Annotated in this window: 102 protein-coding genes, 1 tRNA gene and 4 pseudogenes (2 of these 107 cut by a window edge); 65 read left to right on the top strand and 42 right to left on the bottom strand. The window is 69.1% G+C overall.

The window, feature by feature from the left end; translation table 11 throughout:
- The 15 genes from Leucomu_RS10780 to Leucomu_RS10710 form a co-directional block, all read right to left on the bottom strand.
- A protein-coding gene (locus tag Leucomu_RS10780) for a hypothetical protein (protein ID WP_128387227.1) crosses the window boundary here: on the bottom strand, positions 1-501 show its 5' portion. It extends 291 nt beyond the left edge of the window; 501 of the gene's 792 nt are visible here — the first part of the coding sequence; its start codon is at positions 499-501; its stop codon lies beyond the left edge, outside the window.
- Between the two features lie 9 nt (positions 502-510).
- Positions 511-2,004 carry a Gp37-like protein gene (locus Leucomu_RS10775; protein WP_128387226.1) on the bottom strand — a complete coding sequence of 498 codons (1,494 nt, stop codon included), beginning with the start codon at positions 2,002-2,004 and terminating at the stop codon, positions 511-513.
- Positions 2,004-2,948 carry a hypothetical protein gene (locus tag Leucomu_RS10770; protein WP_128387225.1) on the bottom strand — a complete coding sequence of 315 codons (945 nt, stop codon included), beginning with the start codon at positions 2,946-2,948 and terminating at the stop codon, positions 2,004-2,006. Before Leucomu_RS10770 ends, Leucomu_RS10775 begins: the two co-directional genes overlap by 1 nt.
- Entirely contained in the window at positions 2,945-5,500 is a 2,556-nt protein-coding gene (locus Leucomu_RS10765; RefSeq protein ID WP_128387224.1) for a phage tail protein, read from the bottom strand. Before Leucomu_RS10765 ends, Leucomu_RS10770 begins: the two co-directional genes overlap by 4 nt.
- A gap of 13 nt (positions 5,501-5,513) precedes the next feature.
- The gene (locus Leucomu_RS10760) at positions 5,514-5,936 is read right to left on the bottom strand and encodes a hypothetical protein (RefSeq protein ID WP_128387223.1); all 423 of its coding nucleotides are present in this window, start codon (positions 5,934-5,936) and stop codon (positions 5,514-5,516) included.
- Positions 5,879-6,298 (bottom strand): hypothetical protein, encoded by a 420-nt coding sequence (locus Leucomu_RS10755; RefSeq protein WP_128387222.1) that lies wholly within the window; start codon positions 6,296-6,298, stop codon positions 5,879-5,881. Before Leucomu_RS10755 ends, Leucomu_RS10760 begins: the two co-directional genes overlap by 58 nt.
- A gap of 84 nt (positions 6,299-6,382) precedes the next feature.
- On the bottom strand, positions 6,383-6,964 hold the full coding sequence (locus tag Leucomu_RS10750; RefSeq protein ID WP_128387221.1) for a hypothetical protein: 582 nt from the start codon (positions 6,962-6,964) through the stop codon (positions 6,383-6,385).
- A gap of 66 nt (positions 6,965-7,030) precedes the next feature.
- A complete protein-coding gene (locus Leucomu_RS10745) occupies positions 7,031-7,480 on the bottom strand; it encodes a hypothetical protein (protein WP_128387220.1) in 450 nt (149 codons plus the stop codon).
- Positions 7,470-7,739 carry an HK97 gp10 family phage protein gene (locus Leucomu_RS10740; RefSeq protein WP_128387219.1) on the bottom strand — a complete coding sequence of 90 codons (270 nt, stop codon included), beginning with the start codon at positions 7,737-7,739 and terminating at the stop codon, positions 7,470-7,472. Before Leucomu_RS10740 ends, Leucomu_RS10745 begins: the two co-directional genes overlap by 11 nt.
- A complete protein-coding gene (locus Leucomu_RS10735; protein WP_128387218.1) occupies positions 7,739-8,089 on the bottom strand; it encodes a hypothetical protein in 351 nt (116 codons plus the stop codon). Before Leucomu_RS10735 ends, Leucomu_RS10740 begins: the two co-directional genes overlap by 1 nt.
- On the bottom strand, positions 8,070-8,420 hold the full coding sequence (locus Leucomu_RS10730) for a hypothetical protein (RefSeq protein ID WP_128387217.1): 351 nt from the start codon (positions 8,418-8,420) through the stop codon (positions 8,070-8,072). The genes Leucomu_RS10735 and Leucomu_RS10730 overlap by 20 nt, the downstream gene beginning before the upstream one ends.
- A gap of 86 nt (positions 8,421-8,506) precedes the next feature.
- Complete coding sequence (locus Leucomu_RS10725) at positions 8,507-8,812, bottom strand: hypothetical protein (protein WP_128387216.1); 306 nt, start codon at positions 8,810-8,812, stop codon at positions 8,507-8,509.
- 3 nt (positions 8,813-8,815) lie between these two features.
- A complete protein-coding gene (locus Leucomu_RS10720; RefSeq protein WP_128387215.1) occupies positions 8,816-9,778 on the bottom strand; it encodes a phage major capsid protein in 963 nt (320 codons plus the stop codon).
- Positions 9,779-9,843: 65 nt separating this feature from the next.
- A complete protein-coding gene (locus Leucomu_RS10715; protein WP_128387214.1) occupies positions 9,844-10,428 on the bottom strand; it encodes a hypothetical protein in 585 nt (194 codons plus the stop codon).
- A 215-nt stretch (positions 10,429-10,643) separates the two neighbouring features.
- Positions 10,644-11,954, bottom strand: a complete 1,311-nt coding sequence (locus tag Leucomu_RS10710) for a phage portal protein (protein WP_128387213.1) — start codon at positions 11,952-11,954, stop codon at positions 10,644-10,646.
- 77 nt (positions 11,955-12,031) lie between these two features.
- On the opposite strand from Leucomu_RS10710, the gene Leucomu_RS10705 reads away from it, so the two are divergent.
- The 4 genes from Leucomu_RS10705 to Leucomu_RS10690 all read left to right on the top strand — a co-directional run bounded on the left by Leucomu_RS10705 (position 12,032) and on the right by Leucomu_RS10690 (position 19,921).
- A protein-coding gene (locus Leucomu_RS10705) for an IS3 family transposase (RefSeq protein ID WP_128387751.1) occupies positions 12,032-13,254 on the top strand; the annotation gives its coding sequence in 2 pieces (ribosomal slippage) (positions 12,032-12,317 and positions 12,317-13,254; 1,224 coding nt in all).
- Between the two features lie 127 nt (positions 13,255-13,381).
- Positions 13,382-14,893 (top strand): SpaH/EbpB family LPXTG-anchored major pilin, encoded by a 1,512-nt coding sequence (locus Leucomu_RS10700; protein ID WP_164884538.1) that lies wholly within the window; start codon positions 13,382-13,384, stop codon positions 14,891-14,893.
- Positions 14,894-15,066: 173 nt separating this feature from the next.
- Positions 15,067-18,543 carry a DUF7507 domain-containing protein gene (locus tag Leucomu_RS10695; RefSeq protein WP_128387212.1) on the top strand — a complete coding sequence of 1,159 codons (3,477 nt, stop codon included), beginning with the start codon at positions 15,067-15,069 and terminating at the stop codon, positions 18,541-18,543.
- Positions 18,544-18,698: 155 nt separating this feature from the next.
- Positions 18,699-19,921 (top strand): IS3 family transposase gene (locus Leucomu_RS10690; protein WP_128387751.1). Its coding sequence is split into 2 segments (ribosomal slippage): positions 18,699-18,984 and positions 18,984-19,921, totalling 1,224 coding nucleotides; the frame shifts between segments, so codons are not numbered across the junction.
- On the opposite strand, the gene Leucomu_RS10685 is transcribed toward Leucomu_RS10690, so the two are convergent.
- Both Leucomu_RS10685 and Leucomu_RS10680 read right to left on the bottom strand, forming a co-directional pair.
- On the bottom strand, positions 19,907-21,460 hold the full coding sequence (locus Leucomu_RS10685; RefSeq protein WP_128387211.1) for a hypothetical protein: 1,554 nt from the start codon (positions 21,458-21,460) through the stop codon (positions 19,907-19,909). The two genes, Leucomu_RS10690 and Leucomu_RS10685, sit on opposite strands and share 15 nt — an antisense overlap.
- Positions 21,390-21,605 carry a hypothetical protein gene (locus Leucomu_RS10680; protein ID WP_128387210.1) on the bottom strand — a complete coding sequence of 72 codons (216 nt, stop codon included), beginning with the start codon at positions 21,603-21,605 and terminating at the stop codon, positions 21,390-21,392. The genes Leucomu_RS10685 and Leucomu_RS10680 overlap by 71 nt, the downstream gene beginning before the upstream one ends.
- 288 nt (positions 21,606-21,893) lie before the next feature.
- On the opposite strand from Leucomu_RS10680, the gene Leucomu_RS10675 reads away from it, so the two are divergent.
- A complete protein-coding gene (locus Leucomu_RS10675) occupies positions 21,894-23,147 on the top strand; it encodes an IS256 family transposase (RefSeq protein WP_228407350.1) in 1,254 nt (417 codons plus the stop codon).
- 550 nt (positions 23,148-23,697) lie between these two features.
- Here Leucomu_RS10675 and Leucomu_RS10670 read toward each other — a convergent pair.
- Positions 23,698-24,111, bottom strand: a complete 414-nt coding sequence (locus Leucomu_RS10670; protein ID WP_128387209.1) for a hypothetical protein — start codon at positions 24,109-24,111, stop codon at positions 23,698-23,700.
- On the opposite strand from Leucomu_RS10670, the gene Leucomu_RS10665 reads away from it, so the two are divergent.
- Positions 24,110-24,808, top strand: a complete 699-nt coding sequence (locus Leucomu_RS10665) for a hypothetical protein (RefSeq protein ID WP_128387208.1) — start codon at positions 24,110-24,112, stop codon at positions 24,806-24,808. The two genes, Leucomu_RS10670 and Leucomu_RS10665, sit on opposite strands and share 2 nt — an antisense overlap.
- Here Leucomu_RS10665 and Leucomu_RS10660 read toward each other — a convergent pair.
- Positions 24,745-25,218 (bottom strand): hypothetical protein, encoded by a 474-nt coding sequence (locus Leucomu_RS10660; protein ID WP_128387207.1) that lies wholly within the window; start codon positions 25,216-25,218, stop codon positions 24,745-24,747. The two genes, Leucomu_RS10665 and Leucomu_RS10660, sit on opposite strands and share 64 nt — an antisense overlap.
- Before the next feature lie 32 nt (positions 25,219-25,250).
- Positions 25,251-26,258: a helix-turn-helix domain-containing protein gene (locus tag Leucomu_RS10655; protein WP_128387206.1), complete on the bottom strand. Its 1,008-nt coding sequence runs from the start codon at positions 26,256-26,258 to the stop codon at positions 25,251-25,253.
- A gap of 90 nt (positions 26,259-26,348) precedes the next feature.
- Here Leucomu_RS10655 and Leucomu_RS10650 point away from each other — a divergent pair, with 90 nt between their 5' ends.
- A complete protein-coding gene (locus Leucomu_RS10650; RefSeq protein ID WP_128387205.1) occupies positions 26,349-26,627 on the top strand; it encodes a hypothetical protein in 279 nt (92 codons plus the stop codon).
- Between the two features lie 223 nt (positions 26,628-26,850).
- Here Leucomu_RS10650 and Leucomu_RS10645 read toward each other — a convergent pair.
- Positions 26,851-28,073 (bottom strand): IS3 family transposase gene (locus Leucomu_RS10645; RefSeq protein WP_128387728.1). Its coding sequence is split into 2 segments (ribosomal slippage): positions 26,851-27,788 and positions 27,788-28,073, totalling 1,224 coding nucleotides; the frame shifts between segments, so codons are not numbered across the junction.
- 63 nt (positions 28,074-28,136) lie between these two features.
- Here Leucomu_RS10645 and Leucomu_RS10640 point away from each other — a divergent pair.
- The 5 genes from Leucomu_RS10640 to Leucomu_RS10620 are packed head-to-tail and all read left to right on the top strand — an operon-like array spanning position 28,137 to position 34,680.
- Positions 28,137-29,030, top strand: a complete 894-nt coding sequence (locus tag Leucomu_RS10640) for a cation:proton antiporter domain-containing protein (protein WP_267128415.1) — start codon at positions 28,137-28,139, stop codon at positions 29,028-29,030.
- Positions 29,027-30,709, top strand: coding sequence for an amidohydrolase (locus Leucomu_RS10635; protein WP_128387204.1), 1,683 nt, complete (start codon positions 29,027-29,029; stop codon positions 30,707-30,709). Before Leucomu_RS10640 ends, Leucomu_RS10635 begins: the two co-directional genes overlap by 4 nt.
- A 55-nt stretch (positions 30,710-30,764) precedes the next feature.
- The gene (locus tag Leucomu_RS10630; protein ID WP_128387203.1) at positions 30,765-32,435 is read left to right on the top strand and encodes an arginine--tRNA ligase; all 1,671 of its coding nucleotides are present in this window, start codon (positions 30,765-30,767) and stop codon (positions 32,433-32,435) included.
- 26 nt (positions 32,436-32,461) lie between these two features.
- Positions 32,462-33,232, top strand: a complete 771-nt coding sequence (locus Leucomu_RS10625; protein WP_128387202.1) for a hypothetical protein — start codon at positions 32,462-32,464, stop codon at positions 33,230-33,232.
- Between the two features lie 2 nt (positions 33,233-33,234).
- Complete coding sequence (locus tag Leucomu_RS10620; protein ID WP_128387201.1) at positions 33,235-34,680, top strand: serine hydrolase domain-containing protein; 1,446 nt, start codon at positions 33,235-33,237, stop codon at positions 34,678-34,680.
- Between the two features lie 44 nt (positions 34,681-34,724).
- On the opposite strand, the gene Leucomu_RS10615 is transcribed toward Leucomu_RS10620, so the two are convergent.
- Positions 34,725-36,215: a PucR family transcriptional regulator gene (locus tag Leucomu_RS10615; RefSeq protein WP_031289789.1), complete on the bottom strand. Its 1,491-nt coding sequence runs from the start codon at positions 36,213-36,215 to the stop codon at positions 34,725-34,727.
- 176 nt (positions 36,216-36,391) lie between these two features.
- Between Leucomu_RS10615 and Leucomu_RS10610 the strand changes: the two genes are divergently transcribed.
- From Leucomu_RS10610 to Leucomu_RS10570, 10 genes are all read left to right on the top strand, one after another.
- Positions 36,392-37,489, top strand: coding sequence for an alcohol dehydrogenase catalytic domain-containing protein (locus Leucomu_RS10610; protein WP_017883387.1), 1,098 nt, complete (start codon positions 36,392-36,394; stop codon positions 37,487-37,489).
- A 35-nt stretch (positions 37,490-37,524) separates the two neighbouring features.
- Positions 37,525-38,472, top strand: coding sequence for an APC family permease (locus Leucomu_RS10605; RefSeq protein ID WP_228407075.1), 948 nt, complete (start codon positions 37,525-37,527; stop codon positions 38,470-38,472).
- Complete coding sequence (locus Leucomu_RS15970) at positions 38,473-38,949, top strand: APC family permease (RefSeq protein ID WP_228407074.1); 477 nt, start codon at positions 38,473-38,475, stop codon at positions 38,947-38,949.
- 270 nt (positions 38,950-39,219) lie between these two features.
- Positions 39,220-40,668 (top strand): diaminopimelate decarboxylase, encoded by a 1,449-nt coding sequence (gene lysA, locus Leucomu_RS10600; RefSeq protein WP_017883385.1) that lies wholly within the window; start codon positions 39,220-39,222, stop codon positions 40,666-40,668.
- Between the two features lie 86 nt (positions 40,669-40,754).
- Positions 40,755-42,074 (top strand): homoserine dehydrogenase, encoded by a 1,320-nt coding sequence (locus tag Leucomu_RS10595; RefSeq protein ID WP_128387200.1) that lies wholly within the window; start codon positions 40,755-40,757, stop codon positions 42,072-42,074.
- Positions 42,071-43,033, top strand: a complete 963-nt coding sequence (gene thrB / locus Leucomu_RS10590; protein ID WP_128387199.1) for a homoserine kinase — start codon at positions 42,071-42,073, stop codon at positions 43,031-43,033. The genes Leucomu_RS10595 and thrB overlap by 4 nt, the downstream gene beginning before the upstream one ends.
- Before the next feature lie 175 nt (positions 43,034-43,208).
- Positions 43,209-45,281 (top strand): transcription termination factor Rho, encoded by a 2,073-nt coding sequence (gene rho / locus Leucomu_RS10585; protein WP_128387198.1) that lies wholly within the window; start codon positions 43,209-43,211, stop codon positions 45,279-45,281.
- Entirely contained in the window at positions 45,281-46,354 is a 1,074-nt protein-coding gene (prfA, locus tag Leucomu_RS10580; protein ID WP_017883381.1) for a peptide chain release factor 1, read from the top strand. The genes rho and prfA overlap by 1 nt, the downstream gene beginning before the upstream one ends.
- 147 nt (positions 46,355-46,501) lie before the next feature.
- On the top strand, positions 46,502-47,050 hold the full coding sequence (locus Leucomu_RS10575) for a GNAT family N-acetyltransferase (RefSeq protein ID WP_128387197.1): 549 nt from the start codon (positions 46,502-46,504) through the stop codon (positions 47,048-47,050).
- A gap of 87 nt (positions 47,051-47,137) precedes the next feature.
- Positions 47,138-48,496, top strand: a complete 1,359-nt coding sequence (locus tag Leucomu_RS10570; RefSeq protein WP_228407073.1) for an MFS transporter — start codon at positions 47,138-47,140, stop codon at positions 48,494-48,496.
- 120 nt (positions 48,497-48,616) lie between these two features.
- Here Leucomu_RS10570 and cysE read toward each other — a convergent pair whose 3' ends face one another.
- Both cysE and cysK read right to left on the bottom strand, forming a co-directional pair.
- Positions 48,617-49,186, bottom strand: coding sequence for a serine O-acetyltransferase (gene cysE / locus Leucomu_RS10565; RefSeq protein ID WP_017883378.1), 570 nt, complete (start codon positions 49,184-49,186; stop codon positions 48,617-48,619).
- Positions 49,187-49,346: 160 nt separating this feature from the next.
- Positions 49,347-50,279: a cysteine synthase A gene (gene cysK / locus Leucomu_RS10560; RefSeq protein WP_017883377.1), complete on the bottom strand. Its 933-nt coding sequence runs from the start codon at positions 50,277-50,279 to the stop codon at positions 49,347-49,349.
- A 147-nt stretch (positions 50,280-50,426) separates the two neighbouring features.
- Here cysK and prmC point away from each other — a divergent pair, with 147 nt between their 5' ends.
- From prmC to Leucomu_RS10490, 14 genes are all read left to right on the top strand, one after another.
- Entirely contained in the window at positions 50,427-51,347 is a 921-nt protein-coding gene (prmC, locus tag Leucomu_RS10555; protein WP_017883375.1) for a peptide chain release factor N(5)-glutamine methyltransferase, read from the top strand.
- 29 nt (positions 51,348-51,376) lie between these two features.
- Entirely contained in the window at positions 51,377-52,042 is a 666-nt protein-coding gene (locus Leucomu_RS10550; protein ID WP_128387196.1) for an L-threonylcarbamoyladenylate synthase, read from the top strand.
- Positions 52,043-52,062: 20 nt separating this feature from the next.
- Entirely contained in the window at positions 52,063-53,268 is a 1,206-nt protein-coding gene (locus Leucomu_RS10545; RefSeq protein WP_128387195.1) for an MraY family glycosyltransferase, read from the top strand.
- Positions 53,265-53,744, top strand: coding sequence for a hypothetical protein (locus Leucomu_RS10540; RefSeq protein WP_017883372.1), 480 nt, complete (start codon positions 53,265-53,267; stop codon positions 53,742-53,744). The genes Leucomu_RS10545 and Leucomu_RS10540 overlap by 4 nt, the downstream gene beginning before the upstream one ends.
- Positions 53,745-53,905: 161 nt before the next feature.
- The gene (gene atpB / locus Leucomu_RS10535; RefSeq protein ID WP_017883371.1) at positions 53,906-54,730 is read left to right on the top strand and encodes a F0F1 ATP synthase subunit A; all 825 of its coding nucleotides are present in this window, start codon (positions 53,906-53,908) and stop codon (positions 54,728-54,730) included.
- A gap of 54 nt (positions 54,731-54,784) precedes the next feature.
- On the top strand, positions 54,785-55,012 hold the full coding sequence (gene atpE, locus Leucomu_RS10530) for an ATP synthase F0 subunit C (RefSeq protein ID WP_017883370.1): 228 nt from the start codon (positions 54,785-54,787) through the stop codon (positions 55,010-55,012).
- A gap of 52 nt (positions 55,013-55,064) precedes the next feature.
- On the top strand, positions 55,065-55,613 hold the full coding sequence (locus Leucomu_RS10525) for a F0F1 ATP synthase subunit B (protein ID WP_017883369.1): 549 nt from the start codon (positions 55,065-55,067) through the stop codon (positions 55,611-55,613).
- Positions 55,613-56,389, top strand: a complete 777-nt coding sequence (locus tag Leucomu_RS10520) for a F0F1 ATP synthase subunit delta (protein WP_128387194.1) — start codon at positions 55,613-55,615, stop codon at positions 56,387-56,389. Before Leucomu_RS10525 ends, Leucomu_RS10520 begins: the two co-directional genes overlap by 1 nt.
- Positions 56,390-56,443: 54 nt before the next feature.
- Complete coding sequence (gene atpA, locus Leucomu_RS10515; protein ID WP_017883367.1) at positions 56,444-58,069, top strand: F0F1 ATP synthase subunit alpha; 1,626 nt, start codon at positions 56,444-56,446, stop codon at positions 58,067-58,069.
- 81 nt (positions 58,070-58,150) lie between these two features.
- The gene (locus tag Leucomu_RS10510) at positions 58,151-59,041 is read left to right on the top strand and encodes a F0F1 ATP synthase subunit gamma (RefSeq protein WP_017883366.1); all 891 of its coding nucleotides are present in this window, start codon (positions 58,151-58,153) and stop codon (positions 59,039-59,041) included.
- 21 nt (positions 59,042-59,062) lie between these two features.
- Complete coding sequence (gene atpD / locus Leucomu_RS10505) at positions 59,063-60,526, top strand: F0F1 ATP synthase subunit beta (RefSeq protein WP_031289786.1); 1,464 nt, start codon at positions 59,063-59,065, stop codon at positions 60,524-60,526.
- 3 nt (positions 60,527-60,529) lie between these two features.
- The gene (locus Leucomu_RS10500) at positions 60,530-60,790 is read left to right on the top strand and encodes a F0F1 ATP synthase subunit epsilon (protein ID WP_017883364.1); all 261 of its coding nucleotides are present in this window, start codon (positions 60,530-60,532) and stop codon (positions 60,788-60,790) included.
- A gap of 98 nt (positions 60,791-60,888) precedes the next feature.
- Positions 60,889-61,689 carry a YaaA family protein gene (locus Leucomu_RS10495; protein ID WP_017883363.1) on the top strand — a complete coding sequence of 267 codons (801 nt, stop codon included), beginning with the start codon at positions 60,889-60,891 and terminating at the stop codon, positions 61,687-61,689.
- A gap of 29 nt (positions 61,690-61,718) precedes the next feature.
- Positions 61,719-62,552 (top strand): PP2C family protein-serine/threonine phosphatase, encoded by an 834-nt coding sequence (locus tag Leucomu_RS10490; protein WP_017883362.1) that lies wholly within the window; start codon positions 61,719-61,721, stop codon positions 62,550-62,552.
- A 326-nt stretch (positions 62,553-62,878) separates the two neighbouring features.
- Here the strand turns inward: Leucomu_RS10490 and Leucomu_RS10485 are convergent, their stop codons facing one another.
- Positions 62,879-64,231: an aminotransferase class III-fold pyridoxal phosphate-dependent enzyme gene (locus Leucomu_RS10485; RefSeq protein ID WP_128387193.1), complete on the bottom strand. Its 1,353-nt coding sequence runs from the start codon at positions 64,229-64,231 to the stop codon at positions 62,879-62,881.
- A 178-nt stretch (positions 64,232-64,409) separates the two neighbouring features.
- On the opposite strand from Leucomu_RS10485, the pseudogene Leucomu_RS10480 reads away from it, so the two are divergent.
- From Leucomu_RS10480 to Leucomu_RS10450, 7 genes and pseudogenes are all read left to right on the top strand, one after another.
- Positions 64,410-64,887: pseudogene (locus Leucomu_RS10480) on the top strand (OsmC family protein).
- A 41-nt stretch (positions 64,888-64,928) separates the two neighbouring features.
- Entirely contained in the window at positions 64,929-66,539 is a 1,611-nt protein-coding gene (gene metG, locus Leucomu_RS10475; protein WP_128387192.1) for a methionine--tRNA ligase, read from the top strand.
- A complete protein-coding gene (locus Leucomu_RS10470; protein ID WP_194294547.1) occupies positions 66,536-67,471 on the top strand; it encodes a TatD family hydrolase in 936 nt (311 codons plus the stop codon). Before metG ends, Leucomu_RS10470 begins: the two co-directional genes overlap by 4 nt.
- Positions 67,464-68,393, top strand: a complete 930-nt coding sequence (gene rsmA / locus Leucomu_RS10465) for a 16S rRNA (adenine(1518)-N(6)/adenine(1519)-N(6))-dimethyltransferase RsmA (protein WP_128387191.1) — start codon at positions 67,464-67,466, stop codon at positions 68,391-68,393. Before Leucomu_RS10470 ends, rsmA begins: the two co-directional genes overlap by 8 nt.
- A gap of 9 nt (positions 68,394-68,402) precedes the next feature.
- Entirely contained in the window at positions 68,403-69,329 is a 927-nt protein-coding gene (locus Leucomu_RS10460; protein WP_128387190.1) for a 4-(cytidine 5'-diphospho)-2-C-methyl-D-erythritol kinase, read from the top strand.
- A 79-nt stretch (positions 69,330-69,408) separates the two neighbouring features.
- Positions 69,409-70,125 (top strand): DsbA family oxidoreductase, encoded by a 717-nt coding sequence (locus tag Leucomu_RS10455; protein ID WP_128387189.1) that lies wholly within the window; start codon positions 69,409-69,411, stop codon positions 70,123-70,125.
- Between the two features lie 11 nt (positions 70,126-70,136).
- Positions 70,137-70,328, top strand: a complete 192-nt coding sequence (locus tag Leucomu_RS10450) for a hypothetical protein (protein ID WP_128387188.1) — start codon at positions 70,137-70,139, stop codon at positions 70,326-70,328.
- 175 nt (positions 70,329-70,503) lie between these two features.
- On the opposite strand, the gene Leucomu_RS10445 is transcribed toward Leucomu_RS10450, so the two are convergent.
- On the bottom strand, positions 70,504-70,791 hold the full coding sequence (locus tag Leucomu_RS10445) for a hypothetical protein (protein WP_128387187.1): 288 nt from the start codon (positions 70,789-70,791) through the stop codon (positions 70,504-70,506).
- Between the two features lie 221 nt (positions 70,792-71,012).
- Here Leucomu_RS10445 and Leucomu_RS15740 point away from each other — a divergent pair, with 221 nt between their 5' ends.
- A complete protein-coding gene (locus Leucomu_RS15740; RefSeq protein ID WP_267128414.1) occupies positions 71,013-71,186 on the top strand; it encodes a helix-turn-helix domain-containing protein in 174 nt (57 codons plus the stop codon).
- 90 nt (positions 71,187-71,276) lie between these two features.
- Positions 71,277-73,478 (top strand): DUF7927 domain-containing protein, encoded by a 2,202-nt coding sequence (locus Leucomu_RS10435; protein WP_128387185.1) that lies wholly within the window; start codon positions 71,277-71,279, stop codon positions 73,476-73,478.
- On the opposite strand, the gene Leucomu_RS10430 is transcribed toward Leucomu_RS10435, so the two are convergent.
- Together Leucomu_RS10430 and Leucomu_RS10425 are read right to left on the bottom strand one after the other, a co-directional pair.
- Positions 73,475-75,427 (bottom strand): lipase family protein, encoded by a 1,953-nt coding sequence (locus tag Leucomu_RS10430; RefSeq protein ID WP_228407072.1) that lies wholly within the window; start codon positions 75,425-75,427, stop codon positions 73,475-73,477. The two genes, Leucomu_RS10435 and Leucomu_RS10430, sit on opposite strands and share 4 nt — an antisense overlap.
- Before the next feature lie 43 nt (positions 75,428-75,470).
- Complete coding sequence (locus Leucomu_RS10425) at positions 75,471-76,256, bottom strand: helix-turn-helix domain-containing protein (RefSeq protein ID WP_228407071.1); 786 nt, start codon at positions 76,254-76,256, stop codon at positions 75,471-75,473.
- Between the two features lie 167 nt (positions 76,257-76,423).
- Here Leucomu_RS10425 and Leucomu_RS10420 point away from each other — a divergent pair.
- The 6 genes and pseudogenes from Leucomu_RS10420 to Leucomu_RS10400 all read left to right on the top strand — a co-directional run.
- A pseudogene (locus Leucomu_RS10420) lies at positions 76,424-77,311 on the top strand (ABC transporter substrate-binding protein); the annotation flags it as partial.
- 226 nt (positions 77,312-77,537) lie between these two features.
- Entirely contained in the window at positions 77,538-79,382 is a 1,845-nt protein-coding gene (locus tag Leucomu_RS10415; RefSeq protein ID WP_128387184.1) for a siderophore-interacting protein, read from the top strand.
- Positions 79,379-80,425, top strand: a complete 1,047-nt coding sequence (locus Leucomu_RS10410) for a FecCD family ABC transporter permease (protein WP_128387183.1) — start codon at positions 79,379-79,381, stop codon at positions 80,423-80,425. Before Leucomu_RS10415 ends, Leucomu_RS10410 begins: the two co-directional genes overlap by 4 nt.
- Positions 80,422-80,775, top strand: a pseudogene (locus tag Leucomu_RS15965) (iron chelate uptake ABC transporter family permease subunit); the annotation flags it as partial. The gene Leucomu_RS10410 and the pseudogene Leucomu_RS15965, both read left to right, overlap by 4 nt.
- A gap of 88 nt (positions 80,776-80,863) precedes the next feature.
- Complete coding sequence (locus tag Leucomu_RS15735) at positions 80,864-81,466, top strand: FecCD family ABC transporter permease (RefSeq protein WP_323368321.1); 603 nt, start codon at positions 80,864-80,866, stop codon at positions 81,464-81,466.
- Positions 81,463-82,254: an ABC transporter ATP-binding protein gene (locus Leucomu_RS10400; protein ID WP_128387182.1), complete on the top strand. Its 792-nt coding sequence runs from the start codon at positions 81,463-81,465 to the stop codon at positions 82,252-82,254. Before Leucomu_RS15735 ends, Leucomu_RS10400 begins: the two co-directional genes overlap by 4 nt.
- Before the next feature lie 49 nt (positions 82,255-82,303).
- On the opposite strand, the gene Leucomu_RS10395 is transcribed toward Leucomu_RS10400, so the two are convergent.
- Positions 82,304-82,759 carry an SIP domain-containing protein gene (locus tag Leucomu_RS10395; protein WP_128387181.1) on the bottom strand — a complete coding sequence of 152 codons (456 nt, stop codon included), beginning with the start codon at positions 82,757-82,759 and terminating at the stop codon, positions 82,304-82,306.
- Between the two features lie 137 nt (positions 82,760-82,896).
- Between Leucomu_RS10395 and Leucomu_RS10390 the strand changes: the two genes are divergently transcribed.
- Complete coding sequence (locus Leucomu_RS10390) at positions 82,897-84,723, top strand: ABC-F family ATP-binding cassette domain-containing protein (protein ID WP_128387180.1); 1,827 nt, start codon at positions 82,897-82,899, stop codon at positions 84,721-84,723.
- Positions 84,724-84,789: 66 nt separating this feature from the next.
- Here the strand turns inward: Leucomu_RS10390 and Leucomu_RS10385 are convergent, their stop codons facing one another.
- A complete protein-coding gene (locus tag Leucomu_RS10385) occupies positions 84,790-85,539 on the bottom strand; it encodes an ABC transporter permease (protein ID WP_128387179.1) in 750 nt (249 codons plus the stop codon).
- Positions 85,540-85,870: 331 nt separating this feature from the next.
- Between Leucomu_RS10385 and Leucomu_RS10380 the strand changes: the two genes are divergently transcribed.
- A complete protein-coding gene (locus Leucomu_RS10380) occupies positions 85,871-86,521 on the top strand; it encodes a VOC family protein (protein ID WP_128387178.1) in 651 nt (216 codons plus the stop codon).
- A gap of 106 nt (positions 86,522-86,627) precedes the next feature.
- Here the strand turns inward: Leucomu_RS10380 and Leucomu_RS10375 are convergent, their stop codons facing one another.
- The gene (locus tag Leucomu_RS10375; RefSeq protein ID WP_128387177.1) at positions 86,628-87,311 is read right to left on the bottom strand and encodes a TetR/AcrR family transcriptional regulator; all 684 of its coding nucleotides are present in this window, start codon (positions 87,309-87,311) and stop codon (positions 86,628-86,630) included.
- A 200-nt stretch (positions 87,312-87,511) separates the two neighbouring features.
- Between Leucomu_RS10375 and Leucomu_RS10370 the strand changes: the two genes are divergently transcribed.
- Positions 87,512-88,738 (top strand): acyl-CoA dehydrogenase family protein, encoded by a 1,227-nt coding sequence (locus Leucomu_RS10370; RefSeq protein ID WP_017883338.1) that lies wholly within the window; start codon positions 87,512-87,514, stop codon positions 88,736-88,738.
- A 26-nt stretch (positions 88,739-88,764) separates the two neighbouring features.
- On the opposite strand, the gene Leucomu_RS10365 is transcribed toward Leucomu_RS10370, so the two are convergent.
- A complete protein-coding gene (locus tag Leucomu_RS10365) occupies positions 88,765-90,216 on the bottom strand; it encodes an amino acid permease (RefSeq protein ID WP_128387176.1) in 1,452 nt (483 codons plus the stop codon).
- A gap of 36 nt (positions 90,217-90,252) precedes the next feature.
- A complete protein-coding gene (locus Leucomu_RS10360) occupies positions 90,253-90,933 on the bottom strand; it encodes a TetR/AcrR family transcriptional regulator (protein ID WP_128387175.1) in 681 nt (226 codons plus the stop codon).
- 139 nt (positions 90,934-91,072) lie between these two features.
- On the opposite strand from Leucomu_RS10360, the gene Leucomu_RS10355 reads away from it, so the two are divergent.
- Positions 91,073-92,779 carry an amidase gene (locus Leucomu_RS10355; RefSeq protein WP_128387174.1) on the top strand — a complete coding sequence of 569 codons (1,707 nt, stop codon included), beginning with the start codon at positions 91,073-91,075 and terminating at the stop codon, positions 92,777-92,779.
- Between the two features lie 133 nt (positions 92,780-92,912).
- Here Leucomu_RS10355 and Leucomu_RS10350 read toward each other — a convergent pair whose 3' ends face one another.
- Positions 92,913-93,449 (bottom strand): MarR family winged helix-turn-helix transcriptional regulator, encoded by a 537-nt coding sequence (locus Leucomu_RS10350; protein WP_128387173.1) that lies wholly within the window; start codon positions 93,447-93,449, stop codon positions 92,913-92,915.
- Positions 93,450-93,611: 162 nt separating this feature from the next.
- Here Leucomu_RS10350 and Leucomu_RS10345 point away from each other — a divergent pair.
- The 3 genes from Leucomu_RS10345 to Leucomu_RS10335 all read left to right on the top strand — a co-directional run bounded on the left by Leucomu_RS10345 (position 93,612) and on the right by Leucomu_RS10335 (position 96,380).
- Positions 93,612-93,683 (top strand) — tRNA-Gln (locus Leucomu_RS10345).
- Positions 93,684-93,945: 262 nt separating this feature from the next.
- The gene (glmU, locus tag Leucomu_RS10340) at positions 93,946-95,397 is read left to right on the top strand and encodes a bifunctional UDP-N-acetylglucosamine diphosphorylase/glucosamine-1-phosphate N-acetyltransferase GlmU (protein ID WP_128387172.1); all 1,452 of its coding nucleotides are present in this window, start codon (positions 93,946-93,948) and stop codon (positions 95,395-95,397) included.
- 5 nt (positions 95,398-95,402) lie between these two features.
- Entirely contained in the window at positions 95,403-96,380 is a 978-nt protein-coding gene (locus Leucomu_RS10335) for a ribose-phosphate diphosphokinase (RefSeq protein WP_128387171.1), read from the top strand.
- Between the two features lie 120 nt (positions 96,381-96,500).
- On the opposite strand, the gene Leucomu_RS10330 is transcribed toward Leucomu_RS10335, so the two are convergent.
- Positions 96,501-98,039, bottom strand: coding sequence for an APC family permease (locus Leucomu_RS10330; RefSeq protein ID WP_128387170.1), 1,539 nt, complete (start codon positions 98,037-98,039; stop codon positions 96,501-96,503).
- A gap of 430 nt (positions 98,040-98,469) precedes the next feature.
- Here Leucomu_RS10330 and Leucomu_RS10325 point away from each other — a divergent pair, with 430 nt between their 5' ends.
- Entirely contained in the window at positions 98,470-99,963 is a 1,494-nt protein-coding gene (locus Leucomu_RS10325; RefSeq protein ID WP_128387169.1) for an APC family permease, read from the top strand.
- A gap of 42 nt (positions 99,964-100,005) precedes the next feature.
- On the opposite strand, the gene Leucomu_RS10320 is transcribed toward Leucomu_RS10325, so the two are convergent.
- Positions 100,006-101,169 carry a DmpA family aminopeptidase gene (locus Leucomu_RS10320; RefSeq protein ID WP_128387168.1) on the bottom strand — a complete coding sequence of 388 codons (1,164 nt, stop codon included), beginning with the start codon at positions 101,167-101,169 and terminating at the stop codon, positions 100,006-100,008.
- 107 nt (positions 101,170-101,276) lie between these two features.
- Between Leucomu_RS10320 and Leucomu_RS15730 the strand changes: the two are divergent.
- The 3 genes and pseudogenes from Leucomu_RS15730 to Leucomu_RS10310 all read left to right on the top strand — a co-directional run.
- A pseudogene (locus Leucomu_RS15730) lies at positions 101,277-101,804 on the top strand (APC family permease); the annotation flags it as partial.
- Positions 101,690-102,748, top strand: coding sequence for an APC family permease (locus tag Leucomu_RS15725; RefSeq protein ID WP_323368320.1), 1,059 nt, complete (start codon positions 101,690-101,692; stop codon positions 102,746-102,748). The pseudogene Leucomu_RS15730 and the gene Leucomu_RS15725, both read left to right, overlap by 115 nt.
- Before the next feature lie 114 nt (positions 102,749-102,862).
- Positions 102,863-103,462, top strand: coding sequence for a hypothetical protein (locus Leucomu_RS10310; RefSeq protein WP_128387167.1), 600 nt, complete (start codon positions 102,863-102,865; stop codon positions 103,460-103,462).
- Between the two features lie 121 nt (positions 103,463-103,583).
- On the opposite strand, the gene hpaD is transcribed toward Leucomu_RS10310, so the two are convergent.
- The 6 genes from hpaD to hpaH form a co-directional block, all read right to left on the bottom strand.
- Positions 103,584-104,726: a 3,4-dihydroxyphenylacetate 2,3-dioxygenase gene (hpaD, locus tag Leucomu_RS10305; RefSeq protein WP_017883326.1), complete on the bottom strand. Its 1,143-nt coding sequence runs from the start codon at positions 104,724-104,726 to the stop codon at positions 103,584-103,586.
- Between the two features lie 82 nt (positions 104,727-104,808).
- Positions 104,809-106,305 carry a 5-carboxymethyl-2-hydroxymuconate semialdehyde dehydrogenase gene (gene hpaE / locus Leucomu_RS10300; protein WP_128387166.1) on the bottom strand — a complete coding sequence of 499 codons (1,497 nt, stop codon included), beginning with the start codon at positions 106,303-106,305 and terminating at the stop codon, positions 104,809-104,811.
- Positions 106,306-106,350: 45 nt separating this feature from the next.
- Positions 106,351-107,037 (bottom strand): GntR family transcriptional regulator, encoded by a 687-nt coding sequence (locus Leucomu_RS10295; RefSeq protein ID WP_194294546.1) that lies wholly within the window; start codon positions 107,035-107,037, stop codon positions 106,351-106,353.
- A 2-nt stretch (positions 107,038-107,039) separates the two neighbouring features.
- Positions 107,040-108,530, bottom strand: coding sequence for a fumarylacetoacetate hydrolase family protein (locus tag Leucomu_RS10290; protein WP_128387164.1), 1,491 nt, complete (start codon positions 108,528-108,530; stop codon positions 107,040-107,042).
- 213 nt (positions 108,531-108,743) lie between these two features.
- Positions 108,744-109,562: an HpcH/HpaI aldolase family protein gene (locus Leucomu_RS10285; RefSeq protein WP_128387163.1), complete on the bottom strand. Its 819-nt coding sequence runs from the start codon at positions 109,560-109,562 to the stop codon at positions 108,744-108,746.
- Complete coding sequence (gene hpaH, locus Leucomu_RS10280; RefSeq protein WP_128387162.1) at positions 109,547-110,332, bottom strand: 2-oxo-hept-4-ene-1,7-dioate hydratase; 786 nt, start codon at positions 110,330-110,332, stop codon at positions 109,547-109,549. Before hpaH ends, Leucomu_RS10285 begins: the two co-directional genes overlap by 16 nt.
- Positions 110,333-110,636: 304 nt before the next feature.
- Between hpaH and Leucomu_RS10275 the strand changes: the two genes are divergently transcribed.
- The 3 genes from Leucomu_RS10275 to Leucomu_RS10265 form a co-directional block, all read left to right on the top strand.
- Positions 110,637-112,181 carry an ABC transporter substrate-binding protein gene (locus Leucomu_RS10275; RefSeq protein ID WP_128387161.1) on the top strand — a complete coding sequence of 515 codons (1,545 nt, stop codon included), beginning with the start codon at positions 110,637-110,639 and terminating at the stop codon, positions 112,179-112,181.
- Positions 112,182-112,355: 174 nt separating this feature from the next.
- The gene (locus Leucomu_RS10270; RefSeq protein ID WP_017883319.1) at positions 112,356-113,297 is read left to right on the top strand and encodes an ABC transporter permease; all 942 of its coding nucleotides are present in this window, start codon (positions 112,356-112,358) and stop codon (positions 113,295-113,297) included.
- Positions 113,294-114,552 carry the 5' portion of a dipeptide/oligopeptide/nickel ABC transporter permease/ATP-binding protein gene (locus tag Leucomu_RS10265; protein ID WP_017883318.1) on the top strand. 595 nt of this gene lie beyond the right edge of the window, so the window shows 1,259 of its 1,854 coding nt (coding positions 1-1,259); the start codon lies at positions 113,294-113,296; its stop codon lies beyond the right edge, outside the window. Before Leucomu_RS10270 ends, Leucomu_RS10265 begins: the two co-directional genes overlap by 4 nt.

Raw genomic sequence — 114,552 nt, 5'->3', positions numbered from 1 at the left:
CGGCCCCTGTTCGGCTGCGTCCCAGAAGGCCCAGGGGCCGGGGATCACGCCAGCGGGCTTCGCGCTCATCTGCCAGAGTTGCAGCTCGGTCGTCCCGGATCGGGCGTACACCCAGGCCACCGGCTCGTCATCGACGACACCGACCGAGCGATTCCGGCCGGCGGGCAATGTCGAGGGCGGGGCGGTCTGCGCTGAGTTCGGGCCGGTCGCGCCCGGGATCAGCAGGTACTGCGCCGACCGTGCTGCGCCCCAGGTGCGGCGCAGCACCAGCAGATGCCACTGCCCCGTCGTAGGTGCCGGGACCGCGACCGAGGTGATGGTGTCGGTCGCGACCAGTACCCCGGCCCCGACCGATGCTCGGGGGTCGATGAGCAGGGTCCGCCCGGACGAGCGCACCGGATCCCCGGAGGTGAGCACGTACTTCTGGGCCACGGCGGTCATGATCTGCGCCCACTGCGTCTCCGAGACGGTGCCTTGGAAGCCCGCGATTGTCATAGCCATCTGGCTCTCCTATCTGCTTGAGTTGTCTCTGCGCTGGCGATCGGCGACCGCCCGCAGTGCGCGCGCCTGCACTTCATCCGAGGACGCCACCTCGGACCCGACCTGCGGGGTGACCGTGAGACCCGAATCGCGGGAGAGAGCAATGGTGACCTTCTCGACGCGCTTGCGCAGCACCATCCACCCCAAGTCGATCGAGACGATCTGACCCAGGACATAGCCGGACTCGCCGCCGTAGTAGATCTCGCTCGTCTCCTGCAGCTCGACCGACACCTCGGTCTCCGGCGCCGCCTCAGCGAGATACCGGGCACCCTGCTGATCGAAGTACGCCCTGGCGCGGTTCTTGTACCCCTGCGGGACGGCAGGGTCCACGAAGTAGAACCGAGGGAAATCCTCGTAGCCTTCCTGGTTGAGGGCCAGAAGCTTGGCTCCGGTGGCGTCCTTGAAGACCTCGATGACGCGGCCGTGCTGCTCTCTGTCGAGCTGCTGGCGCTCTTGGAAGAGCCGCGCTTCCTGCTCGCCAGGACCACCGAGGATGACTCGCGACGCAGTGTGCTCGGCCATCGACCAGGCGCCGTCGATGACGGTTCCAGCTGCGACGGACAGCGGCACCGGGTACGGGTCGGGGCAAGCTTCGTAGCCGACGCGCACGTTGTAGGCGCCGCCCCCGATCTCCCCGGATGCGACCACGTTGAAACTATTGTTGTGCTGGTCCGCCCACGTCTGAAAAGCCGCCATCACCTCGCGCAGCGTCTGGAAACGTGGCGAGAACCCATCGAACCCGAACGCCCACGGTACGGCCTCTGTTGGGGAGCCCCACCGTGCGGCGTCGACGACCTGATACGGCGCTCCGAAGGCGCTCGGCAGGTAGATGCCCGCACCTTCGATCAGGCCATCCCCTGCCGGGGTCGAGGGATGCACGCTCCACAACGTGCCGCGCCGGTAGCCGACCCGCTTCAGATTCGACACGAGCATCGGGGCGATCAGCTCACCCACGACCGCCGGCTTGCGGCGGAACGTCCAAGTCGTCGAGTCCGTGTAGGGCCACACCCACATGTAGTGACCGGGGTCCATGAACGGATCCGGGAACGACTGGGCCGTGTCCTTCTCGGCCTCCGCCTCGATCTTCGACGAGGAGTACAGGCCGGCCCAGGATCCCGAGAAGACCGCCGGCGTCGGCATCACCCACGCGAGCGTCTGATCGAATACCTCGTCCTCGCTGCGCGCGTACACCGTGATCGGGGCGTCGGGCCGGACCCCTCCGGCACGCCGGTACACGTGCCCGATGAACTCGCACCGGCCACGGAACCGCACGACGACGCCGCACATCTCCCGCATCAGCAGCTCGCGCTGCGGCGAGTCCGCATCCACCCCGATCTCCAGCACGTCAGCCGACGAGCGGATCTTCGTGAGCACCACATGCATCGGGTCACCGAGCACACCCCAGTCCTCCTGATAGTCGGGAGAGCACAGCCGGATCTCCAAGCTGTCGTTGAGCAGTGCCATCAGATCGCCCTCCAGTACTTCGGCCGGTACGTCAGTCGCGCCTCGCCCGCGCCTGCCAGTGTGAGCAGCACCACCTGCACGTCAGGCTCGAACGTCGGCGCGATCGGGAAGAACGCGCGCCCGGTCAGCTGCGCGGTCACGTTGGTGCCGCCGCTCGTCGCACCCTTCGCGCGCAGCATCGCCGCCTGCGCGGTCGGATCGAAGTCGATCACGAGCTGCTCCGACCCCGACACCGGGATCTCGGCCGACACAGCCGACTCCACGAACAGCGGCTGCGTGCTGAAAGCGCTCGCGGGACCCAGGATCGTGAGCGTCGGCCACGCCTCCACATCACCGGCCACCGTCAGCCCGGTAGAACCGTCCTGAGCACCCGGCACGATGTAGAACGGGGGTGCGGCATTCGACGTGCCGAAGAACGGTTCGACGGACGGCTGCACGGCCATCACCGCGAGTTGCTCCGGGCCCAACCAGAATGGGTTGTCGGCGGTGAGCGCTACGCCGACAACCTGTCGGATCTGCGTCGGATCGTGAGCGTAGACCGTAGCGTTCTCGTCTAGGAAGACGAGCAGCTCACGCCACGAACCATCGGGCGCGTACACCCGCCACGCCGACTCCCGGTCCGGGGAAAGGCAGGACCAGAACAGGCGCTGCACGGCAACCCAGTCCTGGCCCGCTTGGCTGAACGCGACGGGAAGGAACGCCGAACGGGCGGTGGGACGGGTGCCGGTACGCACCCGCCCAGCCCCGCGAGGCGTCTCACGCGCGAAAACGTCGATCCCTGGCCCGCCCATGCCTTCGATGCCGGTGGCAACGCGAGGCCCGACACCGGAGGAGACGACGGCACCAGCCGCGGTCTCGATCCGATATCGGGCCTCTGTGAGATCCCACACGACGAACCGTGCCGCCTGGGTGGGGTGTGGCATTCTCAGCTCGTGACGGATCATCGGATACCTCCCACCCCATAGACAGCGTCCGCCCGGCGACGCTTCTTATCGATCTCCTCGGCCACGTGCTCGGGGTTGCCGTACACGGGGCCGGTGATCTGCACTACCGTGGACGCACCACCGGCACCCCCGGCCGCCGGGACCCCTCCCGCTGCCGCGAGGCGGGTGCCGCCGAGCGCAAGATCCATCACGGCCGACACTCTCGTCTGCAGTGAGCTCCCGCTTCCGCCGGAGAAGGCGTCAGCAAGCGTGGACGCGAGCCCCTCGCTCGACGCTTCAACCTTCGATCGCTGGCTGTCGAGCCCGATTGCGAGGCCTTCGCCAGTCCACACGCCGAGCTGCTTGAACACCTTCGACGGGGAGGCGATACCGAGGAACGACTTCACCTTGCTCACCATGGAGCTGCCGAGATTGGTGACAGCGCGCACGGCGTTTGAGACCATGTCGTTCACGCCGTTGATCAAGCCTTGCACCATATCCCGACCCACCGAGACGAGCCACGATCCAGCACCGCTCAGAGCGGAGACGATCCGGCCGGGGAGACCGGTCACGAAGCTCACCGCCGACTCGACCCCGGACCGGAAGGCGCCAGAGACGTTCTGCCAGATGCTCCGGGCTGCGCCGAGGAATTGGTCGAGCCCCTGCTTGGCTAGATCCATGTTGCCGGTGATCAGGCCGACGATGAACTTGAGAGCGCCGCCGAGGGCGAGGCCGATCTGTTGCCAGATATCAGCGAAGAACTGCCGGACTGATTCGAGTCCGGACTTCACTTCGGTCCACTTCTCCGACAGCCACGCGATCACGGGGCCGACGGTCTCCGCCACGACGACCGAGAAATCGTTGAACCAGATGATCAGATCGGAGATCGCATCGAGCACCGATTCCGATGAGCCCGCGATCCCGCCGAGCTTCTCAGCAGTCTCAGACAGGCTCGAGTCGCCCGACAGCCAGCCCAGCAGAGCACTGATCTGCTCACCCCAGACGCCCCACGCGTTCGCGACATCCACGAGGATCGGAGTGATTGTTTCGAGGGCATCGACGATGACCGGTAGCGCATCGGTTCCGAGCTCGATCCACTTCGGGAGGTTCTCGGCGACCGCGTTCGCAAGCTCGATCAGGGAAGGCGCCGCCTCCTTGACTGCGGCTCCGAGCTCGGGGCCTACCTGATCGATGACATCGTTCAGGACGGGCACGAGCTCGTCGTTCGCGATCTTCGCGAGTTCCGTCAGCGTCGGCATGAGCGATGTGCCGAGCTTCGCCTGCGCGTTCTCCCACTCAGCGGTGAGACGCTGCTGCTGGCCGGCGAGCGTGTCTGATTCGCGGGCGAAAGTGCCCGAGGCATCCGCGGTCTGCTCATAGATCATCGCGAGCGTCTCGTTGGCCTCTGCAGCCTTGAGAGCGTCGCCTTCGAGTTCGTTCAGGCCTTTCGCGGCGAGGCGAGCGTTGATGTCGGCCTGCTTGATCGCAACGCCATAGCGCTCGATTGGATCTCGCTCTCCACGAAGCGCGGACGACAGAGCATCCACAGCATCCGAAGTCGGTCCGCCGAATTGGGCGGAGAGATCGGCGCCGAGGGAGATGAGGTTGCCGGTCTGCGATATCACGTCGCCCATGGGGAGACCCATGTTCTTGAGCTGCGCGCCAACGACGGTCGCGAACTCCTGATACTTGACCTGCGAGAGGCCGACAGATTGGGCAGACTCTGCAGACCACGTCTTGATGGTCTCCGCGTTCTCCTTGAAGATCGCGTCGACTGCGCCCATCGACTGCTCGAGGCTCGACGCGGCGCTGACCGAATCCTTCACATAGGTGATGACCGACGACACTGCGGTGTCGATCGCGTTGCTCACCATCGACCCGATGCCGAGCGCCGCGACGGCTGCGAGGATGACGGGAGCGGCCTTACCGATTCCGGCCGCGATACCGCCCGAGAACTTCTTGCCGCCAGAATCGCCCACAGAGCCGAGTTCGGTGCCGGCTCGATCCGCGGAGCGGGAGAGGTCTCCGAAGCCGTCCTGAGCACCGTCTGCGGCGTCCTCGACCTGCTTCAACTCCCGTTCGGCCTTATCGGTCGCATCCGCGAGCCGAGTCTGTGCCGTGCTGAGCTTGTCGGTTGCCGACTTCGTATCGTCTTGCCTGGCGGCGAGGGTGCGCTGCGCAGCCTGCAGCCGCTCCTCCGCGCGGACCACCTGAGAGGAATCCGCGGCGTACTTCTTGCCGGTCTCCGCAAGCTGAGCCTCCGCAACACGGACCTTGCCCGCGGCGTCCTGCTCCTTGAGCCGTGCCTGCGACACTTCGCGTGCGGCCTTCGCGACATCGGCGCGCATGCTCTTCGTGAGCTGCTCGACGGTCTTCTTCGTCTCCCCACCGAATGCAGAGTGGAAGCCCTTGCCCGAGTCAGTGCCCGCCTTGGTGCCGGCCGAGGCGAATCCCTTCTCGAAGGCGCCCTTGGCTTCCTTCGTGGTGGCATCCACCTCGGCGCCCACCGCGCGGCGGAACCCCTTGATCGTCGGGACGATCGCAACCTCGCCGACACCTACCTGAGTCGCCACAGTCGGCCTCCTCTCAGTCGTCGAGCGAGAACGGTGCAGTGGCGCGTGCGTACTCCACGAGTTCGTCGCGCTCCTCCGGGGTGACGTCAGCCTCAGGCGAGGCACGCTCAGGGAACGGGCCCGGCAACTGCACCGGCTCCGCCCCGTCCGGTCGGTAGAGGTTGATCATTCGCGTCGCGTGGAGGATCGATGCGATCTCGCCGTACGTCGTCGGCGATGCCATGCCGTTCAGGGCCGACCAGTAGTGCGAGCCCGGGTGGTTTCCGAGCTCATCGATCAGGTCGATCGCTTCCGGCCACGGGATGCCCTCACCGATATCAGAGAGGGGCACCCCGAACTCGTGCCGGAAGTCGAAGGCAAGCTCGGCGCGATAGGTCTTTACCGTCGCGGCGAGCGCCGCAATTTTCCCAGCGACACCTGCGTCCGCTGCTTCCACGCGCGGAAGAACAGCAGCGAGACCGCAATCGCGTCGGCCATGTCGATGCCCTTCAACGTCTCGACCATCTCCTCGTCGCCGATGATCTCGAGCAGCACGAGGAGCTGGTCAAGCTCATCGGCATCGGACTGCGTTCGCGACTTCAGGTCCTGGATCTGGTTGTACGAGAGCTTGAGGGGGAGCCGGAGCTCGCCGGGATCGTCGAGGCGCACGATCAGCGTCGACCCGGCGATGAAGCAGGGGAAGCGATCGTCGCTGTCGTCCTCGACGACGGGGATCTCGTACTCGTCGACGTTGAGCAGTTCTTCCTCGAGTGCCTCGGGAGTCTCGTCGATGGCCTCGGGGGTGGAGTTCTCGGTCATGATGGGTTCCTTCGTGTGGTGGGTGGATGGTGGGTAGGGGAGTAGCCGGGGCAGCGCACCCACCGAGCGCTGCCCCGGGGCCTGTTACGGGGTGACCGGCGCCGGCGGGATGATCCACTGCCGGTAGTGGCGGTTACCCACCACCCCCGATCGGTCGACCTTGAACGTGACAGCCTGGCCCTGCACGCTGCCGCGCTCGGACTTGTCGAGCTTCACAAGCTGCACGCCGACGTTCGGCATCGCCCGGCGACGGATCCAGCCGCTCTTGAACACCTCATGCGAGAACAGAACGACTCGCTTGTCGTTCGACGCCTCTTCGATGTCGGCGGCACCGTCGGCGTCCGGAGCCTCGCCATAGAGGAGTTCCTGGTTCTTCGCCTTGTGCTCGGCGAGAGTCGCGGCGATGGTGACGTTCGCGAGGCCGGTGGGGACCGAGTAGCCCTCCTGCCAGAACTCGATCGCGTCGCCGGACGCCTCACCGGTCCAGTCGAAGCCGCCGTCCTGCTTGATCAGGCCGACCTTCGCGAACGCGGCGGCGAGCTCGAGGTCGAGCTCCGCACCCTCCGACTTCGCCGGGATTGCGGTACCGATCGGCGCCCATGCGAGAAACCCCGTGATGGGGATCCCGACGAGACCGATGTCGTTGCCTTCGGCATCTGCTGCCATGGTTCTTCTCCTTCAATGAGAAAGCCCCCGGCAGCGCCAGGGGCAAATGGATGTTGATCGGTGGGTCTAGAGCGGTGTCGATACCACCGCGAGCGAGCACGTCATGTAGCGCTGCTCGTACTGCGAGTCCTCCGGCACCGGGTAGGGGCCATGGAACTCGAGGACCGCGGCTACAGGGGACGACGGTCCAGGACGCGGCGAGGCCTTGACGATCGCTTTCACGAGCTTCGCGAGCCGGATCGCCGGGCCCGGGTTGTCCTGAGAGCCTGCGAGGCACACGATTCCCACGCCCGCGTCACCGAGCGAAATGTCGACGTCGTTGATGCCGTCGTCACGGACGATCACCTGCCACGCCGGTGGCGGTGTGGCAGGTGCGGCAGCGGGTGGCGTCCAGCGCCGATTCGACACGTGCCCTTTCGCTGCGGGGAACTCGGCGCCAGCAAGTGCCGCAAGGCGGGTGCGGATCTCTCCCGTGAGGAAGCGTTCGATGTCTGGGTCGAGGAGTTCACCGGCCACGGCCTGAGCTCCTCACCGCGCGCGCCAGATTCCCGGTGCGGGCCTCGACCTTCATGGAATGCCGTGCGCTCGCCGTCACAACGCCGACGTAACGCTTCTGCATCTTGCCGCCGGTCGCGATCTTGCGCTTGTAGTCGCCGCCGTCCTCAGGAGCGGTCGACCGTGCTTTCGCGGCGACTCTCTCGGTAGCCTCGTCGACGACCGCGCGGACTGGCGCCGATCGCAGCAGGGACTCGAAGTAGCCGTTCTGGAACTCCATCACCCCACCACCCTCGTCAATGGGATCTCCCGGATCGGCTGCCAGCCCGTCCACGGATTCACATCAGCGGAGGGCATGCCGTCGATCGAATAGGTCACGCCCTGAGCGCGGACCCGATCCTGTGCTTGCACATCCGCGTCAGGGCTGCCCAGATACAGGCTCTTCTCTTCGAGCAGTTCGTTCCGGGCCGCATCTCGCCGAGCGGACGTCGACGACGATGCAACGTACGCGCCTTCGAGCGGCAACTCGTCGGGGGTGTCCCAGGCGCCGAGGGTCACCGTGCCGGAGTAGTCGTCTAGGAGTTCGCGGCGCCGGAGGCGCACGACCTGCTCACCAGTTGGGAAGCTCATCGGGCACCTCCGGGCGGTAGCGATTGCCGAAGCGTTGCTCGTCCGGCGCGGGCGTGCGGTGCGAACGGATCACACCCGCACCTGTGCCTACGAGGTCATCGAGCTGCGCGAGCTCCTCAGGCAGGAACCACGCTGCGAGCAGGAAGCGCGCATCACGGTCGATAGATGCGGGTCCGACACGCTCTCGCAGCGCCCCCGAACGGGGACGTTCAAGGCGCCGAATGACCGCATCTGCTGCCGCCGACACGAACACCGGCTCCAGATCTGTCGTGATCGCTTCCCCGTACCTCTGGTTGAGCAGTGGCCCGAGAACGGTGATCCACGCGTTCACCTTCGTGGACTGGGCGGTGGAGAGCGTCGGGAGGAACGGGTCCAGCTTCGCTCTTGTGAGGTCCATGTCTCCGCCCCTCCCGCCTGCTACTCGTCCTCAGCGATGGTCGGCTCCGAGACGTCGGCCGAACCGGACACCTCGTCACCGTTCCCGCTGGTCTCGTGCGCCTCGATCGCGGCGAGGATGTCGTCCTTCTTGGCCGCCGACCCGAGGTCGATGCCGTGGTCGGCGGCGTACGCCTTGAGCGCGTCAACCTTCCACGACTTCGACGGTTCGGTCGGATCCGCGGCGTCGACCGAACCGGACACCTTCTCCCAGCCGAGCGCGATGTAGCCCTCAGCCAGGTTCTCGGGCACATCCACGATGCGACCCTGTGCGTGCTTGAGCTTCATGGGTCAGCCCTCCCCACCGGCCGCAGCCGGGGTCACGGCGCCCGCCGGCTGCGCGGAGGTGCCATTGGCGGTGATGGTGTTGCCGAGCGCGTAGGCGTAGCGCGCCTTGAAGCGCAGCGCCACCATGTCGCGCTCGGCGAGGTTGATCTGGTTCGCCCCGGTACCGAGGGTGGCCTGATCAAGGAACTTCACGGTGATGTCCTGGCGCTGACCGATCTTCACACGCGACTTGTCGGCGACGAGCGCAGTCGCCTGCGCCGGATCCCAGGCCCCGTTCTTCACGAACGCGGCATCGAGGCCCGCGATCGAGTCGGAGAACGAGCCCGCGTCTCCCATCGTGCGGGAGAGGATCGCGGTGCCGTCCGAGGCGCGGAGGTTCGCGAGTCGGAACCGGAGGCCCGACGAGGAGAAGATCGTCGTCGGATCGGCGCCCGAGTCCGCGACCGCGCCGGCCGCCTGGAAGATCGACCCCGCGAGGTCGTCGGCGCCCGGCGTGTTCGAGATCTGGAACACGTTGCCGCCCGCGATCGCCGCCGCGAGCAGCGCCGGATCGGTCCAGGTCGTCGGCTTCTGCGTACCGAAGAGAACCGCCTGGTCCAGCTTCTTACCGATCGCCTGACCGCCCAGCTTCGAGAGCTCCTCGAGACCGTCCTCGGTCATGTCCTCCAGCACATCCTCATGCACCGGGATGATGACCGCGATCTCTTCGACCACGAACCGCTTGTTGCCCCAGGTCGCCTCGCTGGTCGGCTTCACACCCTCGGACGCGGTAGCCGACTCCGACACCCAGTAGGCGTCGGGCAGGGTCGTGAGCACGGGCGCGTTCGTGATCTTCGTGCCCAGCGGCACGGTACCGAACGCCTGGATCGCCGCGGAGCCCTCCGAGCTCGCCGCGGCGTCGAGGAACACGTTCGAGTATTCCTCCTGGATGAGAGTCGCAACGTCGTTGCGAGAGATGTCAGCCATGAATGGCCCCTTTCAATGCGAAAGGCCGCCCGAGAGGACGGCCTGAATGGTGTTGATGATGTGGGTCAGGAGGACTTCCTGGATGCCCCGAGCTGACGCAGCGCAGCCGCAGCGCGACCCTTCGCGGGGCCCGACTCCTGCCGCTCACCCTGCTTCGGACGCGGGCGCGTCGCGGGACGAGCGCTCCCCGCCTTCACGAGGTACGGCTTGTCGGTCGCGAGCTTCTCGACCGCGGCCTTGATCGCCTCGGTGTCGGGCTCGTCGTCCTTCACGGGCAGCTTCTCCGCGTCGATGACAGCGAGCGCATCCGACGGGTCGTTGAACCCCAGCGCCGACGCGATCGCCTTCACCTCCGAGGAGACGAGCTTCGAGAGGTATCGCTGTGCGACCGCGCTCTCGGTGTCGGCCTTCGTCTGGTCGAGCGCCTTCTGGTGCTCGTCTTTCTGCGAATCGAGGTACGCGTCGTGGTCGGCTGCCTTCTTCTTGAGGGCGTCGTAGTCGGCGTACTTCGACCGTTCGCGTGCGAGACGCGATTCGACGATGCGGTCGAGTTCTTCCTGCGATGCCGGGGGCGTGTATTCCGGCTTGCCGCCGCCTGTCGGCTCGTCGCCGGCCGGGTTCTCATTCGCAGGCTGGTTCTCGGTGGACATGATGGGTGGTTCTCCTTCGCCGGCATGTTCGAGCAGGTGCCGTATCCTGCATCCCCACGAGCGTGGGTAGGTTCATTCGGGGAGCCGCAGCGCGACCGGGGTCGCCCCGGTGAACTGCAGCCCAGTGAGACCGACACGGCGTGCTGCATCCTCCGGTGCGACACCGGCACGGATGAGCGAGCCGAGGGCGTCAGCCTGGTCCTTGGTGGCGCCGCTCAGCTCAGCGCCTGGCTGGCTGGCTGGCTGGACGAGGATGCCGCAATCCTGAGCATCTTCTTGTCCTTGGCGCTCCCGGCGGACTCAAGAGCGTCCTGCCTCGACCAACCCGGCAGCATCTGGAACAGCCGCCCCAGATCTGCGCCGACGACGTCGAGCTTCGAGATCGCATCCGACACCTGCGCCAGCGACCACGACTGCACATTCGCCCAGGACACCTGATCGGTCAGAGCGCTCGCCGCAGCCGACTCGCCAAGAATCCGTGCCCCGGTTCGCAGCGCGAGCTCGTACCCTTCGCCGAGCGCGTCGCGCCGGTCACCGATGTTCCGGTGATAGCCCGACTCCGCAGCCGCGATGCCCTCAGCGCTCATGTTCACCACGGCGCCCAGCAGGTAGTGCGGAGGCACCTGCAGCACAGCCGCGAGATGCTTCACATGCGCTTCGAGCGCGGCGACCATCTTCGTAGGGTCTGCCGCCTCGAACGTGCCGAACCGGACCGTCTCACCGGCCTCACCAGGAGCGTGGATCAGAGAGTCGATCGCGACCCGCACTTCGCCGAGCGTCCCACCGGCACCCCACTTCTGAGGGAACGCGCCGTATCTCTGGATCATCTGCAGCGCGAAGGTCGCGTCGACGATGCGCTTGTAGATCGGGATCCCCGGCTCCACGCTCGACTGCGGTTCGCCCTCCGACGCGAGCGAGTTCGAGATCCGAACCACTGGTGCGAAGTCGAGACCATGCGGGGTAGGGCGGAGATTCTGCGGCGTCGACGGCGACCCGTCGAACCGGTAGCTGCCTTCGCTGTCGAAGGCATACCACTGCGAGTTCCAGAACGTCGGACCCTGCTTCGTAGCACCCACGCGGTAGAGCACGAACTCGGGGAAATCGTCCCACGGGTCTGCGTACACGGCGAAGGTGTTGTGCGCCGACATCGGGCGCATCACGACACCCTGATCACCATCAGCGGGCAGCAGCATCAGGAAGCTCTTGCCGAGCCCCACCGCTTCCTTCGTGGACACGCCCTGCCGGCCATCCATCCCGTTGGCCCGCCACACGCGATTCCAGATGTCCTCGTTCGCGTAGCCGTTGATTCGGCAGCCCTGCGCGATCGCGTCGCGCGAGAACCCAAGCCACGGACCGCCTGACTTGTCCAGCAGATCCTTGTACTCCGCGTCCGCGCCGTCCGGCATCCACGTCCTGAGCACCTTCCCGTCGATGTGCCGCTGCAGGTTTCGAAGGCGCATCCACTCCTGGCGTGCATCCTTCATCACCGCGGCGCAACGCTCACCGAGCTCAGTCTCATCGAGCATCAGGCATACCCCCTCACCACTGCTGGCTTGAATTGGCCTGGTTTGAGTTCCGATCTTTATACAAGGATGGAACTACGATGCCAAGCAAATATGACCCTGAACTTCGCCAGCGCGCACTTCGGATGCTCGCCGAAGCCCGTCCCGAGCACGAGTCGCTGACCGCGGCCTGCCGACACGTCGGTGGGCTCCTCGGAGTGAGCCCGGAGACGCTGCGCGTGTGGCAGCGCCGCTACGACATCGATACCGGCGCGAAGCCTGGCACCTCGATCGATATGGCCCAGGAGAACCGGCGGTTACGCCGCGAGGTGAGCGAGCTCCGTAAGGCCAACGAGGTACTCAAAGCCGCGAGCGTGTTTTTCGCGAAGGAACTCGACCGGCCACGAACGAAATGATCAGATTCATCGACGAGTACCGTGATCGTTTCGGGGTCGAGTTCCTCTGTCGTACGCTGCGTGCGGCAGTTCGTGGGTTCCTCACCTCCCGCGGATACCGGGCCGCGAAAGCCCGGTCGGCCTCAGCCAGGCAGCTGCGCGACGAGTTGCTCCTCCCTGAGATCCGGCGGCTCCACGCGAAGCACTATGGCGTGTACGGGCGCCGGAAGATGCATGCCCTGCTGAAGCGTGAGGGGTGGAAGATCGGCCGCGACCAGACCGAGCGTCTGATGCGGCTCGCCGGCGTGCGCGGGGTACGGAAATCAAAGCGCGTGTTCACCACACGCCCTAACAAAACGGCGGCACTGCCTGCCGATCTCGTCAACCGGAGATTCGCCGCTGACGGGCCGCGCAAGCTCTGGGTGTGCGACGTGACCTACGTCGCCACCTGGTCTGGGTTCGCCTATGTCGCGTTCGTCACTGACGTGTACTCGCGCAGAATCGTGGGCTGGAATGTCGCTGCGACGCTGAAATCTGAGGTTCTGCCGATGCAGGCACTCGATATGGCTGCGTGGCAATCGGGCGGCAGGCTCGATGGCCTGATCCATCACGCCGATCACGGGTCGAATTACACCGCCATGGTCTATACGGATCGCATTGCGGAACTCGGAGCAGTGCCCTCGACCGGGACGGTCGGCGACAGTTTTGACAATGCCATGGCTGAGGCGGTCAACAACCTCTACAAGACCGAACTGATCCGACAGCAGGGCCCCTGGCGGACGGTTGAGCAGGTCGAACTCGCGACCCTCGAATACGTGTGGTGGTGGAACCATGAGCGCCTTCACGGGGAGCTCGATATGCGTACCCCGATCGAGGTCGAGCAGGCCTACTATACTGAGGCCGAGGAACTTCTGTCACCGACAGGTTGACAGGAAAACCGGTCGGAACTCAAACCAGGCCAATTCAGTAATATTTATGAACGCTGTAGTTCGGTTGGTGGCGTGTTATGGCGTCAGGGGCTTTGGGTCTCCTGCGGCTACGAAAGGAGACGTTCGGGTGGCTGAACGGAAAACGATGCGGCGCGTTGCCGCGATGGTCGGGGCTGTCGGTATGACGGCCATGGTGGGCGCGAGTTCTGCCGCGTTTGCTGCGCCGCAGAACTACGGTAACATCGGCTTTGGCCGGGAAGGCTCGTTGACGGTGCATAAGTACCTGCATCAGGTCAACGGCTCTGACGGTGATATTAGTGAGGCTCCTGCTGCGGGTGATTTCACGGATCCCGTTGAGGGTGTGGTGTTCACGGTGTACCCGCTGCTGAAGGATGGGCAGCCAGTTGACCTGTCTGTGCCGGCGAATTGGGACGCCTTGGGAGACCTTACGCCCGGTGATGGGTGCACGGCACCTGCCGGGTACACGCTTGGTGCCGGGCAGGCGATGCCGACTGCTGATGCGAATGGTGCAGCGAACGTTGCCCTTCCGATCGGCGTGTACCAGGTGTGCGAGACGTCGGCTCCCGCACAGATCATCGATTCCGCGTCTCCGTTCATCGTGACTATTCCGATGCCGCACGAGAACGGCTGGGTGTACGACGTGCACGCCTACCCGAAGAACGGTGAAGGAACGATCGAGAAGACGATCGAGGAGCAGCAGGACACTGGTCTCGGGTCGGTTGTGAAGTTCCCTGTGACGGTTCCGATCCCGACCACTGGTGAGGATTGGACCGGGTTCGCGATTCGCGACACCCTGGATAGTCGTCTTACGCCGGTAGCGCCGGCGGATATGACTGTCACGGTGGACGGTAGCCCGCTTGATGCGAGCTACTACACGCTCACTGTTGATGGTCAGCAGATCACGATGAACTTCACCGCTGCGGGGCTCGCTTGGCTGAATCAGAGCCCGAACGCTCAGGCTGGGAAGAAAATCCAGGTCGTGTTCGCGGGTACGGTGACGACGCTTGGGAACGGTACGATCACCAACGAGGCTGAACTGCGGCCGAACAACCCGGGCTTTGACCCGAGCACGAACCCTCCGGTTCTGTCGAATGAGGTCGAAACGCACTGGGGCAGCCTTGAGGTGCAGAAGCGTGCCGCTGGCACCTCGGGTAACGAGGGCCGCCTGAATGGTGCGGTGTTCGAGGTGTACAACGCTGTTGACCCGTACGCTGCCGACTGCTCGGCAGCGGAAGCTGCCGGCGACCCGGTTGTTGCCAATGGTGAGACGCAGTTCACTTCCGCGGGGACTGGTATTATCTCGATTCCTGGCCTGTTCGTGAGCGATAGCGTGAACCCGGTCATTGATGCGCAGCAGCGCTGCTATGTCCTCAAGGAAGTAGCGGCTCCTGCAGGCTACGTGCTGCCGGCTGACCCGTTCACTGCGGTGACGGTGAAGATTGGTGAGACGACGGTCTCGGACAATGTTGACATCGTGAACACGCAGCAGGGTGTGCCCGAGCTGCCGCTGACGGGTGCCGCGGGTCAGGTCATGCTCATCGCAGCTGGTGTTGCCGCGGTGGCTGTTGCTGCGGGGTTCGTACTAATGAACCGACGTCGACAGAACCAGGACGCCTAAGTTGCAGGGTGTTGTGGTGTGGGCCATGCGAAGGCTCCATGGTCCACGCCACAACACCTTCAGTTCCGGAGCATGGCGACAGTTCCCAACCATCCCTCACCGTGAAGCGCCCGTTAGGGATTACAGGAGGTAAGCGTGCATAGTAATAGTTCTCGAGCTTCGAAAGAATTACCTTGAAAGATAACTTCATAACTCGGATGAATGTCCGCCACAGAGCGAAGAGACTGTGCGCTGCGGTACTGGCCTGCACCGCAGTAGTCAGCTTTGCCGGGCTTCAGAAGACCGATGCTACTCACGCCGTCACCCCCGTCTATGGGCTCGAAGGAAGCTGGGCTGCAGGTACTCCGAATCCGCTGCAGCGTGGTACTGAACTCACCGCTGTCTGGCGTTACAACGTTAATGATGCAGACCCTGCACCTGAGAACCATTCGCAGGAGAACGTGGTTGTAACTTTCACGGCGCAAAACGCTGTATTTACTGAGTTACCGTTCGAGTGTCTTACGGACGGGGTAGACCCGTCGTCTGAGATTCAAGGCGATGGGGCCAGGCTCGTGTGCAATCTCGGCACTCGGAATCTCGGTACCGCCGAGCTATTCCTCACGGGCGTCGAGGCGAGAGGTGTGGCCGGTGCTCAAGTGGGCCTCTCAGCGAACGTAGGCGAGCTGGGCGTAAATGAGGTGTCGACCTCGCTGCCGGAGCTGGACATCGTGGCCCCGTTCCGGATGGACATGAAATTCGATGGAGGAAATCCCTTGAATTCACGTGATGGGGACCAGAATGTTCTTAAGTTCCCATGGTCTCTCAGGCACGCTCCGGGTTCGAATGCGGGTCCCGGTACCGTGAGTTACGACCTCACGTTCACTGCGACCGGTGGCGAATCCGTCATGCCATCCGTCGATGGCTGCACGACTCTGGGTTATAAGATTCCGGGGCACCCGTACTCGGGAAAAGGTTTTGATGCAGCCCAGACCGCGCCATTCCCGGCAACGTGTACGTTGGTTCAGCTGGGTTCGAATCAGATGCGTCTGACGCTGACCGGGATCGACTATTCGAAGATGCTTGACCCAACCACGGACTCGAATGGTGTTGCGTTGCCAGCTGAGTGGGACGTGGTCGCTTCCGGTTTGATTTCTGTGCGGTTCACGTATGTAGCTGGCACGGCCATCTCTTTCACGTCAACCGCGCCGACATACACGTCGACCGCGCTTGAAACTAGTTCAGACGACCCGGCGAACAATCAGAATAGGCGGGCGTCGGTTCGCGGAACCTGGTCCGGAGGATGGGATCTCAGGAACATGGCTCCCCCCGTGCAGGGGCGTCTATGGAAGGACACTTACCGCAGCATGGCCGGACAGCCCGTTCTCGCGCAGTCCGGTGTTCGACCCCCCTCCGGTAGCGAGACGCGGACGCAGGTCTGCACGATCCTTGATACAAAGTATGTGACGTTCAATAGCTCTGCGGCGGGTCCGATCTCAGGCGGAGTCGTGACCCCGTATCCGGGGGTTACATATGAGTACTTCACGGGGACGGGCACTGGGGGGATCCTAAACCCCTCGAACTCTGCCTACGATCCGAACAGTTTCCAGTGCGATGGTTCCACGGGGACAGAGTGGCAGGCGACGCTTCCGTCTGATTTGTCGAAGGTGAAGGCGGTCCGCGCCACTTTCCCAGCCTCGGCGAACATTCGTGACGCTGTTGCGTACCTTCGTACGTACTCGACGGTGAAGCCGAACGTTGCTGTCGGGCAAGACATTTGGACCTGGACCAGCTACCGGACGGGATCCAACGCCTGGGTTAACTCCCATCGCACGTCGAACGCGAGTGATGTGCCGGTGCAGGGCACCGTTACTCCTGGTTCGCGGTATGCCTACGCGGGTAGCGGTCGCGATGTTCTGCGGATTGTGACGGGCCGCCCGCTAGTGAAGAAGACGGTTGACCAGTCAATAACGATGCCCGGTGCGACGGTGAACTTCACGATCACGTATCGGGTTAAAGCGCCGGGTGACATAGTGGTGGATAATCTCGATCTGAGGGACGTGCTGCCGGCGGGACTGACATACGTCCCGGGCAGCGCGAGTGTCGCCCCGACGTCAGTGAGCGGGCAGATCTTGTCGTGGAGCATCGGTAGCGTTTCTACGAATACGGATTACACGATTCTGCTGAGCGCGACGGTGGACTCGAATGCGGATCCAGGAGAAGTGTTCAGTACCCGTGTCAAAGCGGTGTTGGCTGGTGCAACTGACGAGGACACGGCATCGACGCGAGTGCGCGACGGGGGTTACACTTTCCTCACGAAAACGGCAGACGCCCAGCAGGTCCCTCATGTGAGTGGTGCCGCGCAGGACGGCTGGACTGTGCGCCTCACCTCTGCGGATTCTGTGGCACAGAGTTTCACCGACACAATCGATGTTCTTCCGTACAACGGTGATGGGCGGGGGACAAGCTTCTCCGGCACCTATCAGCTGTCCGGACCGGTGACTGCAGTTTCTGGCTCGACCGTCTATTACACAACGGCGGATCCGGCGACGTTGGTCGACGATCCGGCGGACCCGACAAACGGTGCAGCGGGTGATCCTTCGGGGAACACGGTGGGTTGGTCGACGACGTTCACGCCCGACGCGACTGGTGTGCGAGTCATTGGCCCTTCTCTGCCTGCGGCGGCATCTCAGGAATTCAAGATTGACATCACCACGACCGGTGCCACTTTCGAAGACATCTACGTGAATCGTGCCGAATCCCGTGCAGCGCGTACGCAACTTAAGATGCGGACTTCGAGCTGGTTCCAGATCGCGGCTGTGAACTCGATCTCGATCAAGAAGTACGTGCAAGATTCCGACGGCGGCTGGCATGACGCGCAGAACGTGGACGACTATCCGACACGATACGCGGGTGACACCGTCCCCTACCGGCTGGTCGTAACCAACACCGGTGACGAGACGCTGACCGATGTGCAAATCACGGATGACCGGGTCGCTCTCGCCTCACTGGACCCGCTGCCGGACGGCCTCGAAGCTGGGGCGATCATCCCCGAACTGCTCCCGGGAGAAGACAACGCGGTCACGATCGACTACTCGATCAAGCTGGGAGACGAGGCCGCAGGCGGGACCCTGGTCAATAACGCGTGTGCGGTTCCTACTGATACAGAGGTCGATGAGCCCTGCGATCCCGCGGGCATCATTGTAGAGACCTCGACGCTCGCGTGGTATTTATCGAACTCAGGAGACGAGGGCAGGTATCTCGCCGGTTCGGAGTGGTCGTTGGTGCGCGTCGATAAGAACGGCGAGCCGATCGGTGCGGCTGTCGAAGTCACGGATTGCGTCGCAGAGACCGGTGCTAATTGCAGTGGTTCTGACGTGAACCCGGAACTAGGAAAAATCAGGATTTCCGGGCTCACTGCGGGCGACTATGTTCTGACACAGACGCGTGCCCCCGCAGGGTATGTTCTTGATGACACCCCGCGTGAGATCACCGTGCGTGGTTATACCGCGTTCCAAAAGTCTTTCAGGAATACGCAGTCGGATGTTCCGCAGTTGCCGCTCACTGGTGGGATGGGAACGTTTGCGATATTCCTCGGGGCCGGCAGTGCTGGTCTTCTGGTCGCGTTCGCGCTGTGGATGCAGCGGCGTCGCTCTCGGGAAGCTATGAGCTAAGAAGACCGGCGGACCTCTGATGGAGGGGGGCGAGTTTCAAAAACGAAACAGGCCCCACCCCCTCTGCCGTGCTTAGCGGAGGGGGTAGGGCCTGGGAAATAAGAATTGAATTGGCCTGGTTTGAGTTCCGATCTTTATACAAGGATGGAACTACGATGCCAAGCAAATATGACCCTGAACTTCGCCAGCGCGCACTTCGGATGCTCGCCGAAGCCCGTCCCGAGCACGAGTCGCTGACCGCGGCCTGCCGACACGTCGGTGGGCTCCTCGGAGTGAGCCCGGAGACGCTGCGCGTGTGGCAGCGCCGCTACGACATCGATACCGGCGCGAAGCCTGGCACCTCGATCGATATGGCCCAGGAGAACCGGCGGTTACGCCGCGAGGTGAGCGAGCTCCGTAAGGCCAACGAGGTACTCAAAGCCGCGAGCGTGTTTTTCGCGAAGGAACTCGACCGGCCACGAACGAAATGATCAGATTCATCGACGAGTACCGTGATCGTTTCGGGGTCGAGTTCCTCTGTCGTACGCTGCGTGCGGCAGTTCGTGGGTTCCTCACCTCCCGCGGATACCGGGCCGCGAAAGCCCGGTCGGCCTCAGCCAGGCAGCTGCGCGACGAGTTGCTCCTCCCTGAGATCCGGCGGCTCCACGCGAAGCACTATGGCGTGTACGGGCGCCGGAAGATGCATGCCCTGCTGAAGCGTGAGGGGTGGAAGATCGGCCGCGACCAGACCGAGCGTCTGATGCGGCTCGCCGGCGTGCGCGGGGTACGGAAATCAAAGCGCGTGTTCACCACACGCCCTAACAAAACGGCGGCACTGCCTGCCGATCTCGTCAACCGGAGATTCGCCGCTGACGGGCCGCGCAAGCTCTGGGTGTGCGACGTGACCTACGTCGCCACCTGGTCTGGGTTCGCCTATGTCGCGTTCGTCACTGACGTGTACTCGCGCAGAATCGTGGGCTGGAATGTCGCTGCGACGCTGAAATCTGAGGTTCTGCCGATGCAGGCACTCGATATGGCTGCGTGGCAATCGGGCGGCAGGCTCGATGGCCTGATCCATCACGCCGATCACGGGTCGAATTACACCGCCATGGTCTATACGGATCGCATTGCGGAACTCGGAGCAGTGCCCTCGACCGGGACGGTCGGCGACAGTTTTGACAATGCCATGGCTGAGGCGGTCAACAACCTCTACAAGACCGAACTGATCCGACAGCAGGGCCCCTGGCGGACGGTTGAGCAGGTCGAACTCGCGACCCTCGAATACGTGTGGTGGTGGAACCATGAGCGCCTTCACGGGGAGCTCGATATGCGTACCCCGATCGAGGTCGAGCAGGCCTACTATACTGAGGCCGAGGAACTTCTGTCACCGACAGGTTGACAGGAAAACCGGTCGGAACTCAAACCAGGCCAATTCAGGCTCCCGCTTCGGGGAAGCTTCGGACTTGATCACGCCCCACACCGCCCAAGTCACGGACTGGGCGTGCGAGATCGGCTTCGTCGGGTCAGACGGCTCCCATGTGAAGCCGGCGCGGCCGATCGCTCGAGTCGTCGCGAGCTCGAGCGACTTCGTCACCTCGGCCTGATCCCGGTGCAGCACGAGGCCGTCGTTCGACATCTCGATGAAGATCGAGTGCGCGGCGGCGAGCTCGTCAATGCTCATCGGCAGGTACTTCACGCCGACACGGTCGAGATCCGCAAGGATCATCGCCGCGTTCTTCGGGTCGACCACCACGAGAGCGTTCCCAAGCTCAGCCTTGAGTGCTTTCACGTCGTCGGCGACCCAGCGCACCTTGCGGTCGGTCTTGTGGTGCTCGACCGCGATGTGCTCGTCGTCGACGCGGATCGCTTTCGAGATCGTCGCGTACCCGCCACCACGGCCGACGGCGATCGCGATCACGCCCCCGTCGCCCTTCACCGGGTGGTCGCCCGCGACGCGCTTCCACACCGCGATGTCGAGCTCGGAGAGCTGCTCCGCTTCCTCTTCGCGTCGGTTCGGCCAGATCGAGAACCGCAGCCGCTTCACCGATTCCGGGTCGAGACGCGAAATCTCATCCTCGATGGTCGCCCGAGTCAGGCCCGGCCGGTAGCCCAGGCCGGGATTCCCGGCCCGCCACACCTCAGGATCTCGAATGTCGATCTTCGCCGCGACGTCTGGGTCGTGCGACCCCTTCGGGTTGAACTCCGCCCACCCGGTGCGCGGGTCAGTTCCTGCCCGGCCACGGTCGCGCACTCCTTCGAAGTACTCCGAGTTGTTCAGTTCGTCAGGGACGGTGCCGGTGAAGAGTGCCTGCGTGTTGTCCACCGCTGACATGGTCGGCAGCAGCGCATCCATAGCGGGCTGCGGGGTCTCCTGCGCCTCGTCCACGACAAGGACATCGACGGTGAAGCCGACGCCCGCGTTTCGCGACCTGGCCATGAAGATGAGCCGGTTGCCGTTCGCGAGCTCGAAGCCGCGCCACTGGTTGTTGTCCTTGATGCCACGCTCACCGCCCAGCAGCTCGCCCATGAGTAGTGGTGACGAGGTGATGACCCGCTTCAGGCGCCGGAAGGCCTCGATGGCGGTCTTCACCTCGTGCGCGGAGTGCAGGATCGTCTTCGGCTCCCCGTCAGCCTTCGGCCACAGGAACAGGTGCGCGAGCTCGAACGGCAAGATGATGTTGCCCTTGCCGTTCTGCCGGCTCACGAGCACACCGAACTCCGTGCACACCCACCGATCTGAGGCGTCGATCGAGAGAATCGCGTCGAGCGTGAGTTCCTGCCACGGATCCTCCCGCAAGCCGGCGACCGCAGCGAGGTCGAGGGCCTCGCCCACCCGGGATCCGGCCCGGTCTGGGATGCGGAGGAGGCTAGGCTCCTGCAGCCCGAGCAGCTTCTCGCTGCTCCCGCTCTGCCCTGGCAGCAGCAAGCTGGTCTTCAAGGGTGACCCCCTTCGTCGACTGGCCATTGCCCTGAATCTCGGAGATCTCCCGCAGGATCTCCCGCTGCTCCCGCAACGCGAGGTACGCGCGCGTCGGATCGGTCGTCGTCAATGCGGCAACCACCGAACGCGACTGCTCGAGCATCTCCCGCAGCGTCTCCAGTCGGGAAACGTGCCCCTCAGGCGTCGTCGGCGCCGGCTCAACCTGAACCGCCGCCTTCTCGGCTTCGCGAGCGACCTGCTTCTCCCGCCGAACCTCAGCCGAGTTAGAACGCTCACGCGAATTCGCGCGCTTCGCATCCCTACACGCATCACACACCGGGGACTTCTCCCGCAGATGAGGGACTGTCTGAATAATGGTGTGTGAGGGTCCGGCCTGATCCGAAAGGAGATGGCCGTGGCTGACACGACCACTGTCGTTGTTGACGACGAGATGATTGATCCCGTGACCGGGGAGATCATCGATCAGAAAGAACTCGCAGAACGCTTGCTCGCGCAGGCGAAGGAGCAGGGCGTGAGCCTGACGGGGCCGGGCGGCCTGCTCAGCCAGCTCACGAAGAACGTCCTCGAGACCGCGCTGAATGCCGAGTTGACCGAGCACCTCGGCCACGAGCACGGCGGGACCCCAATCGGCGAGAACATGCGTAACGGGACGCGGGTCAAGACGGTGCTGACAGAGATCGGCCCCGTCGAGATCGAAGTCCCGCGAGATCGAGACGGGTCGTTCGAGCCGGTGATCGTCCCCAAGCGGAAACGCCGACTGGACGGCATCGATCAGATCGTTCTGTCCCTTTCCGCTCGGGGGTTGACGACCGGTGAGATCGCTGCGCATTTCGACGAGGTCTATGGGGCGAAGGTCTCCAAGGACACGATCAGCCGGATCACCGAGAAGGTCGCCGGGGAACTCGCCGAATGGTCGAGCAGGCCGTTGGATGCGCTCTACCCGGTGATCTTCGTCGACGCGATCGTGGTGAAGGTCCGTGACGGGCAGGTGAGGAACACCCCGTTCTATGTCGTGATGGGCGTCACCGTGAACGGGGAACGCGACATCCTCGGCATCTGGGCCGGTGACGGTCAGGAGGGTGCGAGGTTCTGGCTGCAGGTGTTCACCGAGCTGAAGAACCGGGGTGTCGAGGACGTGCTCATCGCGGTCTGCGACGGGCTGAAGGGTCTCCCGGAGGCGATCAACACCACTTGGGAGCAAACGGTCGTCCAGCAGTGCATCGTCCATCTGATCCGCAACAGCTTCCGCTACGCCGGGCGGCAACACCGCGACGCGATCGTCCGTTCCCTCAAACCCGTCTACACGGCCCCGTCGGAGCAGGCGGCGAAGGATCGGTTCGAGGAGTTCGCCGCCGAGTGGGGCGGACGGTATCCGGCGATCGTGCAGCTCTGGAAGAACAGCTGGGCGGAGTTCGTGCCGTTCCTCGAGTATGACGTCGAGATCCGGCGGGTGATCTGCACGACCAACGCGATCGAGTCAATCAACGCTCGCTATCGGCGCGCCGTGAGAGCTCGGGGGCACTTTCCCAACGAGGCCGCCGCGCTGAAATGTCTCTACCTCGTGACGCGGTCGCTTGACCCGACTGGCGGCGGAAGGGCACGCTGGGTGATGAGGTGGAAGCCCGCGCTGAACGCGTTCGCGATCACCTTCGCCGGACGGTTCGAGAAAACCACTCACGAATGAAAACCGCCGGATCCCACACACCGTTTATCGGACAGACCCGTATCCGCAGCGGCAACCTCTACTCTCGTTTGGGTGACCTCACGGGGTCGACGGTCGGGGAGCTTGCCAACGCGGTCGGTTCGCCAGCTGGATGGGTCCGGCGCGAGCTCAAACGGCTGGTGCAGCATGGGCTTGTACGACGGACAGGAGATCTGTGGGTGCGGGCTGCTGCTGAACGTAGAGATGACCTTGCCGAATGGCTGGGCGTAGCAGGGCGTCTGCGCGCCCGGGAGGATCGGTACGTTCTCGAACGGGTCGAGTGGGCCTGGTGGAGGCTGGAGTACGAGAGGATGACGACCCCGGGCAGACAACGATCGAAACGACGGCAACTGCCTGAGCAGCAGGCGTTCAGCTTCGGAAGGCCCTGGGATGCGTTCCCCGAGTATCCGCGCTCGAGCGGTAGAGCAGACGGGAGGGCGGCGCGAGCCGCCATCATGTCGGGCTTGCTGCCCCAGTTCTACCCTGTCGCAGCGTAATGGCTGAGATAGGCTGACGAGTGGACTGACCACCGTCAGAGAGCATCGAGATAGAGCGAGGAAACCAGTTGCAGCGTCTGATTGATCCTTCCAGCATCGGTGTATTCGTCCTCTCCGCCACGTTCGTTGTCAGAGCTCGTCACGCTATTCGAGTCCCCGCTGCCAGGCCCTCGTGGCTTGCGGCCGGCGTCGGGGCGCTGAGCCTGTTCTGCTGCGGAACACTCGTGCCCATCACGGTCCTCGACAGCTTGATCGGGGGCACGAACGCCATTAGCCTGCTCCAGAACATCTGCGCTGCCATCGCGCTTTGGCTCGTCATGCAAGCCGTAGTCACGGAGGGGAATTACCCTCTCCGCAACATCTTGAAGAGCCCCCCTGCTGGTTGGGATCATCGCCTTCACGATCCCCTTCTTCTTCGTCGACCGCGGGCCGACCGCGAAAGACTTCATGTTCGATCGAGCAGACCAAGTACCCACGTTCCTGTACTCGGCTATCTACCTCACGCTCATCGGCGGGATCTGCCTCTACCTCGGAGCGAAGGTATGGACGAGCGGATCCCGCTCGTACTCAGCACTGATCATCGGCGCCGGCATCGTCGCAGTCGGCTGCTTCTTCCAGTTCGGAGCCCTTGGCTCCATCGCTTTCTCCTGGCTACCGACCGAAACCAGCGATGCCCTGTATGCGATTGGGCTGGCAGGCCTCACCGGGGGAGTGGTGTGCATGGCCGCGAACGTGGCGGCAGTTGCCTTCCGACGCGTTCGTAGCACCCGGCAAGTGGCAAGATCGATTGCGTCGATGGAAGAGCTCATGCACCGAAAGGGATTGCTGGCCGATGTGCGTGCGACTCCTGCAGAGAATGATCTGGCCCGACTCTACGAGGAAGTGATTGCTGTGAACGACCACATTCACACTGAGGGGAACGCGTTGAGCGATGAAGAGATGAAGCAGGTGTCTGCAGCATCGGATCTCGTCGCGCGGAAGATGTTCGAGGACGCTCCTCGCCCCGTCAGATACCCTCGCCCGCTACGTGCGATCGTCAACTGGGCGGTCAAAGGCAAAGCTTCACAGCCGGCGGCCGCGGATCATTCGAACACGGCCCTGATTCCGACTGCGGAGCCTGCGATGACGAGCCGAGAGAGCGCGTAGGCGATCTCTTCGGCAAGGGTTTCGTCCTCGTCTTGGTTGAAGCCTCGGGCCCTGGCTCGCTGGATCTGGCCGCCGAGCGGTGCGGTGCCGAGCAACGTGTTATCGATGAAGCTCAGTACGCCGCAGGTGCTGTGATCAGCGATGATGTGACCGAACTCGTGGAAGATCGAGTGCGTCTGGTACAGCTTCGGATCGTCGTTGCGGAAGAACACGTGACTGGTGAGTTCCGTCTCAACCCATAGCCCTGTGATGTTGCGCAGCTCGACGTCGTCGACCGGGTGCAGAGCGATCTCTTTCTGATGGAAGAGCGCGACGCGTTCCTGGATATCTTCGAGACTCGAGCCGGGCCGGCATCCGAGATTCGCAACGAGTTCTTCCGCCATCTGTCGAGCGGGCATGCTGCTGGTCACCTCCTGAGTGTAAAACGGGGGCGGTTACAACGTCACTTCGGGATGTAGCGATTCACGAGGTTCGCGATTTCGCGCAGTGATTCTGCGGAGAGGTGAGCTCCTCGAGCTGCGATGTTGGTGACGCCGGCCTCGGCCGCGACGCGAGCAAGTTCCGCTTCTGCCTCGGCGCGCTCGGTAATGTCGTCGTCCTCGGCGATGAGGTAGTCAGCGGGCGCTCCGAGCGCTTCAGCAATCTCTGCGAGGACAGAGGCATCGGGTACTGCTATGCCCTTCAAAGCATCATCCCAGGTGCGGCGATCCAACGTGATGCCGTGGGATAGGGCAGCCGCAGCGGCCGTATCGAAACCCGATTGGCCGTCGAGACCCTTCAGCTCGAGCATCGCGCGCAGCCGACGACTTACCTCCCCGGGAGACAGCGAAGCTCGCGAAGAGAGAGCGGTCGTGGACCCACTGTTCTGGAGCGAGATCTCGTCTGGGTCCTCGGGGTACCGGTCGATCCGTGCCTCGGCGCGGTCGACAAGATCCTCAACAGGGAAGCCGAGAGCTTGGCAGACGTTGTAAGCGAAGTGAACAGGAAGTACCTTCTTGCCATTTAGCCACTCTCCTGCGATCGAGGGCGCTTTCCCGAGAGTAAGAGCTATCTGCCGGGTAGAGAGCTCGCGGAGGCTGAGCTGTGTCCGAAGCTCAGCAGCGATGCATTGAACGAACCGCTCGCTACGCGCCCCCAACTCTTCGGGTGAAAGCTGGGAAGGATCGCGACGATCTGGGTTTCCAGTAACGAGCAATGGACTTTCGGTTTGGTATCGCTGCTCAGCGAGCTTGAAAAGACTGCCGGGTCGCGCTCCCATCACGAGAGAAGCCGAATACACAAAGGTGAAGGGAATCTTGTTCCGGCCGTTGAGCCACTGACTGATCGTTCTTTGCCCGATCTGGAGCATCCCGCCAAGCGCCGAGCCAGAGATGTTGCGCTGCTTAAGCTGCCACTTCAGCTCTGCCGCTAGGGCTTCTGCATAGCCCACCCCTGGTTCGTCGACGTTCACATCGGAAGATTAATTGACGTCATTCGATGTATATATATATTGTTCTAGTGGCCGTTCCAAATGGAACGTGTTGAAGAGAAAGTAGCGAGGATGACGACTACTGTCACGGCAGATCACGTTTCTGCCGAAGTCGCGTCGAAGGTGCTCAGCGCCATTGATTGCCGGGGTAGCTCGATGAGGGTTGTTGCTGACGCAATCCACCGACCACTGACAACTTTTCACAGAAAGACAAAGGGCGAGGAGAAGTATGAATTCAGCCTCACCGAGCTGCTGCGCATCGCTGACGCGCTGGACGTAGAGCCCCGGTCGCTGCTGCCCGAGGCGTTCTCGCCCGACTGCAGCTGCGGCTGCTGCAAATGCGGCTCCTGACCAAGAGAACTGGCCCCTGGTGCTGGAACACCAGAGGCCAGTGAGGCCCTCGAAAGGACATCAGTTCGTGTCTCACAATATTGACACATGCCCCCGCGCAGTGGAACAGCTTGCCAACACCTCCACAGCGAAAAGACCACTCAATCCTTGCATCGGCGCTTCGCAACAGAACGGGGCGAGCCGATGTGAATTGGCCTGGTTTGAGTTCCGACCGGTTTTCCTGTCAACCTGTCGGTGACAGAAGTTCCTCGGCCTCAGCATAGTAGGCCTGCTCGACCTCGATCGGGGTACGCATATCGAGCTCCCCGTGAAGGCGCTCATGGTTCCACCACCACACGTATTCGAGGGTCGCGAGTTCGACCTGCTCAACCGTCCGCCAGGGGCCCTGCTGTCGGATCAGTTCGGTCTTGTAGAGGTTGTTGACCGCCTCAGCCATGGCATTGTCAAAACTGTCGCCGACCGTCCCGGTCGAGGGCACTGCTCCGAGTTCCGCAATGCGATCCGTATAGACCATGGCGGTGTAATTCGACCCGTGATCGGCGTGATGGATCAGGCCATCGAGCCTGCCGCCCGATTGCCACGCAGCCATATCGAGTGCCTGCATCGGCAGAACCTCAGATTTCAGCGTCGCAGCGACATTCCAGCCCACGATTCTGCGCGAGTACACGTCAGTGACGAACGCGACATAGGCGAACCCAGACCAGGTGGCGACGTAGGTCACGTCGCACACCCAGAGCTTGCGCGGCCCGTCAGCGGCGAATCTCCGGTTGACGAGATCGGCAGGCAGTGCCGCCGTTTTGTTAGGGCGTGTGGTGAACACGCGCTTTGATTTCCGTACCCCGCGCACGCCGGCGAGCCGCATCAGACGCTCGGTCTGGTCGCGGCCGATCTTCCACCCCTCACGCTTCAGCAGGGCATGCATCTTCCGGCGCCCGTACACGCCATAGTGCTTCGCGTGGAGCCGCCGGATCTCAGGGAGGAGCAACTCGTCGCGCAGCTGCCTGGCTGAGGCCGACCGGGCTTTCGCGGCCCGGTATCCGCGGGAGGTGAGGAACCCACGAACTGCCGCACGCAGCGTACGACAGAGGAACTCGACCCCGAAACGATCACGGTACTCGTCGATGAATCTGATCATTTCGTTCGTGGCCGGTCGAGTTCCTTCGCGAAAAACACGCTCGCGGCTTTGAGTACCTCGTTGGCCTTACGGAGCTCGCTCACCTCGCGGCGTAACCGCCGGTTCTCCTGGGCCATATCGATCGAGGTGCCAGGCTTCGCGCCGGTATCGATGTCGTAGCGGCGCTGCCACACGCGCAGCGTCTCCGGGCTCACTCCGAGGAGCCCACCGACGTGTCGGCAGGCCGCGGTCAGCGACTCGTGCTCGGGACGGGCTTCGGCGAGCATCCGAAGTGCGCGCTGGCGAAGTTCAGGGTCATATTTGCTTGGCATCGTAGTTCCATCCTTGTATAAAGATCGGAACTCAAACCAGGCCAATTCACCTCGCTCGTGGTGGTGGCGCTCATCGCACTCATCGTGATGCCGGTCGACTTCGCCCCGGCCGGCGAGATGCTGCGGGATCGGCGGCTGCCGAGGCGTCTCCGCCAGAGCCTCGTTGTCGAGAGCGGATATGCTGACGCGATCCGATCGCCCCTCTTCGCCGTGGCACTGATCGCCGCCCAGGCGCCGGCGCAGGACGGGTCGCTGCTCGACGTGGTGGAGCACGCCGTGCCGGAGATCGGCTTCGCGCTGCTCATCGGCGTGGGTGCCGGCTTGCTGGCCGGTTGGCTCGCGCGAGCGGCCGTCGCGCGGGGGTGGGCCTCGGCGCACGGCATCCGTCTCGGCACGGTGCTGCTGCCGATCATCGTGTACGCGGGCGCCACGGTGGTGCACGGCAACGGTTTTCTCGCCGCGTTCCTCGCCGGCATCGCCTATAAGAGCGTGCGGGTGCGGCGGGAGCCTTCCGGCGACGAGGTGCTGCGCGACGAGGTGTCGCTGCTCGACGAGATCGGTGTGTTGTCGTCGCTCATCATGTGGTTCGTGTTCGGCGCGGCGGCGGCGCTCGTGTTCCTCGCCCCCATCGAGTGGGCGTACCTGCTCTACGGTCTGCTCGCGCTCACGCTGCTGCGGGCTCTGCCGGTGCTCGCCGCCTTCCTCGGCAGTCGCGCGAGTCGCCGGGAGCGTCTGACGCTCGGGGTGCTCGGGCCCCGAGGCACCTCGACGATCATGTTCGGTCTGCTCGCGTTCAATGCGCTCGACGGCGCGGCGGCGAACACGGCGCTGTACGTGATGGTGGTCACGGTGCTCGGCAGCGTGCTGCTGCACGGCCTCCTCGGGGTGCGGCTCGTGGGAGCGCTCGGGTGGGGCGATCGCCCGGAGGTCGCCGTGCGGAAGGAGCATTCGCGATGACGCGCGGCACCGATGAGCCTGCGTCCCGGACGGTCGACGCGGTCTTCGAGAACGGCTGGATCCACACCGGCCTCGGCGATGGGCCGCGCGCGGGCGGGATCGCGGTGGGCGGCGGGCGCATCCTCAGCTGCGACGCCGAGGAGGTGGCGCGCCTCGCCCCTCGCGCCGCGCAGCGCATCGACCTCGACGGGCGGCTGCTGATCCCCGGCTTCCAGGACGCGCACGCGCATCCGGTGATCGCCGGTACGGAGCTGCTCGGGTGCGACCTGTCCGACTGCCCCGACGCCGAGGCCGTGCTTGCCGCCATTCGCCGCTACGCCGAGGCGCACCCCGAGCGGTCGTGGATCATCGGTGCGGGATGGTCGATGGACGCGTTCCCCGGCGGCACTCCCACGCGGGATCTGCTCGACGCCGTCGTGCCGGATCGTCCCGTGCTGCTCGAGAACCGCGACCATCACAGCGCCTGGGCGAACAGGCGCGCGTTCCTCGCGGCGGGCATCGACGAGACGACGCCCGACCCGCGCGACGGGCGCTTCGAGCGGGAACCGGACGGCACGCCCGCGGGCACGGTCCACGACGGCGCGATGTTCCTCTTCGACGCGGTGCGGGCGATGCCGACCGAGGAGGACGCGTACGTCGGCCTGCTCGAGGCCCAGCGGCGCATGCTGGCGTTCGGGGTGACGGCGTGGCAGGACGCGGCGGTGGGCAGCCTCATGGGCCGGCCCGACACGCTGCCGGTCTACCTGCGGGCCCTCGAGCGGGGCGCCCTGCTCGCCCGGGTGCGCGGGGCGCAGTGGTGGGATCGCACCTCCGGCGTCGCGCAGCTCGCAGGGCTGATCGAGCGCCGCGACGCGGTGGCGGCGCTGCACCCGGCCGAGCGGTTCTCGCTCGGCACCGTGAAGATCATGGTCGACGGCGTCGCCGAGAGCCGCACCGCCGCCATGCACGGCCACTACCGCGACCACGCGGGAGCCCGGACCGACAGCACGGGCATCGCGTTCTTCCCGCCGGCGCAGCTCGCCGAGTTCGTCGCCGCGATCGACGCGAGCGGCATGCAGGTGCACTTCCACGCCCTCGGCGACCGCGCGGTCACGGACGCGCTGGACGCGCTCGAACACGCTGCGCGTATCAACGGCGATCGGGGCCTGCGCCACCACCTGGCCCACCTCGAGACGGTGGCGCAGCCCGACCTCGCGCGCTTCGCGGAGCTGGGGGCGACGGCGAACCTGCAGCCGCTGTGGGCGGCGCACGACCCGCAGCTCGACGAGCTGGTGATCCCGTTCCTCCCCGACGGCGTCGAGCAGACGCTCTACCCGTTCGCGGCCCTCGCCGGTGCCGGTGCTCCGCTCGCCGCGGGCAGCGACTGGCCCGTGTCGTCGCCCGATCCGATCCAGGCGATCCACGTCGCCGTGAACCGCAGGCGGCCGGGGTCGGCCTCGGCGGCGCTGGGCGAGGCGCAGGCGCTCACCGTGGGGCAGGCCGTCAACGCGTACACCTCGGGCACGGCGCGGGTGAACCACCTCGACCACGTCACCGGCCGGCTGCGGGCCGGCCGCCTCGCAGATCTCGCGGTGCTCGATCGCAACCTCTTCGCGATCAACCCCGAGGAACTGCACACCGCGGTGGTCGACGAGACCTGGATCGACGGGCGCCGGGTGTACTCCCGTCAGCGGGGCTGAGCGCCGGGCCCGCCCCGGCGGAGCCATCGGTCGCGGCCGACTAGACTGGACGCTTGTGACGCCACAAGAACTCGCCAGCGCCCTCGCCCGCATCCTGACCGATATCGTCGCCGCCCGCGGCGCCGACATCGAGGTCACCGAGCAGGACACGCAGGTGGAGCGGCCCAAGAACCGCGAGCACGGCGACTGGGCGTCGAACGCCGCCATGAAGTTCGCGAAGCGGATCGGCGCGAACCCGCGCGAGCTCGCCGAGGAGATCTCGGCGCGCGCCGCCGAGATCGACGGCGTGGCGAAGGCCGAGATCGCCGGCCCCGGCTTCATCAACATCACCCTCGACGCCGCCAGCGCGGGTGAGACCGCGCGCCGCGTGGTCGAGCAGGGCGAGGCCTACGGCCGCGGCGACGCGCTCGCCGGTCAGAAGATCAACCTCGAGTTCGTGAGCGCCAACCCCACCGGACCGCTGCACATGGGTCACACCCGCTGGGCGGCGCTCGGCGATTCGACGGCGCGCGTGCTGCGCGCGGCCGGTGCCGAGGTGACGAGCGAGTACTACATCAACGATGCGGGCGCGCAGATGAACAAGTTCGGGCGCTCGGTGCTGGCCGCCGCGCTCGGCGAGGAGGCTCCCGAGGACGCCTACCCGGGCGAGTACATCCAGTCGCTCGGCGCCCGCGTGCGCGAGCAGCTCCCGGGGCTCGCCGAGCTCGCCGCGAGCGACCGCGACGCGGCACTCGAGCAGGCGCAGGAGCTCGGCTACCAGCTGCAGCTCGCCGAGATCAAGGATTCGCTCGAGCGCTTCAACGTGCACTTCGACGTGTTCTTCTCGGAGCGCACTCTGCACGCGCCCGCCGAGGGCGGCGGTAAGAGCCCCATCGAGTCGGCGATCGACCGCCTGCGCGAGCAGGGCCACGTGTACGACGAGGACGACGCGGTGTGGGTGCGCACGACCGCCTTCGGCGACGATAAGGATCGCGTCTTCACGCGCGGCAACGGCGTCTTCACCTACTTCGCGGCCGACGCCGCCTACTACCTGTCGAAGATGGATCGCGGCTTCGGCGAGAAGATCTACCTGCTGGGCGCCGACCACCACGGCTACATCGGCCGCCTCACCGCCATCGCCGGTGCCGCGGGCGACGACATCGAGACCGACATCACCGTGCTCATCGGGCAGCTCGTCAACCTCAACGGTGCGCGCCTGTCGAAGCGAGCGGGCAACATCATCGAGCTCGACGACCTGCTCGAGTGGCTCGGCAGCGACGCGCTGCGCTACTGGCTGGCCCGCTACCCGGCCGACTCGCCGCTCGCCCTCGACGGCGAGAAGCTGCGCAGCCGCACGAACGACAACCCGGTGTTCTACGTGCAGTACGCGCACGCCCGTACCTGCGCGGTCGACCGCAACGCAGCCGCCGCGGGTGTCGACCGCAGCGCGTTCGCGCCCGAGCTGCTCACGCATCAGACGGAGGCCGAGCTGCTCGGCAAGCTGCAGCAGTACCCCGGCATCGTGGCGGGCGCGGCCGAGCTGCGCGAGCCGCACCGCATCGCCCGCTTCCTCGAGGAGCTCGCCGCGGCCTACCACCGCTGGTACGACAACTGCCGTGTGATCCCGATGGGTGAGGAGCCCGTCGAGGATCTGCATCGCACACGGCTGTGGCTGAACGACGCCGCCGGCCAGGTGCTGCGCAACGGCCTCGACCTGCTCGGCGTCTCGGCCCCCGAGCGGCTCTGACGCCGGCACGGATCGGAGCCGCGAGGATGAGCGAGCGGGAATCGCGCTGGTGGCCGAGGCTGCTGGGCGTGGTGGTGGCGGTCGTGCTGCTGGGCGGTGCGGCCGAGGTCGCGCTGCGGCTGATCGTGCCCGACACGATTCGCGGCGCGGCTCGCGTCGGCCTCAGGCTGACGGTCGATCACCCCGTCGAGGTCTCGATGGGCGGATCGGCGTTGCTGAACGCGTTCCGCGGCGGGGTGGGCGATGTCACGGTCACGGTGCCGGATGCGCCGCTCATCGAGGGCGTCAAGGCCGACGCGACGGTGCACGCCTCGCTCGTGCCGTTCAACCCCATGGTCGGTGAGATCCGCGATGCGTCGGTGTCGCTCAGGGTCGACCGGGATCAGCTCGGTCCCGTGGTGAATCTCGTGACCCAGGGCGTCGCGCAGACCGGCGAGGTGCGGGACGGCTCGCTCGTGGTGGGGCGCTCGATCGAGATCTTCGGTCAGGAGGTGCCGCTCTCGGCGTCGCTGGGGGTCGCGGTGGCCGGCGCGGGTGAGATCGAGATCGAACCGCGCGGCGTCACCGCGGCCGGGCTCGATCTCAGCACCGAGCAGCTGGCGCAGGCCGCAGGCGGGCTGCTCGACCCGCTGCTGCAACCGCAGGTGCTGTGCGTGCGCGATCAGCTGCCCCGGGGCGTCGCGCTCACGGGTATCACGCTGTCGAGCACGGGATCGGCCACGATCAGCGCCGACCTGGCGCCCGGCATCGTCTCGGACGAGCGCGAGCGCCTGAACGGCAGCTGCAGCGAGGAGTAGGCGTGACGGCGTTCACCGGTGCCGCTGAGCGGTCGCTCGAGGCGGCCTTCGAAGCGCACGATCTCGGGCTCGCGCCTGCCGCGGTCGCGGCGGTGTTCGACCGGGACGGGGTGGTCGCCTGGAAAGCCGCGGGTGCTCCGAGCGGCCCGGCCAGCACGGCCGACCGCGGCACCGTCTTCCGCGTCGCCTCGATGTCGACGAGCTTTCTCGCCGCGGCGGCCCTGAGCCTGCGCGACGAGGGACTGCTCGACTTCGACGCCCCGCTCGATGCCTGCGTTCCGGGCGTCCGCCTGCTGCTCGACGGCGAGGAGCGGCGCGTCACGATCCGGCAGCTGCTCACGAACTGCTCGGGCCTGCCCGAGGACAACGCGTGGGGCGACCGTCGGCTCGGCGACTCCCGGCAGGCGATCGCGGGCCTCGGCCGCGCAGGCCTGCGGCTCACCGCGGAGCCGGGGGAGACGTACCAGTATTCGAACCTCGGCATGTCGTTCGTCGGGCGCGCCGTCGAGGCGGTCACGGGCGAGACGGTGGAAGCGGTCGTCGCTGAGCGCCTGCTGCGCCCGCTCGGGCTCGACCGGACGCGATACGTCGCCCAGGAGTACGGCGCGGGATCGGCCCTCGCGCTCGGCTACCGCACCTTCGACGACGGGCGGAGCTTCCAGGAGGAGCCCTACGTCGGCCACGGCGCGCTCGCCTGCATCGGCGGGCTCTTCAGCACGGTCGACGACATCGCGACCTGGGCGGCGTTCCTCGCCTCCGGTTTCTCGGCCGAGCCGCTTCGCCCCGAGGTGCTCGCGGCGGCGACGCGGCGCGAGATGCAGCGCATCCACACGCCGTTCGGGATCGGCGAGGCCCGCCCGCACCGCGATCTCGAGGCGATCGGCTACGGCGTGGGGCTCACCGTCGAGCACGATCGCCGCTTCGGCAGGGTCGTGCAGCACTCCGGCAGCCTGCCCGGCTTCTGCTCGCACATGCGGTGGCACCGGGCCAGCGGGATCGGCGCGGTGGTCTTCGCCAACTCCGAGGGTTTGGGCGCCGAGTCGCTCGCCGCGCGCGTGCTCTCCGAGGTGCTGGCAGGGCACGAGGCCTCGCCACCGCTCGAGACGGTGTGGCCGGAGACCGCCGCCGCTGCCGAGCGCGTCGACGCCGCGTTGCGGGCGGGGCTGCCGGTCGAGAGGATCGCCGACGTGCTCGCCGAGAACGTGCTGCAGGACGAGCCCGCTGCGGTGCGCCGCCGCAGACTCGGCGAGGCGCTCGAGCGCACGGGACCGGTGCGCGTCGAGCAGGCCCCCTTGAGCGGGAGGGCGGTCTCATCGGCAGACCCCGCCGAACTGCGCTGGGCGGTCGAGTGCGAGCGGGGCCGGCTCGTGTGCGACGTGCGCCTCATCGGCCTGCACGAGCCCCTCGTGCAGCAGCTCGCCGTCGCGGTCGAGGATCCGCGAGGCTGAACCGGCGCCCGGGTCCGGCGCGAGCGGCCGGCCGCGGAACGAGGCTAGAGCCCCGCGGCTCGCAGGGCGAGCCAGGCGGCGGTGCGGTCGTCGGCGCGATCCATCGACAGGCCTGTGAGCCCCTCGATGCGGCGGATGCGCGACGCGAGCGTCTGGCGGTGGATGCCCAGCCGTCGCGCCGAGGACCGGTGGCCCCCGTGCTCCGAGAGGAAGACCCGGAGTGTGCGCCCGAGCTCCCCGTGCGCTCCCGACGCGTCCCGCAGCGGGTCGAGGAGGCTCGTGAGGGCGTCGCTCGGGGTGCCGGTGAGCGACGACAGCACGAGGTCGACGGTCGGCAGCCGCGTGTACCGGTGCACGGTCTCGCCGTCCTCGAGCGCGGTGTCGAGCGCCTGCCTCGCCTGGACGGCGCTCTGCGCGAGGGTCTCCGCGGGGGCCGGGGCGCCGAGACCGAGGTGCACCCGTGCCCCTCCCATCGGACGCAGGGCCTCGGCGAGTTCCGCGAGCTCCTCCGCGAGCTCGTTCCGAACGAAGCCGCGTACCGGGCCGGAGCCCGAGGCGAAGATGTGCTCCGCGCCGAGTTCGTCGAGCCAGCGGCGCAGCAGGCGTTCGAGATCCACGGTGCGCGTCTTCGCGCCGAGTGCGAACGCGGTGAGACTCGGTTCGTGCACCTCCCAGCGGCGCAGCAGGTCGCGCGCAGGCGGCCCGCCCGCGTCGAGCGTCGCGATCAGCGCCTCGCGACCCAGATGCTCGGTGAGCGAGGGGTCGTGGGTGCGCAGCAGCAGGTCGAGGAGGGCGGCCGATTGCGCGGCGAGGTCGCGGGAGTGGGTGCGGGATCGCGATCGGGTCGCGACGACCAGGTACCCGGCGAGGTCGCTGTCGGAACCGACGTGGTGCAGTTGCAGCCCGACGTGCCGCACGCGCACCGGCCGGCCGAGAGCGACGGCGACCGCATCGGACACGTGGAGCCGGCCCGCGCCGGCGCTGCCGATGAGCTGCCCCTGCGCGTCGAGCAGCACGGCCCAGCCGTCGAGGCGGTGCGCGAGCTCGGCGATGACGGCGGTGACGCCGCCGCGGCGCGCGACCTGGGTGAGCACGTTGATGCCGGCGGTGACGAGCCGGTCTGCGGCGGCCCGGTCGTCGGCGATGAGGGCGGAGAGCGTGGCGTGCAGGGCGGCGCCGCCGAGGCGCGCGCCGAGGATCGCGGTCATGCCGCGCCGTTCGAGCGCGGCGCGCAGAGCGGGGGTGTCGGCGTCGCTCACGAACACGGCGCCGAGCAACGGATCCCCGTCGTCCTCGTTCCTGTCGTCGCCCGTGTCTCCGGCGTCATCGGGGCTCGAGCCGCCTGCCCGCGCCGCTGCGAGCCGGCGCATCAGCTCCTCTTCATCGCCCGTGACGAGGGTGGCGTACTCGGGATTGCCTACGACGACGAAGGCCTCGAGCGGCGAGACGCCGTCGACGGGCGTGCGCTCGCCCAGGCGTCGGGGAACGCAGGTTCCGTCGATCGCCCGCGAGATCGCCTGCAGGTCCAAAGCCACGCGCTGAGTGTACCAAGTGCACATGAAGCGTGCAGAGTTTCGACACCTGGCGCAGTGACAGTGCGCCGACCCGCTCCGTAGCATCGCTTCAGTCGCTGCGAGTCGCGGCCTCGGCGGGTGAGCAGCCCGGTGAGCGCCCACCGCACGAAGCAATGGATGAGACAAAGGAGTTCTGCATGAAGGCCGTCGTGTTCCGCGATCCCGCCACCCGCGCCGAGGTGGCGGATGTCACCCTCGCCGCACCCCGGGCCGGAGAGGTGCGGGTGAAGATCGCCGCGGCAGGTGTCTGCCACTCCGACCTGCACGTCAAACGAGGGGAGTGGGACGCTCCGGCGCCCATGGTCATGGGGCACGAGGGCTCCGGAGTCGTCGTCGAGCTCGGCGAGGGCGTCACCTCCCTCGCCGTCGGCGACCACGTCGTGCTGAGCTGGGTGCCGCCCTGCGGCGAGTGCCGCTACTGCCTGCAGGGTCATGAGGCCCGCTGCCAGAAGGTGGCCACCGTCGTCGCACCGCAGGGAGTGCTGTTCGACGGCACCTCGCGTCTCAGCCTCGGCGACGAGCCGATCCACCACTACCTCGGCGTCTCGTCGTTCGCGGAGGAGGCGATCGTACCCGCCTCGGGCGCCATCAAGGTGCGCGACGACGCCCCGCTCGACGTGATCGCCGTGGTCGGCTGCGCCGTGGCCACCGGCGTGGGCGCCGTGCTCAACACCGCCGCCGTCGAGCCCGGCGCGACCGTGGCCGTGATCGGCTGCGGAGGCGTCGGCCTCAACGTGGTGCAGGGTGCGAAGCTCGCGGGCGCCGAGCGCATCATCGCGATCGACATCGTGCCCGAGAAGACGCGCATGGCCCTGCAGTTCGGGGCGACCGATCGTATCGACGCCTCCGAGCGCGACGCGGTGGAGCAGCTGTTCGAGCTCGTGCCCGACGGCGTGGACTACGCCTTCGACGCGATCGGACGCACCTCCACCACCGAGCAGTCCATCCGCATGCTCGGCCTCGGCGGTGCCGCCGTCATCGTGGGGCTGCCGCCCACCGGCGCCCGGGCCTCGTTCGAGCCGCTCGTGCTCGCCGAGGCCGACCAGCGCATCCTCGGATCCAACTACGGCTCCGTGCGCCCCTCCATCGACATTCCCGCGCTCGTCGACCGCTACATGGACGGGCAGCTGAAGCTCGATCCGCTGATCTCCGGCCGGCGCCCGCTCGACGAGGCCGCCGCAGCGCTCGACGACCTCGAAGCCGGCGGCGTGCTGCGCACGCTGCTCATCCCGTAGACGCACCACCCTCGATCAACTCACAGGAGAGAATGATGACCCAGACCACAGAACGGAAGGTCGACGCCGGCCTGCGCGAAGGGGTGATGTCCGGTCCCGAGCTCGCGGCCCAGGCCATCGCCAGCATCGCGCCGAGCGCCGTCATCGCCTTCACCGCCGCCTCCATCTTCCTCGGCGCGGGCAACGGCACCATGATGGCGTTCGCGCTCGCGACGATCGTGATCCTCTGCGTCGGCTACATCGTCACCGTATTCGCGCGGCGCCACGCCTCCGCGGGATCCCTCTACACCTACGTCTCCAAGGGGCTCGGCCCGAGCGGCGCCTTCGCCGCGGGCGTCGCCCTGCTCATCGGATCGTGGGGCATCGCGGCGGGATCGCTCGGCGGCGCCGTGTCGTACGCCTCCGACCTGCTGCAGCTGTTCGGCGTGCCGGCCACCGGCACCGTCTGGCTGATCGTGCTGACGGTGCTCATCGGCGGCCTCGCCACCTTCTTCACGATCCGCGGCATCCGCATCTCGGCGCGCGTCTCCCTCGTGCTCGAGCTCGTGTCGGTCTTCATCATCGTCGTGCTGCTCGTCGCCGCCCTCGCCTGGCTCGGCCCCGACGCGTGGGATCCCGCGCAGTTCTCGTTCGAGGGCGTGCCCTTCCAGGGCGTCGCCGCCGGCATGGTGCTCGGCATCCTCGGCTTCGTCGGATTCTCGTCGGCCGACGCCCTCGGCCGCGAGGCGCGCAACCCGCACACCGCGATCCCGCGCGCGATCATGTGGAGCGCCGTGGTCGTGGGCGTGCTCTACGTCTTCGCCGCCTACACGCAGATCGCCGTGCTCGGCGACGAGCTCGGCGAGGTCGCGAGCCCGCTGCAGGCCATCAACGACCGCATCGGGATGCCCGTCTGGTTCGCCCCGGTGCTCGTCTTCGGCGTCGCCGCGTCGTTCTTCGCCGTCGTCGTCGCGCCCCTCAACGTGGTCGGTCGCATCGTCTAGGTGATGGGCAAGGAGGGCATCGTGCCCGAGCGCTTCGGCCGCACCCACGAGACCCACCTCACCCCGCATCGGGTGCTGCTCATCGCCGGCCCCGCCGCCATCGTGCTCGACGTGATCCTGCTGCTCGCCGGCACGCACCCCATGGACATCGTCGTGTGGGTCGACACCTACGGCACCTACGGCTACATGGTCGCCTACGCGCTCGTCGCGATCGCGGGCATCGTCTACACGAAGCGCGCCGGGATCCCGAACCGTCTCGTGTGGGTGTGCGCCGTCGTCGCAGTCGTCGCCATGGCCTACGTCTTCTTCGCGAACGTGTGGCCCGTGCCGGCCTTCCCGATCAACGTCATCCCGTACATCTTCGTCGCCACGATGCTGCTCGCCTTCGCCCGCTTCTGGTGGATCAGGGCGAACCGACCCGAGGTGCTGAAGAACGTGGGCAACACCCACACCGAGATGCTCGAGGGCGTGGGCTAGCGGCCCGCCGCCGAGTCGGATCGGACACCCCGGATCGGACGGCGCCCGCCTCGCGCGGGTGCCGTCCGATCGGCGTTTCCGCGGCCTTCTCTCGCTGCAGAGGGCCGCGCGCACCGATCCGGGAATGCCGGCACGGTAAGCTGGACGGGTCCGTTCCGAGGGAGACCTCCGTTCGCACGGCTTCAGGGGCCAATCCGGGTCCGCTCGCCAGAGGTGCACGCCTTCGCGAGCGTTCGCACGACACCGAATCTGACAGCCGAGGAAACACAGATGCCCGAGCCGCAGCAGCGCGACGAAACCGCCACGGTCGACGCCCGCATCGACGCGAACGCCATCGACCGCCGGGTCTTCCCGCCGTCGTCCCGCCGCGGCAGCAGCTGCGAGCAGCTCAAGATCGCCGAGGTGCGCGCCACCGAGCTCACCGCGAAGCACGGCTCGCCGCTCTACGTGATCGACGAGGGGGCCGCGCGCGAGCGCGCCCGCGAGGTGCGCGAGGCGCTGCAGCGCGAGGCCAGGCGCATCGGCACCGAGGCCACCGTCTACTACGCGGGCAAGGCGTTCCTCTGCGTCGAGGTCGCCCGCTGGATGGACGAGGAGGGGCTCGCCGTCGACGTCGCGAGCGGCGGAGAGCTGGCCGTCGCGCTCGCCGCGGGCGTCGACCCCGCGTGCATCGGCTTCCACGGCAACAACAAGTCCGAGCGCGAGATCGCGCGGGCCGTCGAGGCCGGCGTCGGCACGATCATCATCGACAGCGAGATCGAGACGGAGCGCATCGCGTCCGCCGCGAGGGCCGCGGGCCGCCGGCAACGCGTCCGCCTGCGCGTGAACAGCGGCGTGCACGCCTCCACCCACGACTTCCTCGCGACCTCGCACGAGGATCAGAAGTTCGGCCAGCCCCTCGACGAGGCGCCCCGCCTGGTCGAGGCGATCCTCGCCCACGAGAGTCTCGAGTTCGTGGGCCTCCACTGCCACATCGGCTCACAGATCTTCGCCACCGATGGCTTCCGCGAGTCGGCCCGCCGCCTGCTCGGCGCCTACCCCGAGCTGCAGCGCATCGCGGGCGCGCCCATTCCCGAGCTCAATCTCGGGGGCGGCTTCGGCATCGCGTACACCAGCGCCCAGGCCGACGAGGCGCCGGCCGTCGCCGACATCGCTCGCGAGCTCGCCGACATCGTGGCCGAGAGCGCGCGCGAGTTCGGCGTCGCCGTGCCGAAGCTGGCGTTCGAACCCGGGCGCTCGATCATCGGCCAGGCGGGGGTGACGCTCTACACCGTCGGCACCACGAAGTCCGTCGCGCTCGCCGGCTCCGACGCGGCGGCCGACCCCGACGACCTCGGCCGCGCGGCCCGGCTCTACGTGAGCGTCGACGGCGGCATGAGCGACAACGCGCGCCCCGCGCTCTACGGCGCCGACTACCAGGTGCGCATCGCCAACCGCGCGAGCGACGCCGAACCGGCGCTCGTGCGAGTGGTGGGCAAGCACTGCGAGTCGGGTGACATCGTCGTGCAGCGCGACCTGCTGCCGGGCGACGTGCGGCCCGGCGACACCCTCGCGGTGGCTGCGACGGGCGCCTACTGCTGGTCGCTCGCGAGCAACTACAACTACGTGCCGAGACCCCCGGTGGTCGCGGTGCGCGACGGGGCCTCTCGGGTCATCGTTCGGGGCGAGACCGAGGACGAACTGCTCGCCAAGAGCGTAATCCCGACCCCCGCACCCTGAACGTCGAGGCCCGCCCCGCACCTCTTCGACGGGCGGCCCCCGGTGACAGCTGAACAGACAGATCTCGAACGAAACGGAGAAACCAAGTGAACGAGTACCGTGATCTGCGGGTCGCGCTGCTGGGCTGCGGCTCGGTCGGCGCACAGGTGGCCCGGCTCATCCTCGAGCACGCCGACGAGCTGGCGGCGCGCATCGGCGCGCGCCTCACGCTGGCGGGGATCGCGGTGCGCAACATCGACTCGAAGCGCGACGTCGAGCTGCCGGCGGAGCTCTTCACGACCGACGCCGAGCGCCTCGTGCAGGGCGCCGACATCGTCGTCGAGCTGATGGGGGGCATCGAGCCCGCCCGAACGCTCATCCTGCAGGCCCTGCAGGGCGGCGCCGACGTGGTCACCGCCAACAAGGCGCTGATCGCCGCGCACGGCCCCGAGCTCTCCGACGCGGCCGATCAGGTCGGCGCGCAGCTCTCGTACGAGGCCGCAGTGGCCGGGGCGATCCCGATCATCCGCCCGCTTCGGTGGAGCCTCGCGGGCGACCACGTGACCCGCGTCATGGGCATCGTGAACGGTTCGACCAACTACATCCTCGACCGCATGGACCGCTTCGGCGACAGCGCCGAAGACGCGATGCGGGTGGCGAGCGAGCTCGGCTTCCTCGAAGCCGACCCCACGCTCGATGTCGAGGGCTACGACGCCGCTCAGAAGGCCACCATCCTCGCCAGCATCGCCTTCCACACCGACGTGCCCGTCGACGCGGTCTACCGCGAGGGCATCACCTCGGTCACGGCCGAGCAGATCGAGGCCGCGAAGCACGCGGGCTACGTCATCAAACTGCTCGCGATCGCCGAGCGGATCACCGCCGCCGACGGCACCGACGGCGTGTCGGCGCGCGTCTACCCCGCCCTCATCAGTCGCGAGCACCCCCTCGCCGCGGTGCACGAGGGCAAGAACGCCGTGTTCGTCGAGGCGGAGGCGGCGGGGGAGCTCATGTTCTACGGCGCGGGCGCCGGCGGCGTCGAGACCGCCTCGGCCGTGCTCGGCGACCTGGTGTCGGCGGCCCGCCGCCACGTCGCGGGCGGCCCCGGCATCCCCGGCACCCAGCACGCCGACCTGCCGATCCTGCCGGTCGGCGAGGTCAACACCGCCTATCAGGTGATGCTCGAGGTGCGCGACCAGCCGGGCGTGCTCGCCGCGATCGCCGGCATTCTCGCGCAGCACGGCGTCTCGGCCGCGAGCGTCGAGCAGACGGCCGCGCAGAGCACCGCCGGCGAGCCCCCTCGCGCCGCGCTCGTCATCGGCACCCACACGGCGCGCGAGGCCGACCTCGCCGCGACGGTCGAGGCGCTGCGCTCGGCCGACATGGTGATCGAGGTCACCAGCGTGCTGCGACTCGAGGGCAACGCGTGAGCGGCGCCGCGGGCGGCGCGCCCGCGGCGGGCGTCGGGCGCAGCGTGCGCGTGCGTGTGCCGGCGACCAGCGCCAATCTCGGTCCGGGCTTCGACACCCTCGGCATCGCCCTCGCCTACGGCGACGAGCTGACCGCGGTCGTGCGCGACGAGCCCGGAGCCGTCGTGCACGTCACCGGCGTGGGAGAGGGCGAGGTGCCCGCCGACGCATCGAACCTGGTCGTGCGCTCGGCGGCGCACGTCTTCGAGCGGCTCGGCCGCCCCGTGCCGGGCCTCGAGGTGAACGCCCACAACCGCATCCCGCACGGCCGCGGCATGGGATCGTCGGGGTCGGCGATCGTCGCGGGCGTCATGATCGCCGCCGGGCTGCTGCAGAGCGACCCCCTCGATCCGATCGAGCTGAGCGAGGATCAGCTGCTCGCCTTCGCGACCGAGCTCGAGGGGCACCCCGACAACGTCGCGCCCGCGCTCTTCGGCGGCCTCACGATCGCCTGGACCACCCCCGACGGGCCCCGCTTCAAGCGCCTCATGGTGCACCGCGGCGTCGCTCCGCTCGTGCTCGTGCCCAGCTTCACGATGTCCACCGAGCTCGCCCGCAGCCTGCAGCCGAAGCACGTGCCCCACGAGGATGCGGTGTTCAACGTGTCTCGATCCGCGCTGCTCATCGCGGCCCTCACCCAGAGCCCCGAGCTGCTGCTCGAAGCGACCGAGGATCGGCTGCACCAGAACTACCGCGGCGACGCGATGCCGGCCACCCGCGATCTGATCCGCGAGCTGCGCGATGCCGGCCACCCGGCGGTCGTCTCGGGGGCGGGCCCCTCGATCCTGGTGCTCTCGAACGGGCCCGCCGACCGGCTGCGAGCGGTCGACCTCGTCGAGGCCGAGCACGCCGAGTGGCGTGCGCTCATCCTGGCCGTCGACACGAAGGGTGCTACAGTGGAGGCGATCCCCGCCTCGTGACGGGCCGGGCAGCGGACGGTGCATCTCCGTCACCAGCTGCTCAGCCACGGCCGGTGGATCTTTCCCTCGCCGAGACGACAGGTCCGGTGATCCCCGAAGCACAGTCTGTGCATCACCGCGGGAGGGCGGCGCCGAATGCGCCAGTCTGCCCCGCGGCGTTCCGAAAGGAAGAACGATGGAATCGAACGTCGAAGAGACGAACAATGCTCCGGTCGCCGAGGAGGCCGCACCCGTGCGTCGCCGCGCCTCGCGCCGTGTGACCGCCGCGGCTGGCACCACGAGCGAGCCCGCCGCGACCCAGGTCTCGGAGGCCGCGGCGCCCGAGGCTCCCGCAGCGGTCGAGGCTCCCGCAGCGGTCGAGGCTCCCGCCGCCGGTGCGGCCGAGACTCCGGCTGAGGCGCCGAAGAAGCGGGCCACCCGCAGCCGCAAGAAGGTCGCCGACGAGGCCCCCGCCGAGGCGCCGGCCTCCGATGCCGCCGCCGCTCCCGCAGTGGCCGAGGCTCCCGCCGCCGAAGCGGCCGAGGCTCCGGCTGAGGCGCCGAAGAAGCGGGCCACCCGCAGCCGCAAGAAGGTCGCCGACGAGGCCCCCGCCGAAGCGTCCGCCGCCGAGGCCGAGACCCCCGCCGCTCCCGCGACCGAGCCCCAGGCCGAGAACGCCGACGCCGCTCCTGCGAAGCGCAGCCGCTCGCGCCGAGCGCAGGCCGACGCCACCCCGCAGGGCGACGCCGCCACTGAGCAGCCCGCTGAGAACAGCGCCGAGCAGGCAGAGGGCGGCCCGAACGCGAAGGGCAAGGCCAAGCCCGCCCAGGGCGACGCGTCGCAGGGCGAGGCCCAGGCCGACGCCGCGAAGACCGACGCCGAGGGCGACGGCGAGCGGGGCGGCCGCGGCCGCAACCGTCGAGGCCGGGGCCAGAAGAACGAGAACGGCGAGGGCGCCGAGTCGTCCGAGCAGGCCGAGGAGGCCAAGGGCCGCGGTCAGGGCCAGGGCGGCGACAAGGGCCAGGGCGGCGACAAGAACGGTCAGAACGGTCAGAGCAGGGGCGACAACGCGTCGCGCTCGACCCGCACCCGCCAGCGCGACCGCAAGCGTCGCGGCCAGAACGACGACCTCGAGCCCGAGATCACCGAGGACGACGTGCTGCTGCCCGTCGCGGGCATCCTCGACGTGCTCGACAACTACGCCTTCGTGCGCACGAGCGGCTACCTGCCCGGCACCAGCGACGTCTACGTCTCGCTCGGCCAGGTCAAGAAGTACGGCCTGCGCCGCGGCGACGCCGTCGTGGGCGCGATCCGCCAGCCCCGCGAGGGCGAGGCCGGCGGTCGACAGAAGTACAACGCGATCGTCAAGGTCGACGCCGTCAACGGACGCCCCGTCGAAGAGAACGAGACCCGCGTCGACATCGCCGACCTCACCCCCGTGTTCCCGCAGGAGCGCCTGCGGCTCGAGACCGAGCAGGACCGCCTGCTCGGCCGCGCCATCGACATCGCGGCGCCCATCGGCCTCGGCCAGCGCGGCCTGCTCGTGCTGCCGGCCTCGGTGCACGGCACCCCCGTGCTCGTCGAGCTCGCGCAGGCCGTGAGCGCGAACAAGCCGGACGCCCACCTCATGGTGGTGCTCGCCAACGCGCAGCCCGAGGAGATCACCCACCTGCAGCGCACGATCGCCGGCGAGGTCGTCGCGGCCAGCTTCGACCGCCCCGCCGAGGATCAGGCCACCGTCGCCGAACTCGCGGTCGACCGCGCCAAGCGCCTCGTCGAGCTCGGGCACGACGTGGTCGTGCTCGTCGACTCGCTGAACCGCTTCGCCCGCGCCTACGCGCAGGCCCAGCACGCCTCGGCCCGGCCCGCGCTCGACGACATCGACGAGTTCGCGCTCGGCCAGATCAAGCGCCTGCTCGCCTCGGCCCGCAACGTCGAGAACGGCGGCTCGCTCACCGTGCTCGCCACCGTGCAGACGAAGACCGGCATCGAGTCCGACAAGATGCTGCTGCGCGAGGTGCGCGCCGTCGCCAACAGCGAGATCCGCTTCGAGAAGGGCGTGCCCGGGGCGATCCCCGCGGTCGACATCGAGTCGTCGCTCACCCGCAACGCCGACGCGATGCTGGGCGCCGAGGAGGCGGCGGTGCTCGCGGGGCTCCGCTCCCGCATCGCCGCCGATGACGACGCTGCCGACGAGATTTCCGCCCGCCTGCGTGCGACCGCGTCGAACGCCGCGCTGCTCGCCGAACTCCAGCGGAGCCGCGCCTGATGTTCGAACAGGTCGAGGGGCTGCTCGCCGAGCACGCCCGGCTGCAGGACGAGCTCGCGGATCCCGCGCTGCACGCCGACGCGGCCCGCGCCAAGCGCGTCAACCGGCGCTACGCCGAGCTCAGCAAGATCAAGGCGGCCCACGAGCAGTGGCAGCAGCTCGGCGACGACCTCGAGGCCGCGCGTGAGCTCGCCAAGGAGGACGAGGCCTTCGCCGAGGAGATCCCCGCCCTCGAGCAGGGCCTCGCCGAGGCGCAGGAGAAGGTTCGCCGTCTGCTGATCCCCCGCGACCCCGACGACGCCCGCGACGTGATCCTCGAGATCAAGGGCGGCGAGGGCGGCGCCGAGTCGGCGCTCTTCGGCGCCGACCTGCTGCGCATGTACATGCACTACGCGGAGTCGAAGGGCTGGAAGACCGAGATCCTCGAGAAGGACGAGAGCGACCTCGGCGGCTACAAGAACGTGCAGGTCGCGATCAAGTCGAACGCCGGCGACCCCTCGCAGGGCGTGTGGGCGCACCTCAAGTACGAGGGGGGCGTGCATCGCGTGCAGCGCGTGCCGGTCACCGAGTCGCAGGGGCGCATCCACACCTCCACGACCGGCGTGCTCGTCTACCCCGAGGTCGACGAGCCCGAAGAGGTCGAGATCAATCAGAACGACCTCAAGATCGACGTCTACCGCTCGTCGGGGCCCGGCGGCCAGTCGGTCAACACCACCGACTCGGCGGTGCGCATCACCCACCTGCCCACGGGCATCGTGGTCGCCATGCAGAATGAGAAGTCGCAGCTGCAGAACCGCGACGCCGCCATGCGCGTGCTGCGCGCCCGACTGCTCGCCAAGCAGCAGGAGGAAGCGGCCGCCGAGGCGAGCGCGCACCGCTCGAGCCAGATCCGCACCATGGACCGCTCGGAGCGCATCCGCACGTACAACTTCCCCGAGAACCGCATCGCGGATCACCGCACGGGCTACAAGTCGTACAACCTCGACCAGGTGATGAACGGCGCGCTCGATCCGGTCATCGAGTCGTGCATCCGCACGGACGAGGAGGACCGCCTGCAGGCGCTCGGGCAGTAGCCTCTCGACGTCCACCCTTGTCGAGCCGGCCTGTTCGTATCGAGTCGGCCTATGATTCGCGTGAATGATGGGTGGACTCGGTGAGAATGGGCCGACTCGACGTGCGGGGTCGGGGGCGACCGCCCCCGACCCCGCTACGCTGAGAGCATGACAGCCTCGCAACCGCTCGCCGCGCCCGTCACCGGCCCCCTCGTCACCCTGCGCGCCCCGCGCGACGCCGACGCCGAGCCGCTGCTCGCCATCCTGAGCGAGCCCGAGGTCGCGGAGTGGTGGGTCGGCTACACGCCGGAGCGCGTGCGCGACGAGTTCATCGCCGCACCCGACGTGACCCGCATCATCGAGGTCGAGGGGGAGTGCGCCGGGGCGATGTTCGTGCTGCGCGGCGACGACCCCGAGTACCCGACCACCGTCATGCACCTCTTCATCGGCACGCGCTTCCGCGGCCGCCGCGTCGGCGAGGAGGCGCTCGCGCTCGCGATCCGCGAGGAGTTCGCCGCCGGCATCGCGCGCGTCACGCTCGACCCGAACGTGCACAACGAGGGTGCGATCCGCAGCTACGAGCGACTCGGCTTCCGCCGCATCGGCGTGCTGCGCGACTACCAGGTGCGGCCCGGCGGCCACCTCGAGGACGCGCTCTTCCTCGACCTCACCCGCAGCGACTTCCCCGACGGGCCGCCGCTGCCGCAGCGCGGCTGACGCGCGCCGTCACACGCGGAAGGGCGGCTGCCGAAGGAGAGTACAGTTGAGCGTATGCGCACGGCACGGCCACTCCTACCATGGGTCGTGTGGGGCGTAGCCGCGCTCTCCTACGCGGTCGCGGTGATCAACCGGTCCTCGCTCGCCGCGCTCGGCCCCGCCACGCAGCAGCACTTCGACATCGACGCGACCACGCTGTCGATGTTCGCGATGATCCAGCTCGTCGTCTACGCGGGTCTGCAGATCCCGGTCGGCACGCTGCTCGACCGCTTCGGCGCGACCACGATGATCCTCACCGGCGGCCTGTTCATGGCGGCCGGGCAGACCATCATGGCGACCGTCGCCGACGTGTGGCTCGCGATCCTTGCGCGCGTGCTCGTGGGGGCGGGCGACGCCTGCACCTTCATCAGCGTGATGCGCTTGCTGCCCGAGTGGTTCTCGGTGCGGCAGCTGCCCGTGGTGAGCCAGCTCACGGGCCTCATCGGGCAGGCGGGGCAGCTGGTCTCGGTGACGCCGCTCGCGCTCGTGGTCGCGGGCTTCGGCTGGACGAGCGGCTTCCTCGGCGTCGCCGCCATCGGGGTGCTCGTGATGATCCTCGGCGGATTCGTGCTGCGCAATGCGCCGGGCGACGGCACCCTCGCCGAGCGCCTCACGGGCCGCGTGGGGCGGCTCAGCCGCGAGGCGCGCTCGCTCGGGGCGGGCGAGGCCACGGGGGCCTTCGCGATGCCGCCGCCCGAGACGGGCATGATGCCGGTGATCACGAAGCGGCGCATGCCCGGGCTCGGCTTCTGGGACAAGCTGCGGCGCCTGGTCGCGCTGCCCGGCGTGCGGCTGGCGTTCTGGGTGCACTTCACCTCGCCGTTCGCGCTGAACGTGTTCATCCTGCTCTGGGGCACTCCGTTCCTCACCGGAGGCGTGGGCCTCGATAGCGCGACCGCGAGCGGCCTGCTCAACATCGTGGTGGTCTCGTCGATGACGGCCGGCCTGCTGCTCGGCCCGCTGAGCTCGCGCTTCGTGGAGCGCCGCGTGTTCATGAACATGGGGATCACGACCGCGGTGATGCTGGTGTGGCTGGCGGTGCTGCTCTGGGCGGGCCCGCCGCCCATGTGGCTGCTGATCGTGCTGATGATCGTGATGCCGTTCGGCGGCCCCGCGTCGATGATCGCCTTCGAGGTGGCCCGATCGCACACTCCGCGCAGCTTCGCGGGCTTCGGCACGGGGTTCGTGAACATGGGCGGCTTCATCGCGTCGCTGCTCGTGATCGTGCTCATCGGCTTCGTGCTCGATCTGCAGGGCGCCGGATCGCCTGACCACTACTCGCTGACGGCGTTCAAGGTGGCGTTCGCGGTGCAGATCCCGTTCTGGCTCTGCGGTCTCACGATGATCTTCGTCGAGCAGCGGCGCACGAAGCGCTGGATGCAGGAGCACGGGCGCCGGCTGCGCTGAGCTGAACCTGACGGTTGCGCCGACCCGCAGGCAGCGCCGACCTACCGGCTGCGCTGAGCCGCCGGCTGCGACGAGCCGCCGGCTGCGCCCAGCGCGCCCGAGAACCCGCGCCCGCCGCGCTCAGATCACGTAGAAGTCGGCGAGGTCGGGCGTCTCGGCGACCGGTGCGCCGCGGCGGGGCCGGCCCTGCGCTGGGATGCCCGTGAGGGTGGTCCACGGCGCTGCCGAGCGCACGACGACCGCGTTCGAGCCGACGGCGCTGTCGTGGCCGAGTTCGATGTCGCCGAGCACCTTGGCGCCCGCGCCGATGACGACCCGGTCGCCGATCGTGGGGTGCCGCTTGCCGCGGCTGTGACCGGTGCCGCCGAGCGTGACGCCGTGGTAGATGAGCACGTCGTCGCCGACGACGGCGGTCTCGCCGATCACGACGCCCATGCCGTGGTCGATGAAGAGGCGGCGGCCGATCGTGGCGCCGGGGTGGATCTCGATGCCGGTGAAGAATCGCACGAGCTGCGAGACGGCGCGGGGCAGGAAGCGCATGCCGCGCAGCCACAGCGCGTGGGAGAGGCGGTGCCACCACACGGCGTGCAGGCCCGAGTAGACGAGGAGCACGGAGACGCCGCCTCTCGCGGCCGGGTCGCCGGCCTTCGCGGCGCGGATGTCCTCGCGGATGCGGCTGAAGATGCTCACGGTGTCCCTTCCGGTCTCGCGCCGCGCGGGATCCGGGGATCCGCGCGGGGTGGCGGTGCTGCGGGCGGATCGGCGCGACGGGCGCGCGGCGCCCGCGGCCGATGCCCGATACAACACCGGGCTCGCGCGGGGGATTCCCGCGCGAGCCCGGTGCGTGCGATCAGACGTTCAGATCCTCGAACAGCACGGTCGAGAAGTAGCGCTCGCCGAAGTCCGGCACGACGACCACGATCTTCTTGCCGGCGTTCTCGGGGCGCTGCGCGACCTGGGCTGCGGCCCACACGGCTGCGCCGCCGGAGATGCCCGCGAGGATGCCCTCGTCGGTGCCGAGCGCGCGCGCCTTCGCGATCGAGTCGGGCAGCGCGACGTCGATGACCTCGTCGTAGATCTCGCGGTCGAGGATCTCGGGCACGAAGTTGGCGCCGAGGCCCTGGATCTTGTGGGGGCCTGCGGTGCCCTCGGTGAGCAGCGGCGAGTCGATCGGCTCGACGGCGATCACCTTGATGTCGGGGTTCTGCTCCTTGAGGTAGCCGCCCGCGCCGGTGATGGTGCCGCCCGTGCCGATGCCGGCCACGAAGATGTCGACCTGGCCGTCGGTGTCGTTCCAGATCTCGGGGCCGGTGGTGGAGCGGTGGATCGCGGGGTTCGCGGGGTTCGCGAACTGCTGGGCGAGCACGGCGCCGGGGGTGTTCGCGGCGATCTCCTCGGCCTTGGCGACGGCGCCCTTCATGCCGAGGGGGCCCTCGGTGAGCACGATCTCGGCGCCGTAGGCGGCGAGCAGCTTGCGGCGCTCGATGCTCATGGTCTCGGGCATGGTGAGGATGACGCGGTAGCCGCGCGCCGCGCCGACGAAGGCGAGCGCGATGCCGGTGTTGCCGCTCGTGCCCTCGACGATCGTGCCGCCGGGCTGCAGCGCGCCCGACTCCTCGGCGGCGTCGATGATCGCGATGCCGATGCGGTCCTTGACGCTGCCCGCGGGGTTGTAGAACTCGAGCTTGGCGTACACCTCGGCGTCGCCCTCGGTGACGCGGTTGAGGCGTACGAGGGGGGTGTTGCCGAAGGCCTGGGTGATGTTGTCGTAGGTGCGTGCCATGAGTGTGATCTCCTCCAGAGATTCGGGGGACGAAGCCACCCAAAACTATAGCGTGCTGTTATTCGAGAATTTGGTGTTTGTTATGCGTGCGACGTTCTGTTACGCGGGCGCCGGCAGGCTGCTCGGTAGGGTGGGGGAGTGAGCGACATGACGGAGGGGGCGCCGGGGGTCCGGGCCGTGCTGGGCGAGCTGCGCGAGCGGCTCGGGGCGGCGGGGATCGGCGATCCCGCGGCCGACGCCGAGCTGATCGTGGGCCACGTGCTCGGCGTCTCGCGGGGCCGGGTGCAGGCGCTCGCGGTGATGGGTCGGGATCTCGAGCCGGATCAGCTGGAGGCCGTGCGCGGGCTGTCGGAGGAGCGCGCCCGACGGGTGCCGCTGCAGCATCTGACCGGGCGCGCGCCGTTCCGTCGACTCGAGCTGTCGGTGGGGCCGGGGGTCTTCGTGCCGCGACCCGAGACCGAGGGGGTCGCGCAGCTCGCGATCGACGAGCTCTCGGGGCTCGAGGGCGTCGAGCCGCTCGCCGTCGACCTGTGCACCGGCAGCGGCGCGATCGCGCTGGCGATCGCGCACGAGGTGCCGGCCGCGCGGGTGCTGGCGGTCGAGATGAGCGTCGAGGCGCACGCGTGGGCCGAGCGCAACGTTCGGGAGTGGGGTGCGGATCGCGTCGAGCTGCTGCGCGGCGACGTGACGGAGCTCGATCCGCTCGGCGGGGCGGGCGCCGAGGGCGCGACCGGGCTCGCGGCGGCCTTCGCGCCGCTGCGGGGTCGGGTCGCGGTGCTCGTCTCCAACCCGCCGTACGTGCCGCGGGGCATGGTGCCGCGCGATCCCGAGGTGCGAGACCACGACCCCGAGCTCGCCCTCTACAGCGGCGCCGACGGTCTCGACCTGATCCGGGTGATCAGCCGCGTCGGTCTCGCGCTGGTGCGGCCGGGGGGCCTGCTCGTGCTCGAGCACGCGGAGACGCAGGGCGCGGCGATCCGCGGGCTGCTCGCCGCCGACGGCTGGGAGGGCGCCGAGACCCGCCCGGACCTCACGGGCAGGGACCGCGCGACGCTCGCGCGCCGCTGATCACCGCGGCCGGAGTAAGATGGGACGTTATGGCCGAGGTGTTCGATTGCTCCGATAGCTCCCAGCTGCTCACCGGCATGCGCACCGCGCGCCGGGCGATCGGCAGCGGGCAGCTCGTCGTCCTGCCCACCGACACCGTCTACGGCGTCGGGGCCGACGCGTTCACGCCGGAGGCCGTGCAGCGGCTGCTCGACGCGAAGGGCCGCGGCCGGCAGTCGCCGCCTCCCGTGCTGATTCCGAACACGAGCACGCTCGCCGCGCTCGCCGCCGAGGTCGCCTCGCCCCTGACGGCGCTCGCCGAGGCGTTCTGGCCGGGGCCGCTCACCATCATCACCCGTGCGAACCCCTCGCTGAGCTGGGATCTCGGAGACACCGGCGGCACGGTCGCGCTGCGAATTCCGGATCAGCCGCTCGCGCTCGAGCTGCTGCAGGAGACGGGCCCGCTCGCGGTGTCGTCGGCCAATCTCACCGGGCAGCCCGCGGCGCGCACCGCGGCCGCCGCGCACGAGATGCTCGGCGACTCGGTCGAGGTCTACCTGGAGGCCGGGGAGGCGCCGGGCGACGGCGTGGCCTCGACGATCATCGACGCGACCGGCCTCACCGAGGAGGGCGGCGAGCTGCGCATCCTGCGCCAGGGCGGCGTGAGCCGGGAGGCCCTCGCCGAGGTGCTGCCGCAGGCGACCTTCGCGGACTGATCGGGGACCGGGGGATCGAGATGGCGCCCTACCTGGTGGTCGCGGCGGTCGCAGTGCTCGTGACCGCCGTCGCGTCGTACGCGGTGCTGCAGCTGAGCCGCCGCTACCGGCTCGCCCCCGCGGTGCGCGACCGCGACGTGCACCGCACGCCGACGCCGCGGCTCGGCGGCATCGCCATGTTCGCGGGGGTGCTCGCGGCGTTCGCGGTGGCGGGCGCGCAGCCGGAGTTCTCGCCGCTGTTCGCGCGCGGCCCCGAGATGTGGGCGCTGCTCGGGGCGTGCGCCATGATCGCGGTGGTCGGGATCCTCGACGACCTGCTCGACCTCGACTGGATGGTGAAGCTCGCCGCGCAGCTCGCGGCGGCGGGCCTGCTCGCGTGGAACGGGGTGCAGATCGTCTCGCTGCCGTTCGGCGACACCCTGATCGTCGGCTCGCCCGCGGTCAACTTCGTGATCACGGTGTTCCTCATCACGCTCGTGATGAACGCGGTCAACTTCGTCGACGGCCTCGACGGCCTCGTCGCGGGCGTCGCGATCATCGCGAACTCGCTCTTCTTCATCTACACCCGCCTGCTGAACGAGCAGATCGGCCGGGTCGACTCGGTCGTGTTCGCGAGCTTCATCGGCATCGTGGTCGTGGGGATCTGCGTCGGCTTCCTGCCCTTCAACTGGCATCGAGCCCGCATGTTTATGGGCGACACGGGCGCGCTGCTGGTGGGGCTGCTCATGGCGACTTCGACGGTCTCGGTCACGGGTCAGCTCAACCCGGCCGCGCTCGACCAGAAGCTGGTGCTCGCGAGCTACATCCCGATCATCCTGCCCATCGCGGTGCTCGCTCTGCCGCTCGCGGACTTCTCGCTGGCGGTGGTGCGGCGGCTGAAGGCGGGCAAGAGCCCATTCACGGCGGATCGCCAGCACCTGCATCACCGCCTGCTCGACATGGGCCACTCGCCGCTGCAGGCGGTGCTCATCTTCTACCTCGGCACCGCGGTGCTGTCGGTGGCGGTGCTGCTCGTCTTCACGATGCAGAGCTGGGTGCTGCCGGTCGTGGTGCTCGTGGCGGGCGGGGCGGCCTGCGTGCTGCTGCTGCTCTTCCCCGCGGTGCGCGTGCGCGCACGCTTCGCCCAGCGGGGGTTGGTACCGTTGACGAGGCGGGGATCACCCGTCGACGCCCCGAGCGCCGAGCGCACGGCCGGGAGCGAATCGAATGAAAGGATCCCCGAGTGAGCGACGCAACCCAGCCAGAGCCGCAGGAGACGCCCGATCAGGGCCCCCGGCCCATGCCTGCGTCGCAGCCGGTGCTGCTTCGCGCGCTGCGGTGGGGGATCATCGCGACGGTCGTGCTCATGGCCGCGTTCGCTGGCATCGGCTGGCTGGTGTCGGGCGCCGAGGGCGTCGTCGGCGGCCTCATCGGCACCGCCATGGGCGGCTTCTTCCTGCTGCTCACGGTCGGCAGCATCGCCTTCGCGAACCGCTTCGTCGAGAGCCCCTCGTACATCGGCGTCTTCTTCGGCATCGTGCTCGGCTGCTGGCTGCTGAAGTTCGTGGCGTTCATCGTCTCGGTCGTGCTGCTGCGCGGCCAGCCGTGGCTCGACACCCAGATCCTGTTCTTCGGGCTGATGGCGAGCATCCTCGTCTCGCTCGTGCTCGACGTGATCGTGGTGACGCGGTCGCGCATCCCGATCATCTCCGGCTCGGTGTGATCCGAGACCCCGCCCGCTCCGTTCGGTTTCATCTGAGTAGAAAACCTTGCTAGGATTGAAGAGTTCCCAGCCGGGACGCGCTATGCGTATGCCTGTGAGCACTGGGGGCACGACCATCGTTCGCCGTTGTGCAGTTCTGACCTGCACCCCGAATCAGGAGAATGGCGCTGTTCGCTAACGCTGTGCAACTCGTGGCCCCTATTGTCTTTACCGCGGAAGAGGGTGAATTCCACCCGCCGTCGATCGCGGAGTTCTTCCCCGATGCCGTGCTGTTCGAAGGCACCCCCTTCGAGATGAACCGCATCATGATCATCCGCGTGGTGATGGCGCTTCTCGTGCTGCTGCTCTTCTGGCTCGGCACCCGCAAGATGCGCGTGATCCCGACCCGCGGCCAGTCCCTCACCGAGATGGCGCTCGACTTCGTGCGCGTCAACATCGCCGAGGATCTGCTCGGCAAGGTCGACGGACGTCGCTTCCTGCCGATCCTGAGCGCGATGTTCTTCATGATCCTGGCGTTCAACGTCACGGGCATCGTGCCCGGCCTCAACGTCGCCGGCACCGCGGTGATCGGCACGCCGCTCGTGCTCGCCGTGGTCTCGTACTTCACCTTCATCTACGCGGGCATCAAGAAGAGCCCGAAGAACTTCTTCAAGAACTCGCTCTTCCCGGCCGGCGTGCCCAAGCCGATCTACATCATCGTCACGCCCATCGAGTTCATCTCGACCTTCGTGATCCGGCCCGTCACGCTCACGCTCCGTCTGCTGATGAACATGATGGTCGGCCACATGCTGCTCGTGCTCTTCTTCGCGGCGACCAACTTCTTCATCCTGTACGCCGGCGGGTTCTTCCCGGTGCTCGGCGTCTTTACCTTCGGCTTCGGCTTCGCCTTCACGCTCTTCGAGATCCTCGTCGCCGTGCTGCAGGCCTACGTCTTCACGCTTCTCACCGCTGTCTACATCCAGCTCGCGCTGGCTGAAGAGCACTAAACCAACCCGGGTTCGGCAACCGCCGCACTCAACACACGGAAGGAAACACATACTGTGTCTGTTCTCGCTCAAGTTTCGGGTAGCATCGCCACCGTCGGTTACGGTCTCGCCGCCATCGGCCCCGCCATCGGCGTGGGCATCGTCGTCGGCAAGACGATCGAGGGCGTCGCTCGTCAGCCCGAGCTCGCCGGTCGTCTGCAGGTGCTGATGTGGATCGGTATCGCCTTCACCGAGGCCCTCGCGTTCGTGGGCATCGGTACCGCCTACATGTTCGGCTACTAAGAAACGTTCCCCTTACACAACGTTTCGTAACCTGACATGAGAGGAGGCAGCGATGATCAACACAATCGTTGTTGCTGCTGAGACCGCGGACCACAACCCGCTGCTCCCCGCGACGTACGACATCGTATGGTCGGCAGTCATCTTCGTCATCCTGCTCATCGCATTCTGGAAGGTCTTCCTTCCCAAGATGCAGGCGATGCTCGACGCTCGCGCCGAGGCCATCGAAGGCAACATCGCCAAGGCCGACGAGGCTCAGGCGAAGGCGGAGGCCGCGCTGCAGGAGTACACCGCGCAGCTCGCCAGCGCTCGCGAAGAGGCCGGCGTGATCCGCGAGGACGCCCGCGCCGACGGTGACAAGATCCGCGCGAAGGCCCGCGAAGAGGCTCACGCCGAGCAGGCCCGCATCGCGCAGGCCGCCCAGGCGCAGATCGAGGCCGAGCGCCAGAGCGCCGTGGTCTCGCTGCGCAAGGACGTCGGCTCGCTGGCCCTCGGCCTCGCTTCGAGCGTGGTCGGTGAGACCCTCACCGACGACCAGAAGGCGTCGGCGCTCGTCGATCGCTTCCTCGCCGATCTCGAGGCATCCGAGAAGGCGGCGAACTGATGGGAAGCGCGTCACGCGAAGCACTGGCCCAGGCGCGCACCGCGCTGCGGGCGGGAATCGACCCGGCGACCGGCGGCGAACTGCTGCAGGTCGCGGATCGGATCGCCGAGAGCCCCGCGCTTGCCTCGGCACTCGGCGACGCCTCGGCGAGCGCTGAGGCGAAGGGGCAGGTCGTGGCACGGCTCTTCGGCGGGCTCACCGCTGACGCGCGCTCCGTGCTCACCGCCGCCGTCGAGGCGCGCTGGTCGAACGTCGACGAGTTCGTCGCCGGTGTCGAGGAGCTCGGCCTGCGAGCCGAGGGCCTCGCCAACCCGGCGCTCTCCGACGATCTGCTCGCGGTCGCCGATCTGGTCGACCGCAACCACGAGCTCCAGCTCAGCCTCGGCAGCAAGCTCGCCGATCCGGCCGGCAAGGTTCGGCTCGTGCAGCGCCTGCTCGAGGGCAAGGCCTCGGCCTCCACGGTCGCGGTCGTGAGCCACCTCGTCGCGAACCCGCGCGGCCGCAGGCTCGACGCCTCGCTCCGCAGCGCCGCTCGTATCGCCGCCGACCAGAACGGCAGCGATCTCGCGACCGTCACGGTGGCGGCCCCGCTCTCGGCGGCTCAGCAGGAGCGGCTCGCCCGCGCGCTCGAGCAGTCGGCAGGCCGTCCGGTGAAGATCACGACGGTCATCGACCCCGAGCTCATCGGCGGCGTGCGCATCCAGATCGCCGACGACGTGATCGACGGCAGCGTTCGCGCCCGCCTCGATGACCTCCGACAGCAGCTCGCAGTATAGGGCACAACTTTTCACCCCGGGGGCGGCGCTTCCGGATCAGACAGAGGAAACGAAATGGCAGAACTCTCAATCAGCCCGGACGAGATCCGCGACGCGCTGAATGACTTCGCAGCGTCGTACGAGCCGGCCCAGGCGGAGAAGACCGAGGTCGGCACCGTGGTCGACGCCGCTGACGGCATCGCCCACGTCGAGGGCCTCCCCGGCGTGATGGCGAACGAGCTGGTGCGCTTCGCGGACGGCACCCTCGGCCTCGCGCAGAACCTCGAGGAGAACGAGATCGGTGTCGTCGTGCTCGGCGAGTTCACCGGCATCGAGGAAGGCCAGCAGGTCACCCGCACCGGCGAGGTGCTCTCGGTGCCCGTGGGCGAGGGCTACCTCGGCCGCGTGGTCGATCCCCTCGGCAACCCGATCGACGGCCTCGGCGAAATCGCCGGCGTCGAGGGCCGTCGCGCCCTCGAGCTGCAGGCCCCCGGCGTCATGCAGCGCAAGTCGGTGCACGAGCCGCTGCAGACCGGCATCAAGGCGATCGACGCGATGATCCCCGTCGGCCGCGGCCAGCGCCAGCTCATCATCGGCGACCGCCAGACCGGCAAGACCGCGATCGCGATCGACACGATCATCAACCAGAAGGCCAACTGGGAGTCGGGCGACACCACGAAGCAGGTGCGTTGCATCTACGTCGCCATCGGTCAGAAGGGCTCGACCATCGCCTCGGTGAAGGGCGCGCTCGAGGACGCCGGCGCGATGGAGTACACCACCATCGTCGCCTCGCCCGCCTCGGATCCCGCCGGCTTCAAGTACCTGGCGCCCTACACCGGCTCGGCCATCGGCCAGCACTGGATGTACGCCGGCAAGCACGTGCTCATCATCTTCGACGACCTGTCGAAGCAGGCCGAGGCCTACCGCGCCGTGTCGCTGCTGCTGCGCCGCCCGCCGGGGCGCGAGGCCTACCCGGGCGACGTGTTCTACCTGCACTCCCGCCTGCTCGAGCGCTGCGCGAAGCTCTCGGACGAGCTGGGCGCCGGCTCGATGACCGGCCTGCCGATCATCGAGACCAAGGCGAACGACGTGTCGGCCTACATCCCGACCAACGTGATCTCGATCACCGACGGCCAGATCTTCCTGCAGTCCGACCTCTTCAACGCCAACCAGCGCCCCGCGGTCGACGTGGGCATCTCGGTCTCGCGAGTCGGCGGCGACGCGCAGGTGAAGTCGATCAAGAAGGTCTCCGGCACCCTCAAGCTCGAGCTCGCCCAGTACCGTGCTCTCGAAGCGTTCGCGATGTTCGCCTCGGATCTCGACGCAGCCAGCCGCAAGCAGCTCGAGCGCGGTGCACGCCTCACCGAGCTGCTCAAGCAGCCGCAGTACACGCCGTACCCCGTCGAGGAGCAGACCGTCTCCATCTGGGCCGGTACCAACGGCTTCCTCGATGAGGTGCCGGTCGAGGACATCCTCCGCTTCGAGCGCGAGTTCCTCGACTACCTCGGCCGCAACTCCGAGGCGCTGAACACGCTCCGCTCGACCAACGTGCTCGACGACGACACCGTCGCCGAGATCACCGCGCAGATCGAGAAGTTCAAGAGCGAGTTCCGCACCTCGTCCGGCAAGAGCTTGAACGAGCAGTTCGACGCGCTCGACGAGGCAGAGATCAAGCAGGAGCAGCTGGTCGTCAAGAAGTAGTGACGGATCCCGGCGGGGGCGCGAGCCCCCGCCGATCCCGAACCACCTCGACCAGCCAGCCCCGACCAGTACAGGAGAGACATGGGAGCGCAACTTCGGGTCTACCGGCAGAAGATTCGTTCTGCCCAGACGACCAAGAAGATCACCCGTGCGATGGAGCTGATCGCAGCCTCTCGCATTCAGAAGGCTAAGGCCCGCGTCGCAGCGTCGACGCCGTACGCCACCGCGATCACCCGCGCGGTGTCCGCAGTCGCCACGCACTCGAACAACGCACACCCGCTGCTCGTCGAGGCCGACAAGGTCGAGCGGGCGGCAGTGGTGATCTTCACCTCCGACCGCGGCCTCGCGGGCGCCTTCAACTCGCAGGTGCTGCGCGAAGCGGAGGAGCTCAGCGAGCTGCTCCACGACGAGGGCAAGGAAATCGTGTACTACCTGATCGGCCGTAAGGCCCAGGGGTACTTCTCCTTCCGCCGTCGGGCCTCGGAGCGCGTGTGGACCGGTGACACCGAGAACCCCGCCTTCGAGACGGCGAAGGAGGTCGCCGAGGCTCTGCTCGAGATCTTCGGCCGCCCCGCCGCCGAGGGCGGTGCGCAGGAGATCCACCTCGTCTACAACCGCCTCATCAGCATGGTGAGCCAGGTTCCCGAGGTGCACCGCCTGCTCCCGCTGCAGGTCGTCGAGGGCGTCGCCGAGGCGACCCAGGCCCCCGAGGCGCTGTACGAGTTCGAGCCCGACGCCGACACGGTGCTCGACCAGCTGCTGCCGGCCTACATCGAGTCGCGCATCTTCAACGCCATGCTGGAGTCGGCCGCGGCGAAGCATGCCGCGACGCAGAAGGCGATGAAGTCGGCGAGCGACAACGCCGACGCGCTGATCCGCGACTACACGCGCCTCGCGAACAACGCTCGCCAGGCCGAGATCACCCAGCAGATTTCCGAGATCGTAGGCGGCGCCGACGCGCTGTCGAGCTAGAAAGCACGAAGAGAGAGAAACATGACCGAAACCGCCGCAGTGGCGACTGAGGCCGCAACGAAGGTTGTCGGGCGGATCGCTCGAGTGACCGGCCCCGTCGTCGACATCGAGTTCCCGCACGACGCGATCCCCGGCGTCTACAATGCTCTCGAGACCACCGTCGACATGGGCGAGGGCGCCGAGCCCTTCAAGCTCGTGCTCGAGGTCGCGCAGCACCTCGGCGACAACCTCGTCCGCGCCATCGCACTGAAGCCCACCGACGGCCTCGTGCGCGGCCAGGAGGTCGTCGACACCGGTGACTCGATCACCGTCCCCGTTGGCGACGTCACCAAGGGCAAGGTGTTCGACGTCGCGGGCAACGTGCTCAACCTCCCCGAGGGCGAGACCATCGAGGTGAGCGAGCGCTGGAGCATCCACCGCACCCCCCCGGCCTTCGACCAGCTCGAGTCGAAGACCCAGCTCTTCGAGACCGGCATCAAGTCGATCGACCTCCTCACCCCCTACGTGCAGGGCGGCAAGATCGGCCTGTTCGGCGGCGCCGGCGTGGGCAAGACCGTTCTGATCCAGGAGATGATCCAGCGCGTGGCCCAGGACCACGGCGGCGTCTCGGTGTTCGCCGGCGTCGGCGAGCGTACCCGTGAGGGCAACGACCTCATCCACGAGATGGACGAGGCCGGCGTCTTCGACAAGACCGCTCTCGTGTTCGGCCAGATGGACGAGCCCCCGGGGACCCGTCTGCGCGTCGCCCTGTCGGCCCTGACCATGGCGGAGTACTTCCGCGATGTGCAGAAGCAGGACGTGCTGCTCTTCATCGACAACATCTTCCGCTTCACGCAGGCGGGCTCCGAGGTGTCGACGCTGCTCGGCCGCATGCCCTCCGCAGTGGGCTACCAGCCGAACCTCGCCGACGAGATGGGTGTGCTCCAGGAGCGCATCACCTCGACCCGCGGTCACTCGATCACCTCGCTGCAGGCCATCTACGTGCCCGCCGACGACTACACCGACCCGGCCCCGGCGACCACCTTCGCGCACCTCGACGCGACCACCGAGCTCTCGCGCGAGATCGCATCGAAGGGTCTCTACCCCGCGATCGATCCGCTGACCTCGACCAGCCGCATCATGGATCCCCGTTACTTGGGCGAGGACCACTACCGCGTGGCGACCACCGTCAAGCAGATCCTGCAGAAGAACAAGGAGCTGCAGGAGATCATCGCGATCCTCGGCGTCGACGAGCTCTCCGAAGAGGACAAGATCACCGTCGCCCGCGCGCGCCGCATCCAGCAGTTCCTCTCGCAGAACACCTACATGGCGAAGAAGTTCACCGGTGTCGAGGGCTCCACGGTTCCCCTCGCGGAGACCATCGAGTCGTTCGATGCGATCTGCAAGGGCGAGTTCGACCACGTCGCAGAGCAGGCCTTCTTCAACGTCGGCGGCATCTCGGACGTTGAGGAGAACTGGGCCAAGATGCAGAAGGATCTGGCCTAAGCCATGGCGCTCAACGTGAGTGTCGTCTCGGCCGACCGCGAGGTCTGGACGGGTGAGGCCGCTCAGGTCGTCGCGAAGACGGTCGAGGGCGAGATCGGCATTCTCAGTGGTCACGAGCCGCTGCTCGCCCTGCTCGCGCAGGGCGAGGTGCGCGTGACCACCGCCGGCGGCGAGAAGGTGGCGGTCGACGCCGAGGGGGGCTTCCTCTCGGTCGACCACGACACGGTGACGATCGTCGCCGGTCGCGCGAGCATCGCGGCCTGAGGCTCGTCAGTCGGCTCCCGACCTCGGGGCCCGGAACACCTTTGGTGGTCCGGGCCCCGAGGTCTTTCCATTGCCGGGCGTACTAGGCTGGAGGCACCATGCTGATCCTGCTGCCGCCCTCCGAGACCAAACGCACCGGCGGTGACGGAACGCTGCAGCCGGCCGAGCTGCGCGGGCACGAGCAGCTGCACGATGCCCGCGGCCGCGTACGGGCCGCCCTCGAGCAGCTGAGCGCGGGCGATGAAGAGGCCGCCGCGAAGGCGCTGAAGCTCGGGGTCAAGAATCGCGGCGAGCTGCAACACAACCTGCGACTCGGAGACAGCGGCGTGCTGCCCGCGATCGAGCGGTACACGGGTGTGCTCTACGACGCCCTCGACGTGGTGTCGCTCGGCGCCCCCGAGCGGGCCTGGCTCGCCGACCACGTGCTCGTGCAGTCGGCGCTGCTCGGGCTCGTCGGCGCGGGCGACCGCATCCCCGCCTACCGGCTCTCAGCAGGCTCTCGCCTGCCGAGCCTCGGCTCCCCGCTCAAGCGCGTCTGGAGTGAAGCGCACGCCGCGCTCGACTGGTCGCAGGCCGGCCTCGTGCTCGATCTGCGCTCCAAGGACTACGGCGCGCTCGCCCCGCTGCCCTCGGGCGTCGGCTACTTCCTGCACGTCGCCCAGCGCGGCGACGACGGCGAGGTGCGAGCGCTCAACCACTTCAACAAGGCCGCGAAGGGCGACCTGGTGCGTCGTCTGGCCCGATCCGGCACCCGCGTCGACAGCCCCCGCCAGCTGCTCGACTGGGCCGCGCGCGAGGGCCTCGAGCTGAGCCTCGACGACGGCGAGCGCACCGTCACCCTCGTCACCGAGCTGGGTGCGCCGGCCGCCGAATCGGCGGCGCGCACCGCGGCGCGGTAGGATACTCGGGTGTCTCGGAGGTGGAAGCAGTGACCGCGCGCGGTGAGAACGCGTCGCGGCGACGTCTGCGCTACCGCAAAGACTCCGACCTCGAGATCGAGCTCTCATGGTTCGGGCTGACCGACGTCGGGCGGCGACGCGACACCAACCAGGACAGCTACGTCACGATCCCCCCGATCTTCGCGGTCGCCGACGGCATGGGCGGCCATTCGGCCGGCGAGATCGCATCGGCTGCCGTCGTGCGCCGGCTCGCCGAACTGGGCGGCACCGAGAACGTGACCGAGCGCGACATCGACGAGCTGCTCGGCGACGCCGTCGACGACATCGAGCTCGACGCGGGGGAGACCGAGCTCGGCGCCGGCACCACTGTCACGGGCGTGTGCCTGACCGCCGAGGACGAGCCCACGTGGCGCGTCTTCAATATCGGGGACTCCCGCGTCTACCAGTACTTCAAGGGAGCGCTCAGCCAGATCACCGTCGACCACTCCGTGGTGCAGCACCTCATCGACACCGGTGCCATCAGCGAGGAGGAAGCCGAGGTGCACCCCCACGCCAACGTAATCACACGCGCGGTCGGGTTCAACGAGGCGCCCATCCCCGACTACACGTCGCTCGCCCTCATCCCAGGCCAGCGCCTGCTCATCTGCTCCGACGGGCTCACGAAGGAGCTCACCGACATCGGCATCCAGCACTACCTGGCCTCGCAGCCGACCGCCGAGGAGGCGGCGCGCACGCTCGTGCAGCAGGCGCTCGACAACGCCGGCCGCGACAACGTGACCGTCATCGTGATCGACGTGCACGCCGTCGGAGACGTGGTCGACACCGGCAGCTTCGAGGCGTCGGGCCTCGAGATCACCGGCTAGGCCGCGCTTCGCGCCTGCGGCGCGCCCGCGCTTGGCTCGCGCTTCGCCCGCCATTCTCGATGGCCTCGAAAGGCGGGTATCGCACCCGAGACGGGGCGGATCCATGCGAAATCCGCCTTTCGCCACGCTTGGGATGCGCGGGCGAGGGCACGGTACGGGGTGCGGAGCACGCGGGGGCGCCGTCTCGCGGGATTGAAACGCGGAACCCCGCCGCCTCGCGATGAGGCGGCGGGGTTCGATGCGCTCGGCGGCGCAGCGGGACGCGGCGCTACGGGATGCGGCGCTACGGGAAGCCACGCGACGAGACGGGGCGCGCGGCGATCCGGCTACGCGGCCGCGAAGGCCTCGTCGAGCACGCCGATGACGTCGTCGATGAGCTCGTCGCTCATCTTGAGCGACGGCAGGAAGCGGATGCCCTGGTTGTGGATGCCGGTGCTCAGCAGCACCACGCCCTGCGAGGCCGCGAAGTCGATCACCTGCGCCACGAGCTTCGAATCAGGCTCGAGCGTGCCCGGCTTGACCACCTCGATGGCGAGCATCGCGCCGCGGCCGCGCACCTCGGCGATGCTGTCGTACTTCTCGGCGAGGCGGTTCAGGCCGGCCGTGAAGGAGGCCTCGATGCGCTTCGCCTCGCCCAGCAGGTTCTCGCGCTCGATCTGCTCGAAGACGGCGACGGCGGCGGCGCACGACACCGGGTTGCCCCCGAAGGTGCCGCCGAGGCCGCCGGGCTGCGAGCCGTCCATGATCTCGGCACGGCCGGTGATGCCCGCGAGGGGCAGGCCTCCCGCGATGCCCTTGGCCGAGAGCACGATGTCGGGCTCGACGCCGAACTGCTCGATCGAGAAGACGGTACCGGTGCGCGCCATGCCCGCCTGCACCTCGTCGGCGATGAACACGATGCCGTTCGCCCGGCACCTCTCGGCGAGCGCCGGGAGGTAGCCGTCGGCGGGAACGATGAAGCCGCCCTCGCCCTGGATCGGCTCGACGACGAGGCAGGCGAGATCCTCGGCCCCGGCCACCTTCTCGAGGTGGGCGATCGTGCGCGCCGCGGCCTCGGCGCCGCTCAGCCCGTCGTGCAGCGGGTACGAGTTGGGGGCCTTGTAGATGTCGCCCGCGCGCGGACCGTAGCCGAGCGCGTAGGGCGCCGCCTTGTGGTTCATGCTGCTCGTGAGCATGGTGCGGCCGTGGTAGGCGTGCTCGAGCACGGCGATGCCCGGGCGGCCGGTGTGCTTGCGGGCGATCTTGACGCCGTTCTCGACGGCCTCCGCGCCCGAGTTCATGAGCAGAGTCTTGTAGGGGTTCTCGGGGGTGGAGCCGGGCACGTGCTTGGCGAGGTGCTCGGCGACCTGCACGTACGGCTCGTAGGGGGTCATGGTGAAGAGGGTGTGGGTGACCTTGTTCAGCTGCTCGGTGGCGGCCGCGACGACGGCCCCGTCGGTGTGGCCGATGGTGGTCACGCCGATGCCGCCGCAGACGTCGACGAGGTGGTTGCCGTCGACGTCGACCAGGATCGAGTCGTGCGAGCGCTCGATGTAGACGGGCAGCACGCTGTGCACGCCGGGCGGCACGACCGCGCGGCGGCGCTCGTGGATCTCTCGTGAGCGGGGACCCGGGATCTCGGTGACGACGAGACGCTTCTGGGGGACGGACGATTCGATGACGGTCGCTTCTTCGCTCATGCACACGATCTTACTCTCGCCGGCCTGGGACGGCCGCGCGCCGTGGCGGCCGTGGCGGCCGGAGCGGTCGGAGCGGCCGGGAGTCGCCGGAAGGGGCCGGAAGGGGGGGGCGACGGGGAGCGTCCTGAGGCTGCCAGACGGGGCGGCGGGGGAGCCGGCGCGGGGTTAGGGTGAGGGTGTGAAGGATCTGCACGAGTACCGGGTCGAGATCGAGTGGACGGGCAACCGGGGCGCGGGCACGAGCGGCTACCGCGAGTACGGCAGGCAGCTGCTGATCCGGGCCGAGGGCAAGGCCGAGCTCGAGGGGTCGGCGGATCGCACCTTCCACGGCGACGCCGACCGGTGGAACCCCCGAGGAGCTGCTCGTCACCGCGCTCGCGCAGTGCCACATGCTGTCGTACCTGCACATGGCGGTGCGCGCGGGCGTGGTGGTCACCGCCTACACCGACGACGCGGTGGGCACGATGCGGCAGGAGGGGCTGGGAGGCGCCTTCACCGAGGTGCTGCTGAGGCCGCGGGTCACGGTCGCCGACGCCTCGATGGTCGAGGCGGCCCGCGCGGCCCACGCCGAGGCCCGGAAGGTCTGCTTCATCGCGAACTCGGTGAACTTCCCGGTGCGGCACGAGCCCGAGACCCTGGTGGCGGCGCGGGTGTAACACGGACGAGCGCGTCTGCGGTTCCCAATAGAATGGAACCCATGGCACTCGACCAGCAGGCACAGCCCTCCTCGTTCTCCATCACCACCCCCATCTTCTACGTGAACGACGCGCCCCACATCGGGCACGCGTACACCGAGGTGGCGGCTGACGTGCTGGCGCGGTGGCACCGGCAGGCGGGCGACGACACCTGGTTCCTCACGGGCACCGACGAGCACGGTCAGAAGATCCTGCGCACCGCCACCGCGAACGGCGTCGCGCCGAAGGAGTGGGCGGATCGCCTGGTCGAGTCGGCGTGGAAGCCCCTGCTCGGCACGATCGACCTCTCGAACGACGACTTCATCCGCACCACCGACGCCCGGCACGAGGAGGGCGTCGCGAAGTTCCTGCAGAAGCTGCACGACGACGGCCACGTCTACGCCGGCGAGTTCGAGGCGCTGTACTGCGTGGGCTGCGAGGAGTTCAAGCCGAAGAGCGAGATCGTCGACGGCGAGGGCGCCTTCGAAGGCGAGAAGGTGTGCGCGATCCACTCGAAGCCGCTCGAGCTGCTGCAGGAGAAGAACTACTTCTTCAAGATGAGCGCCTTCCAGGAGCGCCTGCTCGCGCTCTACGAGGAGCGCCCCGACTTCGTGCAGCCCGCGAGCGCGCGCAACGAGGTCATCGCCTTCGTCCAGCAGGGCCTCGAAGACCTGTCGATCTCGCGCACCTCGTTCGACTGGGGCATCCCCATCCCGTGGGACTCGTCGCACGTCACTTACGTGTGGTTCGACGCGCTGCTCAACTACGTCACCGCCACGGGTTACGGATCCGATCCCGAGCAGTTCGAGCGACGCTGGCCCGCGACCCACATCGTGGGCAAGGACATCCTGCGCTTCCACGCGGTGATCTGGCCCGCCATGCTGATGGCGGCGGGGCTCGAGGTGCCGCGCAACGTGTTCGCGCACGGCTGGCTGCTGGTGGGCGGCGAGAAGATGTCGAAGTCGAAGCTCACCGGCATCGCGCCCAACGAGATCACCGACACCTTCGGCTCCGACGCGTTCCGCTACTACTTCATGCGCGCGATCTCGTTCGGCCACGACGGCTCCTTCAGCTGGGAAGACCTGTCGGCCCGCTATCAGGCAGAGCTCGCCAATGGTTTCGGCAACCTCGCCAGCCGCGTGCTCGCGATGAACAAGAAGTACTTCGCGGGCCGCGTGCCGGCCGCGGCGGTCTCGGCCGACGAGCAGCCCGCCGACGCCGCGATCCGCGAGCTCGCCGCCGACGTGACCGCCCGCGCCGACGAGCGCATCTCCGCCTTCGCGATCCACGAGGCGATCGCGGCGGTCTGGGAGCTGGTCGACGCCCTCAACGGCTACATCACCGAGCAGGAGCCGTGGGCTCTGGCGAAGGATCCCGAGCAGCGCGACCGCCTCGCCGCCGTGCTCTACACGACCACCGAGGGGCTGCGCGTGCTGGCCGAGCTGCTCGCCCCGGTCATTCCGCAGGCCGCCGCGAAGCTGTGGACCGCACTGGGCGCCGAGCAGCAGTTGGGCGCGCTCGCCGAGCAGCCGATCCGCGAGGCCGGCCGCTGGGGTCGGCTCGCCGCGGGCACCGAGCAGCAGGCGCTCGCCGCCCTGTTCCCGCGCATCGAGACGGAGGGCGAGGGCAAGTGACCGGCGCCGAGGTGCCGGCGGGCGGCCTGCGCAAGCGGGCGGCGCCCCAGGCGACCGGGGGCACTGGGAAGGGATCGCAGACGCGCGACCTGACCCGCCCCGCGACCCCCGAGCCGCTGCCGATCCCGGTCTACGACAACCACGCCCACCTCGAGTTCGAAGACGGGGTCGACCAGCTCGATCCGCTCGACTCGCTGGCGCGGGCGGTGTCGGCGGGCGTGCGCGGCATCGTGCAGGTCGGCACCGATCTCGAGACGAGCCGCTGGAGCGCGCAGCTCGCGGCGAGCGACCCTCGTGTGCTCGCCGCGGTCGCGCTGCACCCCAACGAGGCGCCCCGCCTCTTCGCCGAGGGACTGCTGAGCTCGCACCTCTCGGAGATCGCGCGTCTCGCCGCGCAGCCCCGGGTGCGGGCGGTCGGTGAGACCGGCCTCGACTTCTTCCGCACCGGCGAGGACGGCCGCGCGGCGCAGATCGAGTCGTTCGAGACGCACATCGAGATCGCGAAGGCCAACGGCATCGCCCTGCAGATCCACGATCGCGACGCGCACGACGAGGTCGTGGCGACGCTGCTGCGGGTGGGTGCGCCCGAGCGCACGGTGTTCCACTGCTTCTCGGGCGACGCGCGGCTCGCGCGCGTCTGCAACGAGCACGGATGGTACATGTCGTTCTCGGGCACCTCGACCTTCAAGAACGCGCCGGCGCTGCGCGAGGCGCTCACGGTGGCGCGGCCCGAGCTCGTGCTCGCCGAGACCGACGCCCCGTTCCTCACCCCCGAGCCGTTCCGCGGGCGGCCCAACGCGCCCTACCTGCTGCCGCACACGGTGCGCCGCATGGCCGAGACGCTCGATGAGCCCCTCGACGACGTCTGCGCGCGCCTCGCGGTGAACACCGAGCGCGTGTACGGCGCGTGGGACGCCGGCGACGATGACTGAGCCGCCGCTGCCCTCGGAGCAGAACGCGGGCGCCGCGCGCCTGCTCGGGCCGAACGAGGTGCGCGACCTCGCCGAGCGCTTCGGCGTCTCGCCCACCAAGAAGCTGGGGCAGAACTTCGTCATCGACCCCAACACGGTGCGCAAGATCGTGCGCCTCGCCGGCGTCGAGGCGGGCGACCGCGTCATCGAGATCGGGCCTGGACTCGGATCGCTCACCCTCGGTCTCACCGAGGCGGGCGCCGACGTCACGGCGATCGAGATCGATCGTCGTCTCGCGGTCGAGCTGCTGAACACGGCCCGGCAGATGCAGCCGGAGGTCTTCGCGGGCGCCGCGGCCCCGCGCCTGCGCGTCATCCACACCGATGCTCTCGAGCTGAGCGCCGAGATGCTCGGGGCCGCCCCGGCGCCCCCCGAGGTGCTGGTCGCGAATCTGCCCTACAACGTGTCGGTGCCGATCCTCATGCATCTGCTCGAGCTGGTGCCGGGCCTGCGCCGGGGCCTCGTGATGGTGCAGGCCGAGGTGGGGTACCGCATCGCGGCGGGCCCCGGTTCGAAGGAGTACGGCGCCCCGAGCGCGAAGGCCGCCTGGTACGGGGAGTGGCGGATCGCGGGCACCGTGAGCCGCCGCATCTTCTGGCCGGTGCCGGGCGTCGACTCGGTGCTCGTCGGGTACGAGCGCTTCGCCGAGCCGCGGGGCGACGAGGGGGAGCGCGGTCGCACCTTCGAGCTGGTGAACGCGGCGTTCGCGCAGCGGCGCAAGATGCTGCGCCAGGCGCTGCAGCCCGTGCTCGGCCCGCTCGACGTCGCGGTCGAGACGATCGAGGCGGCGGGGGTGGCCCCGACCGCCCGCGCCGAGCAGCTCCGCATCGACGAGTTCCTCGCGATCGCCCGCGTGCATCTGGGGCGCTCCGGGGTGCGCTAGCGTGTAACCATGAGCGCGATTCGGGGGCGATCGATCACGGTGCGGGCGCCGGGCAAGATCAACGTGTTCTTCCGCGTGGGCGCGCTGCAGAGCGACGGATACCACGACGTGGCGTCGCTGTATCAGGCGGTGTCGCTGTTCGAGGAGGTGACGGCTGCGCCGTCCGACGGCTTCTCGGTGCGATTCACCGGTCCGATCGACGGCGGCGCGCTGCCGACCGACGACACGAACCTCGCGATCCGCGCTGCACGGCTGCTGGCCGAGCGCACGGGATACGCGGGCGGCGTCGACCTGACGGTGTTCAAATGGGTGCCGATCGCCGGCGGCATGGGCGGCGGGTCGGCCGACGCCGCAGCGACGCTCGTGGCCTGCGACGAGCTGTGGGGCACCGAGCTCGGCCGCTCGGGCCTGCTGCCGCTCGCCGCAGAGCTCGGCGCCGACGTGCCGTTCGCGCTCGAGGGCGGCACCGCGGTGGGCACGGGGAGGGGCGATGAGCTCAGCCCCGCGCTCGCGAAGGGCACATTCCACTGGGTGCTCGCGCTCTCGGAGGCCGGTCTCAGCACGCCGGTGGTGTACCGGGCGCTCGATCGCCATCGCGACGCGCACCTGCGAGATCTCGGCCGGCAGCCCGATCAGGTGAAGGTCGACACGGCCGTGCTGCAGGCGGTGCGGGTGGGCGACGCCGACTCGCTGGCCGAAGCGATGCACAACGATCTGCAGGTCGCGGCCCTCAAACTCGCTCCCGAGTTGACCGAGCTGCTGGAGCTGGGGGAGTCGCGGGGCGCACGCGCGGGAATCGTGTCCGGGTCGGGGCCGACCGTGGCGTTCCTGGTCGGCGACGCGCAGGAGGCGGCCGAGTTGCGCAGCGTGCTGAGCCGCGCGGGGGTGCGCGCGCTCACGGTGACCGGGCCGGTGGCGGGGGCGCGGATCCTCTGATCCGATCGCGCACCCCGCCTGTCTCCCGGGAATCGGGCCGCCGCGGAATAGTGCGGGCCGCGCCGCGGTTGCACCGACCATGACGGGAACCATCAAGGTCGACATCTGGTCCGACATCGCCTGCCCCTGGTGCTACATCGGCAAGCGCCGCTTCGAGGCGGGCGTCGCAGCGTTCCGCGAGCAGAGGCCCGACGTCGACTTCGAGGTCGAGAGCCACAGCTTCGAGCTGGCGCCCGACACTCCGCTCGACTTCTCGGGCAGCGAGGTCGATTTCCTCGTGCGCCACAAGGGGATGCCGGCCGCGCAGGTGGAGCAGATGCTCGCGCAGATGACGGAGCTGGCGGCGGCAGACGGCATCGAGTTCGACTTCTCGAGGGTGAAGCACGCGAACACCGCTCGCGCGCACCGGATCCTGCACCTCGCCGCCGAGTCGGGTGCGCAGTCGGCGATGCAGGACCGGCTCTTCCGGGCCTACTTCTCGGAGGGGGAGGACATGTCCGATCCGCACACCCTGGCGCGCCTCGGGGCGGAGGTCGGTCTCGATCCCGACGCCGTGCTCGCCGCGCTCGACGACGACGGCTACGGCGAAGCGGTGCAGCGGGACATCACCCGTGCGCGTATGCTCGGGGTGAACGGCGTGCCGTTCTTCCTGCTGGACCAGAAGTACGGCATCTCGGGCGCGCAGAGCGCCGAAGCCTTCGCGGGGGCGTTCGAGCAGGTGCTCGGCTTCCGCGCCGGCGACGGCGGCGCGGCGGGCGCCGACGAGAACGACCACGAGCACGGCGACCGGGCCTGAGAGGAATGAAGATGAGCGAGAATCGGGAAGCGGCGTCGGTCGCGGCGGAGGCCGTGGAGGCCGAGATCCGAGCGGGGCTCGACCCGAACGCCGGCCTGCAGGGCGCGGCGGGCTTCGCCGACGCGGAGACGCGCGAGATCCTCAATCTGCTGGGCGACGGCGAAGCGGGCGGGGCCTGCTGCGGCGGGAGCTGCTGCGCCTGATCTCTGTCTCTGATCTCCGGTCTCCGGTCTCTGATATCTCACTTCCGGTTTCTGATCTCCGGTCTCCGGTCTCCGGTCCTCAGCCGCGCATGAGGAGAAGGCGACGCGCCCGCGAAGGAGCTTCGAGCGATGCGTCGGACCGCCGAAGACCCCGCGGCTCATGTGCGGACTGCGTTCAGCGAGGCTGGGACTCGTCTCCGTCCCAGGCTCGTGCGTCGTTGATGAAGTCGTACGGGCTGATCCCGAAGAGTTGGGCGACGATCGCGATGTCGTTGGTGGTCATGGCCTGCCGAAGCTTCAGGATCTTGTCCCAGTAGCCGTTCGAGCGGTCGGTTCGCGCGGCGAGCCAGCGGCCCGACTGGTCGCCTCCCGCTCCGGCGACCAAGTGACTCAGATACGCGCCCAGGTGGCGTGCGAACGGCGTCGGCACGAGCGTTGAGCGGCGTTTCCCGGGTTCTGACATGCATCAAGAGTAGTCAGCGCCGCGGGATGCGGCACGGCCTCATACCGATCGCACTGCATTCTCCGCACGAGGCCTGCCGGTCTCTGAAGGAAACTGATTGCTTCGCGATTGAATTGAACACAAATGTGTGCAATCATCGATCTGTGCACACAAATGTGAACAGTAAGGAGTGGGAGAAAGCGGTCGCTGCAGCGGTCCGAATCGAACTTGCGCGCCACCGGGTGCAACCGACGGCGGTGGCGGCCCTGCTCGGACTGCACGTCGAGACGGTGCTGCACCGCCTCGACGCCTCGATCGCTTTCAACGTCTCGGAACTGGAACTGATCGCACGGATGCTGCATCTCGACGTGCAGATCTTCTTCGATCAGGCCGAGCGCATCCGGAAGCCGGTCTGAATCCCGGCTGTCTCCCACTCCGCCGATGAACCCGGGGCGGGCAGCGCACTCGCGCATGCCTGCCTCGCACCCGAGGAATGGAAGGCGAGAATGACAAGGAAACATCACTCGCGAAGGCGAACGAGCGCGGTAGCCGCGCTCGCGCTCTCGCTCGCGGTCGTAGGAGGCGGGCTGACGCCGCTGCTCGAAGCCGCACCATCGCACGCCTCACTCGACGGCATGTGCGAGCCGGACACCTTCTACACGCTCGATCGATCATCCGGAGCCGACGCCACCGAGCTCTCGATCAAGAAGGCCACCTTCGGCGCCGACGGAACCATCAACCCCGCCCTGACCCCGATCGACGCGGACCAGCCGCTGAGCGTATCGGGCCTCGGCAGCACGCAGAAGAACACCTACGACGGGAGCACCGGCGGAGCGGTTCCGTCGACCCACTACCTGAACGCTCTCGGCACGGCGCAGAACGGCGACGTCTGGTTCATCGACCAGCGCGGCGTGTACGGGCAAGCCGGGGTGACCGAGCCGGTGGTGGACGTCTACCACTACTCCGATCCCCACGACGGCTTCCCCAAGCTGCACCTCGCCTATCCGGCGATGTCGTTGAACAGCCCCGTCGCCGGATACGTGGTGGGCGGTGCCGTCGACCAGCTCTCGGGTCACTACTACTTCGCCTACTTCTCCCAGGCGCCGCTCGAGAACGGCGGCAGCGACCCCGAGAAGCGCCGATTCCATCTCTACCGGGCCGTCTCCACCACCGATGGCGCGATGGAGCCCTCGGCGGGCGAGGTCGCCCACGTCGACTTCCCCGTTCCGGCCGCGCTCTCGAATGTCGCCAACGATCTGAACGGCGACTTCGCCTTCGACGCTGACGGCAATCTGCAGGCCGTTGTCACCGACAGCGAGGGAGACTCCGTCCGAGTGCAGCTGAACCGCGCGGAGTTCGAGGGCTTGGCCGGGCGCCAGTCCGGTCGGCCGGGTGACGGCGTCCGAGGCGATGAGAGCGACCCGCTGAAGGTGCCGACGATCCAGGTGCCAGAACATCTGACGCTCGTGTCTCCCGTGCTCGTGCCCCGGGTCAACGGTGTCGCCTTCACCGAGGGCGGGGCGATGATCACCCAGGCCGGCAACCGGAACGTGATGCGGGACTCCGTCACCTTCGCACCCACCGGTTCGCTCGTGGACATGACGGGTGTCGACGGCGATCTCGTAGACCTCGCCTCATGCGCCGCCCCGGACATCGCGCTGCCCGATCCCGGTTTCGAGCTGACGAAGCACTCGGACCCCGCCTCGGGCGTCTCGGTGCAGCCCGGCGCCGCGATCGCCTACACGGTGACCGGTATCAACACCGGCGACACCGTGCTCGATCCTGTCGTGATCAGCGACGACCTGTCGCGGGTCTTCGCATTCGCCGAGTATCCGAACGATCTGCGCACCGTCGTCGCGAACCCCGACGGCACCCCGGTGCCGGGCGCTCCCGATGCCGTTATCGGGAGCGAGAGCCTGGGCTGGACGGGTGTGCTGCAGGTCGGCCAGCGGGTGACGATCACCTACTCCGTGATCGTGAACGAGGGCGTCGAGGGCGAGACTCTCGAGAACAGGGTCACCGGGTCGGGCACGCCTCCCGGCTCTCCCGGCGAGCCGCCCAGTCCCATCGAGCCTCCCGCGGTGACGACTCACCACCCCGTGCCCGGTTTCGAGATCTCGAAGGGAGCGGATCCGGCGTCGGGAACCGAGGTGGATCCCGGGGAGACTATCACCTACACCCTGACCGGCACGAACATCGGGGCGACTCTGCTCGACCCCGCGACCCTGACCGATGACCTCTCCGGGGTCGTCGTGCACGCGCACTTCAACGACGACGCCATCGCAGAGATCGACGGAACGCCTGTCGTCGCTCCGACCCGCACGGGCGATACGCTCGCCTGGGCCGGGGCGCTGCGACCGGGCGAGACCGTCACGGTCACGTATTCGGTGACGGTGCACCCCGATGCTGCGAACGTCAGCCTGCACAACCTGCTCACCGGCGCTGCGACCCCGCAGGTTCCCGATCCGGGGAATCCGACCGGTCCGCCGATCCCCGGCGAACCCCTCGTCCCCCCGGAGGAGGAAACCGAGCATCCGCTGACTTCGCGCACGCCGGCCGATCCCGGAGCGGGCCCCTCGGGCGGCAGCCCCGCGAAACCGCTCGCCTCCACGGGCGACCCGCTGGTACCGTTCCTGGGTGCGCTGGGCGGAGCGCTTCTCCTGGCGGGCGCGACTCTTCTCGGAGTCCGCCGGTTCACGCGGGTCTAGCGCCCCGCTGCGTTCTCCCGGAGGGAACCATGACGGGCGGGTCCGGTTCGTGCGCTCGGCGCGCGAACCGGACCCGTCGGTTCCCGGCGCCGTCTCGTGAGCCGACGACGCGATGACGAGCCCGCGAGATCACCCCGGCAGGTCGTCGCAGTTGGGGGTGGCGGGGGCGCCGTTCCAGCGGTCGAGCGTCCACTGCACGATCTGCGGGGTGAGCGGCGAGTCGGCGGCGACGAGCGTGTTGTGGCTGAGCCCGGGGAAGGTGCGGTAGTCGATCTGCTCGCCCGCCCCGCAGCGCGCGGCGACCCAGTCGTGCTGCATGTCGGGCTTGACGAGCGGATCGGCGAGCCCCTGCGCGACCATGACGGGCGCGGGGAAGGGACCCGTGGGATCCTGCGCCTTGAGCCGGTCGCCGAACTCGCCGGCGAGGACGCTGTCGGGGAAGATCTGGTTCGGCACCTGCGAGCCCCGCAGGATGGCGGCGAGCACGTCGTCGCCGTTGAAGCAGAGATCCTCGATCTTCTCGACACCGCCGGCCGACCCGGGGGGGGGGGAGGGGGGAGGTGCCGCTCGAGCTCGAGCTCGGGGTAGATGCGGTCCCAGGTGGCCGCGATGTAGGCGGACACGGTCTTGCCCGCCGCGTCGGTCTTGTCGGCCTCGGCGAGGCCGTAGAGGTCGGCGGCCGGCGCGAACGCGGCAACGCCCTTCACGGTGAGCTCGGGGGCGTAGTCGCCCGCGATCTGGCCCGTCCACAGCGCGCCCTGCCCGCCCTGCGAGTGGCCCCAGACCACCGTGTCGGTGGTGGTCTCGAGCTGATCGAGCTGCTGCACGGCGCGCGACGCGTCGAGCACGTTGCGGGCCTCTGCGTCGCCGATCAGGTAGGGGTGGGTGCCCTGGGTGCCGAGCCCGATGTAGTCGGAGGTGACGGCGGCCCAGCCGTGCTGCGTGACCATTTCGGCGAGCGCGGTGCCCGCGCCGTCGGCGAAGGGGGCGGCGCTCAGCGAGGGTGCGCACTTCGGCACGACGCCGGTGGTGCCGTGCGCGACGGTGAGCAGGGGGAGCGGCTCGTCGCCGAGCTGCTTCGGGGCGATGACGGTGCCGCTCGACACGGCCGGCGACCCGTCCGGGTGGGTGGTCGTGTAGAGGATCCGCCACGCCTGTGCTCCCGCGGGCACCCCGGTGGTGAGGGGTTCCGCGCGCAGCAGCCGGCCGGGCTCGCTCGGGACCTCGGCGGGCGCGGCGTAGAAACGACCGGGCTCCGGGAGCGGGGCGCCGCCGAGGATCGTGCCGCTGCCGTAGGCGAGGAGGAGCGCGAGCGCGAGCGCCGCCACCGAGCCGAGGGCGCGCGTCCAGCGCCGTGCCCGCGACGGGCGCACGGCGCCGCCCCCGGTGTCGGTCTCGCGATCCGCCGCATCACCGCGACGGGAGCGCCGGCGGGGGATCAGCTCGATCAGCGTGCGCAGCCCGAAGAACACGAACCAGGCGCCCACCCCGTAGCGGAACACCGCGAGGGTGAGCACCGGCCAGGTGAAGGTGAGCGCGCCGAACGCGGCCGTCGCGACCGCCGCGATGAGGTCGGAGGCGCGGTCGGGGGCGTCCGAGCGGAGCGCCCGCACCGCCGAGAACAGCCCGTGCGCGACGAGCGCGGCGCCGATGAGGAACGCGAGGCCCGGAGCGCCGCCCGCGGGCCAGATCGCGATGACGGCCCCGAGGAGCATGACGAGGACCGCGAGCGCTAGACCCGTGCGCGAGATCCGGCCCGAGCCGGTCGCGCGGTCGCGGCGGGTGCGCAGCAGCAGCACGACACCCGTGAGCAGCAGCGCCGCGCCGGTGACGACCGCGATGGCCTGCGGCGACAGCGGCGCGAGGAACAGGGCGGTGCCCGCGAGCACCGAACCGAGGCCGAGCATGATGCGCAGCGGCGTGCCCGCGTGCGACGCTGAGGAGGTCATGGACCTACTCTGGCACAGCCGTCGCCGTCGCGGGAGAAGCGGATCACGCTCCGGTGGCGCGGGTCTCGAGCGCGGTGAGCGGGTCGTCGGCCAGCAGGCGCTGCGCCACCCCGGACTCCCGGCTCAGCGACTTCAGCAGGCTCGCCCGGGAAGCGTAGCCGGCGTAGTGCGCGGCGGCCGGCACGCTGTCGCCCGCGCGCAGTCTGCTGATGGCGACGTTGAGCTTGGCCCGCGCCCGCCAGTTCGTGAACGGCAGATCGGTCTCGTCCCGGAACAGGCGCTGCACGTGGCGCACGCTCGTGCGCCGCCTCGCGGCGAGACGCTCGAGCGTCAGATCGCTCGCGACGGCCGCGCGGGCCACCTCGCGGGCGACGGGGTGGGTGGGCATGCGCAGCGCGAAGTAGGGGGCGTCGAGGTCGAGCAGCACCTCGTCGAGCGCCTCGCGGAAGACGCGGATCTGGGCGTCGGTGCGGGGGGAGGCCCCGAGGATCATGCGTGCGATCTCGGTGAGCCGCGGCACCACGCCGAGCACGCGCATCGGCACCGGCGGCGTCGTGCCGGGGGAGAGGAATGGGCCGAGCACCACGCTGTCGGGGGCGTACTGCGCGGAGTGGGGTACGTCGGCCGCGAGCCAGAGGTTCTCCTTCGCATCGAGGTGCACGGGGGCGCCGTCGACGACGAGGTCGGCGGTGCCGCTCACGACGTGGATGAGGTGCGGCACCGGGTGCGTGTGGGTGTCGTGGCCGAGGAAGCGCACGGAGTTCTCGGGCACCACGTCGAAGAGTCGGGTGTGCGGCATGCGATCCCCCTCGGTCTTCCGGTCATCCATGTCGTCTCGGTGCGGCTGCGGTGTCGGGTTGGTGCTCGTCGTTCGGCGGGCTCCCCAATAGTCTGATTAAGGTAAGTGTTGCCTTACCAAGCCAGAATTTTACCGTACATCGGATCTTCGCCGCGATCGTCGCGGCGAAGAATCCCCGCCCTTTGAAGAGAGCCTCCATGCCACTGCGGTCACGAACCTCCGCCTCCCTCTCCGCCCTCGCCGCGCTCTTCATCGGCGCCTCGCTGGTGCTCACCGGCTGCTCGTCGGGAACGGCGGAGGCGCCCTCCGCAGCCGCCTCCGAGGAGCAGAGCGCGCAAGAGCGGGTAGTGCAGACCGAGCAGGGCGAAATCACCGTGCCGGCAGAGCCCCAGCGGGTCGTCGTGCTCAACTACGCCCTCGCGGGCTACCTCTACGACCTCGACGTGCCCGTCGTCGCGACCACCTCCGAAGACTTCGACTACGATCCGGCGTTCTCCGAACTCTGGGGCGACGCCCCCGAGCAGCACGGCACCGAGTTCATCACCTGGGGCATGGACGGCTTCGACCTCGAGGCGATTCTCGAACTGGAACCCGACCTCATCCTCGCCGGCGGGCTCGGCCTGCCGAACGGCCTCGCGACGAAGGCCTACGACCAGCTCTCGCAGATCGCGCCCACCGTCATCGTCGGCAAAGACCTCGACACCTGGCAGCAGCAGTACTCGTTCATCGCGGGCGACGTGCTCGGCCGCGACGACGACTACGACCGCGCCGTCGCGGAGTACGACAAGCGCGTCGCCGAGGTGAAGGACGCCATCACTGTTCCCGCCGTCCCCGTCGCGGTGCTCACCGTCACGGCCGAGGGCACGCCCTACCTGCTCTTCGAAGACAGCGGTCTGCCCCACACCCTCGGCGAGCTGGGCTTCACCCCGGCACCGCTCGTCGAGCAGCACAGCCTCGAACCGTACAACCCCGGAGGCGACATGGCCGAGCTCTCGACCGAGCAGGCCGGGCAGATCCTCGCCGACGTGCCCGCGCTCTTCATCACCGGCTTCAACTCCGACACCACCGACGTCGCCACGCTGCAGCAGCAGCCGATCTGGGCCGGCACCACGGCGTTCTCGACCGGCAACGCCTACGACCTGCCGTACTGGACGGTGCGCGGCGACTACGACGAGGCCATGGCCCTGCTCGACATCATCGAGCAGCAGTTCTCCTGCTCCGAGGCTCCCGATAGCACACCACACCCTGGTGGTCCACCCGCTCGTCCTGCGCCAGGCGTGGGTCGAGCGGGTGGTCGACGTCACCCCGCGCATGCGCCGCGTCACTCTGACCGGCGAGCAGCTCGGCGCCTTCACGACCGGAGGCGTCGAACTGCCCGCGTTCGCGAGCCCGGCGTTCGACGACCACGTCAAACTGATCTTCGCGTCCGACGGCGACGTGGGCTCCGTGCTGCCGTTGCAGCTGCCCCACGGCATCGAGTGGGAGCCCTCGGAGACGCGGCAGGGGCGCGACTACACGCCCCGGCGCTACGACCCCGGAGCCCGTGAGCTCGACCTCGACTTCGTGCTGCACGGCGAGGGGCCGGCCGCCTCCTGGGCGCGCGACGCCCGGCCCGGCGACGAGCTCTGGTTCGCCGGGCCGAAATCGTCGACGGTCGTTCCCGCAGACGTCGACTGGGTGCTGCTGGCGGGCGACGAGACCGCGCTGCCGGCGATCGCCCGCTTCTTCGAGGAGCGCCCGGTCGCCGCGCCCGTGCGCGCCGTCGTCGTGTTGAGCGACGCCGAGGCCAGGCAGGAGCTCGCAGTCGGCCAGGCGGACGCGGTGGAGTGGGTGGTCGCGGACGCGGGCGACGAGACCGCGCTCGCCGCGGCCGTCGAGCGGGTCGAGCCGCTGCCCGGCACCCCCTACGTCTGGGCCGCCGCCGAGAGCCGGTCGCTGCTCGCCGTGCGCCGCCGCGCGCGGGCGCTCGGGGCCCCGAAGAGCCACGTCAACATCACCGGGTACTGGCACCTGCGCGATGAGGAGGACCGCAGCGGCGACGCCGCGCCCGGAGGCGCCGCCGCGGGTGCGCCCGGCGTCTCCGTCGGGCTGCCCTCGCCGCCCGTCGAGTGGTTCGCCGTGCGCGCCGCGCTGCGCCTCGGGCTCCTCGACGCGGTCGCCGACGGCGCGCTCGGGATCGGCGCGCTCGCCGCCCGGCTCGGCGTCGGGGCCGCATCGCTGCGAGTGCTCGCCGACGCGCTGACCGCCGGCGGGATCCTCGCGATCGAGGGCGGAGAGGGAACCGCGGGCGGGTCCGAAGACGGTGAAGCGGCCGGTGCGGCCCGCGCCGGCGAGGACGCGAGGATCGGTCTCGGCCGGCTCGGGGAGGAGCTCGTGGAGGACGAGCACGCGCGCGAGCGGTTCGACGGGATGGCCGCGGATCAGGTACTCGCGCTCGCCGCGCTGCCCGAGGCCATGACCGGGGGCGGCCCCGCCTGGCGGATCGCGCACCGCAGCACTCTGCGGCAGACGGTGGTGGCCGACGCCGACGAGTATGCGGAGCTCGTCGAGCACGCCGAGGGCGCGGCGTCGGTGTTCACCGGTCTGCCCGCTTCGCCGGTGTGGCGCGGGCACCGACGCATCGCCGTGACCGGCCCGGGCGCGCTCGCGGTCGCCGAGGCGCTGCGAGCGACCGTCGACGCCCCGCTCACCGTGGTCGAGGAGCCTGGCCCGCTCGGGGTGCTGCGGGAGGCCGCGGGCGAGGATCCCGACGTGACCTTCTCCGCGAACTGGGACGGGCACGAGCTGGCCGTCGCCGCGCTCGCGCTCGCCCACCGCACCGACGGAGAGGCGCGCGAGCTGCTCGCACAGCTGCGCGAGGCGGCGCCCGCGGCCGTGCTCGTCGAGCAGCTCACGCCCGACGGCCTCAGCCCCGCGAGCCGCGCCCACGGCGCCCTGGTCGATCTCGGCACGCTCGGCGACCCGCCCCGCACGGCCGAGACGGTGCTGAGCCTCGCAGCCGAGGCCGGCTGGCGCGTCGCCGCCCGCCGCAAGCTCGGCTGGGGCGTCGAAGCCGTCGAACTCGTCGGAACGGAGCCGTCGCCCGCCTGTGGCGGAGCCGAGCCCGCGCGGGGCGCCGATCCCGAGCGCGCCGTCGGCCCCGCCCCCGAGTCGTGACCCGCGCGCTCGCACCCGCGCCGCTCGTGTGCGGCGCCGCTCCGGCCCGGCGCCGCAGCCGCCCCCTGTGGCTCGCGGCGTCGCTGCTGCTGCTCGCGGCGACCTGCATCGCGAGCCTCGCCGTCGGCTCGGCGCAGCTCTCGCCCGCCACGGTGTGGGAGGCGCTCACGGCTCCCGACGGCAGCATCGACCACGTCACGATCGTGACGCTGCGGGTGCCCCGCACGGTGCTGGGCGTGCTCGTCGGCGCGGCGCTCGCGGTCTCGGGCGCGCTCATCCAGGGGCTCACCCGCAACCCGCTCGCCGATCCCGGCATCCTCGGCGTCAACGCGGGGGCCGGGTTCGCGATCTCGGTGGGCGTGGCCGTGCTCGGGGTCACGCGCATCCAGGACTACCTCTGGCTCGGGTTCGTCGGCGCCGTCGTCGCCGCCGCCCTCGTCTACGGCATCGCCTCGCGCGGCGCCGGGGGAGCGACCCCCGTCAGGCTCACGCTCGTCGGCATCGCGCTGGGGGCCGTCTTCATGGGGGTGTCGCAGACGCTCGCGCTGCTCAGCACGCAGACCTTCGACCGGATGCGGTTCTGGGGCGCCGGCACCATCGCCGACCGGCCCGCGGGCACCATCGAGACGATCTGGCCGGTGATCGTGATCGGCCTGCTGCTCGCCTGCACCACCGCGCGCGGCATGAACGCGCTCGCCCTCGGCGACGACCTCGCGCGCTCCGTCGGCACCCGCATCGAGGTCACGCGGGGCGCCGGGCTCGTGGCCATCACCCTGCTCTGCGGCGCGGCGACCGCGGCGGCCGGCCCCATCGGCTTCGTGGGGCTCATGATCCCGCACGCCGTGCGCTTCGTCACCGGCCCCGACCAGCGGTGGATCCTGCCCTTCTCCCTGACGCTCGGGCCCGTCCTCGTGCTCGCCTCCGACATCCTCGGCCGCCTCATCGTCTGGCCCGCCGAGCTGCAGGTCGGGGTGGTCACCGCCTTCATCGGCGCTCCGGTGCTGATCGCGCTCGTGCGCCGCACCCGGGTGGGCGCGCTGTGAACCGCGAGCTGGTGCTGCGCGCCGGGCCCCTCACGCGGCGCACCACGGCCCGCGCCATCGCCGTGCGAGCCCTGCTCCTCGCGCTCGTGATCGCCTGCGGGCTCACCGCGCTCGCCGTCGGATCCCGGCCCCTCGACCTGGGCCAGGTGCTCGCCGCCCTCGCTCCCGGCGCCGAGGGCCTCGACCGCATGGTGGTCGTCGAGTGGCGCGCCCCGCGCGCGGCCGCGGCGATGCTCTTCGGCGCGTGCCTCGGGCTCAGCGGCGCGATCTTCCAGTCGCTCACCCGCAACCCGCTCGGCAGCCCCGACATCGTCGGTCTCAACACGGGCGCCTACACCGGCGTCGTCGCCGTGCTCATGCTCGGCGGCACGGGCTTCGCGGCGCAGGCGGGCGGCGCGCTTCTCGGGGGGGGGGGGGGGGGGGCTCGGCGCGGCCGCGATCATCTACCTGCTCGCCTTCAGGCGCGGTCTGAGCGGGTTCCGGCTCATCATCGTGGGCATCGCGGTGTCGGCGATCCTGTCGTCGGTGAACACCTGGTTCAGCGTGAAGGCCGAACTGGGCCTCGCCGTGCAGGTCGCGGTGTGGGGCGCGGGCAGCCTGGCCGGCGTCGAGTGGCCGGTCGTCGTGGCGGCGCTCGCGGTCGCGGTGCCGCTGCTGCTGCTCATGCCGACGGTCGGCCGACGCCTGCGCCAGCTCGAACTCGGCGACGACGCGGCGGCCTCGCTCGGTCTCGCGGTCGAGCGCAGCAAGGTGCTCGTGGTGGTCGCGGGCGTGGCCCTGACCGCGGTCGTCACGGCGGTGGCGGGACCCGTCGCGTTCATCGCCCTCGCGGCGCCCCCGATCGCCGCGCGGCTCACCGGCCGCACCGGCTCCTCGGACCTGCTCGGCGCCGCGCTCGTCGGCTCGCTGCTGCTCGCCGGCGCCGACCTCATCGCCCAGCACGCGGTGCCGGGCGCCACCCTGCCGGTGGGGGCCGTCACCGTCTGCATCGGCGGCGGCTACCTCGTCTGGCTCCTCTTTCGCGAAAGCGGTCGTTCATGAACCCATCACCCTCCCCGCTCGTCGCGTCGGGCGTGCGCGGCGGCTACGACCGCCGGATCGTGCTCGACGGCGTCGACGTCGAGATCCCCGACGGATCGTTCACCGCCATCATCGGGCCCAACGCCTGCGGCAAGTCGACGCTGCTGCGCGTGCTGGCGCGGTTGCTGAAGCCCAGGGACGGAGCGGTGCTGCTCGACGGCGCCGACATCCGCGACCTCTCGGCGAAGCAGCTCGCCCGCCGGCTCGGGCTGCTGCCGCAGACGCCGATCGCTCCCGACGGCATCACCGTCGCCGACCTCGTCGGGCGCGGGCGGCACCCGCACCAGAGCCTGCTCTCGCAGTGGAGCCGCGGCGACGAGGAGGCCGTCGCGCGGGCGATGGCGGCCACCCGGGTGAGCGAACTCGCCGAGCGGCAGATCAGCGAGCTCTCGGGCGGGCAGCGCCAGCGGGTCTGGATCGCGATGGCGCTCGCCCAGCAGACGGGCCTGCTGCTGCTCGACGAGCCGACCACCTACCTCGACATCACCTACCAGCTCGAGGTGCTCGAACTGCTCGAGCGGTTGCGGGGCGAGGGGCGCACGATCGTCGCCGTGCTGCACGACCTCAACCAGGCCGCGCGCTACGCCGACCATCTCATCGCGATGCGGGACGGAGCGATCCTCGCGCAGGGCGCGCCGGGCGAGCTGCTGACGGTCGAGACCGTCGAGCGCGTGTTCGGGCTGCGGTCGCGCATCATCGCGGATCCCGACACGGGGTCGCCGATCGTGCTGCCGCGGTCCGCGGTGTAGGGGAGGCGGCGGGCGGCGCCCGGGGCGATCCGGCCCGCCGGCGCGGCAGCTATCGGGACATCTCGCCCGACCACAGCTGGTCGACCTCGGCTTCGACGCGGCGCCAGAAGCTGCGCATGACGGAGCTGGAGCGCGCGCCCATCCAGAGCATGAAGTGCCAGGAGTGCGGATCGGCGCGGATCCACTCGGAGAGCCACGCGTCGACGGCGTCGGCGAGGGTCTGACCCCGGGGCACGCCGATGCCGGGTCGGGTGCTCGGGCGGCGCTCCTCGCGGCACAGCCACGTCACCCCGACGTGGTGCGGCGTATCGAGCGGTTGGATCTGGAACGGTGTGAAGACCTCGATGAAGATCTGGCCGTAGTTGTGGCGGGGCAGGGAGGCGCACCAGGCCCGCAGCTCCGGCAGGTCGCTGATGTCGCCCGCTGCGAGCACGCAGTCGATGTGGCCGTGATCGTGATCGGCGTGCGTGCGGGGGTCGGTCGTCGCGGAGTCGTCGGGGTCCATGCCTGCAATATTAGGCAACACTTCTCTTCATCTGATGAATGTGGAGCGGATCCTCAGGTGCTGCCGCGACGGCGTCCCAGCTCCGAGTTCCCAGCGCACAGCCCCGGCGACGAGGCGCTCACTAGACTGGACGGGTTATGGCTCATCTGCTGGGGGCCGAGGCCCTGCACCTCGAAGTTCCGACCAAGACCGTGTTCGACTCGGTGACGCTCGGCGTCGCCGAGGGCGACCGCATCGGCATCGTCGGCCGAAACGGAGACGGCAAATCGAGCCTGCTCATGATGCTGGCCGGGCGCCGCGAGCCCGACGGCGGCCAGGTGACCGTGCGCAGCGGCACCACCATCGGCGTGCTCGACCAGGCCGACGTCTTCGACGCGGGCGAGACGGTCGGTCACGCGATCGTGGGGGAGCGGCCCGAATACGAGTGGGCCGGCGACCCGCGAACGCGCGACGTGATCGCGGGGCTCGTGGGCGACCTCGACTGGGAAGCGCCGCTCGACGCGCTCTCGGGCGGCCAGCGCCGCCGCGTCGCCCTGGCACGGCTGCTGGTCGGCGACTACGAGATCCTCTTCCTCGACGAGCCCACCAACCACCTCGACGTCGAGGGCATCGCCTGGCTCGCCGATCACCTGAAGCGCCGATGGCCCAGAGACCAGGGCGCGCTGCTCGTCGTCACCCACGACCGCTGGTTCCTCGACGAGGTGTGCACCGCCACCTGGGAGGTGCACGACCGCATCGTCGAACCGTTCGAGGGCGGGTACGCCGCGTACATCCTGCAGCGGGTGGAGCGGGATCGCCAGGCCGCGGCCATCGAGCAGAAACGGCAGAACCTCGCCCGCAAGGAGCTGGCGTGGCTGCGCCGGGGCGCTCCCGCGCGCACCTCGAAGCCGAAGTTCCGCATCGACGCCGCGAACGAACTCATCGCCGACGTGCCCGAGATCCGCGACCGCGTCTCGCTGCAGTCGATGGCCGTGCAGCGCCTCGGCAAGGAGGTCGTGAACCTGCACGACGCGGGCGTCTCCTACGGCGACCGCATGATCCTCGAAGACGTCGAGTGGCTGCTCGCCCCCGGCGAGCGCACGGGCATCCTGGGCGTCAACGGCGCGGGCAAGTCGACGCTGCTCGGGCTCATCTCGGGCGACGTCGAGCCCACCTCCGGTCGGGTGAAGCGCGGCAAGACCGTGAAGGTCGCCACCCTCACCCAGCGCCTCGACGAACTCGAGGAGCACCTGAACGAGCCGGTGCGGGTGGTCATCGCCCGTCTGCGCACGAGCTTCACCGTGGGCAGCGGGTCGAAGGCCCAGGAGCTCACGCCGGGTCAGATGCTCGAGCGCATGGGCTTCACGAGCGCGCAGCTGTCGACCCCGGTGAAGGATCTGTCGGGCGGGCAGAAGCGGCGGCTGCAGCTGCTGCTGATCCTGCTCGACCAGCCGAACGTGCTGATCCTCGACGAGCCGACCAACGACCTCGACACCGACATGCTCGCGGCGATGGAGGATCTGCTCGACTCGTGGCCCGGCACGCTCATCGTGGTGTCGCACGACCGGTACTTCCTGGAGCGCGTCACCGACCAGCAGTACGCGATTCTCGACCGGCGGCTGCGGCACCTGCCCGGCGGGGTGGATCAGTACCTCGAGCTGCGTGCAGCGCAGGATCGCGCGAGATCCTCGGCTCCGACGAGCTCGGCCGGCGGCGCTTCGCCCCCTGAGCCCGTTCGCGGGCAGGAGGCGCCCGCCCTCTCGGGCGCCGAGCGCCGCGCCGCCGAGAAGGAGCTGTCGGCGGTCGAGCGCAAGATGGAGCGGCTGCAGGCCGACATCGCGAAGTCGCGCGACGGTCTCGCCGACCTCGACCAGACCGACTACCAGCTGCTCAACGTCGAGATGGCGAAGATCACCGCGTTCGAGGACGAGGTCGCGCAGCTCGAGGAGCGCTGGCTCGAACTCGGCGAGCAGCTCGACTCCTAGCCGCGTCGCCGACCGGTCGGACGGTCCGCGCTCGCCGGATCCGCCGGTGTCGCCGAATCGCTCGGATCAGCGATGCGGCAGCGGGCGCTGATGCACCGGGGCGAGGCCTCGGGCCACGATGACCGCGGTGATGGCGCCCGCCGCCAGGATCCCGGCGAGCACGACGATCTGGAAGCGGCCCGCGTCGATCGGGTCGAGGCCCCCGAAGATCGCCCCGATGAAGGCGCCGGGCAGCGCGACGAGCCCCGTCGTTCTGGTCTGGTCGGTCGAGGGCACGAGTGCCTCGCCGATGGCCCGCCTCGCGAACCCGGCGGTCGCCTGCCGCGGTGCGGCGCCGAGCGCGAACCATCCCTCGACCTCGTCCCAGTGCTGGTCGATGCGCTCGTGCACATGACGCGCCGCGAGGGTCGCCACCGTCATCGCGTTGCCGATCAGAATGCCGCCCAGCGCGAGGAGGTAGCGCGGCGCGAGTTCGACCGCGCCCGTCGCGAAGATGACGGCCAGCGTCATCGACACGCCCGCGAGCATGCCCGAGGCGATGATCCCGAAGCTGCGCCACGTCCACGCGACGCGACGGGCGCTCGTCACCGACGCGACGGTGAACATCACCGCGAGCGCGACCGTTACCCAGAGCGGATCGCCGATCGCACCCGTCAGCACGATGCTCAGCGCGGCGAGCTGCAGGCCGCCGCGCAGCACCGCGACCGCCGGAGCCCACCAGCCGGTCACTCCCGCGGTGCGCAGCACGACGGCGCCGAGTGCGACGAGCACCGCGATCCCGGCGATCGTCGGGATCAGGGCGTCGGGGTCAGGCATCGGCGGGGGAGCGGATCGCGGACGGTCACACGCCCATCGAAGGCGGGATGCGGCACTCCTCCCACCGAGAGTATGCCTCCGCGGCGAGACCACCCCGTGCGGGCGGTGCCGCGCCCGTCCTCTGGTCGCGGAGGCCTCCTCTCGGGCCGGCCGCTTCTGCGGCATCCTTCCGGCGGCCTTTACGGAGTGTGACGGGGGCCGTTCCGGTCGCCTCGCGTCTGTGGTGGACTCTGCTCAGGGCCCGGCCGGGCCCTCCGATCCGGCGCACCCCGCGAGCGCACCCGCGAGCGCAGCCCGAGGCCGGAACGACCCGAGCATCGGAAGGCACCCCATGAGCATCCCTCGACTGCTGGACCACGTCGTCATCGCCGGCCCCGACCTCGCCTCGCTCGTCTCCTGGTTCGCCGAGCGCACCGGCGTCGTGGCAGTGCGGGGAGGGGCCCACCCCACGGGCACGGCCAACGCGCTCGTCGCGCTGACGATCGGCGGAGCGCGCGGCCCGCAGTACCTCGAGCTCATCGGCCCCGACCCGGTGCGCGCGGGGGAGGCACCGCCCGCGACGTTCGGGATCGACGCCCTGCAGAGCCCGAGCGTGCGCGCCTACTCGGTGCACCCCGACGACATCGACGCGACGGTCGCCGCCGCGCGCGACCGGGGCTACGACCCCGGAGACGTTCGGGATCTCTCCCGGCGCACCCCGGGCGGCGAACTGCTGGAGTGGCGACTCACGGGTACCGGGGAGGATCGACTCGACACGCCCTTCCTCATCGATTGGGGATCGACGCCGCAGCCGGGACTGGGGGACATCCCGTCGATCGAGCTGGTCTCGCTGGTGCGGGTCGAGCCCGATCCCGAGCCCCTGCGCGAGTTAACGGCCGCACTCGGCCTCGGCGACGGCGCGGCGCAGATCGTCGCGGGCGATCGGCCGGGCTATCGGCTGGAGCTGCGCCGAGCGGACGGCGCGGTCGTCACCCTCTTCTGAGGCGCGGACCGGCCTGCCGGAGCCTCGGCGGATCCCCGCCCCGGCCCCCGTGGCGGGAGGCCGGTCGTGTCGGTCGCCCGAGCCCCGAGGCGCCGGCGCGCCCGACTCAGCGGCTCTCGCGACCGAGCTGCGCGGCGACCGCGCCCAGCACGGCGTCGGCCGATCCGGAGGCGTCGTAGACCGCGACCAGCACCCGCTGCCGATCTCCCTCGTCCGAGAGCCAGCGCTCGTAGAGCGCCACGAGCCGGTGCAGATCCCGGGTGACGGCCCGCGGGGCGTCGGCGATCCGATCCCGAAGCCAGTCGCGCAGCGTCGCGTTGTGCACCGCCACGAGCGACGCGGCCAGGGCCGGCGCCACCCAGCCGGGCGTCGCGGGCTGCTGCACTCGGCGGATGTAGCGCGCGAAGACGCGCTCGTAGCGGTGCGTGATCACTAGCTCGCGGTCGCGCAGCGCCGGGGTGTCGTGCATCAGCTCGAAGCGCAGCCGGGCGGCCTCGGGGTCGCGCACCAGCAGGCGCAGCACGTCGGCCGTGCCCTCGACCAGGGCCTCGCCCGGGTCGAGGTCGGTGGCGCCGAGGAACCCCTCGAGCTGGGCGAGCGCGTGGTCGTGGTCGGCGAAGATCACGTCGTCCTTGCTGCCGAAGCGGCGGAAGAACGTGCTGCGACTCATGCCGACCGCGTCGGCCAGGTCGCCGGCCGTCGTCGCCTCGTAGCCCTGCTCGGCGAGACGGCGGATGGCGGCGACCGAGCTCTGCTGATCGGCTGGCGCGGGCGGGGGCTTCGCTGGCATACGCCGACGGTATCACGTTTTCGCCGAGCTGGTACTGGGTTTCATTCGTTGGATCTGATAGCCGGCGCCAGTGCGCAGGCCTCTATCGAGCGAATGGGATCTTGACATGAGACGGAGTCTCAGACATGCTCGAATCACGCGCCGTACCGTCGCCTCCTCCGCAGCGACCCCCAACCCCGGCGGCGCAGGGAGGACCCGCAATGTCGCAGAACAGCACGTCGCCCGTGGCGCTCGGAACGCAGGAGCCCGAGTACGACCTCTGGCAGCCGCTCGATCCCGATGTCGCCGGAGTGTTCCGCGGCATCTCGGCCGAAGACCTCGCCTACCGCGACCGTGCGCGCGAATTCGTGCAGAACGAGGTGCGCCCGGTGATCGCCGGCATCTGGGACCGCGCCGAGTACCCGCTCGACCTCGCGAAACGTCTCGGAGACCTCGACCTGCTGCGCGACGGAGTCGACGTCGCGGGCTTCCCCGAGCAGAGCCTGCTCGCCGCGAGCCTCACCACCATGGAGCTGTCGCGCGGCGACGGGTCGATCGCCACGATCGTGGGGGTGCAGGGCGGTCTCGCGATGCGCTCCATCGCGGAGTGCGGCTCCGATGAGCAGCGGCGGCACTGGCTCGAGCCCATGGCCCGCGGCCTCGAACTCGGAGCCTTCGCGCTGACGGAGCCCACGCACGGATCCGACTCCGTGAGCCTCGAGACCCGCGCCGAGTCGAGTGACGACGGCTACGTCATCACGGGCCACAAGAAGTGGATCGGCTCGGGCAGCGTGGGGCGCATCGCCGTCGTGTGGGCGCGCGGCGATGACGGCCAGGTGCAGGGCTTCATCGTGCCGCAGGACGCCCCCGGCTACCGCGCCACCACCATCGAGGGCAAGATGTCGCTGCGCGCCATCTGGCAGGCGCACATCGAGCTCGACGGCGTGCGCGTGCCCGCCGGGGCGAAGCTGCCCGGCGCGCGCAGCTTCAAGGACACGGCCCGCGTGCTGCAGGCCACCCGTCTCGGCGTCGCCTGGGGTGCGCTCGGCCAGGCGACGGCGGTCTACGAGACCGCCGTGCACTACGCGAAGCAGCGCGTGCAGTTCGGGCGTCCCCTCGCAGCCTCGCAGATCGTGCAGTCGCGCCTCGCCCAGATGCTCTCGCAGCTCACCGGGCTGCAGACGCTGCTCATGTCGCTGACCCGTGCGGAGGAGCGGGGCGAGCTGTCGGGGCCCGGCGCGTCGCTCGGCAAGTACACCGCCACCCGCACCGCCCGCGAGATGGTCGCGAACGCGCGCGACCTGCTGGGCGGCAACGGCATCCTGCTCGAGAACCGCGCGGGCCGGCACTTCGCCGACATCGAGGCGCTGCACACCTACGAGGGCACCGAGACCGTGCAGGCGCTCATCATCGGCCGCGACATCACGGGCGTCTCGGCCTTCGCCTGATCCTCGGCGCGGATCGGCGACCGCGCTCAGCCTCCGTGCCGGGCGCCGTCGCCGAGCTCGGGCAGTTCGACGGGGGCGGTGAGCGGACGGCCCTCCCGGATCAGGCGGCGCTTCGTCACGCTCCACATCGCGCCGAGCACGATGAACCAGATCGGGGTGAACAGCAGCGGCAGACGCGTGTCCTCGGCGAGCGCCAGCGTGACGAGGATGAACGCGAAGAAGACGAGCACCGCCCACGGCACGATCCGGGGCAGCGGCGTCTTGAACGACGACCCCGCGTGCCGCTCGGGGTGCTTGCGCAGGTACTGGATGAAACTGATGGCGATCATGCTCCAGATGAAGAGGATGAACGTCGATGCGACCGAGGTGACGAAGGTGAACGCCTCGATCACGCTCTCGCCGAGCAGCAGGATCGGCACCGCCGAGAACACGAACACCGCCGAGAAGAAGACCGCGCGCCGCGGCACGCCCCGGCTGTCGGTGAGGGCGAAGCGCGACGGCGCGTGCCCGTCGTGGGCGAGGGCGTGCATCATGCGGGTGCCCGAGTAGAAGCCGGAGTTCGCGCTCGACGCGGCCGAGGTGAGCACCACGAGGTTGATCGCGAAGGCCGCCGCGCCGAAGCCCGCGTAGGCGAACGTCGTCACGAAGGGGCTGCGGTCGGGGTCGAGCTTGTCCCAGGGGGTGATCGCCATGATCACGGTGAGTGCGCCGATGTAGAAGATGAGCACGCGCACCACGATGGAGTTGATCGCGCGCGGCAGGTTGCGGTGGGGATCCTTCGTCTCGGCCGCGGCCGTTCCGACGAGCTCGACGCCGATGAACGAGAAGATGCCGAGCTGGAAGCCGAGCAGGAAGCTGCTCGCCCCGAAGGGGAAGAGGCCGCCGTGGTCCCAGAGGTGGGCGAGCGACGAGCGGGTGCCGGTGTCGGGGTTCTCGAAGCCGGTGACGAGCAGCACGATGCCCGTCGCGATGAGCGCGAGGATCGCCACGATCTTGATGATCGAGAACCAGAACTCGAACTCGCCGAAGAACCTCACGGGCTGCAGGTTGAGCACGGTGAGCACGGCGGCGGTGATGAGCGCCGGCACCCAGGCCGGAATGGAGGCGTTGATGTAGGAGACGTAGCTGGTGATGGCGATGATGTCGGCCACGCAGATGACCACCCAGGTGAGCCAGTAGGTCCACGAGACGAAGTAGCCGGCCCACGGCCCGATGAGATCCTTCGCGATGTCGCCGAAGGTCTTGTAGTTCAGGTTCGACAGCAGCAGCTCGCCGAGGGCGCGCATGAGGAAGAACATCATGCAGCCGATCACCGCGTAGATGAAGAGCACCGAGGGCCCGGTGAGGCTGATGACCTTGCCCGACCCGAGGAACAGCCCGGTGCCGATGGCTCCGCCGATCGCGATGAGCTGGAGATGCCGGTTCGAGAGGCCTCGTTGGAGCTCTTCGTGCGGCGCCTGGGCGGCGGTCTCGGTCATGTCGTCCTTTCATCGGGCGGGTTCGCCCGACCGAGTCTAACCCCGGCCGGGGCCGGTCGCGGGCGGGACGGGGTCGGCGGCGGCGGAGGCCGCGGAGCCGGTTTCGGCGCCGGGCGGGGCGCCAGCCGCGATGAGCGGCCGCAGCGCCGCCCGGACGGCTCGCTGGGCCTCCTCGGCCGTGAGCTGGCCCGTGAGCCAGCGGCCGGAGAGCCCCTCGACGAGGGAGGTCAGGATCAGCGCGGCCTCGTCGGGGTCGGTGCGCGGCGCCGCCTCGGCGAGCAGCCGCCGCACGGCGCGCTGCCAGTCCGAGGTGGATCGGGCGACGGCCGCGGCCCGCGCCTCGTCGAAGACGGCTGCGGCCCGCAGCTCGTTCCACGCCGTCGATCCGGCGCGCACCTGCGGCTCATCGCCGAACTCCGAGCACAGCAGTGCCGCGAGGCGATCCTCCGCGCTGCTCGCATCCCCCTCGGGGAGCGCGCCCGCCCCGGCGGTCGCGGCTCCGCCCGCCCCCGCGGCCGCGCGCCGCGCCGCGCTCTCGTTCACGTGATCGAGGGCGGCCTGCAGCAGCCCGTCGCGGTCGCCGAAGTGGTACGAGAGCAGCCCGATCGAGACCCCGGCCTCGCGCGCGACGTCGCCCATGCGGAAGCCGCGCAGCCCGCCCCGCGCGATCACGCGCTCGCACGCCTCGATGATGCGCTCGCGGGCGTCGTTCCCCATGCCGCCCCCTTTTCGCCGCGCGGGCGGACGGGGTCACTTGACACCCGGCCGCTCAGAACTGAAACTATTTTCAGGATACGGCGCACCGCCGACCGTGGCAATGCCCCCTTTCGGGGCAGCAGCAGAGAGACGAGGATCCATGAGCGACCGCACCGAAGCGTTCGAGCTGATCGAGGCGAGCATCGACGACGTGCTCGGAGCGCTGCGCCGCGGCGAGATCACGAGCACCTGGCTCACCGGGCGGTACCTCGCCCGCATCGAGGCCTACGACCGGGGCGAGGACGGCCTGAACGCGATCGTCGTGCCCAACCCCGAGGCGCTGCAGCAGGCCGCCGAGTCGGACCGCCGGTACGCCGCGGGCGAGGCGCGCCCGCTCGAGGGCGTGCCGTTCACCGTGAAAGACTCGTACATGGTCGAGGGCCTCACCGTCGCCTCGGGGTCGCCGGCGTTCGAACACCTCGTCGCGCAGTGGGACGCGTTCTCGGTCGCGAAGCTGCGCGAGGCCGGGGCGGTGCTGATCGGCAAGACGAACATGCCCCCGATGGCCGACGGCGGCATGCAGCGCGGGGTCTACGGCCGCGCCGAGAGCCCCTACAACCGCGACTATCTCGCCGCGGCCTACGCCTCGGGCTCCTCGAACGGGTCGGGCGTCTCCACCGCAGCCAACCTCGCCGTGTTCGGCATGGGAGAGGAGACGGTGTCGAGCGGCCGCAGCCCCGCCTCGAACAACGGACTGTGCGCCTACACGCCGAGCTGGGGCCTGCTCTCGATCCGGGGCAACTGGCCTCTGTTCCCCGCCCGCGACGTGGTGGTGCCGCACACCCGCTCGATGCCCGACATGCTGCGCGTGCTCGACGTGCTCGTGCAGGACGACCCCGTCACCCGGGGCGACTTCTGGCGCAACCAGAGCGTCGTCGCCCTGCCGAAGCCGAGCGAGCACCGCCCCGCCTCGTACCTCGACATCGCCGACCCCGCAGCACTCGCGGGCAAGCGCTTCGCGGTGCCGAAGATGTACCTCGGCGAGGATCCGGACTTCCCGATCGCGGTGCGCCCCGCCGTGCTCGAGCTCTTCGACCGGGCGAGGGCCCGCCTCGAGTCGCTCGGAGCCGAGCTCGTGGAGACCGGCTTCCCGCTCATCGAGCAGTACGAGGGCGATCGCCCCGGGCAGGAGAATGTCGGCGCGCTCGGCGTGCTGCCCGAGGGATGGATGGACACCGAGTTCACCGACTTCCTCGCCTTCGGGTGGGACGACTTCCTGAAGGCGAACGGCGACGCTGCGATCCCCGAGCTCGCGGTGGTGGATCCGGACCGGATCTTCCCGCAGCCCCCCGGCACGCTGCCCGACCGCTACGAAGAGGTCGAGGACTACGAGAACCGCTACCGCGAGACCGTGGCCTACGCGAAGCGCGGCATCCCGGATCCGCGCGAGCGCGCCGACTTCGCCGGCGGGCTGCGCGCTCTCGTGCAGCTGCGCGAGGATCTCTTCGAGCGCTGGCTCGACGAGAACGGCTTCGACGGAGTGGTCTTCCCGGCGAACGCCGACGTCGCCCGCGAGAACGCCGAGCGCGACATGGAGGCCGCCGACCACGCCTGGTCGAACGGCGTGTTCTTCTCGAACGGCAACTACGCGCTGCGCCACCTCGGCATCCCGAGCGTGACCGTCGCGATGGGCGTGATGAGCGACATCGGTATGCCGGTCGGCCTCACCTTCGCCGGAGCCGCCTACAGCGATCCCGCTCTGCTCGGTTACGCCGCCGCGTTCGAGGGCGGAGAATCCGGCACCCTGCGCCGGCCCCCAGCATCGACGCCGGCGCTGCCCGAGGATCGGGTGCTGCCCGGCGCCTGAGCCCGCCTGCTGAGCCCGCGACGCTCCGACTCCGCCGAGCCCCGAGTCGGCGGCCCCGAGGCCGCCGACGGGCGGGCGCAGCGCCGTGCTGTTCGGCGGGGCCGGGGGCGAACGGATCGCGCGAGCGATCCGACTAGTCGGTCTGGGGGAGCGTGATCGGCCCGGTCACGGGTTCGAAACGGTCGACGCTGAGTGCGAGTCTGCGCAGCAGCACCGACAGCCGCTCGCGCTCCGAGCGGGCGAGGCCGCCGAGCAGGCGCTCCTCGGCGTCGCTGAGCCGGGTCATGGCCGCATCGACGAGCGTGAGCCCGTGGGGCGTCATCTCGACGAGCACGCCGCGGCCGTCGTTCGGGTCGGTGAGCCGGCGCACGAGGTCGCGCTCGACCATGCGGTCGATGCGGTTCGTCATCGTGCCGCTCGACACCATCGTCTGCTGCACGAGCACCTTGGGGCTCTGCTTGAAGGGCTCGCCGCCCCGGCGCAGCACGGCGAGCACGTCGAACTCCCACGAGGCCAGCCCCGACCGCTCGAAGGCGTGCGCGCGGGCCCGGTCGAGGTGCTTCGTGACGCGCCACAGCCGGGAGAAGATCGCGAGCGGCGCGAGATCGAGATCCGGCCGCGCGCGGGTCCAGTCTGCGATGATGCGGTCGACCTCGTCCTCGTGCTTCATCTCTCCATTATCCGGGTTCGGGCGCCGAGCTTCGAGATCGGGGTCGCTTTTGGTCGCGTGTCTCCGGGTCGCGCGACGAGAAGCGACCCCGATCCGGAATGCGGGGCGGGCGCGGGAGCCCCGGCGATCTGGCAGACTTGTACGGTGCCGTTCGCGGCGCGGTCCGCCTTGGTGTAATGGCAGCACGACAGCCTTTGGAGCTGTGAGGTCTAGGTTCGAACCCTAGGGGCGGAGCGGGGTTTCGATGCGTAGCATTGAAACGCCGCTCCGCCCTGCGCTCACAAGCGCAGGCAGGGATGCAGTGAAGCGAAGCTTCTCTGTGTGTCGGGAGCGGGGTTTCGATGCGTAGCATCGAATGCCCGCTCCGCCTGCGCTCACCGGTGCAGGCGGAGATGAGTGAAGCGAAGCTTCTCCGTGCGGGGAGCGGGCCCACTCGGAAACCGCGCCGAAGGGTGCTGATCCGGGACCAGTTCGACACCGGGTAGGAAACCATCACATGTCAGACCGTCACATAGCCGTCGTCATCCTCGCCGCGGGGCAGGGCACGCGCATGAAGTCGTCGCTGCCGAAGGTGCTGCACCGCATCGGTGGCCGCTCGCTCATCGCGCACGTGCTCGACACCGCGGCCGGCCTGTCGCCGCAGCGGGTGCTCGCCGTGGTGCGGCACGACCGGGACCGGGTGGCTGAGGCGATCCTCGATCACGCGCCCGACACCGTGATCGTGGATCAGGACGCGATCCCGGGAACGGGGCGCGCCGTCGAGCAGGCGCTCGCCGCCCTGCCCGACGACTTCGAGGGCTCGGTCGTGGTGCTGTCCGGCGACGTGCCCCTCATCGACACGGCCACGCTCGACCGCCTCGTGCGCGGGCACCTCGAGGGCGGCCGTGCGATGACGATGCTCTCGGCGATCTTCGACAATCCGACGGGTCTCGGCCGCATCCTGCGCGACGCGGGCGGCTCGGTGACGGGCATCGTCGAGGAGAAGGACGCGAGCGAGTCGCAGCGCCGCATCACGGAGATCAACGGCGGCATCTACGTGTTCGCGCGTCGCGCGCTCGAGTCGGCGCTCGCGCAGATCGACACGAACAACGCGCAGGGCGAGAAGTACCTCACCGACGCCGCGGCCCGCATCCTGTCGGGCGGCGGAGCGGTCGAGGCGGTCGCCACCGACGACCCGTGGATCATCGCCGGCGTCAACGACCGCGCGCAGCTCTCCGATGCCGGCCGCGAGCTCAACCGCCGCATCGTGCGCGATCACCAGCGCAACGGGGTCACGATCCAGGATCCGGCCACCACCTGGATCGACGCCGATGTCTCGATCGAGGCCGACGCCGAGATCCTGCCGGGCACCTTCCTGCACGGGGCCACGACGATCTCGACGGGCGCCGTGATCGGCCCCGATACCACCCTCGTCGACTGCGAGGTGGGCGAGGGCGCGCGGATCCGCCGCAGCGAGGCCACGCTGGCGGTGTTCGGGCCCGCGGTGAGCGTGGGGCCGTTCTCGTACATCCGTCCCGGCACCGAGCTGGGCGCGGGCGGTAAGCTCGGCGCGTTCGTCGAGACCAAGAACGCGAGGATCGGCGACGGCAGCAAGGTGCCGCACCTCAGCTACGTGGGCGACGCCGTGATCGGCGACGACAGCAACGTGGGGGCGGGCACGATCTTCGCGAACTACGACGGCGTGCAGAAGCACCAGTCGGTCGTGGGCGACGGGGTGCGCATCGGCTCGAAGAACGTGCTGATCGCGCCCGTTACGATTGAGGATGGCACGTACACGGCTGCTGGCACGGTCGTGCGGAAGAACGTCCCCTCGGGGTCGCTGGCGCTCAGCGTGGCGCCGCAGCGCAACATCGAGGGGTGGGTAGCCGAGCATCGGCCCGGCACGAGCACCGCCCGAGCGGCGGAGCTCGCACAGGAATCGAAACGAGCAAAGGACAGCGGGAAGTAGCACCCATGAGCAAGATCGAGATGGCGGGGCAGAAGAAGCTCGTCCTCATCACGGGCCGGGCATACCCCGAGCTCGCCGAGCAGGTGGCCGCCGAGCTCGGCGCCGAGCTCGTTCCGACCGACGCGCGCACCTTCGCCAACGGCGAGCTGTACGCCCGATTCGACGAGAGCGTGCGCGGCGCCGACGCGTTCGTCATCCAGTCGCACACCAACCCCATCAACGAGTGGCTCATGGAGCAGCTCATCATGGTGGACGCGCTGAAGCGGGCCTCCGCGAAGCGCATCACCGTGGTGGCGCCCTTCTACCCCTACTCGCGCCAGGATAAGAAGGGCCGCGGCCGCGAACCCATCTCGGCGCGTCTCGTCGCCGACCTGTTCAAGGCCGCGGGCGCTGACCGCATCATGTCGGTCGATCTGCACGCACCGCAGATCCAGGGCTTCTTCGACGGCCCGGTGGATCACCTGTTCGCGATGCCGGTGCTGCTCGACCACTTCAAGCGCACGATCGACCGCGACGACCTCACGGTCGTGTCGCCCGATATGGGCCGCGTGCGCGTCGCCGACGTGTGGAGCGACAAGCTCGACGCGCCGCTCGCCATCATCCACAAGCGCCGCGATCCGATGGTGCCGAACCAGGTCTCGGTGCACGAGATCGTGGGCGAGGTGAAGGATCGCTGGTGCGTGGTGGTCGACGACATGATCGACACGGGCGGCACGATCGCGAAGGCGGCCGAGGCGCTGAAGGCGAACGGTGCGAAGGGTGTCACGATCGCCTGCACGCACGCGATCTTCTCGGGTCGCGCGACCGAGCACCTCTCGCAGGATTTCATCGACCAGGTGGTCGTGACCGACACGCTGCCCGTCGGCCCCGACAAGCAGTTCGACAAGCTGACCGTGCTGCCGATCGCCCCGCTCCTCGCGAAGGCGATCCACGAGGTCTTCGAGGACGGCTCGGTCACGAGCATGTTCGAGGGCGCGGCCTGAAGCACAACGCGCCAGCGTTTTGCCGGGCTGCGGTGCCGCCCACGGCGGCAGCCCACGGAGCGAAACGGGTGAGGGCCCGGGAGCGATGCTCCCGGGCCCTCACCCGTTTCGCGACTGCGGTCAGCTCTCGTCGACCACCTCGAGCACCTCGGTGCCGTAGGCGCCGGGCTCGGTGCCGTGGCCGATGCGCCGGTACACTTCGGGCTTGCTGGAGCGCAGCACGAGGCCCCACACGATGCCGATGATGCCGGCGGCGAAGATGAGGCCGGGCAGGATGAAGGTGGTGGCGTCGGGCTGCTCCTGGTCGAGCATCAGCTGGAAGTTGGCGAGGATCATCACGAACACCCAGAGCAGGGCGAGGCCGGAGACGACCGGTGCAATGACGGTCGTCCAGAGGCTCAGGCCTCGGCGATCCTTCCGGAAGAAGCCGATGACGGCGGCGGCGATGATCGCCATGAGCAGCACGAGCGCGGCGGCGCCCGTGTTGGTCAGCCAGGTGAACATGGTGAGCACCGGGTAGAGGAACGCCATCTCGCCGAACATGGACTCGGCGGCGCCGAACGCGTCGCCGACGAGCGCGAAGCCGGCCACCACGACGACCGCGATGACGGTCTGCGCGACGGAGCCGGCCCACGGGGCGCCGTGCTTGCTGGTGTGCGCGAACCACGCGGGCAGCACGCCCTCGCGACCGAGGGAGAAGAAGTAGCGCGCGACGGCGTTGTGGAACGACTGCAGCGCTGCGAAGAGGCTCGTGATGAACAGCAGGGTCATGATGTCGGCGAAGATGACGCTCGTGTGCTCTCCCATGAAGACGAACATGAGGTCGGGGCCGAAGGTCTGCGACTGCTCGACGACCTGCGAGGGCCCGATGCCCACGGAGAACGCCCACGCGCTGAGGGCGTAGAAGACGCCGATGATGGCGACGGCCGCGTAGGTGGCGCGGGGGACGGTGCGCTTCGGATCCTTCGCCTCTTCGCCGTAGATGGCGGCTCCCTCGAAGCCCATGAACGCGGCGACGCCGAAGACGAGGATGATGCCGAGCGCGGGGCCGAAGAGCTGGGAGGGGTCGAGGGTCGCGGTGGAGACGCCCTCGGGCGCGACGTTCAGCGAGACGATGTCGAAGACGATGACGACGAGGAACTCGAGGCCCACGAGCACGCCGAGCACCTTCGCGGAGAGGTCGACGCGGTTGACGCCGAGCACGCCGACGACGACGATGCAGAGCAGGATCCAGAGCCACCAGGGGGAGGCGAATCCGAACTTGGCCTCGAGGAACATGGAGAGCTGGAAGCCGAACAGGCCGTAGATGCCGACCTGCATGGCGTTGTAGGCGACGAGCGCGATGAGCGAGGCGCCCACGCCGAGGGGTCGGCCGAGGCCGCGCGAGATGTAGGCGTAGAAGGCGCCGGCGTTGGTGATGAAGCGCCCCATCGCGGTGTAGCCGACGGCGAAGACCGCCAGGATGACGGCGATGAGCACGAAGCCGAGGGGCACGCCGAGCGAGCCGGTCACGGCGAAGGATGTGGTGACGCCGCCTGCGACGACGGTGAGCGGTGCGGAGGCCGCGATGATCATGAAGGTGATGGCTGGAACGCCGAGCGTGCGGCGGCTGAGCCCCGCGTCCTGCGGGACTTCGGTGGGTGCTGCTGGGGCGGTCATGGGGTTTCCTCTCGGTGTGGCTGCGTTGCCGGTGCGCCGACGGTGGCGCCGGAGGCATGCTCGTGTTGAGTCTATGAATGGGCCGGGAGAGAGCGAAGGGCAAGGCTGTGCGGTGGGCGCACGGGGCTTGACGATGCGCGCAGGACTGTCCAAATGGATAGTGTCGGATCCCGCCGATTCCGGTCCAGCGGCATGTGCGGCAGCGCGGATCATCGCCGTTTTCTTGACTGTGAGCGCGAACCGGGCCCCGAGATCCCCGTGGAGGGGCGAGCCGTGTTATGAAGAGGGCACGGAAGCCCGCGGCGCGGTCGAGGAGGATCGCGCCGCCGGCTCCGCGGATCGCGGGCGATTCCGCGCCGCGCATCCGACGACGCACGAGAACCCCACCGAACACAGGCTCTCCCCGAGCGCGGACACAAGGAAGTCTCCCATGAACCACACCTCTCAGAATCAACTCGCGAGGAACAAGCTCGGCGTCTCGTCGATCGTGTTCCTCGTGCTCGCCGCGGTCGCCCCCGTCACGGTCGCGATCGTCGTGCTGCCGCTCGCGATCTCGTTCGGCAACGGCGGCGGCACCCCCATCGCGGTGGTCATCGTCGCGATCGCGCTGCTGCTCTTCGCGGTCGGCTACGCGCAGATGACGAAGGAGCTCACGAACGCGGGCGGCTTCTACGCCATCGCGGTCAAAGGCCTCGGCAGGGCCGCCGGCCTCACCACCGGCATCATCGCGACGATCGGCTACAACGTCTTCGTGGCCGGTGCGCTCGGCACGATCGGCTTCTTCACCGGTGCGGTGGCCCTGCCGATGATCTTCGGGATCGAGCTGCACTGGTACCTGTGCGGCTTCGTGCTGTGCGTCGTGGTCTTCCTGCTCGCGCGCTCCGGCATCCACGTCAGCGCCCTCGTGCTGGGCGTCGCGCTCGTGCTCGAGATTCTGCTCATCCTCGCCTTCGCGTTCTCGGTGCTCTTCACGACGGGCTTCGACATCCAGGCGATCACACTCGCGTTCAGCCCCGAGATCCTGGTGGGCGGCTCCGTCTGGATCGCGCTGCTGCTCGTCGCCACGGCCTTCATCGGGTTCGAGGCCACGGCGCTGTTCGGTGAGGAGGCGCGCGAGCCGCGCAAGACGATCCCGCGCGCGACCTACGTCGCGATCGTCCTCATCGGCGGGCTCCACGCGTTCGGCGCGTGGGCGATCGTGAGCGCGCTCGGCGTGTTCGACGCGCAGCAGACGGCGCTCGACCACCTCGACGGCGGCGACCTGACGCTCATGCTCATGGACCAGTACCTCGGCCCGGTGATGGGGATCGTCGCCATCGTGCTGCTCGTGGTCAGCCTGTTCGCGGCGCAGCTCGCGTTCCACAACTCGGCCGCCCGCTACCTCTACGCGCTCGGCAGAGCCCGTGTGCTGCCCCACTGGCTGGCGCAGACCAACGCGAAGGGTGCGCCCCAGCGCGGTCTCGCGGTGAACCTGGTCTTCGCGCTCGTGATCGCCGGCGTCTTCGCGATCTTCGTGGAGACCGACCCCGAGGGCAACCCGCTGCCCCCGGTGGCGACCCTGGTGCCGGTGGGTCTCGGCTTCGGCACGCTCTCGATCATGATCGTGCAGGCGATCGCCGCGCTCGCCGTGGTGGTGTACTTCCGGCGCAACCGCGATCCGCGCATCTGGAGCACCCTGATCGCCCCCGGCCTGGGCTTCCTCGCGCTGCTGCTCTTCAGCATCATGGCGATCGCGAACTTCGACCTCGTGGCGGGATCGAGCGCGCTGTACGTGCTCATGCTGCCGTGGGTGCTGGTGCTCGCGGTGGTGGGCGGCGTGCTCTACGCCGGGTACCTGAAGTCGAAGCGTCCCGAGACCTATGAGAGCCTCTCGCAGGATCTCGAGAACTTCGAGGAGCTGGAGGAGGCGGGTGCGCCCGAGTGAGGCGGTCGGGCCCGGCTCGACCCGAGCCCGCTCACCGGGTGCTCACTCCGCGGAGAATGCGGCCCGCACCTCGTCGTGGGGCAGCGCGAAGCTCTCGTGCCCCTCGCGGCCGACCGTGTCGCGGGCTGCGACGAGCGCGTTCAGCACCGCCTCCTCGGTCGCTTCGACGACACCGGTGAAGAGGGCGTCGATGCGTCCCCACGCGACGTGCGCGAATTGCTCGACCACCGGCCCCGTCGTGCCCATCCGCGATCCGAGGGAGCCCTCATTGGCAGTCGAGAGCGCGAGGAAGATGTCGCCCGAGAAGTGGCTGCCGGTGGTGCCGGTGCGCGCGAGGCCGAGCGGTACGCGGCGGGCGAGCGCCTCGCACTGGTCGGGCAGCAGGGGCGCGTCGGTCACGACGACCACGATGACGCTGCCGGCGCCGGGAACGGCGCGGGCTCCCGAGAGCTCTCGGTCGAACCATTCGCTCGTCTCCATCGGGTTGGGCGCCCGCGACTCGCGGCCGAGGGGTCGGCCCGCGATCTTGAGCTCCTCGCGGGATCCGAAGTTCGCCTGCAGCAGCACGCCGACCGTGTACGACTCGTCGCCGATGCGCACGGTGCGCGAGGCCGTGCCGGTGCCGCCCTTGAAGCCGTAGCAGTTCATGCCGGTGCCGCCGCCGACGCTGCCCTCGGCGAGCGGGCCGCCCGAGGCCGCGTCGAGGGCCTGCTCGGCGTGCTCGGGGCGCACCGTGTCGGCGTTGATCGAGTTGAGGTAGCCGTCCCAGGTCTCGCCGACCACGGGCAGCATCCACGCGGCCGCGCTGTCGGAGTGGTGCGCAGCCATCCAGCGGTCGACGCCGCGGTGCACCGAGCCGACGGCGTGCGAGTTGGTGATGGCGATGGGCGCCTGCAGCTGCCCGGACTCCTCGATCCAGCTGCGACCGGTGAGCTCGCCATTGCCGTTGAGCACTGCGACGCCGGCGGCGCAGGGAAGGCCCGCGCGGTCGCGCCCGCGCGGAAGGATGGCGGTGACGCCGGTGCGCGCGACGACGGGCGCGTCGTCGGTGATCGTGACGAAGCCGACCTCGAGGCCCGGCACGTCGGTGATGGCGTTGAGCGGGCCGGGCGTGCCGTCGAGGGGCACGCCGAGGTCGCGGGCGCGAGGGGCGGCCCCGGCCCCCTGGTCACCCAGCGGGGGTGTCGACTCCGAAGTATTGAACATTGTTTAATCCTTCCGTTTGTGATTACACTACATTTTCGAGGCCCTAAGCGCGATCATTCGATCCGTGTTTGAAGAATGCCACGCGTCCCGATGACGAAGGAGTCGACATGTCAGCACCGTCCACCACAGTAACGGCGACGAAGGGCGGTGAGCTCGCGGCCGGGCGACTCGGCACCTGGGACATCGTCTTCTTCGTCATCTCGGCCGCGGCGCCCCTCACCGTGATCGTCAGCGGCGCGATCACCTCGTTCCGCATGGGCGGCATCGGCGCGCCCGGCGCGATCCTCTTCTCGGGCGCCGTGCTCATCTGCTTCGCGTTCGGCTTCACGGCGATGTCCCAGAGCGTGCGCAACGCCGGCGCCTTCTACGCGTACGTCTCGCGCGGCCTCGGCAAACCGGCGGGCCTCGCGGTCTCGTCGGTCACGGTGTTCGCCTATGTGGCGCTCGTCGTCTGCTTCTACGGCTTCATCGGCTTCTTCGCCGAGTTCACCTTCGCCGAGCTCTTCGGCGTCGAGCTGCACTGGGGCGTCTACTCGGTCGCGGCGGTGCTCATCGTGGGGCTGCTCGGCTACAACAAGGTCGACGTCGGCGCGAAGGTGCTCGCGGTGCTGCTCACCCTCGAGGTCGCGATCCTGCTCGTGCTCGCCGTCGCCGTGCTCGTCGACGGCGGCCCCGAGCCCGCGAGCCTCGCCTCCTTCGACCCGCAGAACGTGTTCTTCGCACCCGGGCGGGGGCGCTCTTCGTCATCGGCTTCGGCGCCTACCTCGGCTTCGAGAGCACCGCGATCTACGCCGAGGAGGCGAAGCGCCCGGAGCGCACCGTGCCCCGCGCCACCATCATCGCGATCGCGTTCCTCGGCGTCTTCTACGCCTTCACCTTCTGGATCCTCACCCTCGCGTTCGGAGCCGACGGCCTCATCGAGCTCGCCCGCAGCGACGCCTTCGAGACGCTCGTCATCGAGGGCACGGGCGAGTACGCCGGAGCCTGGGCGGCGTTCGTCATGAAGATACTCATCGTGACGAGCTTCTTCGCCTGCGTGCTCGCCTTCCACAACGCCTGCACCCGCTACCTCTTCTCGCTCGGCCGCGAGGGGCTGCTGCCCCGCGCCCTCGGGCGGTCGAGCGCGCGCAGCCAGTCGCCCGCCGTCGCGAGCATCACCCTCTCGGCGATCTCGCTGCTCGCGGTCGTGGTCGCCCTGCTGCTGCGGGCCGACCCGTTCCTCGGGCTCGCGATCTGGACCTACGCCACGGGCGTGCAGGGGCTCGTCTTCGCCCAAGCGGTCACCGCGGTGGCCGTGGTCTGGTACTTCGTGAGGGATCGCCGCGGCCACAGCGTCTGGCGCGTCGTCGTGGCTCCCGCCATCGGGGCGATCGGACTGATCATCGGCTACTTCCTCATCGTCACGAACTTCGAGGTCGTCACGGGGCTCGAGGGGCCGATTAATCAGGTGCTGCTGCTGCCGACCCCGATCCTCTTCATCGGCGGCATCGTCGTGGGCCTCGTGCTCAAGAAGCGCAAGCCCGCCTACTACGCGAGCCTCACCGAATCGGTGAAGGTCATGCCCCGGGGCGCCGAATAGGGCGCGGGATCGCCGGCCCGTCGCCCCGCGCGGGGCGACGGGCCGGCGCGGACTCCGACGCTGCGAGCGCCGTGCTCCGGGGGTCGCGCGCTCATCTCCCGCTAGGCTGACACCATGAACGCGACCGCGCGCCGACGCCACGAACGCCGCGAAGACATCATCCGCGCGTTCTGGCGGGTCGCCCGCTCCCGCCCGCGCAAGCCGATCAACGTGCGCGCCGTCGCGGCCGAGGCCGAGATGAGCCCGGCCAACGTGCTGCACTACTTCTCCAGCCTCAACGAGCTGCAGATCACGGCGCTCGCGGGGGCGATGGAGCAGTTCAGCGAGCAGCGGCGGCGCATCATCGACCGACCCGAGAGCGCCACCGAGCGCATCTACGCCCTCATCGACGCGGGTGTGCCCGACGAGATCAGCGACGAGCTGCGCTACGTCTACGAGAGCGTGCCGATCCTCGCCGAGCACCCCGAGTACCTGCCCGCGCATCGCGCCCTCACCGAGCGCCAGATCATGCTCTACCGCACCCTCATCGAGATCGGCGCGGGCACGGGGGAGTTCGCGCTCGCGTCGCCGCCCGGCATCATCGCCCGCAACCTCGTCGCGCTCGAGGACGCCTACGACCTCTATCCGCTCGTGGGCGATCGCACGCCGCGGGAGGAGTGCCGCGCGGCCGTGCGCAGCTACGCCGAGCTCGCGCTCGGGATCGCGCCGCGGTAACCGGGGCCCTCGCACCCTCGGGCCGGCCCACGCGCGCCGTGCGGGCGACCGGGATCCGGATCCTCCCTCGCACGCAGAAAGGCCCGGGCGCGCAGTGCGCCCGGGCCCTTCGAACCGCTCCTTAGAGGGTCTCGCCGAGCTTGAAGCCCTTCACGTCGTCGCCCTCGCGGGTGTACGAGAAGCCGTCGGCGCCGATGGTCACGGCCATCTCGCTGTTGTCGGTGCGAGCCACGACGGGCTGCGGGTTGCCGTCGAGGTCGAGCACGAGCGAGGCGTCGGTGTACCACGAGGGCACGACGGGGTTGCCCCACCAGTCGCGGCGCTGGTTGTCGTGCACGTCCCAGGTGACGACCGGGTTGTCGGGGTCGCCGGTGTAGTAGTCCTGGGTGTAGATCTCGACGCGGTGGCCGTCGGGATCGCGCAGGTAGAGGTAGAACGCGTTCGAGACGCCGTGACGACCCGGGCCGCGCTCGATGTGGTCGCTGAGGCGCAGCGCACCGAGCTTGTCGCAGATCGCGAGGATGTTGTGCTTCTCGTGGGTGGCGAAGGCGACGTGGTGCATGCGGGGGCCGTCGCCACCCGTGGCGGCGGTGTCGTGCACGGTCGGCTTGCGGCGCAGCCAGGCGGCGTAGACGGTGCCCTCGTTGTCCTGGATGTCCTCGGTCACGCGGAAGCCGAGATCCTGGTAGTGGCGCACCGCGCGGGGCACATCGGGGGTGACCTGGTTGAAGTGGTCGAGGCGAACGAGCTCGCCCGGCTTCTGCAGGTCGTAGCGCCACGAGAGACGCTCGACGTGCTCGGTCTGGTAGAAGAACTCGTAGGGGAAGCCGAGCGGATCGACCACGCGCACCGAGTCGCCGATGCCCTTCACGAAGCCGTTCTCGTTGCGGCGCACGTCGCAGCCGAGCTCCTCGTAGAAGGCGACGGCCTTGTCGAGATCCTCGGGGGTGCGCACGCGGTACGAGAACGCGGCGACGGCCGCGACCGGGCCCTTGCGCAGCACGAGGTTGTGGTGGATGAACTCCTCGGTGGAGCGGAGGTAGATGACCTCGTCGTCCTCGTCGGTCACGTACAGGCCGAGCACGTCGACGTAGAACTTGCGCGATGCGGCGAGGTCGGTGACGACGAGCTCCATGTAGGCGCAGCGCAGGATGTCGGGAGCCTCGGCCTGGGGTGTGGTGATCGGGTTGTCGCTCTCGATCGGGGCCTCCTGGGTGACCCAGAAACCCGAGGAGGTCTTGTCGCTTTCGTTGAGTTTTGCCATGAGTGAGCGTCCTTGCTGTGTGGGGGAGGGGGAGGGGCGGGATCCGGGCCCCGCACGGGGAGGGACCCGGATCCCAGGGGGGTTACTTGCCGGCGCCGAACCTGGGGCTGTGCGCCTCGTTGAGGGTGATGTGCACGGCCTGCTGATCGGTGTAGAAGTCGATCGAGCGGTAGCCGCCCTCGTGGCCGAGGCCCGAGGCCTTCACGCCGCCGAACGGGGTGCGCAGGTCGCGCACGTTGTTCGAGTTGAGCCACACCATGCCCGCCTCGACCGCCTGCGCGAAGTTGTGGGCGCGCTTCAGGTTCGAGGTCCAGATGTAGGCCGCGAGACCGTACTTGGTGTTGTTGGCGAGCTCGAGCGCCTCTTCGTCGGTGTCGAAGGGCGTGATCGCGACGACGGGGCCGAAGATCTCCTCCTGGAAGATGCGGGCGTCGGGCTTCACGTCGGCGAACACGGTCGGGGCGACGTAGTTGCCCGTGGGGAAGCCCTCGGGGCGGCCGCCGCCGGCGACGAGGCGGCCCTCGCCCTTGCCGATCTCGACGTAGCTCATGACCTTCTCGTAGTGCTCGGGGTGCACGAGCGCGCCGACCTCGGTCTTGGGGTCGCTCGGCAGGCCCACGACCACGTTCTTCGCGCGCTCGGCGTAGCGCTCCACGAACTCGTCGTAGACGTCGCGCTGCACGAGGATGCGCGAGCCCGCGGTGCAGCGCTCGCCGTTCAGGCTGAACACGCCGAACACGGTGGCGTCGAGGGCGGCCTCGAGATCCGCGTCGGCGAACACGACCGCGGGGCTCTTGCCGCCGAGCTCCATCGAGAGGCCCTTGAGGTAGGGCGCGGCATTGCCGAAGATGATCTGGCCGGTGCGGCTCTCGCCGGTGAACGAGATGAGCGGCACGTCGGGGTGCTTGACGAGCGAGTCGCCGGCGCTCTCTCCGAAGCCCCCGACGAGGTTGAACACGCCGTCGGGCACGCCGGCCTCGCGGAAGATCTCGCCCCACAGCGACGCCGAGAGCGGGGTGAACTCGGCGGGCTTCAGCACGACCGTGTTGCCGGTCGCGAGCGCGGGGCCGAGCTTCCACGACTCGAGCATGAAGGGCGTGTTCCACGGGGTGATGAGACCGGCGACGCCGATCGGCTTGCGGTTCACGTAGTTGATCTGGCGGCCTGGCACCTTGAAGGTGTCGTCGTGCTGCGCCACGATGAGGTCGGCGAAGAAGCGGAAGTTCTCCGCCGCGCGACGGGCCTGGCCCTTCGCCTGGGTGATGGGCAGGCCCGAGTCGAAGCTCTCGAAGCGCGCGAGCTGCTCGTCGCGCGACTCCACGATGTCGGCGACCTTGTGCAGGATGCGCGAGCGCTCGCGGGGCAGCATCTTGGGCCAGGGGCCCTCATCGAACGCGCGCTTCGCTGCGGCGACCGCGAGGTCGATGTCGGCCTTCTGGCCCGAAGCGGCCATGATGTAGGTCTCGTTGGTGACGGGGTCGAGAACCTCGAACTCCTCGCCGCCGACCGAGTCGACGTGCTTGCCGTCGATGAAGTGGCGGATCTTGTCTGGCAGCCCTGCGGGCTTCTCCTGGGTCATGTTTTCGCCTCCGGTGGTGGGGTTGGGTGGGTCTGTCGGGGTGGGTCAGGCGGCCGGGGTCGGCTGCCGGTCTGGGGCGTGCTTGTGCTCTTCGGAGTGGGCGAGCACGGCTTCGAGGGTGGCGGTGCGGTGGGCCCGCGCCGTCATCTCGATGTCGAGCGCGTCGGCCTTGCTCTCGATGAGCCGCAGCAGGCGCTCGTGCTCCTCGACCGACTCCTGCGCGCGCCCCGGCACGAAGCTGAAGGACGAGTTGCGCAGCACCTTCATGCGGTTCCAGCCGCGGTGCACGAGGTCGAGGATGTGCGGGTTGGGGCAGGTCTCGAACAGCACGCTGTGGAACTCGAGGTTGAGCTCGGTGAAGCGCAGCGGGTCGAACGAGCTGAGCGACTCGCGCATCGTCTGGTTGACGGCTCGGGCGCGGGTGATCTGGTCGGCGGTGATGTGCGGTGCGGCGAGCCCCGTGGCCGCGCCCTCGACGAGCGCGAGCGTCTGCATCGTGTGCAGGTACTCGGTCTCCTTGACGAGCGAGACCTGGGCGCCGACGTTGCGCTCGAAGGTGACGAGCTGCTCGGCCTCGAGGCGGCGGATCGCCTCGCGCACCGGCACCACCGACATGTCGAGCTCGTTCGCGATGGTCGCGAGTACGAGGCGGTAGCCGGGCACGTACTGGCCGCTGTCGATCCTGCTGCGGATCAGGCGGTACGCCCGCTCGGACTTGGACTCTGCTGACACGGTTACGCCCGCGCTTCCTGCTCGGCCTCGTACTTCGCCTTCCATTCGGCGTTCATCGGGAAGAGCCCGTCGACGGGCGCGCCCTGCGCGACCTGCTCGGCGACCCATGCGTCGGCCCGCTCCTGGGCGGCGGCCTCGCGGGCCACCTCGTCGAGCAGGAACGGCGGGATCACGATGACGCCGTCGCGGTCGCCCATGACGATGTCGCCCGGCTGCACCGCGGCGCCTCCGCACGCGATGGTCACGTCGGTCTCCCACGGCACGTGCCGGCGGCCCAGCACGCTGGGGTGGGCGCCCTGCGAGAAGACGGGGATGTCGAACTCCTGCACGGCCGCGAAGTCGCGCACGCCGCCGTCGGTGACGATGCCGGCCGCGCCGCGCACCTGGGCGCGCAGGGCGAGCACGTCGCCCACAGTGCCGGTGGAGGGGATGCCGCGGGCCTCGACCACGAGCACCTCGCCCTCGTTCACGGTGTCGAAGGCGCGCTTCTGCGCGTTGAAGCCGCCGCCGTACTGCTTGAACAGGTCGGGGCGGAAGGGGATGAAGCGCAGGGTCTTCGCGGTGCCGAGGATCGTGTCGCCCTCGTGGTTCGGGTGCACGCCGTCGATGAAGATGTCGACGTAGCCGCGCTTGCGCAGTGCCGCGGAGACCGTGGCGACGGCGACGCCGTCGAGCAGCTCGCGGATCTCGTCGGTGAGGGGGCCCGCCTCGGGCTGCTCGTCGAGCGGGGTGGCGCGGCCCGCGGCGACCGCGGCCGCGTGCTCCTGCTCGCTGCCCCACGCCTCGATGCGCTGCTTGTCGTCGACGGCCGGCTTGTTGCCGAAGTCGCCGAACTCGTGGTCGCCCTGGGCGACGGTGGTGACGAGGCGGCCGGTGCTGGGGGCGCCGGGCGCGGTCGGGGCGTCGACCTCGACCTCGACGACGTCGCCGGGGATCACGACCGAGGAGCCCGCGGGAGTGCCGGTGAGGATGACATCGCCGGTCTCGAGGGTCATGTGCTGCGAGAGGTCGGCGACGAGCTGGCCGAACGAGAACTTGAGCGTGTCGCTCGTGTCGTCCTGGGCGAGTTCTCCGTTGACCCAGGTGCGCACGCGCCACTGGTCCTGGCCGATGCCGTCGGTGGGGATGGCCTTCGGCCCGATGGGCGTGTAGCCGTCGCCGCCCTTGTTGCGCACGTTGGACCCCTTGTCTGCGGCGCGCAGGTCGTACAGGCCGAAGTCGTTGGCGGCCGTGACGAAGGCGACGTGCTTCCAGCCGTCCTCGGGGGAGACCCAGCGGGCGGGTTCGCCGATCACGAGGGCGACCTCGCCCTCGAAGGCGAGCAGCTCGGTGCCGGCGGGGCGCTCGATGGTGCTGCCGGTGGGGGCGAGCGACGAGGCGGGCTTGAAGAAGTAGGAGGGGAATGCGGGGGTGCGGCCGCGCTGCGCGATCCGCGACGGATAGTTGAGATGGACGGCGATGATCTTGCCGGGGGTCTCGATTCCGTACGTCATGGCTACCTCGCTCATCTGGCTCACGCCCGAGGGGGCGATCGCTCGTTGTATTTCTTATCGTATACGATCTGGATGGATTTGGGAAGCGGGGGCTCGATCCCCCGCTTCCGAGAACCCGGAGCCCCGAACCGCTGCCTCCTCGCCTCCGCGACCGGCAGTCCGGGACTCCGCGTTTCTGGGTGTTGAACTGTGCGACCCCGCGGTGCGGAAGGGCTAGTAGCTGGAGCGCTCCGCGGTGGCGGCGCCCGCGAAGCGATCCACGACGGCCTCGGTCTGGCGGGCGAGGATCGCCACGTCGGCGCCCACCGCCACGAACGAGGCGCCCGCCTCGATGTAGCGCTCGGCATCGGCCTCCACGAAGGCGTTGACGCCGACCGGCTTGCCCGCAGAGACACCCGCGGCGATCGCGCGCAGCACCGAGTCCACCACCTCGGGGTGGTTCTGCTGGCCGAGCAGCCCCATCGACGCCGCGAGGTCGGAGGGGCCGACGAAGATCGCGTCGATCCCGTCGACCGCCACGATCCGCTCGACGTCGGCGACCGCGGTCGCCGACTCGATCTGCACGGTGAGGCTGATCGTCTCCGAGGCGCGACCGAGGTAGCCCTCGACGCGGTTCCAGCGCGCGGAGCGCGCGAGCGCCGACCCCACGCCGCGCACGCCGCCGCCGGCCGAACCGTCGGGGTAGCGCACGGCGCGCACGACCTCGGCCGCCTGCTCGGCCGAGTCGACCATCGGGATCAACAGGTTCTGCGCTCCGAGGTCGAGGAACTGCTTGATGGTGACCGAGTCGCCGAAGGGCGGGCGCACGAGCGGCGCCACCGGGTAGGCCGACATCGCGTAGAGCTGCGCGAGCACCGACTCGAGTCCGTTGGGGGAGTGCTCGGCGTCGAGCAGCACCCAGTCGCAGCCGCTGCCGGCCACGATCTCGGCGGTGATCGGGCTGCCGGCGCACGCCCAGAGGCCGATGAGCGGTCGGTCGGCCGCGTCGAGTCGTTCGCGCAGTGTAGCGGGCAGCTCTAGACGAATCGGCATGTCACCGCCCCCAGCTCGTGGTAGTCGGCGTGCACGGTGTCGCCGCGCTCCACCCACATCGGCTTGGTGAAGGATCCCGCGAGGATGATCTCGCCGGCCTCGAGGGTCTGGCCGTGCTGGGCGAGCTTGTTCGCGAGCCAGGCCACGCCGAGGGCGGGGTGGCCGAGGACGGCGCCCGCCACGCCGGAGTCCTCGATGGTCTCGTTGCGGTAGAGCAGCGCCTTCGCCCAGGTGAGGTCGAGCTCATCGACCTTCACGGGGCGGCCGCCCAGCACTATCGCGCCCATCGCGGCGTTGTCGCTGATGGTGTCGACGATCGTGCGGCCCTCGAGCTCGAGGTGCGAGTTGAGCACCTCGAGCGCGGGCACCACGTAGGCGGTGGCGTCGAGCACGTCGAAGATCGTGGTGCCGGGGCCCGAGAGCGGCTTCGAGAGCACGAAGGCGAGCTCGACCTCGATGCGCACGTTCGAGAAGCGGTCGAATTCGAGCACCGAGCCCGACTCGTAGACCATGTCGTCGTGAATCACGCCGTAGTCGGGCTCGGAGATGCCGGTGGCGACCTGCATCACCTTCGAGGTGAGGCCGATCTTGTGGCCGACGAGGCGGGCCCCGTCGGCGATGCGCCGATCCGACCACACCTTCTGAATGGCGTACGAATCCTCGATCACCATGCCGGGGTAGCGGGCGGTGAGCTTGGGAAGGATCGTGCGATCCCTGTCCGCCTGCACCAGTTCATCCGCGATGGATTCGATCTGTGACTGCTCGAGCACGAGGCCTCCGTTTCTGCGTGTGCGCGGTGCTGCGCTCTGCCGCTCCGCATCGCCTGCCTGCGATCGTATACGATTCAGCTCGATCCGCGCCAGTGGGCGAGGTCGATTCGGCCGTGTTGAATTCGTAACATTCTCGGTGCCCCGCGCGACTTGTTTTTATTGTCAACGTGCGCAGAATGAAACGCGACGGCACGCCGAAGTGACGTCCATCGCATCTGGTGGGGACTCCATTCCCGGGCTGCGCGGTGGAGTTGCAACGGCGCCTCACCCTCACCCACATCTCCGAAGACCGAGAGAAGTAGACATGATGAAGAAAACCCTCACGGGCCTCGCAGCCGTCGCTGCGGCTGCGCTCGCGCTGACCTCCTGCTCGTCGGGCGGCTCCGGCGACGGCAGCGGGGGCGGAGGCGGCGAAGGCACCGTCGTGCCCCTCAACGTCGGCAACTTCCTTGACGTGACCTCCTGGGATCCTGCGCTCGCCGACATCGGCTTCGACGGCCCCTACCTCTCCGCCATCTACGATCCGCTGGTCGTCGACAACGGCAAGGGCGAGCCCGAGCCGGCGCTCGCGACCGAGTGGGAGGTCTCCGAAGACTTCAAGACCATCACCATGGATCTGCGCACCGACGCGGTCTTCTCGAACGGCGAGGAGTTCAACGCCGAGGCGGCCGTCAAGAGCCTCGAGTACCTCAAGGAGGGCGTGCGCTCGCAGGAGGCCTACACCAAGGTCGACAGCTTCGAGGTCGTCGACGAGGACACCATCGCGATCCACCTCACCCAGCGCGACGACACGATCCTCTACTTCATGGGCCTCGGCCGCAGCTACATGATGGCGCCCGCCGCCATCGACGACGGCAGCCTCGCCACCGCCCCCGTCGGATCCGGCCCCTACACGCTCTCCGACTCGAGCGTCGCGGGCTCCGAGTACCATTTCGACAAGGTCGCCGACCACTGGGCCGCCGCCGACTTCCCCTTCGACCCGCTCGTGATCTCGCCGCTGAGCGATCCGACCGCGATGCTCAACGGGCTCGAGGGCGGCCAGTTCAACGTGATCTACGGCGACCAGACCGCCATGGACATGGCCCCCGACTACGACTGGAACGTCAGCTCCGGCGTGGCCACCTGGGTGGGCCTGCAGTTCACCGACCGCACCGGCTCGACCGAGATGGGCAAGCCGCTCGGCGACCTCAAGGTGCGTCAGGCTCTGAACTACGCCTTCAACGGCGCTGAGATGCTGGGCGCGATCGGCCAGGGCGCCGGCGTCGACACCAACCAGGTGTTCCCCGACGGCACCGCGGGCAACCTGCCCGAACTCAACGACCTCTACGCACCCAACATCGACACCGCGAAGAAGCTGCTCGCCGAGGCCGGCTACGCAGACGGCTTCGAGGTGAAGATGCCGATGGCCCAGCCGTTCCAGGCGTGGCAGGCCACCGTCGAGCAGGTCTTCGGCGAGCTGAACATCACGGTGAGCTGGGACGAGTACCAGTTCATGGACTACATGGGCAACGCTCCCACCTACCCGATGTTCATCGGCGTGATCTCGATGGACGGCAACCCGGTCGCCACCGTCGAGCGTCAGATCGTCAACCCCCAGTGGTACAACCCCACCCCGGGAGTCGACGCCTTCCCCGAGATCCAGGCCCAGGCCGACAAGGTCTTCACCGCCGAGCCCGGCGATGCCCAGACGGCCGAGATCGAGAAGCTCAACGAGCTGGTCACCGACCAGGCCTTTTACTCGGTGTGGTACCAGGCCAACAACGCCTACATCTCCACGTCGGAGTTCACCGTCACGCCGGTCATCGGCATGATGTTCCCGACGCTCCGCCACATCAACCTCGAGGGCTGAGCCGCCGACCCCGGGCCTGTCGCCCCTCTCGCCGAGAGGGGCGACAGGCCCGGGGGCGGCGATCCCGCGCCACGACAGCCGCGGGGAGCGGGATCCGCCCCTCGACCGGGCCGCGGAGCGACACGCTCCCCGCCCGCTCCGACGACTTCCCCGAAATCCGATTCAGGAGATCCGATGCTCTCATTCACGCTCAAGAGGCTGCTCTCGGGGGTGATCCTGCTGTTCGCGGTCGCGACAGGCACATTCTTCCTCGCGCACGCCGCGATCCCGGATCCCACGCTCGGCCTGCTCGGCAGCGCCGCGACGCCCGAGGCGCAGGCCGCGCTCGCGCAGAAGATCGGCACCGATCGGCCGCTGCTCGTGCAGTTCGGCGACTGGATCGGCGGCATGCTGCGCGGCGACTTCGGAGACTCCTGGAAGAACTTCCAGCCCATCGGCAAGCAGATCGCCCTCAAGCTGCCCGTCACGCTCTCGGTCGTCACCGTCTCGATCCTGCTCTCCGCAGTGCTCGGCGGTGTGCTCGGCGTGATCGCCGGCCTGCGTCCCAACACCTGGATCGACCGCGCGGTGAAGGCCGGATCCGTGATCCTCTTCGCCCTGCCCGGCTTCTGGGTGGCGCTCGTGCTCGTGATGATCTTCGCGGTGCAGCTCAAGTGGTTCCCCGCCGTTGGCTACACGGCACCCTCGCAGTCGGTCGGGGAGTGGCTGCAGTCGATCACACTTCCGGCCATCGCGCTCGCGCTCGGCGCGATCGTGATGATCGCCGAGCAGCTGCGCAACGCCATCATGCAGGCCGACCGCCAGGACTACGTGCGCACGCTGCGCAGCCGCGGCCTGCCGCCCTGGCGCGTCGTGATCCACCTGCTGCGCAACGCGGCGCCCGCCTCGCTCACGATCCTCGCCCTCATGTTCGTCGGCCTGCTCTCGGGCGCCATCGTGGTCGAGCAGATCTTCGCGCTGCCCGGCATCGGCGCCATGACCCAGGGCGCCTCCCAGAACGGCGACATCCCGATGCTGCTCGGCATCACGGTCATCACCGTGATCTTCGTCGTCATCGTCAACTTCCTGCTCGACATCCTGCTCGGCTGGATCAACCCGAAGGCCCGTGTGAAATGACCGCCCCGATCACCGACACCGTCGCCGACGCCGTCGACTCGCGCGGCGGCAGCCGCGGCACGACGTTCGTCCGCTTCCTGCGCCGCCCAGCCGGCGCCGTCACCGCAGTCGTGCTGCTGCTCATCGTGCTCGTCGCGGTGTTCGCGCCCTGGCTCTCGCCCCACGACCCGAACGCGGTCGACCTCGGCCTGACCCGCGCTCTGCCGAGCGCCGAACACCCTCTGGGCGGCGACACGACCGGCCGCGACGTGCTCAGCCGCATCATCTGGGGCACCCAGATCACGCTGTGGGGCGCGCTCGTCGCGATCGTCACCTCCCTCGTGATCGGCGTCCCCTCGGGGCTCGCCGCCGGCTACTACGGTGGCGCGGTCGACCGCATCGGCACCTGGATCAGCGACGGCCTGCAGGCGATCCCCGGCATGATCATCCTGCTGATCGTCGCCGCCGCGTTCCGCAACGACTTCACCGTGCTCATGATCACGGTCGGCGTCTTCATGGCCCCCGGCTACTTCCGCCTCACCCGCTCCACCGTCATGGCGGTGCGCGGCGAGGCCTACGTCGACGCCGCGAAGGTGGCGGGGCTCTCGGACCTGCGCATCATGGGCCGCCACGTGATCCGCGCGGTCGTCGCCCCCATCGTGATCCAGTCGGCGCTCACCGCGGGCATGGCCATGGGCATGCAGGCCGGCCTGCAGTTCCTCGGCATCGGCGGCGGCACCACCCCCGGCTGGGGCGCCGCCATGAACGAGGGCTTCCGCGTGATGCGCACCGATCCGCTGCTGCTGCTCTGGCCCTCGCTCGCGCTCGGCATCACCATCGCCGCCCTCGCCGTCATGGGGTCGACCCTCGCCGACGTGATCAGCGTCAAGACGCCCACGCTCTCGCGCCGCGAGCGCAAGCGCATCGCGCGTCTCAACGCCGAGAAGACGCCCGCCGGCGCGACCGCCACCACCACCGGTTCGATCTCGGTCGCCGCCGTCGACTCGGCGGTGCGGCTCGAGAACCTGCGCGTCAACTACGAGACGACCGACGGCGAGGTCGAGGTGGTGCACGGCATCACCCTCGACGTGTCCCCCGGCGAGGTGCTCGGCATCGTGGGCGAGTCGGGATCGGGCAAGTCGCAGACGGTGTTCTCGATGCTCGACCTGCTGCCCAAGTCCGGCTACTACACGGCCGATGCGATCTGGATCGGCGGCGAGGACGTGACCACGCTCTCGAAGCGGGATCGGGCCCAGCTGCTCGGCCACGAGATCGG

The sequence above is a fragment of the Leucobacter muris genome (assembly GCF_004028235.1).
In the GTDB taxonomy this organism is placed as follows: domain Bacteria; phylum Actinomycetota; class Actinomycetes; order Actinomycetales; family Microbacteriaceae; genus Leucobacter; species Leucobacter muris.
This window is presented reverse-complemented; position numbering and strand designations above follow the sequence as displayed.

Coding starts and splice junctions, on each gene's coding strand:
- Leucomu_RS10775 (WP_128387226.1), bottom strand. CDS start 2,004: ATGGCACTGCTCAACGACAGCTTGGAGATCCGGCTGTGCTCTCCCGAC.
- Leucomu_RS10770 (WP_128387225.1), bottom strand. CDS start 2,948: ATGATCCGTCACGAGCTGAGAATGCCACACCCCACCCAGGCGGCACGG.
- Leucomu_RS10755 (WP_128387222.1), bottom strand. CDS start 6,298: ATGACCGAGAACTCCACCCCCGAGGCCATCGACGAGACTCCCGAGGCA.
- Leucomu_RS10750 (WP_128387221.1), bottom strand. CDS start 6,964: ATGGCAGCAGATGCCGAAGGCAACGACATCGGTCTCGTCGGGATCCCC.
- Leucomu_RS10740 (WP_128387219.1), bottom strand. CDS start 7,739: ATGGAGTTCCAGAACGGCTACTTCGAGTCCCTGCTGCGATCGGCGCCA.
- Leucomu_RS10735 (WP_128387218.1), bottom strand. CDS start 8,089: ATGAGCTTCCCAACTGGTGAGCAGGTCGTGCGCCTCCGGCGCCGCGAA.
- Leucomu_RS10725 (WP_128387216.1), bottom strand. CDS start 8,812: ATGAAGCTCAAGCACGCACAGGGTCGCATCGTGGATGTGCCCGAGAAC.
- Leucomu_RS10720 (WP_128387215.1), bottom strand. CDS start 9,778: ATGGCTGACATCTCTCGCAACGACGTTGCGACTCTCATCCAGGAGGAA.
- Leucomu_RS10715 (WP_128387214.1), bottom strand. CDS start 10,428: ATGTCCACCGAGAACCAGCCTGCGAATGAGAACCCGGCCGGCGACGAG.
- Leucomu_RS10710 (WP_128387213.1), bottom strand. CDS start 11,954: ATGCTCGATGAGACTGAGCTCGGTGAGCGTTGCGCCGCGGTGATGAAG.
- Leucomu_RS10680 (WP_128387210.1), bottom strand. CDS start 21,605: ATGCTCGAGCAGTCGCGTTCGGTGGTTGCCGCATTGACGACGACCGAT.
- Leucomu_RS10675 (WP_228407350.1), top strand. CDS start 21,894: ATGATTGATCCCGTGACCGGGGAGATCATCGATCAGAAAGAACTCGCA.
- Leucomu_RS10665 (WP_128387208.1), top strand. CDS start 24,110: ATGTTCGATCGAGCAGACCAAGTACCCACGTTCCTGTACTCGGCTATC.
- Leucomu_RS10670 (WP_128387209.1), bottom strand. CDS start 24,111: ATGAAGTCTTTCGCGGTCGGCCCGCGGTCGACGAAGAAGAAGGGGATC.
- Leucomu_RS10650 (WP_128387205.1), top strand. CDS start 26,349: ATGACGACTACTGTCACGGCAGATCACGTTTCTGCCGAAGTCGCGTCG.
- Leucomu_RS10635 (WP_128387204.1), top strand. CDS start 29,027: ATGACGCGCGGCACCGATGAGCCTGCGTCCCGGACGGTCGACGCGGTC.
- Leucomu_RS10625 (WP_128387202.1), top strand. CDS start 32,462: ATGAGCGAGCGGGAATCGCGCTGGTGGCCGAGGCTGCTGGGCGTGGTG.
- Leucomu_RS10610 (WP_017883387.1), top strand. CDS start 36,392: ATGAAGGCCGTCGTGTTCCGCGATCCCGCCACCCGCGCCGAGGTGGCG.
- Leucomu_RS10605 (WP_228407075.1), top strand. CDS start 37,525: ATGACCCAGACCACAGAACGGAAGGTCGACGCCGGCCTGCGCGAAGGG.
- lysA (WP_017883385.1), top strand. CDS start 39,220: ATGCCCGAGCCGCAGCAGCGCGACGAAACCGCCACGGTCGACGCCCGC.
- rho (WP_128387198.1), top strand. CDS start 43,209: ATGGAATCGAACGTCGAAGAGACGAACAATGCTCCGGTCGCCGAGGAG.
- prfA (WP_017883381.1), top strand. CDS start 45,281: ATGTTCGAACAGGTCGAGGGGCTGCTCGCCGAGCACGCCCGGCTGCAG.
- Leucomu_RS10575 (WP_128387197.1), top strand. CDS start 46,502: ATGACAGCCTCGCAACCGCTCGCCGCGCCCGTCACCGGCCCCCTCGTC.
- cysK (WP_017883377.1), bottom strand. CDS start 50,279: ATGGCACGCACCTACGACAACATCACCCAGGCCTTCGGCAACACCCCC.
- prmC (WP_017883375.1), top strand. CDS start 50,427: ATGACGGAGGGGGCGCCGGGGGTCCGGGCCGTGCTGGGCGAGCTGCGC.
- Leucomu_RS10550 (WP_128387196.1), top strand. CDS start 51,377: ATGGCCGAGGTGTTCGATTGCTCCGATAGCTCCCAGCTGCTCACCGGC.
- Leucomu_RS10545 (WP_128387195.1), top strand. CDS start 52,063: ATGGCGCCCTACCTGGTGGTCGCGGCGGTCGCAGTGCTCGTGACCGCC.
- atpB (WP_017883371.1), top strand. CDS start 53,906: ATGGCGCTGTTCGCTAACGCTGTGCAACTCGTGGCCCCTATTGTCTTT.
- Leucomu_RS10525 (WP_017883369.1), top strand. CDS start 55,065: ATGATCAACACAATCGTTGTTGCTGCTGAGACCGCGGACCACAACCCG.
- Leucomu_RS10520 (WP_128387194.1), top strand. CDS start 55,613: ATGGGAAGCGCGTCACGCGAAGCACTGGCCCAGGCGCGCACCGCGCTG.
- atpA (WP_017883367.1), top strand. CDS start 56,444: ATGGCAGAACTCTCAATCAGCCCGGACGAGATCCGCGACGCGCTGAAT.
- Leucomu_RS10510 (WP_017883366.1), top strand. CDS start 58,151: ATGGGAGCGCAACTTCGGGTCTACCGGCAGAAGATTCGTTCTGCCCAG.
- atpD (WP_031289786.1), top strand. CDS start 59,063: ATGACCGAAACCGCCGCAGTGGCGACTGAGGCCGCAACGAAGGTTGTC.
- Leucomu_RS10500 (WP_017883364.1), top strand. CDS start 60,530: ATGGCGCTCAACGTGAGTGTCGTCTCGGCCGACCGCGAGGTCTGGACG.
- Leucomu_RS10495 (WP_017883363.1), top strand. CDS start 60,889: ATGCTGATCCTGCTGCCGCCCTCCGAGACCAAACGCACCGGCGGTGAC.
- Leucomu_RS10485 (WP_128387193.1), bottom strand. CDS start 64,231: ATGAGCGAAGAAGCGACCGTCATCGAATCGTCCGTCCCCCAGAAGCGT.
- metG (WP_128387192.1), top strand. CDS start 64,929: ATGGCACTCGACCAGCAGGCACAGCCCTCCTCGTTCTCCATCACCACC.
- rsmA (WP_128387191.1), top strand. CDS start 67,464: ATGACTGAGCCGCCGCTGCCCTCGGAGCAGAACGCGGGCGCCGCGCGC.
- Leucomu_RS10460 (WP_128387190.1), top strand. CDS start 68,403: ATGAGCGCGATTCGGGGGCGATCGATCACGGTGCGGGCGCCGGGCAAG.
- Leucomu_RS10455 (WP_128387189.1), top strand. CDS start 69,409: ATGACGGGAACCATCAAGGTCGACATCTGGTCCGACATCGCCTGCCCC.
- Leucomu_RS10450 (WP_128387188.1), top strand. CDS start 70,137: ATGAGCGAGAATCGGGAAGCGGCGTCGGTCGCGGCGGAGGCCGTGGAG.
- Leucomu_RS10445 (WP_128387187.1), bottom strand. CDS start 70,791: ATGTCAGAACCCGGGAAACGCCGCTCAACGCTCGTGCCGACGCCGTTC.
- Leucomu_RS10435 (WP_128387185.1), top strand. CDS start 71,277: ATGACAAGGAAACATCACTCGCGAAGGCGAACGAGCGCGGTAGCCGCG.
- Leucomu_RS10430 (WP_228407072.1), bottom strand. CDS start 75,427: ATGACCTCCTCAGCGTCGCACGCGGGCACGCCGCTGCGCATCATGCTC.
- Leucomu_RS10425 (WP_228407071.1), bottom strand. CDS start 76,256: ATGGATGACCGGAAGACCGAGGGGGATCGCATGCCGCACACCCGACTC.
- Leucomu_RS10415 (WP_128387184.1), top strand. CDS start 77,538: ATGCGCCGCGTCACTCTGACCGGCGAGCAGCTCGGCGCCTTCACGACC.
- Leucomu_RS10400 (WP_128387182.1), top strand. CDS start 81,463: ATGAACCCATCACCCTCCCCGCTCGTCGCGTCGGGCGTGCGCGGCGGC.
- Leucomu_RS10395 (WP_128387181.1), bottom strand. CDS start 82,759: ATGGACCCCGACGACTCCGCGACGACCGACCCCCGCACGCACGCCGAT.
- Leucomu_RS10390 (WP_128387180.1), top strand. CDS start 82,897: ATGGCTCATCTGCTGGGGGCCGAGGCCCTGCACCTCGAAGTTCCGACC.
- Leucomu_RS10385 (WP_128387179.1), bottom strand. CDS start 85,539: ATGCCTGACCCCGACGCCCTGATCCCGACGATCGCCGGGATCGCGGTG.
- Leucomu_RS10380 (WP_128387178.1), top strand. CDS start 85,871: ATGAGCATCCCTCGACTGCTGGACCACGTCGTCATCGCCGGCCCCGAC.
- Leucomu_RS10375 (WP_128387177.1), bottom strand. CDS start 87,311: ATGCCAGCGAAGCCCCCGCCCGCGCCAGCCGATCAGCAGAGCTCGGTC.
- Leucomu_RS10370 (WP_017883338.1), top strand. CDS start 87,512: ATGTCGCAGAACAGCACGTCGCCCGTGGCGCTCGGAACGCAGGAGCCC.
- Leucomu_RS10365 (WP_128387176.1), bottom strand. CDS start 90,216: ATGACCGAGACCGCCGCCCAGGCGCCGCACGAAGAGCTCCAACGAGGC.
- Leucomu_RS10360 (WP_128387175.1), bottom strand. CDS start 90,933: ATGGGGAACGACGCCCGCGAGCGCATCATCGAGGCGTGCGAGCGCGTG.
- Leucomu_RS10355 (WP_128387174.1), top strand. CDS start 91,073: ATGAGCGACCGCACCGAAGCGTTCGAGCTGATCGAGGCGAGCATCGAC.
- Leucomu_RS10350 (WP_128387173.1), bottom strand. CDS start 93,449: ATGAAGCACGAGGACGAGGTCGACCGCATCATCGCAGACTGGACCCGC.
- glmU (WP_128387172.1), top strand. CDS start 93,946: ATGTCAGACCGTCACATAGCCGTCGTCATCCTCGCCGCGGGGCAGGGC.
- Leucomu_RS10335 (WP_128387171.1), top strand. CDS start 95,403: ATGAGCAAGATCGAGATGGCGGGGCAGAAGAAGCTCGTCCTCATCACG.
- Leucomu_RS10330 (WP_128387170.1), bottom strand. CDS start 98,039: ATGACCGCCCCAGCAGCACCCACCGAAGTCCCGCAGGACGCGGGGCTC.
- Leucomu_RS10325 (WP_128387169.1), top strand. CDS start 98,470: ATGAACCACACCTCTCAGAATCAACTCGCGAGGAACAAGCTCGGCGTC.
- Leucomu_RS10320 (WP_128387168.1), bottom strand. CDS start 101,169: ATGTTCAATACTTCGGAGTCGACACCCCCGCTGGGTGACCAGGGGGCC.
- Leucomu_RS10310 (WP_128387167.1), top strand. CDS start 102,863: ATGAACGCGACCGCGCGCCGACGCCACGAACGCCGCGAAGACATCATC.
- hpaD (WP_017883326.1), bottom strand. CDS start 104,726: ATGGCAAAACTCAACGAAAGCGACAAGACCTCCTCGGGTTTCTGGGTC.
- hpaE (WP_128387166.1), bottom strand. CDS start 106,305: ATGACCCAGGAGAAGCCCGCAGGGCTGCCAGACAAGATCCGCCACTTC.
- Leucomu_RS10290 (WP_128387164.1), bottom strand. CDS start 108,530: ATGACGTACGGAATCGAGACCCCCGGCAAGATCATCGCCGTCCATCTC.
- Leucomu_RS10285 (WP_128387163.1), bottom strand. CDS start 109,562: ATGCCGATTCGTCTAGAGCTGCCCGCTACACTGCGCGAACGACTCGAC.
- Leucomu_RS10275 (WP_128387161.1), top strand. CDS start 110,637: ATGATGAAGAAAACCCTCACGGGCCTCGCAGCCGTCGCTGCGGCTGCG.
- Leucomu_RS10270 (WP_017883319.1), top strand. CDS start 112,356: ATGCTCTCATTCACGCTCAAGAGGCTGCTCTCGGGGGTGATCCTGCTG.